We start from the raw sequence: 112,569 nt of genomic DNA, 5'->3' as shown, positions 1-112,569 counted from the left end.
TCCGCGGCCAGCGCGAGCCAGACCGCGACGGGAGCAACGACGACGAGCAGCAGTTCGAGGCTTTCGGTCAGCCGCTCCCGCGTCACCGCAACGTCCTTCTCGGACAGGGCGCGGAACACCAGCGGCACCGTGGCCGCGGCGACGCTGGACGCGATCATGACCATGAACTGGCGCGGCAGATCGGCGGCAACGCCGAAGATGCCGGCCGCATCCTTGCCGAGCAGATAGGCGACGATGAGCCGGTCGCAGGTCGAATAGAGCGCGACGGACAATCCGGCCAGCGTCAAGGGAAGGCCGTAGCGCGCGAGCTGCATGAACTGGTCGCGCTGGAAGCGCGCGATCCTGGTGCGGTCACCGACCAAATTCAGGATGATGCCAGCGAGCGAACCGAGGCCAAATGCTGCGAGCAGGCCGATGCCGCCCCAGCCGAACCAGACGGCGGCGAGACCGAAGCCGACGCTCGCCACGCTGCGCACGATGGAGATGGCCGCGAACCGATAGGGCCGCAATTTGGCGCGCTCGAACTCCTGGCCGACATCGACCGCATTGGCCATGATCGCGACGAACATGCTGGCGAGCAGCAGCTCCACGCTGACGTCGCTGCGGAACAGGAACACCAGCGGCGTCATCGCGCAGAGAATTGCGGCGGTCAGGACGAAGGCGACGATCGCCGTGCCGCGAAAATCGACCTCGGCCGACATCGCCTGATAGCGCGACACCGACAGCTTGATCCAGGCGAAGAAGATCGCGCCCAGGATGCCCGCAAGGCTGATGCCGACGACATAGACGCCGTACTCCGCCGGCGACAGCAGCCGTGTGTAGGCCGTGACCGCGAAGAAGCCCACCGCCGCAGGCAGGATGTAGGCGACCAGATAGATCGAGAAATGGCGGTTCAGCATGCGAGCACGGGACCGTTGGCGGCGATCAGGATTAACGAAGCGTTAAGAGAATTGGGCGTGGCAATCGGACTGCGCCGCTGGCATCGGCGAGGATAGCCGCATAAGCCTGCAAATCGGATTGCGAATGGAGCGACCGCGCGGTTATCGCGCGTTAGCGTTAAATTTGCCCTGTCCTTGTAGGGTCGGCCGGGATCACAGAAAAGAAGCAATGCTAGCGAAGCCTCGCCCTGCTCCTCCGATGCACTGATGTGACTGACATGGACGTTGCCGAACGAACCCGGGCGAAATCGGCCTCCCTGCCCCACCGCGACGCCGATGCTCCCGTGCGCCCGACGGATCCCGGCGCGAAAGGCCGCGGCAGGATGGTCCTCAATCTCTTTTTCGAAGAGCGGGACGACCGCTGGTTTCCCGGCGACCGGCACCTCCGGCCGCTGTTGCGTCGCCTGCTGATGGGCAAATCCTTCGTCAGCGGACAGCGGCGCGTCCTGCTCAATCTGTGCGCAGGCCTCGATCGGCTCGGCATCCGCTATCGCCTCAACGACTATCGCTACATCCGGAAGCACCCGGAGGAACTGGCCTGCATCCTCGGCCGGCCGTTCGTGCTCGATTGGTTCAAGTGGCAGAACCCGCTGCTGCTCGGCGTCGCCATGTACGATCACCCGATCGATGCGCCGGAGAGCCTGAAGGATCTCGACGTGCGGCGCGTGCTGGTGCCGTGCGCCTGGTATGCCGACATGTTCCGTCCGCATTGGCCCCATGTCGGCGCCTGGCCCGTCGGCATCGAGACCGATCTGTGGACGCCGGCGCCGTCCGCGCAGAAGAGCGTCGACGTGCTGCTCTACGACAAGGTGCGCTGGGATTACGACCGGTACGAGCCGGAGCTGATCGAGCCGATCCGAAAGTCTCTCGAAGCCAGCGGCCGCACCGTCGAAGTGATCCGCTACGGCCACTACAAGGAAGACGATTATAAGGCCGCGCTGGCGCGTTGCCGCAGCATGGTCTTCCTCTGCGAGCACGAGAGCCAGGGCATCGCCTGCCAGCAGGCGCTGTCGAGCGGCGTGCCCGTCTTCGCCTGGGATCGCGGCGGGCCGTGGCAGGATCCGAAATATTTCCCGGACAAGGTGAGATACGAAGGTGGCGTGTCCTCGGTGCCCTATTTCGACGCGCGCTGCGGCATGATCTTCACCGACGCGAACGACTTCACTGCGAGCTGGGGCCGCTTCTGGTCGCAGGTCAGCACGAGAGGCTTCGCGCCGCGTGATTATGTCCTGGACAATCTGACGCTCGAGAAGGGCGCGCTTCACTACTACGAAATCGCGGAAGCCGCGATCCAGCGTCACGCGTGACCAGGCTCGACCGACGCCAGTTCCTGCTCGGCAGCGCCGCAACGCTCGCGGCGGGTGCATCGACGTCGGCCGCGCCGGCCTCGAAGTTCGCCCAGCGTCGCCCGGGCTATGGCGCAGCCGCGACGCTGTGGGACCTGCAAGCCGACCCGCGGCTCGGGGAGGCCATCAGCACCTATTGCACGCAGGTGGTGCCGGTGCTCGAACTGAAATGGCCGATGCTGCGGCCGGACGCGCACACTTTCGCGTTCGAGCGTGCCGATGCCATCCTGGATTTTGCGCGGGCGAACGATCTCACCATGCGCGGCCACGCGCTCGCGTGGTATCACGACATTCCCGACTGGACCAAGCAGATCAAGGACACCAAAGGCGTCGAGCGCGCCTATCGCGACCACATCGGCACCGTCGCCTCCTATTACAAGGACAAGCTGACGTCGTGGGACGTCGTCAACGAGCCGATCCCCGACAATCCGAGGAAGGTCACCGATCGGCGAGACACGTTCTGGACCCAGCATCTCGGCAATGGCTGGATTCCGCTGGCCTTCCGCACCGCCGCCGCAGCCGATCCTTTCGTCAAGCTCGCAATCAACGAATATGACATCGAGTCCGCGAAGGACTCCTTCATCGCCAAGCGCGCCGCCTTCCGTAACCTCATCATGGACCTGCTCGACCAGGGCGTTCCGCTCCACGCCGTGGGCCTGCAATCGCATCTGCATGCCGAGCTCGAGATCGACACGCACGGACTTGCCGAATTCGTCACCGAGCTCAGGTCCTGGGGGCTCGAGGTGCTCGTCACCGAGCTCGACGTCGACGATCAGAAGCTGGCGGGAAGCCCGGCGGAGCGCGACGCCATCGTCGCCAAGCGCGTCGACGACCTGCTGACCGCGATGTCGACCAGCGGACCGGTGCGCTCGATCCTGACCTGGGGCATCTCGGACCGCTACAGCTGGATCAACGGCACGTTTGCCCGCAAGGACAAGCAGCCGAACCGTCCCTTGCCGCTCGACGGCGAATTCAAGCCGAAGCCGTTCATGGACGTCATCAGCAAGTTCACGAAGGACGTGTAGGGACGATTGTTTGAGCGTGATCCTTTTGGAAAACCGCTGCACACTTTCCGGATCACGCTCTAACGCGTCTTCGGCGTCTCGAATGCGGGCGCATCGCCCATGTGGTCGGGCGAGAGGCTTGGGCTACGCCGGTCGCGCGAGGAGAGCCGGAACACATCGCGGATGTCGTCGACCGAGGTCGACGAATAGGACTGGATGCAGAGCGCGACTTGTTCCGGCGAAGCGGCCGCTATGATCGCTTCAATGGCCGGGCGGTCGAGGGGCGTGTCGTCCCAGTGCGAGACCGCGATGCTGTCTTCCGTGACACGATGCGTTGCCAGATGCTCCGGCGAATTCGCGACGAAGTTGCCGTAGAGCAGATATTCGGAGAACTTCTTCTTCCGGCACAATGCCAGAGCCCAGCTCAGGCCGGTTGCCGACTTGATGGCGCCGGTCATCGCGCGCGCGGTGTCCTTGTCCCAGACCAGCGCGTTGCCGACATAATCGTCTGCCGGGAACGAGCGCTGCCCGATTCCCAGGAGCTGATCGATCGTGCGGAGCCACACGCCGTGCACCGGGTGGTCGGCGCCGATCGCCTTGGGCGTGACGAAGAGCGGCGTCTTCTCACCGCCGGCATATTGGCCGACGTCGAACTCGCGGAAGAACAGATTGTCCGAATCCAGGATGCAGACGCGCTGCTCCGGCGCGTTGAGGACACCGGCAATCTTCAACATCTGCTGGATGTGCCAGCCGTGCACGGGCGAGGACAGCAACGACAGCCAGACGCGCCGCTTGCTGATGAACTGCAGCGCCGGCGGCAGCGCGAACAGCCATTTCGGCAAATAGCGCGAGGCCGGGACGATGACGCGCTTGTCGGAGGCGAACTGTGCGAACAGCGGCACGTCCTCATCGTTAACGAGAACATAATGCCGCGTATATCCCGAGAGCCAGGTGTCGATGCTCTCGCTGAGCAGCGAAAAGCGCTCGATATCCTTGGCGTAGCTGGCAGTCAGCAGGGCAACGGAATGCATGGGCGCGCTCGAATGGCCATCAAGCCGCAGTCATAGCGGCACTGCCGCACGCTGGAAACTTGAAACCGCAATCAAGGTAAAATGAAATGAAGCATTAGCCATCCGCCGGCAGCCCCTGCTCGAGCCTGCGAAAGCGCAGTGGCGCCAGGGCGGAGGCGCGCTGCCACCAGTCGGCGACGCGGTCGTCGAGCGCGGTCACACCGCGGCCCTGGCCGGGGAATATCCGGATCTGCTGCACCGCCTCGGCCACGAACCCCGTCCCCTTGCGCGTGATCCTGAGAGCGGCGCCTTCGCGGTCCCGCTGGGTCAGCGGCACCAGGAGGCGGCCGCGCGGACGGAGCGATTGCAGCCAGTGCGGATGTGGATGCGAGAAGCCGGCGTGGACGATGATCACGTCTGCCGGTTCGCGGCTCTCCTCGCATCCGTCGCCGTGGACCACCTCGACGTTGCGATAGGCGCGAAGATAATCCGCAGCGCGCGCCGCAAGCCGCTCGTCACATTCGATTGCAGTCACCCTGCCCTTTGGGCCGACGATCTTCGACAGCACCGCCGAGAAATAGCCGAGCCCGCAGCCGATCTGGAGCACACGATCCTTCTCCCCGACATCGAGCTGGTCGATGAAATGCGCCCACAGGCTCGGCAGGCCGGTGTCGAGCTTGCGGCGCGCATCGATCGCGACCAGCACATTGTCGTAGAGATGCACGGGATCGGCGTCGGGCGTCAGCCGGTAGCTGCGCGCGGCCTCGCTCTTGATGCGCCACGGCCCCTTGGCCAGAAAATTCTCGCGAGGGATAGCGGCGAGCGCTTCGAGCAGGCGCTTCGAGCCAATCCGCTCGCGCTTTGCGATCCTCTCGACATAGCGCGCACGCGCGGCGGCGAGATCGCTCATGTCAGGGATCGACCTGCTCGCGCACGAGTGCGTCCGCGCCGAGCTCGTTGACCAGCTGCATCGCTTGCTTCAGGTCCGGCGTGGAGAACCCCTCGCCGAACCTGCCGACGATGGGTACGAGCAGCAGGCTCGCGGGCTCGCGCCTACCGGCCTCGTGCCACAGCCGCGCGAGGCTGACGGCGGTGCGAAGCTCCCAGGACAGCGCGCCCTGCTTGCGCGCGATCTCCAGCGACAGACCGAACATATCCTCGGCCTCCCCCGCCGATGCCGGATCGCCGTCCGACAGCGTGATCTCGCCCTGCAGGCGATAGACTTCGGCGAGGTAGGAGTGATCGCCGGTTCGTCTCGCGGTCGCGAGCGCGCCGTCCAGGGCGCGCAAGGCGGCATCGCGCATCCCGACCTTGGCGTAGGCCTCCGCAAGCAGGCAGCGGAACCAGCAGCCGGCGAGCCAGGAATCCATCGCCTCGTACTCGTCGAGGCCGAAGCGCATCTGGCTGAGGCCCTCGTCGGCTTCGCCGAGTTGCGCCACCGCCCAGCCGCGCAGGATCGCCGCTTGCTGCTTCCAGTGCAGGAAATTGTGCTCGGTGGCGATGATCATGGCGCGGTTGGCGTGGTCGCGCGTACCCTCGACGTCGCGCAAATGCTGGCAGAGATAAGCGCTGAACACGAGCGCGAAGGCGAGCGTGAACGGATGGCGGATCTTCTCGGCATTGGCGATCGCCTGCTCGCTGTGCTGGCGCGCCGCGTCCGGCCGGCCGAGGAACCACAGGAGATAGCCGAGATAGGACAGCGAAACGACGCCGGGATCGATGCCGTGCCGCTCCATCAGGCCTGAGTGCAGATCGGGGCTGTAGAGGTTGATGCAGCGGTGCAGATGATGCTGCGAGGCGGCAAAGCGGCCGCGATACAGCATGGTCATCGCGATCGAGCGGTGCGCCTCGATCAGATAACCGGTCTGCTGTGCCGGCTCGATGCGCTGGTTCAGCCGTTCGCGCTTGGCGAATCTCAACAGCTCGACGCTGAGATCGTGCGCGCGCGTGAGATCGGCGCGGATGAAATGACAGACCCAGAGCCCCCGCGTGGCGGCGAAGGCTTTCTCGTCGTCGTCGAGCTGCTGGCCGAGCTCGAGCGCGCGGTTGTAGTTCTCCTCGACCTCGTGCACGGCATAGCCTTTGGCCGCGATCAGCGCGTTGCCGAGCGCGATGCGCAGCTCGAGCTCCATCTCGTCGGCGCCCTGCATGCGGGTGTTGGCCTGCACGACGGTCAAGCCGCGGCGCAGGTGACCGATCGCTTCCAGATTGGCGCCGCTCTTGGCCGCCTGCTTGCCGGCCTTGAGCCAGAAACTGGCGGCGCCCTCGCTCTGGCCGGATTCAGTCAGGTGATGGGCGAGCAATTCCGGTTCGCGCTCGGTCTTCTCCGGATACATTTCGGCGAGCACCTGCGCGATCCGGGAATGCAGCTTGCGGCGCTCGCTGTGCAAGAGGCTTGCATGCGCGGCGTTCTGGATCATCACGTGCTTGAAGGAGTAGAGCGCCTCGGGCGGATGGCCGCGCCGCATGATCAGCCCCGCCTCCTCCAGACGATTGAGGGCAGCCTCGATCTGTTCGGCGGGCGTGTTGGCGACCGCATGGAGCGTCTCGTAGGAAAACTCGCGGCCGATGGTGGCGCCGATCTGCGCGATGCGCTTGAACGGCCCCATCCGGTCCAGCCGCGCCATCAGCGAGTCCGTCAGGGTCGCCGGGATCGCGAGCTGCCGCCACGGGCCCGACAGCACGTAGCGTCCGTGCCGCTCGGTCAGGAGGTTGGATTCGAGCACGGTCTTGGTGAGCTCTTCCAGGAACAGCGGCACGCCGTCGGTCTTGACGATGATCTCCTCGACGACCTCCTTGGGCAGCTCTCGCCCCGCGACGCGCTCGACCAGCGTCGTGCGCAGCTGCCGGCTCAGGCGGTTCAGCACCAGGGTGGTGATGTGGGAATGTGCATTCCAACTCGGCTGGAATTCGGACCGCGCGGTGATGATGACCAGGATCGGCCGGTTCTGCACCTGCTCGACCAGGAGGTCGATGACCTCGCGCGAGGTCGGATCGATCCAATGCAGATCTTCGAACGCGATCACCAGCGGCATCTCGCGCGCAAGACCCAGGAAGTGATTGACCAGCGCGGCGACGGTCGCGTCCTTCTGCTGCTGCGGCGAAAGGTCGAGCCGTGGATAGCGGTCGCCCGTCGGTATCGACAGCAGCGCGGCGAACAGCGGCGCCACCTGCTCGATGTCGCAATGCGCGGCGGCGATCGCGGTTTCGAGGCCCGAAAGCGACAGCGCGGAAGAATCCTCGCGGTCGAGCCCGAGCGTGAATTTGAGCTGCTCGGCGAACGGATAGAGCGCCGTGGACGTGTAGTAAGGCGAGCATTGCAGCGAGACCTGCCCATGGCGATCGCCGGAGATCCGCTCGAAGATTTCCTGGATGATGCGCGACTTGCCGATGCCGGGCTCGCCGAACTTAACGACGACCTGGCCGTCCCCGTCCTTGACCTGCTGCCAGCGTCCCATCAACAGCGCGATCTCCTCCTCGCGGTTGACGAGCGGCGTCAGGCGCGTGCCCATGGCGGCGGCGAAGCGGGTCTCCACCCGCGAGGCGCGCATCACGTGCCACGCCTGCGCCTTCTCGGAGATCCCCTTCAGATCATGGACGCCGAGATTGCGGAATTCGAACTTCCCCTTCAGCAGCGACTGGGTCGACGCGGAGATCACGACGCCATTGGGCGGCGCGAGGCCTTGCAGGCGCGCGGCAAGGTTGACCGTCTCGCCGACCGCGGAGTCGCGCTCTTCGGTGCCCTGCCCGACGAGATCGCCGACCACGACGAGACCGGTCGCGATCCCGATGCGCACGGCGGGCGAGTGGCTGAGTGCACCCCGCGGCTCGATCGCCCGCGCGCTCGACAGCACCCGCACGATCTCCAGCCCGGCCCGCACTGCGCGCTCAGCATCGTCCTCATGCGCGGTGGGATAGCCGAAATAGACCAGGATACCGTCGCCGACGAAACGGGCGGCAAAGCCCTCGTAGTGCTTGACGACGCGGACACAGGTTTCGCGAAAGCTCGCGATCATGTCACGCACGTCTTCCGGATCGAACTGCACCGAGAGCGAGGTGGAATCCACCATGTCGCAGAACATGGTCGTGAGCTGACGCCGTTCCGCGCCGACCTCCGCCCGCTTTTGCGGCGGCACCGCCGCAGGCGGCGCGTCCGCCGTTTCGTCCCTAAACAGCGCCGACATCGCCCGCTGAAGCCGCTTGCGATCGCCAAGCGGCAATCCGAGCTCGACCAGATCCGACTCGGTCAGATCCGCCATCACGTCGAGATCGAGGCGGTGCTGCGCGAAGAGATCGGTGTAGTGGCCGAGGCCGATGCCTTCGAGCCAGCGCTTCAGCCCGCCCTCCGTTCCCGTGTCCGGCTCATTCTCCAGCATGGTGATTTCTGCCCGACCATCACTCCGTCGAAGGGCCTTGGGCCCCTCAACCACAGATTTTGAGGCCCGAACTTCACCTCAGACTGGACGCGTTCCCTAAGACTTGGGAAGAATAGCTCAATCAGATCAAAAGGGAATGGCGTTGTCGGACATCGCATCCGGAGCGGGAGAAGGATCGGGAGCTTCCAACGCCGAAACCAAGTCCCTTGCGCATATCGGCCGCCTCCTCGACGTCCACGCGCAGAGGATGCCGGAGGCACCCGCCCTGCTCGCTCCGGGCCGGCCGGCCCTCAACTACGGCGCGCTGGGCCCATTGATCCGGCGCCTGATGCACACCCTGCGCGGGCTCGGCATTGGCCCCGCGGACCGCATCGCCGTTGCGCTGCCGCGCGGCGCCGACAGTGCGCTGGCATTGATCGCGGTCGCATCGAGCAGTGCGTGCGTCCCCGTCAATCCCGACCTGACCGCGGATGAGCTGCAACGCTATTTCAGTGAATTGAAGCTGACGGCGCTCGTGACCCGGGCCGACATGAACTCGGCCAGTCGCGACGTCGCCAGGACGCTCGACATCGCGGTGATCGATTTCGTGCCGGGACCGGTCAGCGATCTCGGCGGTTGCGCCTTCATCGGCCCAACGATCGGGCCGGCGAGCACGAGCGGTGCCTCGCGCGCCGACGACGATGCATTCATCCTGATGACGTCGGGCACGGCAGCGCGGCCGAAAATGGTGCCGTTGACCCATCGCAACGTGTGTCTGTCGGCGCAAAATGCCGGCCGCGTGCTGTCGCTCACACCGCATGATCGCCTGCTCAACGTGCTGCCGCTGTTTCACGCCCATGGCCTGATCTCTGGCCTCTTGACGGCGCTGGCAGCGGGCTCCAGCGTGATCTGCACCGACGGTTTTGATGCATCGTCCTTCTTCGGCTGGATGCGAGAGCTGCAACCGACCTGGTACACGGCGGTGCCGACCATTCATCGTGCGCTGCTGACGGCGGCGGAGGCTGATCCCGACCGTGCCAGGTCGTCGTCACTGCGCGTGATCCGTTCGGCCTCGGCCTCGCTGGCGCCGGCGATTCTCGAAGGACTGCAAGCAACCTTCGGTGTCCCCGTGCTCGAAACCTACGGCATGACAGAGGCAGCCTCGCAGATCGCGGCCAACCCGTTCGAGCTGCGCAAGATCGGATCGGTCGGCCGCGCCGCGGGTCCGGACATCGCAATCATGGACGAGGCGGGCCGCACGCTTGCGAGCGGCGCGCAGGGCGAGATCATGCTGCGCGGTCCCAACATGAGCCGCGGCTACTACAATGACGAGGCGGCGACCAAGGCCGCATTCCGCAAGGGCTGGTTCCGGACCGGTGATCTCGGCTATCTCGACGAGGACGGCTATCTCTTCATCGTCGGCCGCATCAAGGACGTCATCAACCGCGGTGGCCAGAAGATCTCGCCGCAGGAGGTGGAAGAGGTCCTGCTCAGCCATCCGGCGGTGCTGGAGGCCGGGGTGTTCGCGGTGCCGCATGAGAAGCTCGGCGAGAACGTTGCCGCCGTCGTGGTGCTGCGGCCGAGTTCCGAGGCGAGTTCGGACCAGCTGCGCCAGTTCGCGCGAAAGCGGCTCGCGGCCTACAAGGTGCCGAGCCTGATCCGCAGCGTTGCAGCGCTGCCCAAAGGCGCCAGCGGCAAGATCAAGCGCAATGCGCTGGCCGGGCTGATCGCGGCAACGGAGAGTGGCACTGAGGCGCAGGCGCCGCGCAATGCGCTGGAGACCCAGCTCGCCGCGATCTGGGCCGGTCTCTTGGAGCTGCCGCAGGTCGGCATCGATCAGGACGTGTTCGCGATCGGCGCGGATTCGCTCGCAGTAACGCAGATGCGCTCGCGCCTGCGCGAACGCTTCAACGTCGACTTCTCGTTCGAGGACATTTTCGATTGCGCCACGGTCGCCGCGCTTGCTGCACGGATCGCGACTGCCGCAAGCCGTCGCGAGGCGGATTTGCCGGCCTGGCGTCAAGCGGCGGCGGCCGATGCACCGCTCTCATTCCAGCAGCAGCGGATGTATGTGCTCTCCCGGCTCGATCCGACCCGCTACAACTATAACGTCGTCGAAGTTGCCGTTCTCAAAGGCCCGGTCGACGCCGCCGCGCTTTCCGCAAGCCTCACCGCGATCTGCGCGCGCCACGAAGCGCTGCGCTCGATCTTCATCGAAGGCGAGAACGAGGGCGAGCCGGCGCAGCGCGTGCTGCCATCGCCGCCGCGGTTCGAGCGGATCAAGCTAAGGCCTTGCCCGGCCGACAAGAGGGCCACAATCATCAGGCGCGAGGCGCTCAAGCTCGCACAATATCCGTTCGACCTCGCCCGCGAGCCGCCGTTGAAGGTCACGCTGCTGTCGTTCGACAGAACGAACCACGCGCTGTTGGTCAACGTCCATCACCTCGTCACCGACGGCTGGTCGCAACGGCTGTTCTGGGAGGAGCTTGCCGCCCATTATGCGGGCGCGCAGAAGCGGAGCGCCGCCGCGCTGCCCCCGCCCGCCTTCCAATATCGCGACTTTGCGCTCTGGCAGCAGAGCTGGGCGCAGACGCCGGCGGCCAGGGAGCAGCTCGATTATTGGCGGACCCAGCTCGACGGGGTCACCACGCTGCCGCTGCGAACCGACCGGCCGAGGCCGGAGGCCTGGAGCGGTCACGGCGCCCGGCATTATCTCGAATTCTCCAAGCCCCTGTCGGCCGACCTGCGCAGGCTGAGCCAGAACCAGGGGGTGACGCCCTTCATGACGCTGCTCGCGGCCTTCCAGTGCCTGCTGTTCCGCCACACCGCGCATGAGGATGTCGCCACGGGATCGCTGATCGCCAACCGCAACCAGATCGAAAGCGAGCGCCTGATCGGCCTTTTCGCCAACACGCTGATCCTGCGCAACGATTTCAGCGGCGATCCCAGCTTCGGCGAGATGTTGCGGCGGGTGCGGCAGGTCACGCTCGACGCCTATCGCAATCAGGATCTGCCGATCGAGGAGGTGCTGCGCGCGCTCCAGATCGCGCGGCGCAGCGACGGCAATCCGCTGTTCCGGATCATGTTCATCCTCCAGAACGCCTCGATCGAGACCGCCCGCTTCCCGGGCTTTTCGACGCGGCGGCTGGAAGTCGATCCCAAGGTGGCGCGCTTCGACGTCACGCTCGAACTGGTCGAGGCCGACGGCCGCTTCACCGGGTTCTTCGAATACGCCACCGATCTGTTCGACGCGGCGACGATCGAAGCCATGGCGGCCCAGTTCAAGACCCTGCTCAAGGCGGCCATTGCCGATCCGGAGCAGCGCATCTCGCGCCTGCCGCTCCTCACCGAGGCCGAGCGCCGGCAATTGCTCGCGAGAGGCCGGGGCGTGGCGGCCGATTTCACCGCGCGCGGCAATTTGAGCGAACGCTTCGATCGTCAAGCCAAGCGCACGCCGAACGCGGTTGCGGTGTCGGACGGCCGCACGTCCCTGAGCTATCGCGAGCTGGTGCGCCGCAGCCACGCCGTCGCGGATTGGCTGGCGCACGAAGGCGTCGGTGCCGAGAGCGTGGTCGCTCTGCTGGCGGAGCGCGGGCCCGACCTGCTTGCGGCGATGATCGCGGTGCAGCGCGTCGGCGCGGCCTTCCTCAATCTCGATCCCGACCAACCGCCGGCACGCCTTGCGACCATCCTCGGATCGAGCGGCGCCCGCGTGCTGCTGACCGGACGAGCCCAGGCCGCCATGGTCGAGGCGCTGCTCGAGCCGCTGGTCGAGCGCATCCATGTGGCCGAGCTCGAAGACGTGATCGCGCCAGCGGTGACCAAGCCTGTCCGCGCCGCACCGCGTGCCGCCTCCAGCCTCGCTTATCTCGTCTACACGTCCGGCTCCTCCGGCGCGCCGAAGGGTGTCATGATCGAGCAGCGCGGCCTGTCGAACCATCTGGCCTCGCTCATCGCCGAGCTCGGCCTCTCGCCCAGGGACGTGATCGCGCAGACCGCGCCGCAGAGCTTCGTCATCTCGGTCTGGCAATTCCTTGCCGGACCCATGGTCGGAGCACGCGTGCATGTCTGCGGCAACGCGACCGTGCAGGACCCGATTCGGCTGGCGCAGGAGATCGAGCGCGAAGGCGTTACGGTGCTCGAGATCGTGCCGTCGCTGCTACGGGTGGTGGTCGAATGCATGAGCGAGGCACAGGTCCGGCGCGCCTTCGCCAAATTGCGATTGCTGATCTCCACCGGAGAGCCGCTGCCCGTCGAACTCTGCAGCGCCTGGTTCGCGCGCTGCCCGAAAGTGCCGCTGATCAACGCCTATGGCGCCTCGGAATGTTCCGACGACGTCTCCCTGCATCGCCTGACCAAGGCGCCGGCAATCGCGACCGGCAACATCCCGGTCGGCGCTCCGCTGCCGAACACCCAGCTCTACGTGCTCGACGCAGACCTCCAGCCGCTGCCTGTCGGCATCACCGGCGAGCTCTGCATCGGCGGCGCCGGCGTTGGCCGCGGCTATATCAACGATCCCGCGCAGAACCGGCAGCGCTTCCTGCCCGATCCGTTCTCGCGCCGGACCGGCAGCCGGCTTTACCGGACCGGCGACCTGGCCCGCCGCCGCGCCGATGGCACGATCGAATGCCTCGGCCGCGCCGACCATCAGGTCAAGATCCGCGGCTACCGGATCGAGCTCAAGGAGATCGAGAATGCGCTTGCCGCGCATCCCGACGTGCGCGCCGGTATCGTCGAGCCGCGCCGTGAGGCGAGCGGCGATGTCAGGCTGGTCGCCCATATCGTCGCACGGCCCGGCAGCAGAAGCAGCGCCAGCGAGCTGCGCGAATTCCTGAAGAGCCGGTTGCCGGCTCACGCCATCCCGTCCGCCTTCCTGTTCCTCGATCAGGTGCCGCTCAACGCCCATGGCAAGCTGGACCGGTCGGCACTGCTGGCGCCGGCGCTCGAGGAGGCGTCCGGACCGGATACGGCCGTGCCGGCGCGGCGCTTCACTGAGAAGGTGCTTTCCGACATCTGGACCGACCTGCTCAAGGTCGAGAGCATCGGCGTCACCGACAATTTCTTCGATCTCGGCGGCCACTCGCTGCTCGCGGGCCGGACCATGGCGCGCATCGCCCGTGCGCTCGGGGTATCGCTGCCGATCAAGACCATCTTCGAGGCCCCGACCATCGAAGAGCTTGCCCGGCAGGTCGATGCGGCGGTGGCGGCAAAGCCGCGCAAGCCTGCCGCGAGCGGGCCAAAGCTGGCCGAAAGAAGCCTCGCCGATAACAGAGCTGCGCCGCTCTCGATCGCGCAGGACCAGATGCTGCGGATCGAGCAGAACCTGCCGGATCTGCCGCTGTTCAACCTGCCCTTCGCCTTCCGCCTCCAGGGACCGCTCGATCCAGCCGCCCTGGCGCAGGCGATCGACGACGTCGTGCGCCGGCACGAATCGCTGCGCACAGCGTTCGGCCGGCGCGGCGGAGAGCCCGTCAGCCGCATCTCGGCCCCCGACGCCGTTGCCCGTGTCCTGACGGTCGAGACCATCGGCGATGGTCATCCCCACCGCAACAAGCGGCGCAGAGCGCTCGAGCTCAGGAAGATCGAACTGCTGATCGAGCGAGAGACCTTCACCCCGATCGAGACCACGCGTGCGCCGCTGCTGCGCGCGCGGCTGTTGCGGCTCCATGACGACGAACACGTGCTGCTGCTGACGTTGCATCACGCCGTGGTCGACGGCTGGTCGATCGGCGTGTTGTTCGAGGAATGGTCCAATCGCTATGCGGCGCTGGCCGGATATCCATCGGTGCCGCTCCTGAGGCCGCCTCCGGCTTTCTCGGACGTTGCGCGCTGGCAGCGCTGGTGGTGCGGCACCGACGCGGCCCGTCGTCAGGCCGCCGACTGGACCGAGAATTTGCGCGGCGCAAGCCGGCTCTTCGACGGCGAATCAAGCCCGACCGCATCCACGGGGCGTCACCCGGTCAACCTCGAGCCCGATTTGATCGACCGGCTCACGGCCTTCGCCGCGCAGCACAATGCCACCCTGTTCATGTGCCTCCTCACCGGCCTGAAGGCGCTGCTGCTGACGCGAACGGGCCGCACCGACATCGCGGTCGCCACCGCCATGGCCAATCGTGCCCAGCCGGACACCGACCGGATCGTCGGGCCGTTCGAGAACACGGTCATCATCCGCACCAAGCTCACGCCGGAGGTCTCGTTCGCGCAGGCCTTGGCGCGGGTGCGCCAGAGCGTGCTGGACGCGCATGCGCGGCAGGAGCTGCCGTTCAACATCCTGGCCGACCATCTGGAGCGGGAGGGGATCGATCCGGCCGCGCTGCTCCAGGTCTATTTCACCCTACAAAATCCGCTGCGCCAGCCACTCGATCTGCCCGATCTCGTGATCGAGTCGATCGGCAATATCGCGCGCGAAGGCCAGCCCGTGCTGCCGATCGACCAGACCTGGCTGTCGCTGATGCTCAAGGAGCGCCCGACCGGAATCACCGGTTCATGCAATTACAAGCGCGACTTGCTCGACGGCCATATGGTCGGCGCATGGATGGAGGATCTCGTCGCGCTTCTGGCGGCCGCTGTCGCCGAGCCCAACATGCCGCTCGGCCGATTGCTCGCTCGCAGGGCGGCATGACCGACAGGCCGTGCAGGACGGGGCTAATACGGAGTTGCTCGCCGAAGCTGTGAATGAGCGAGTTGCATCTTGATTATTTGGCGCTAGCGCGCAAGATTGTTCTCGCGTTTTGATTTTGGACGATCATTTGAACCGGGGAGTGTTATGGGTTTCATCAAATTTGCCAAGGGCACCACGTTGAGCGACAAGGATCGCAAGGCCCTTCAGAAGCTGCTCACCGCCGAGAAGAAGAAGCTCCAGTCCGCGCTGAAGGACGTCGACGCCAGCCTTTCGTTGCTGGGCGGGTCGAAGAAAGCAAAGAAGAAGAAGAAGTAAGCGTCGTCGGCGGGGACGCCGTACGATCTTCAGAGTTTGGGCTTTCGAAGTTGGGCCGCTTGTGCGTCGCGTTGGGGTCTCGCACAAGCTTGCGCCTGTAAACCGGCCTGCAAATCGACAAGAAATTGCCCGGGTGTACCGCTAGGAGCGGTCCGCCCAGGTTGCTTCTTGCTCCGTTGATTCTTCCGTCGGGACAGGGTTTGGCCTCGCCCGACGCCAAAGGCCTATTTGATGGCAGACGACAGAATTGAACTATTCGTTGGACTGATCGAAACCATCGACGCGCCAGGCGCGGTCGATGCGTGCCGGCGCCTGCTTTCGGTCGACGAACGAGCCAAGGCCGACCGTTTCATGTTCGAGCGGCATCGACGGCAGTATATCTTCGCGCATGCCATGCTGCGCATGGCGCTGTCGCAGGTCGCCTCCAACGTTGCCCCCTCCGACTGGTCCTTTGGTGCCGGCCGTTACGGGCGGCCGTTTGTCGCAGCGCCCAAGACGTCGGCCGCACTGCATTTCAGCCTGTCGCATGCCGACGGCTGCGTCGCCTGTGTCGTGTCGCGGCATGAGGCCGTCGGCGTCGACGTCGAAACCGTGTCCCGGCGCGTCGCGCCGCTGTCCACGGCGCTTCGCTTCTTCGCCCCGGAAGAGGTCGAAGTCTTGCGCGGACTGCCCGAACCGGCCGCGATCGAGCGCTTCTTCGACTATTGGACGCTCAAGGAGGCCTATCTGAAGGCCAGGGGCTTCGGGCTCAACCTGCCGCTCGATGCCTTCGCCATGCAGGTGTCGCACGAGGCGATCGAGATCAGCTTCAAGCCCGACATCGTCGACGACCCCCATGGATGGCGCTTCTCGCTGTGCTCGCCATCGCCCTCGCACCGCCTCGCGATCGCCGACGGCTCCCGTGCGGCCGGCGGCCTTCCCATCAGCCGCAACGCCTGGCCGCTCCGGGAAGCGGCTGAATGACGGCTCCGCGGCTGCGCGTCTTTCCGGCGATTTCACGCAACCGCGATCCCAAGGCATATGTCGGCGAGTTGATGCGGGTGGCCCGCTTCGCCGACCAGAACGGCTTCGAAGGCATTCTGCTGTTCGAAGGCAACGACGTGTTCGTCGAGCCCTGGGCGATGGCCCAGCACATCATCGCGGAGACGGCGCGATCTTCGCCGCTGATTGCGGTCAATCCGGTCTATATGCATCCGTTCACGGCGGCGAAGTTCGTCTCGTCCTTCGCGCAGCTCTACGGCCGCAAGGTCTATCTCAACATGATCACGGGCACCGCGGTTAGCGACTTGCAGGGGCTGGGTGATGACGCCGCGCATGCCGACCGCTACGTCCGGCTCGGCGAATTCGTCACGCTGATGCGCGAGTTGCTCGCAAGCCCGCGGCCGGTGAACTTCCGGGGGCGCTTCTATCACGCCAGACATCTGCAATTGCGACCGCGCCTGCCGCCGGAGCTGATGCCGGAATTCCTGATCGCGGGCCGGTCGGACGCGGCGCAGCGCGTGGCACGGGACACCGGCTGCATCAAGATGCAGATGCTGCCGCCCGACCTCGATCGCGGCCTCGCGGCGCCCGGCATGAATTTCGGGATCTTTGCCCGCGAGGGGCGCGACGAAGCGCGGCAGGCCGCGAAGATGCGCTTCCGCGACAATCCTGATGATCGCGAGTTGCTCGTGCTCACAATGGAGAACACCGATTCGGTCTGGAAGCGGCACCTCTATGCCGGCCAGAACGCCGAGCTTGCGGACAATGGCTACTGGCTCCTGCCGTTCCTGACCTTCCAGGCCGACTGCCCCTACCTCGTCGGCAGCTATGCCGACATCGGGGCGAAGCTGAGAGATTTTGCGGCGAAGGGCCTGACCACTGTTATGCTCGACATGGTCGCCGACGAGCCCGAGATGAAGCACGTGCGCAAGGCACTGGCGGCGAGCGGGATGTTCTGACTGTTCCCCGTCATTGCGAGCCAACGGGCCCGCGCGTAGCGCGGCCCGATGACAGGCTCCGCGAAGCAATCCCGAGTCTTTCCCCCGGCATCAGTCTGGATTGCTTCGTCGCAAGGGCTCCTTGCAATGACGAGGTGGATGCAGCACGGTCAGGACAACGAAAATCACCGCGCCTCTCCGAACCCTGCCAGCACCGAGGTCAGGTTTGCGCCCAGGATATCCGAGAGATAGCCGCCCTCCTGCACGAACACGGTCGGCAGGCCCATCTTCGCGATGGCCTGGCCGATGCGGCGGAAGCCGGGCGTGGTGACGGCCAATCCCTTCAGCGGATCGTGCTCGGAGGCGTCCAAGCCGAGCGCGATGACGAGCGCGCCCGGCGCGAACGACTCGATCGCCCTGCGCGCGACGTCCAGCGCCTGCATGTAGCCGTCATCGCCGGTGCCGATGGCAAGCGGAATGTTGAGATTGGCGCCGAGGCCGGCCCCCTCGCCACGCTCATGGGAATAGCCCCACACATAGGGATAATACGCGACCGGATCGGCGTGGATCGAGATCGTGTAGACGTCCGGCCGCTCATAGAAAATCCCCTGCGTGCCGTTGCCGTGATGGACGTCGACGTCGAGGATGACGACGCGCTCGTGCTTCTGCCGCAGATGCGCTGCCGCGATCGCGCTGTTGTTGAGGAAACAGAAGCCGCCGGCCATGTCGCGATAGGCGTGATGGCCGGGTGGACGACAGAGCGCGTAGGTCGCATCCTCGCCGTCCATCACCATCTGCGCCGCGGTGACTGCGACGTCCGTCGCGGCACAGGCGGCGGCCCAGGTGCCGGGCCCGATCGGCGCCGCGGTGTCGGCGGTGTGCCAGCCGAGCTTGCCGACGATGTGGGTGGGATAGGTCGCAGCGTGACGCACCGGGTGGATGTTGCCGATCATCTCCGGGCCGGAATCGCCGAGCGCGGTCCAAGCCTCCCAGGCCTCGCTCAGGAACGACAGATATTCCGGGCTGTGAATCCGCGCGCGGGGACCCTGCCCGAACGTCGTCGGCTCGACCAGCTGATGCTTGCCGTCCTTCAACCCCTTGAGCAGGCGGTCGGCGCGCTCGGGCTGCTCGGTGGTGCGCTTGACGACACCGCGAACGAGAAAGAATTGCGGATCATGGCTGCGGTGCAGCTCGGTATGGACGGCTTTCACTCCAACACTCCGTGGTCGCATCCTTGTTGACGTGCCACGGATGTCTTGGTCCCCGCGGCGGCCAGATGCAAGCAAGAAGAATGCCGCACCTGTCGCGCGGCTCTGCGCCTAAAGCAGATCGTGTTTAGCAGCGGCCGCGCTGGAGGCAGTGCTCGCGGCCGGGCTGGTCGGTGCGGAAGGACTCAATAAAGCCGCCCTGGCGCTGCGTGACGAACACGGTCTTGCCGTCGCTGCCGCCGAAGGCGAGATTGGTCGGCTCCTTGGCCTTCAGCCCGATCTCGCGCTCGACCACGCCGTTGGGCTTCATCAGTGCGATCGCACCCTTGAGAATGCGCGCGACATAGAGCCGGCCGGTGACGTCGGTGCGCAGACCGTCGACGGTATCAGGCTGGAACGATTTGACGAGCTTGGCGTCCACGAGCTCGTTGCCGCGGATGCCATAGGACCAGATCTGGCCGCTGCTGGATTCGCCGACATAGAGCGTCTTGCCGTCCGGGCTGAGATCGATCCCGTTGGTGGTGCCCATCGCGCGCGGGGAAGACATCACCTGCCCTTGCACCTTGCCGTCGGTGCCCTTCGCAATGCGCCAGATGAAGCCTTCCCGGCCTTTCCAATTGGGATCGCTCGCATAGATCGTTCCATCGCGTGCGATCGTGATGTCGTTGGGCTGGTTCATCTCGTCGGAATGAAACCACACCGCCGGCACGGCCGTGCCCTTCGGGATCGCGAAGATGTTGTGCTTCTTGTAGTCGGCAATGAACATGGTGCCGTTGCGGTCGAAGCGGATGGCATTGCCGACGCTGCCTTCGGGCAGCACCGTGAACGGCTCCGACGCCGTGCCGCCGGCCGGCAGCCGGCCGATGGTGCCCGGCTTGCCGAAATTGACCACGAACAGGTTGCCGTCGAGATCGGCGGCGGGCCCTTCGATGCCGAAAGTATATTCGCCCGCTTGCGTCACCTGCACGCTTTCGAACAGCTTGGTCGCGGCAGCGGCCGGCACCGTCGCGACGAGCAGGATGCTACTGCACAGGCACCAGAAATTCCTGCCGGATGTAATAGCCATCGTCGTCGGTGCACTCGCCGTTCAGGTAAGGATCGGCCGGCCGGAAGAATCGGCTGAAGCCGGGTTTGTCTACAGCGCTCCTTTGTGTCACGACCACGACCTTGGCGGCCGGTATTTCGCCGCATTCCCTGTTGGTCCGGCCAAAGAACTTGCGCTGGGGCGGGCCGGGCTTGATCCGCATGCGCGTGCCCGGGACCATTTTCGCAACGAGCAGGTCCGCGGTGTCGAGCAGCCGCGTGTAGCCCGGCTCGGTCTTCGACAGATTCTCGCCGCCCGGCGGCATCAGCTTCTCGGCGCCGAGACCGCGCAGCCGCGTGCGCAGCTTGCCGGCGTCAGGATCCCCGGGATAGATCCAGCCGTCCTGCGACAGCATGAAACGAAGCACCGCGCCGTCCTTCTCCGCCTCGGATTGGCCCGGCTTGAGGCCGAAATCGGAGTGGCAGCCGGCGCAATGCTTCTCGACGAGGCCCTTGCGCAGCGTGGTGAGGCGGGCGCTGTTCTGTGCATCTCTCGCGACGAAGGCCGCGAGCCGATCGATCATCGCCGAGCTGCGCGTATCGCAGGGGAGCGGCGCCGGCGCATCGCCCGCGACGCGATCGATCCGGATCACGGTCTTGTTCTTGTCCTCGACCAGCCAGATCGCGCCGTCTTCCGCCACCGTCATGCCGACCGGCGCGCCCTGCGGCCGCGCGCCGTTGACGCGGTGCCAGCCCGAGATCAGCTCCTCGAACGGCGCGGCGGCGACTTCGCCGGCGTCGGTCTGAAAGCTGCGGGTCGGGTCTGCGGCGCAGCTGACATGGTAATGCACCGGCGCCGGCACAGGCTTGGGGAAGCCGCGCTCGTCGACGTCATAGATCAGGACGCGGCTGCCCGTCGGGCGATAGCCGTGCAGTCCGACCAGCAGCTTGCCGTCCAGCTCCGGAGATTTCGTGCCGTGATAATAGAGCATGGCGAGCGGCGCGCCGTGCGGCGGCATCAGAGAAAGCGGCCGCTTATACACCGCGTTGGCGGTGCACAGCGATTTGTACGGCCCCGATTGCAGCACGCTCCTGAATTCCGGGCTCGGCGTCGACACATCGTAGCAATAAGGCCAGCCATAATGCCTGCCCTGCTCGATCGCGTTGATCTCCTCGTTCGGCTTGAAAATGTCGGGCAAGTCGCGGCTATTCTCGGCTTGCAGGAAGGCGTAGCCGGCATCGGGAAAGTTCGGATGCAACACCAGGGCCATCGAGTTGCGCAGGCCGCGCGCATAGACGCTGTGCGGCGGATCGGGATCGCCAGGCTTCAGCGCCGGGAAGACGCCGCCCGCAGGCGGCGTGTACAGCCAGATCGATGCCATTGCGGAGGCGCCTTCGGCGGCCGCGCAAGGCTTGGTCATCGCTGCAGCCCTGACGCAATCATCATCATGTGAGCCGATATTGACGAACAGTCGCCCGTTCCTGTCAAAGGCGAACGGCTTGAGCGGATGCGCGCTCTCTTCGATTCTCGTACCGTCGGGCAGAGCGATCCGACGGCCCGGCATGTGACGGATGATGGTCTCGACCGTGCCGCGCGGATTGTCGGCGAGCGGGTCGAAGCGGAAGATCGTCTCGGCGGTCGAGGCATAGAGCCTCCGGTCGGGAGCGATCGCCAGGCCGAACGGGTATTCGATCCCGGTCAATAGCTCCTTGAGGCGCTGGCCCTGGGGCGCGTGCGGATCGAGCAGCAGCAGCCGTCCATCGGTGCGGCTCCAGCCACCCATGTCGGCCACCACGAACAGGTCGCGGCCGGGCAGTTGGACGATCGCGCGCGGGAATTTGAGGCGGTCCTCCTCACTGGCAACGAGGCCGGCGCAGAATCCCGCCTTCATGTCGATCTGGAGTCTCGGAAAGGCGCGATCGCCGCTGCCGCAGGTCTCCATGCCGATCGCATAACCGCTCTTCTTCACCGCTTCGGACGACGCTCCCGGTACGACGCCGAGCAGCGCCCCGGCAACGACAGCCGCAAGCAAGCAGAAGCGTCTGCGTTCACGCCGGAATGTAAGGTAGTTCACGGCAGCTTCCCCGGATTCCCGGTAAACTTGTTCCATGCCGCCGGAGCGCCGTCCAGTTGATGCTCACCCGCCTGTGATCAAACCTGAAACGGCGTTGGCACCGACCAATCTCCGTAAATTCCCTTACCGGGTTCGGCCCGAATGTTTCGCGAATGCCCCGGGTGGTATCAGTTTGCCATCCCCGCCGCTCCCTACAGGAGGCGTACATGGTCCAGGTCTACTTCCACTGCTCCAATACCGAGGGCACGCTGATCGATCGCTACGGCACCGCGGTCTCCAACCTCACCGAGGCCCGCGACCGCGCCGCCCAGATCATGCGCTCCATGATCCTGACCCCGAGCAGTGAGGATTGGCGCGACTGGGTGATCCATGTCAGCGGTTCCGACGGCGAGGATCTTTTCGATCTCCCCTTCACAGCCATGCTCGGCAAGCCGCATTGAGGTGATGCCATGCTGCTCGCGTCCCTGACCCTGCTCCGCCAGCCCCTCAGCTTCGTCGCCGGCAAATGGCAGACCCTGATGAGGGTCGCAGGCAATCCGTACCGGCCAGAGCTTCACTATATGCGCGGACCCGGCCCGAAATGGCGTGCCAAGTACCAGGCCAGCCGGCTCGACCGCTCGCTCAGAAACTAATTTCGGCGCAGTCTCACATATCGCTATCTTTCGTCATGGCCGGGCTTGTCCCGGCCATCCACGTTCTGGGATGCAAAGACGTGGATGCCCGGGTCAGGCCCGGGCATGACGACGGAGGCGTTTCCCTCACTTGCCCGTGAACCTCGCCTTGCGCTTCTCGACGAAGGCATTGCGGCCCTCGATGGCGTCGTTGCTCTTGCGGATGGTGGCCTGGAGCTCGATCTCGCGGCGGAACTGGGCCTCGTAGGTGGCGTGCTCGCTCTCCTCGACCAGCGCGCGGGTTGCGACTAAAGCGCGCGTCGGGCCGTCGGCGAGGCGACGCGCGAGGGCGAGCGCCTCCTCCATCAGCCTGGCATCGTCGACAACCTGCCGCACCAGGCCGATCTCATGGGCGTGCTCGGCGGTCAGCGGCTCGTTCAGCAGCATCAGTTCGAGCGCGCGCTGGCGGCCGATCAGGCGCGGCAGCAGCCAGGTCGAGCCGAGATCGGGCACCAGCGCGATGCGGCTGAACACCTGGATGAAGCTCGCCGACCGCGCCGCGACAATGATGTCGCCGGCCATGGCGAGGCTGAAGCCGCCGCCGGCCGCCACGCCGTTGACGGCGACGACCACGGGCACACGACACTCGCGCAACGCCTTGAAGGCCGGCCAGTAGAACCGCATCACGCCCGCCGCGATGTCCTCGCCGAGCGCTTCGGATGCCTTCAAATTCTGTCCTGAGCAAAATCCGCGCCCGGCGCCGGTGAGGATCAGCGCACGGATGTCTTCGTCCCGCGTCATCTCGGCGACGGCGGTGGCCAATGCGCCGAGCAGGTCCGGCGTCATCGCATTCAGGCTCGCCGGCTCGTCGAGCGTCAGGATCCCGACTGCGCCATCCCGCGCCTGTTTCACACCAGCCATGTCGCGCCTCCCTTGCGATGTTCTCGTTGGCGGCAATGTGCCATTGTCCGCCGGCTTCGCCAATCGCGGAGCCTCGAATTCAACGCAGCGAAGCCATCGACGAGCATCAAGACGACATCATGCCTCACCAGTTCAGCCTCAACCAAACCGTCCGCAAACCCGCCGTCACATCCAAGGGCGGCATCGTCGCCTCGCAATCGCGGCGGGCCGCTGAAGTCGGGGCGGAGGTGCTGGCCGCGGGCGGCGACTGCGTGGACGCGATCGTGGCGACCACCATGGCGCTGAACGTGCTGGAGCCCTGGAATAGCGGCATCGGCGGCGGCGGCGCGATGGTGCTCTACCGCGCCAAGGAAAATAGCTATGAGGTGATCGACTACGGCATGTGCGCGCCGCAGAGCCTGCGCGCCGCCGACTATCCGCTCAGCGGCGAAGGCGCCGCCTCCGATCTCTTCCCCTGGCCGCGGGTGAAGGACGATCGCAACGTCCATGGCCCCGGCTCGATCGCGGTGCCCGGCGTCGTCGCCGGAATGGAAGAGGCGCATCGCCGCTATGCCAAGATGCCGTGGAAGGATCTGGTTGCGCCGGGAGCGAAGCTCGCCGGCGAAGGCCTGCTGGTCGATTGGTGGACCACGGTGACGATCTCGGGCTCGGCCGCCGATCTCAGGCGCTATCCCGCAAGCGCGGCCGCCTATTTGAAGGATGGCCTGCCGCCGAGCGCGCCATGGGGCATCAAGGCCGAGACGCGGCTGCCGCAGGATGGCCTGAAGGCGACGCTGTCGCATCTCGCCGAGGCCGGTCCGCGCGATTTCTACCAGGGCGATCTCGGCAGGAGCATTGCTTCCGACATCAAGGCCGACGGCGGCTCGCTGTCGGTGGAGGACCTCGCGGCATTCCGCGCCCATCCGCGCGCGCCGCTGGCGATCCCCTATCGCGGCGGCAAGGTGTTCGCGACGCCCGAGCTCACGGCGGGACCGACCATGGCGCATGCGCTGCGCCTGTTGCAGCAGAGCCTGACGCCGGCGGGCACACCGGATGCCGGCGCCTATGTCGAATATGCGCTCGCCCTGCAGGCCGCCTTCCGCGAGCGGCTCAAGGACATGGGCGATGCCGACGGCAAGCGCTCGCTCGGCGCCGAATATCTGGCGCCCGCCTGCACCACGCATTTCTCGGTGGTCGATCGTCACGGCAACATGGCCGCGGTGACGCAGACGCTGCTGTCGTCCTTCGGCTCGAGATATGTGACGCCGCACACCGGCATCACCATGAACAACGGCATCATGTGGTTCGACCCGACGCCTGGCACTACCAACTCGCTCGCGCCAGGCAAGCGCTGCCTTTGCAATTACACGCCCGTCATCGCCGAAACGAAGGACGGCAAGCGCCTCGCCGTCGGCGCATCCGGCGGACGCCGCATCCTGCCCTCCGTGATGCAGCTCGTCTCCTTTGCGATGGATTTCGGCATGGATCTCGATGCCGCCATCCATCAGCCGCGCATCGACGCCAGCGAGGGCGCAGTCGTGATCGGCGATGCACGCCTGCCGGAGAACGTGCGCAAAACGCTGGCGGCGCGCTTCGACTACGAAGAAAGCCGCGTGCAGGCATTGCCGCAGAAATTCGCCTGCCCGAGCGTGGTGATGCGCGAGGGCGATACGAATTTCGGCGCGGTCGAGATCTTCCAGCCCTGGGCCGACGCGGTCGCGGAAGGCTGAGCGGACGCATCGATGCGAGATGATGCTAACGCGCGTTGAGCGCTCGCACGACTACGCATCTGCGTGAGCGTCACGACTCCTCCACATTCGCAGGGAACTTACGCACCCACAGTTCGTTCATTGAGCGGACAAGTGCGCTCACCTCCGGAGGACACGATGAAGAAATTTGCGCTCGCCGCGTCGCTGATCATTGCGGCTGGCTTAACAATGACAGGCCCTGCACTCGCCAAGGGCGGACATGGCGGCGGCCATGGCCATGGACATAAGAGTCATGGTCACGGCCACAAGTTCGGCCATTACCATGGGGCGCCGCACGGATGGCACCATGGACGCAAGGTCGGCTGGCGCGGTCACGGCTGCCCGCCCGGCCTCTGGAAGCAGGGCCGCTGCTGACCCTACGTCTGCGTTGATGTAAGGCGTCGCCTGAAACCGGGCGGCGCCTTTCTCACATGCCGAGCCGGTCGCGCACGCGGCCCGCGATCACGGCGGTCGTCACCCCGACCGGCCAGAACGCATGCATCGGGATCGGCTTGATGCCGGTGACCGGCATGTCGATCTCGGCCTTTGCGCCGCCGATCAGCCGGCGGGCGAGCTGCGCGCCCATCGCGGTCGACAGCGCGACGCCGCGCCCGTTGCAGCCGAGCGAGATCAGGATGTTCTCCGCGGGCTCATGCACATGCGGATAATGATCCGCGGTGATGGCGAGCCGGCTGTTCCAGCCGTGCGTCCAGCCGACACCCTTCAGCTGCGGCCATAGCCGCTCCGCGTAGCGCATGAGATAGGCGACGTCGGTAGGCGATTTGATCCAGCGCATCGGGCCGCGCCCGCCCATCAACAGGCGATTCTGCTGATCGATGCGGTAATAGACGGTGATATGGCCGCTCTCGTAGAGCACGGGGCGCGTCGGCATGATCGAACGGGCGACCGCATCCGAGAGCGGCGCGGTGGCGGCGATCGAGGAGAATACCGGCACGATGGTGCGGCGGAGCGCTGGCCAGAGATCGTCGGTGAAACCGTTGGTCGCGAGCAGGACCTTGTCGGTATGAACGACGGCGCGCGGCGTCTCGATGCGCAAGCGCGAGCCCTCGCGGCGCAGTGACAATGCCGGCGTCTCGCCAAAGACCTTCGCGCCCGCCGAAATCGCGGCGCGCGCAAGGCCGCGGGCGTAGCTGAGGGGATGCAGGTCACCGCCGCGGGTATCCAGCATGGCGCCGATGTAGCGGTCGGTGCCGGTCATCTCGCGCAGCTGCTCGCGATTCAGATAAGTCACCGGCATGCCGCGGCGGATGCATTGCTGCGCAGTCTTCTCGATCGCGGCGGCGCTGGCTTCATTGTAGGCCGCGCGGAGTGTACCGTTCTGCCGCGCCTCGCAGGGAATCTGGTAGCGGCGGATCAGATCATGGGTGAAATTCGTGGTGCCGTAGGAGAATGCGATCATGCGGCGGCCGAGCTCGGTGCCGAAATCCGCCTCGATCTGATCGGGATCGTGCTTGAGCCCGGGATTGGTGTGGCCGCCATTGTTGCCGGACGCGCCCCAGCCCGGCTCCTGCGCCTCCAGCACCAGCGCCTCGACGCCCTGCTCGGCCAGATGCAACGCGGTCGAGAGGCCGGTGTAGCCGCCGCCGACGATTGCGACGGGAACGATCTTGTCGACGTCGAGTGGCGGCGTGGCCACCGGTGCGACGGCGGTGTCGGCATAGACCGAGGGCGGCAAAGGCAGTCGCGTCGTCATGGCAAAGACCGGTCAGAGCGGATGCAGCACGCGGCGCAGGAAGTCCTGCGTGCGCGGATGCTGGGGTTGATTGAGCAGCGCCTTGGCCGGCCCCTGCTCGACGATGACGCCGCCGTCGATGAACAGCACGCGGTCGGCGACGTCGCGGGCAAAGCCCATCTCGTGGGTGACGACGACCATGGTCATGCCGTCGTCGGCGAGCTTGCGCATCACGCCGAGCACGTCGCCGACCAGCTCAGGGTCGAGCGCCGAGGTCGGCTCGTCGAACAGGATCGCCTTGGGCTGCATCGCCAGCGCCCGCGCGATCGCGACGCGCTGTTGCTGGCCGCCGGAGAGCTGCGGCGGATGCGCATCGGCCTTCTCGGCGAGCCCGACCTGGGCGAGCAGTGCGCGGCCACGCTCCAGCGCCTGCACGCGCGGCTCCTTCTTCACGAAGAGCGGCCCTTCGACCACGTTCTCCAGTGCCGTCCGGTGCGGAAACAGGTTGAAGCGCTGGAACACCATCGAGACCTGGGTGCGGATGGCCACGATCGACGTCGCGTCGCGATCGACCTTCAAGCCTTCGACGCTGATCTCACCGCGGTCGTAGCTTTCGAGCCCGTTGATGCAGCGCAAGATGGTCGACTTGCCCGAGCCGGAAGGGCCGATGATGCAGACCACCTCGCCCCTCTGCACCGACGCATCGATGCCCTTGAGCACCTCGACCTTGCCGAAGCTCTTGTGGACGTCGTTCAGCTCGATCATCGCTTGCCGGCCCGCTTCTCGAAGTGACGGACCAGCAGGATCAGCGGGATGCTCATGGTGAGATACATCAGCGCCACTAGGGTGAACACGCTGGTGTTCTTGAAGGTCGAGGAGGCGATCAGCTTGCCTTGCAGCGCCAGCTCGGCCACCGTGATGGTCGACGCTTGCGAGGAATCCTTCAGCATCATGATCATGACGTTGCCGTAAGGCGGCAGCACGATGCGGACCGCCTGCGGCAGCACCACGCGGCGCATGGTGAGCCACCAGCCCATGCCGATCGACTGCGCCGCCTCGATCTGTCCCTTGTCGATCGCCTCGATGCCGGCGCGGAAATTCTCGGCCTGATAGGCCGAATAGGCGATGCCGAGCCCGAGGATCGCGGCCTGCAGGGCCGACAGCGTGACGCCAAGCTCCGGCATCACGAAATAGAGGTAGAACAACAGCACGATGATCGGGATGCCGCGGATCACGTTGATCAGGCTGGCGCTGAGCATCGACAACGCCTTGATGCCGGAGACCCGCATCATCGCCCAGACGAGGCCCAGCACCGTCGACAGCAGAAGCGAGCCGATCGTGACGACGATCGTCAGCGCGACGCCGTTCATCAGGATCGGGAAGAACTCGGCGGCGTCGTGCCAGAAGCCTTTCATCGGCAGGCCTTCGATGTGCCTTGATCAGCCCAGCGCCTTCAGGCCCCATTTATCGAGAATCTTGTCGATGGTGCCGTTGGCCTTCAGCTTCGCGAGCGAGGCGTTGATCTTGCCGAGCAGCGCAGTCTCGCCCTTGCGCACCCCGATGCCGACCGAGCCGACGGTGACGGGCTTGTAGCCATCGACGAGACGAACCTCCGGGAAGCCGCCCTGCTTCAGATTGTAGGCGAGGATCGGATAGTCGGCATAGCCGGCCTTGAGGCGCCCGGTGTTCACGTCGCGCAGGATGTCCGGGATGGTGTCGTACGCCTTCACCTCGGCGAACAGCCCGGTCTTCTTCAGCGCGTCGACGAAGGCGGTGCCGACCTGGGCGCCGACCGTCTGGCCCTTGAGATCGTCCTGGGTAGCATAGGCCTTGGTATCGCTCTTCGGCACGACGAGGCCTTCGCCATAGGTGTAGATCGGGTCGGAGAAGTCGACCACCTCCTTGCGCGGCGGTGTGATGAACATCGCGGCCGCGATGATGTCGATCTTGCTCGAGGTCAGCGACGGGATCAGCGCCGAGAACTGCATCGGCTCGATCTGCACGTTGAAGCCGGCATCCTTGCCGATCTCGGTGACGAGATCGACCATGATGCCCTGGATGGTGTTGGTCTTGGTGTCGAGGAAGGTGAAGGGAATGCCCGTCGGCGTCGAGCCGACCTTCAGCACCTGTTGCGCCGAGGCCGGCGTCACTGCAATTGCGAGTGCCGCGACCGCGGCCTGGACAAAACGCTTCATCGCATCCCCCTTTGGGTCCGGCCGATGTCGGCACTGGCGCGTGTCAGGATCAGACGTTGCGGGCCAGGCTGTTTCGGCCTATTTTCACCAATATGAAAATTTGGTCACACTTTCGCGGATGACGCAAGCGGTTTTCATGCACATGAAGGAAGCGATCTGACGTGAGCGGTGGCAAAAGAATGCGCAAACCGGCCGCCGCAAAGCCGGCGAAGCCGCAGGCCAGAACCAAGGCCGTCGCCAAAGCCAAGGAGCCCGCGATGGATATCGCGGTCGGCCGCCGCATCAGGGATATCAGGCGCGTCAGGCAATTCTCGCTGGAAACGGTCGCCGCGCGCACCTCGCTGTCAATCGGCTTCCTCAGCCAGATCGAGCGCGGGTTGTCATCACCCTCGCTCCGGGTGCTGGCAACGCTCGCCGACGTGTTCGGCGTCGGCATCGCCGCGCTGTTCGGCGCAAGCCCGAGCGCCGATGGCGGATCCAACCAGGTGGTGACGCGCGCACCTCAGCGGCCCGAACTGAAACTCTGGCGCACCGGCGTGTCCAAGCAATTGCTGAGCCCGGCGAGCGCCGACAACAAGCTCAACCTGTTCCTCGTGCATCTCGCCCCCGGCGGCTCCACCGGCGACGAACTCTACACCCATGACGGCGAAGAGGCCGGTCTCGTGCTCGAAGGCGAGATGATGCTGACGGTGGACAACGAGACGTGGTCACTGAAGATCGGCGACAGCTTCCGGTTCGCGAGCCGCAGGCCGCATCGCTTTTCGAACCCGGCTGAGGATGCGAAGGCCGTGGTGCTCTGGGTGAATTGCGTGACGGGAGCGGGCTGAAGGCGCTCAGCAAACGCCGTGCCGCAGAAGACATCCGCGACGTCTCCATACCATCATTGCGAGCGCAGCGAAGCAATCCAGATTCTCTCCGTCGAGATAGTCTGGATTGCTTCGTCGCAAGGGCTCCTCGCAATGACGCGGAGAGAGTCTTAGCCAAACCGGTGCTTGTACCGCTCCACCGACAGCTCACTCACGTCAATGTCCGGCTTCTTGCCGGACAGCATGTCGGCGAGCACGCGGCCCGAGCCGCAGGACATGGTCCAGCCGAGCGTGCCGTGGCCGGTGTTGAGGTGGAGGTTGGCGTAGTGCGTCGGGCCGATCACGGGCGGGCCGTCCGGCGTCATCGGACGCAGGCCGCTCCAGAAGGTGGCTTTGGAGAGATCGCCGCCGCGCGGGAACAGATCGGTCAACGAATGATCGAGCGTGGCGCGGCGTGCGTCGTAGAGCTTGTCCGAATAGCCCGAGATTTCGGCGGTGCCGCCGACGCGGATGCGGTTGCCGAGGCGCGTGATCGCGACCTTGTAGCTCTCGTCCATCACGGTGGATTCCGGCGCACCCGAGGCGTCCTTGATCGGCACCGTGATCGAATAGCCCTTCACCGGATAGACCGGCAGCGAGATGCCGAGCGGCGCCAAGAGGCGCGAGGACCAGCTACCGAGCGCGAGCACGTAAGCGTCGGCCTGCAGCAGGCCGGCGCTGGTCGCAACACCGCTGACCCGCGCGCCGTCGGTGACGATGCGGTCGATCCCGGTATTGAACATGAACTTCACGCCGAGTGCTTCGGCGTTCTTGGCCAGTGCCTGCGTGAACATGTGGCAGTCGCCCGTCTCGTCCTGCGGCAGGCGCAGCCCGCCGACGAACTTCTCCTTCACACCGCCCAGGGCCGGCTCGGCCGCGATGCAGCCCTCGCGGCTCAGCACCTCGAACGGGACGCCATACTGCTTGAGCACGGCGATGTCCTCGGCCGTGCCGTCGAGCTGCGCCTGGTAGCGGAACAGCTGGAGCGTGCCCTGCGCGCGCTCGTCATATTGAATGCCGATGTCGCGGCGCAGGTCACGCAGGGAGTCGCGGCTGTATTCCGCGATCGGAATCATCCGGCTCTTGTTCACTGCATAGCGCGCCCTGGTGCAGTTACGCAGCATCTTGAGCAGCCAGACCCACATGACGGGATCGAGCTTCGGCCGCACCACGAGGGGGCCATGCTTCATCAAGAGCCATTTGATGGCCTTCACCGGCACGCCAGGGCCGGCCCAGGGCGAGGAGTAGCCCGGCGAGACCTCGCCGGCATTGGCGAAGGAGGTCTCCAGCGCCGGCTCCGGCTGCCGGTCAACGACCGTCACTTCATGGCCGGCACGTGCGAGGTAGTAGGCAGAGGTGACACCGATGACACCGCTGCCGAGGATCAGGACTTTCACGCTTCGTCAGACTCCCGCGGCATCGCGCTCGCCGCTGCAAGAACAATACTCCGCAACGGCGAGAGCAATTGTCAGGCCACCTTCTTGATGGCGTCGCCGAGGATCGCAACCATCTGGTCGATGTGGCTCTTTTCAACGATGAGCGGAGGCGACATCGCGAAGCTGTCGCCGCTCATGCGCAGGTAAAGGCCGGTGTTGAAGCAGTCGACCATGACGTCGTAGCCGCGGGCGCCGACGACGCCGTCGCGCGGCGCGAGTTCGACCGCGCCCATCAGGCCGCAATTGCGGATGTCGACGACGTTCGGCAGGCCTTTGAGCGAATGCAGGCCATCGCGCCAGTATTCGGCAATCGACGCACCGCGCGTGAGCAGGCCTTCGTCCTTGTAGATGTCGAGCGTCGCGATGCCGGCGGCGCAGGCGGTCGGATGCGCCGAATAGGTGTAGCCGTGGAACAGCTCCATCTGGTTCTCGGGGCCGACCATCAGGCCGTCATGCACCTTGCGGCTCGCGAACACCGCGCCGCAGGGAATGGTGCCGTTGGTGATGCCCTTGGCGGTCGTCATCAGGTCCGGCGTGACTCCGAAGAAATCGGCGGCGAACGGGGTGCCGAGGCGGCCGAAGCCGGTGATGACCTCGTCGAAGATCAGGAGGATGCCGTGCTTGTCGCAGATCTCGCGCAGGCGGTTGAGATAGCCTTTCGGCGGCGGCAGGACTGCAGTCGAACCCGGCACCGGCTCGACGATCACCGCGGCGATGGTCTCGGCACCGTGCAAGGCCACCAGACGCTCGAGATCGTCGGCGAGCTCGGCGCCATGCTCGGGCTGGTCCTTGGCGAAGGCGTTGCGGGTGAGGTCGTGGGTGTGACGGATGTGGTCGACGCCCGGCAGCAGCGTGGTGAAAGCGCGGCGGTTGGCGACCATGCCGCCGACCGAAGTGCCGCCGAAGCCGACACCGTGATAGCCGCGCTCGCGGCCGATCAGGCGGGTACGGCTCGCCTGGCCGTTGGCGCGGTGATAGGCGAGCGCGATCTTCAGCGCGGTGTCGACCGATTCGGAGCCGGAGTTGGTGAAGAAGACGCGATCAAGGCCCTTCGGCGCGATCTCGGCAAGGCGCTCAGCGAAATCGAAGGCGAGCGGATGGCCCATCTGGAACGAGGGGGCGAAGTCCAGCGTCATCAGCTGGCGCTCGACCGCGGCGGCGATCTGCTTGCGGCCATGGCCGGCATTGACGCACCAGAGGCCGGCGGAGCCGTCGATGACCTTGCGGCCGTCGACGGTGGTGTAGTGCATGCCCTCGGCCGAGGAGAACAGGCGCGGCGCCTTCTTGAACTGCCGGTTGGCCGTGAACGGCATCCAGAACGAGTCGGTCTTGATAGTGTTCGGAATCTGATGAAGGGTCACGGCCGCGCTCCTTTGCTGACGACCTAGCAGAGGCACGGCTTCAGATGCGCAACAAGTCCTTTTCTAGTGGCCTGCAAGCCATTGATTCCGCTGGGGCTGCCGGTCCATATTTGCGCGATCCGCAACACCTGCAACACCGGATCAGGGCTAGGACTAGGACATGAGCGTCGACATCGGCGGACGGCTGCGATTCATCCGGGCGCGTCACAAGCTGTCGCAGCGGGAATTGGCCAAGCGTGCCGGCGTCACCAATTCGACGATCTCGCTGATCGAATCCAACCAGATGAACCCGTCGGTCGGCGCGCTCAAGCGCATCCTCGACGGCATCCCCATGGGGCTCGCCGAGTTTTTCGCGCTGGAGCCGGAGTCGAGGCGCAAGATCTTCTACCGTGCCGAAGAGCTGACCGAAGTCGGCAAGAAGCCGATCTCCTACCGCCAGATTGGCGATAATCTGTTCGGCCGCAGCCTGCAGATCCTGAAGGAGCGCTACGAGCCCGGCAGCGACACCGGACGCGTCCACCTGGTCCATGACGGCGAGGAAGGCGGTATCGTGATCTCCGGCAAGCTGGAAGTCACCGTCGAGGACGAACGGCGCATCCTCAACCCGGGCGATGCCTATTATTTCGAGAGCCGGCGCCCGCATCGCTTTCGCTGCGTCGGCGGCAAGCCGTGCGAAGTGATCTCGGCCTGCACGCCGCCGACGTTCTGAAGCGCGATCGATCCCACCCGGAGTGTTACGGAGGCGGGGCGAGGAAGCCACGCCCGGCCTGCCGTCTCAACGCTTAGGTCAACAATTCCTCGATCCGGATCGGAAAGCGGCGGACGCGTACGCCGGTCGCATGCCAGACCGCGTTGGCGACAGCGCCGGCGCTGCCGGTGATGCCGATTTCGCCGACGCCCTTGATCCCGAGCGCATTGACGTGCGGGTCGTGCTCCTCGACGGTGATCACGTCGAGCGGCGGCACGTCGGCATTCACGGGGATGTGGTACTCGCCGAGATTGGCATTCATGATGCGGCCGGTGCGACGATCGGTGATTGCCTCCTCATGCAGCGCGAAGGACAGACCCCAGATCATGCCGCCGAACAGCTGGCTCTGCACCATCCTGGGATTGACGATGCGTCCCGCCGCGAAGGCGCCGACCATGCGGGTGGCACGGATCTGGCCGAGCTCAGGATCGACCTTGACCTCCGCGAACACCACGCCATGGGCGTGCATCGCATATTCCTCCATCGCCGCAGGGTTCGGCGCGCCGGTGCCGCGGGCCTCGACCTCGGCAACGCCCGCGCGCGCGAGTATCTCGGTGTAGCTCTCACCGCGGCTTTCATCGTCACGACGCAGCAGCCTGCCGTCGCGCGCGATCACGCCGGCATTGCCGGCGCCGAATAGCGGCGAGCGCTCGTCATTGGTGGCGAGATCGGCGAGCTTCGCGATCACGGCCGCACCGGCGCTGTGGATCGCAGCACCCGCCGTTGCCGTGTGGGCCGAGCCGCCGGCAATGCCCGCGTCGGGCAGATCGGACGAGCCGGCCTTGAACGCGACGCGGTCGATATCGAGCCCGAGCTGGTCCGCTGCGATCTGGGCCAGTGCCGTCCAGGCGCCCTGCCCCATGTCATGCGCGCCGATCTCCATGACACCGGAGCCGTCACGACGGAGCGCCGCGCGCGCCTCGGCCTGGAACATCAGCGCCGGGAAGGTCGCAGTGCCCATGCCCCAGCCGACCAGAAAGCCGGCATCGTCGCGCATCTGCCGCGGCTGCAGCGGGCGCTTGGCCCAGCCGAAGCGCGCGGCGCCCTGCTCGTAGCAGGCACGCAGCGCCTTTGACGAAAACGGCTTTCCGGTGATCGGCTCGACCTCGGCGTAGTTCTTAAAGCGGAAGGCCAGCGGATCCATGCCGCAGGCAAAGGCCATCTCGTCAATTGCGCTTTCGAGCGCGATCGAGCCGGTTGCCTCGCCCGGCGCGCGCATGAACAGCGGCGTGCCAGTATTGACGCGCACCGCGTCATGCGAGGTGCGGATCGCAGGCGCCGCATAGAGCGTGTGCGAGGCATCCGCTGCCGGTTCGAAGAAATCGTCGAACGTGCTCGACACGGTTCTGGCATGGTGATCGAGCGCGGTCAGACGTCCCTCGCCGTCGGCGCCGATGCGCAAGCGCTGACGCGTCGGTGCGCGATGGCCAACCGGCCCGTACATCTGCTCACGGCGCAGCACGAGCTTGACCGGTCTGCCGACCAGCTTGGCGGCCATGATGCCGAGCACCGGCGGACCGCCCATGAGCCCCTTCGAACCGAAGCCACCACCAAGGAAGGGGCTGCGGATATGGATGTTGTCGTGGGCGATGCCGAACAACTCGGCGATGCGCGCGAGCGACAGCTTCAATCCCTGGGTCGGCATGTCCACGGACAGCTTGTCGCCATCCCAATGAGCCACGATCGCATGCGGCTCCATTGCATTGTGATATTGCGGCGGCGTCTCGTAAACTGCATCGATCCGCTTCTCGGCCGAGGCAAGGCCTGCCTCGATATCGCCGTGGTGATGCTCCGCAGGATTGCCGACACCAACCGCTGATGGCACGAAGCTTTCGCCGGCATCGAGGCCGACCAGCGCGGGAAGCACGTCATAGCGCGGTGCCAGAAGCGCGGCGCCTTCGGTCGCCGCCTCCAGCGTCTCGGCAATCACGACCGCGATCGGCTGATTGGCATAGCGGACCTCATGGCTCTGCAACGCCTCCATCCGGAACACGAACGGGTTGGTCTTGATCTCCGGATCGATCGCAAGCTGCGGCTTGTGGTCGGGCGTCATGACGTCGACGACGCCGGGATGGCGTTTTGCGGCCTCGACATCGAGCGAGGCCACACGGCCGCGGGCGATGCTCGATACGACCATCACCGCAAACAGCATGCCGGGCGGATGGTTGTCGGCGGCGTAAGTCGCCTGCCCCTTGACCTTGAGGATGCCGTCGCGGCGGGTCAGCGGCTGGCCGATGTTCGAGCCGTGGCGCAGATGGGCGGGCGCGCTGGTCAGGTTGAGCTCAGGCATGGATGGCTCCAGGGATCGCGGCAAAAGGAGAGGCCGGCAGCGCCGGCAAGCGTGCGGGCGTTCCGGCTGCGGCAAGGGTCAGTGCACGCACCACGATGCGGCGCGCCAGCTCGATCTTGAAGGCATTGTCGCCGGACGGTTTTGCATCCGTCAGCGCGCGCCAGGCGGCTTCCTGGAAGGCCTCGGCCGTCGGCGCGACGTTCCTGAGCACCTCCTCCGCGGCGCGGGCCCGCCAGGGCTTTGCGGCGACGCCACCGAGCGCGAGGCGCGCCTCTGCGATCTTGCCATTCTCGATCCGCAATGCGGCCGCGGCCGAGACGATTGCAAAGGCGTAGGAGGTTCGTTCGCGAACCTTGAGATAACGCGCATGCGCCGCAAAGTCGCGCGCGGTCGGGGGCAGGCGCACCGCGACAATGAGGTCGCCGGGTTCGAGCGCGGACTCCCGCTCAGGCGTATCGCCGGGCAGACGATGCAGCTCGTCGAGCGCGATCTCGCGCCCGCCGTTCCTGCCTTCGATCTCGACAATGGCGTCGAGTGCGACTAGCGGCACGCAGAAGTCGGAAGGGTGCGTGGCGATGCAGCTCTCGCTCCAGCCCAGCACGGCATGGCCACGGTTCTCGCCCTCGCGGACGTCGCAGCCGCTGCCGGCCTCGCGTTTGTTACAGCGGCTGGCGGTGTCGTAGAAATAGGCGCAGCGCGTCCGTTGCAGGAGATTGCCACCGACCGTCGCGGCGTTGCGCAATTGCGCGGAGGCACCGGAGAGCAGCGCTTCGGCGACCGCAGGATATGACTTGGCAAAATCCGGGTCATGCGCGAGGTCGGCGTTGCTGACGAGCGCGCCGATACGCACGCCGCCGTCGGCGAGGCGCTCGATCCGGTCGAGGCCTTCGAGATGCGTGACGTCGACGAGACGATCCGGGCGACTGATATTGCCCTTCATCAGATCGAGCAGATTGGTGCCGGCGGCGAGATAGACGGCGCCCGGCTGGGCCGCGGCGGCAACGGCCTCGCTGACCGTAGCAGGCCTGACATAGTCGAACGGTTTCATGCGGAGCGCCTTTGATTGGATTCGTCCATCTGTCCTTGCGCGTCGAGCACGGCACCGACGATGCCGGCATAGGCGCCGCAGCGGCAGAGATTGCCGCTCATGCATTCGCGGATGCGCTCGGGATCGTTGCCGGCCTGCGCCTCACGCATCATGCCGACCGCGCTCATGATCTGGCCAGGCGTGCAGAAGCCGCACTGGAAGCCGTCATGGGCGATGAAGGCTGCCTGCACGGGATGAAGCTGATCGCCGCGCGCGAGGCCTTCGATGGTGAGGATGTCGGCGCCGTCATGGCTGATGGCGAGCGCGAGGCAGGAATTGATGCGCTTGCCGTCGACGAGAATGGTGCAGGCGCCGCACTGGCCGCGGTCGCATCCCTTCTTGGTTCCGGTGAGATGGAGGCGCTCACGCAGGAGATCGAGCAGCGTGACGCGCGGATCGTCGAGGACGACATCGCGCCGCGCACCGTTCACGGTGAGGCTGATGGAGTGGTTCATACATGGCTCCGATCAGAAATGGACATGAGTCTTCGTGCAGTGCGCCACCGCCGTGGCCGCCGCCGAATTCGCGCCGCCGCGAGATGATGCGAGCCGGCACATGAGCGAAGATACGGAGGCACCCTCCGCTTAACAAGGGCTGCCCGGAAATATTTGGAATTCGTCAAAAGACCGTGCGCGACCAACGTGATGCGCGCGCTTACGGGTTCAATCTAACCAATTCGTGATCTACATTGCCTGACATGGACGACCACACCGACCAAACCCGAAAGCCGCGCGCCGACGCCGTGCGCAATCGCGAGCGCGTGCTCGAAGCGGCCAAGATCGTGTTCAGCGCCGGCGGCCCCGAGGCGAGCCTCGAGGCCGTCGCGAAACGCGCCGGCGTCGGCATCGGCACGCTCTATCGGCACTTCCCCACGCGCGAAGATCTGTTCGAAGCGGTGTACCGGCGCGAAGTCGAGCAGCTCAGCGAGCTCGCCGAGCACCTGCGAAGCGCCAAGGATCCGGTCGACGCGCTGCGCCGCTGGTTGCGCTCCGCCGTCGAATTCGTGGCCACCAAGAAGGGCATGTCGGCCGCCCTCGCGCTGACCTATCAGAGCTCGTCGGAGCTCGCCGCGTTCTCGATGGACCGGCTGACCAAGGCGATCGGCTCGCTGCTCGACCGCGCGGTCGCAGCCGGCCAGATGCGCGGCGATATCAGCCCGGAGGACTTGCTCAGGGCGCTGATCGGCATGTGCTACATGCACGACCAGCCGGGCTGGCAGTCCTCGGTGCTGCGGATGCTCGACGTGTTCGTGGATGGTTTGCGCGTACAGCCTGGTGTTAAGGCAAAGGCGCGTACCGCCAAGCCGGCGTCGAAGCGGAAACGGTAGCCACGCGATTCGGTGCGGATAAGCCGCTCAAGTCGCAAAACCCGGGCCGGCCTTGACCGAGCCCATCCGCGAGCGGATCAGCAGTAGCACGACGACGCCGATATTGAGCGCGTTCCACGCCACACCGTTGGCGAACGCCGCGGCATAGGAGCCGGTGGCATCGAAGATGACGCCCGACACCCAGCCGCCGAAGGACATGCCGAACACCGACGCGAAGATCACGATGCCGACGCGGGTTGCGGCTTCGCTCGCCGGCATCGCCTCGCGCACGATGATGGCGTAGCTCGGCACGATGCCGCCCTGGAACAGGCCGAACATCGCGGAGATCAGATAGAGCGAGGTGAGGCTGTCGAAGAACAAATAGAACACCAGCGCAAAGCCCTGCGCCAGCGATCCCAGCAGCAGAGTGTAGATGCCGCCGATCTTGTCGGCGAGGAAGCCCGAGCCGATCCGGCTGACGATGCCGCAGGCCATCATCAGCGACAGCATCTCGGCGCCGCGCGCCACGCCGTAGCCGAGATCGCCGCAATAGGCGACGATATGCACCTGCGGCATCGCCATGGCGACGCAGCAGGAGATGCTGGCGATCGACAGCAGCACCGTCAGTGTGTTGGTCGACAGCTTGAGATCGACCCGCGGCGGCGGCGCGTTGGCGTGATCGTGGACCTTGTCGTCGCCCATCTGCGCGCGCAGCACAAGCACGAGAACCGTCATCAGACTGACGCAAATGATGCCGATGCCGATATGGGTGTAGCGCCAGCCCATCTCCTGCATGCCCCAGTTCACGAGCGGCGGCCACATGGTGCCGGCGAAATAATTGCCGCTCGCGACGATGGTCACGGCCAGCCCACGATAGCGCTCGAACCAGTGCGAGGCTTCCGCCATCAGCGGCGCGAAGGTCGCCGACGTGCCGAGCCCGATCAGGAAATAGGCCGCCACGAACTGCCAGAGCTGCGTCGACAGCCCCGCCAGCGTGTTGGCCACGCCGAGGAAGGCGATGCTGATCGCCATCGCCGGTACGATGCCGAACCGGTCGGTGATCTTGCCGGCGATTACGCCGCCGAGCCCGAAGCCGAACATCATCAGCGTGAAAGCCAGCGACACCGCGCCGCGCGTAGCGGCGAATTCGGCCTGCACCGCGGGAATCATGACGACGATCGCCCACATGCCGACGCCGCCGATCGAACCGATCAGCAGCGCAATGACAAGCCGCGTCCAGGCCTGACGGGAATCAGGGCTGAATGAATCAGGCGTTTGTCCTGAATGATTTGGCGCGTGCACGGGCGGGAACATGGCTCGCGGATCGCCAGGGGGTCAAGCATCGTGGCGCGATATTGGGCATGCGCGGTGCACTGCGGTAGAAGGGGCTTGGCGAATGCGCGTTTTGCCATTAGTTTGCAATCAGCGTGTGCAACATTGCCGCGCGAGGAGCACAACTGCGGAATGTTGCTGAGAATGACGCGATCGATGCGGATCAGGGTGGGGCGCCTCGTTGCCCTCGCCTATCTGTTCTGTGTGCTCGCGCCGGCGGCAGCCCTCGCCTGGAGCAGCGGTGCGGCACCGTGTCTTGCGGATGAGGCAGATCTCGTGCCGGTGCATCACCAGATGCAAGCGAGCCATGAGCATGGCGTTCCCTCGCATGACCATTCGGGAGCGCATGCGCATCACGAGACCGCGGCACAGGACGCACCCGCTCCGCATCATCATGGCGGCAAGGGGACCGTGGGACCTTGCTGTGCGATGATGTGCGTCAGCGCGCTGCCGGCTGATTTGCCCAGCGTCGCCAAGCCGCTCTTCCCCGCGTCCGCCTGCGCGCCCGAGATCGCGGCCAGCCTGCGCAGCACGGTACCGCCCCAGCACTACCGTCCTCCCATCGCCTGATCTGACACGACGATTTCGGGCCGAGCGCGCTTTTGCGCGCGCGAACCTGTGGTCTTTCAGATCAGGGATGAATCATGACTACGCTTTCCCCGGCGAAGTTCGCCGCCGCATCCGCGGCGCGTGGACGACACTTTCCATTCAATTGGCCGCTGCTGGCCTTTGCTGCGCTGGCGCTGTCCGGCTGCATGCCGGCAACGACCCAGGTGGCCAGCGCCGATCCGGCCGATCCCGCGGCGAAGGTGGCGCCCGTCGGCTATCGCTCGACCATTGCGCCCTATAGCAGCCTGCGGCCTGCGACGCCGGCGCCGTGGCGCGACCGCAACGACGACGTCGCGCCGCGACCCAAGCAAGACCGCTAGGAGCGCGCCATGACACGCCATCTTGGGCGAGGCCTGCTCGTCCTCACCGCGATCAGCGTCTCCGGATGCGCCGCGTTCTCGCCCGACAGCGGCATGACCACTGTCGCGGAGCTGACGAGCCAGAGCATCAACAAGGACGTCGCCTTCGTGCGAACGGCCGAAGGAGCCGACGCAATCGACGCTCGCGTGCGCCAGCTGCTGTCGCGGACATTGACCGCAGACACCGCCGTGCAGATCGCGCTGCTGAACAACAAGGGCCTGCAAGCGGCCTATAACGAGCTGGCGCTGGCCGAGACCGACCTGGTCGAGCAGAGCCTGCCGCCCAATCCGGTGTTCGCGGTCTCGCGCATCACCGGCAATGGCGCCAGCGAGATCGAGCGCCAGGTGGTCGGCGACATCCTCGCGCTCGCCACCCTGCCGTTCCGCTCCGATATCGCCCGCGAGCGTTTCCGCCAGGCCCAGTTGCGTGCGGCGCTGGCGACGCTGCGGCTCGCCGCCGACGTCCGCCGCGCCTATTGGCGCGCCGTTGCCGGCAACGAGATGGTGGGCTTGCTGACGGATGCGAAGGCGACGGCGGAATCGACCGCGCAGCTCGCGGTCAAGCTCGGCGAGACCGGCTCGCTCAACAAGCTCGATCAAGCCCGCGAACAGGTGTTCTACGCCGAGACCACCGCCGACCTCGCCACCGCACGGCAGATGGCGGCGAGCGCACGCGAAAGGCTTGCGCGCCTGATGGGGCTGTGGGACGGCGGCCTCGACTTCCGTCTGCCGAACGCGTTGCCGCCGCTGCCGCGCCGGCCGCTGAGCTTGCCTTCGATTGAAGCCGATGCGGTCGCTCACCGCATTGACTTGCAGATCGCGCGGCTGGAGCTGACCGCGCTGGCGAAGGCACTGAACCTCACCGAGGCGACACGCTTCGTCACGCTGCTCGATCTCGCCGGCATTTCACGTCGCACCCAGGATCCGGAAGGGCCGCCGTTCCGCGAGCGCGGCTTCGACGTCCAGTTCCAGATTCCGATCTTCGACGGCGGCGAGGTGCGCGTGCGCCAGGCGGCCGAGACCTACAATTTCGCCTTCAACCGCCTGACCGAGCGCGCCGTCAACGTGCGCTCGGAGGCGCGCGACGCATATCGCGTCTACCGCTCCAGCTACGACATCGCCAGCCACTATCAGCGCGAGATCATCCCCTTGCGCAAGATCATCACCGAGGAGATGCAGCTGCGCTTCTCCAGCATGCAGGTCGACATCTTCGCGCTGCTGACCGAGGCGCGGCAACGCCTCGCCGCGCTGCGCGGCGCCATTGATGCGAGGCAAAGATTCTTCCTCGCCCAGGCCGACCTGCAGACCACCGTCAATGGCGGCGGCACTCCGGCCGCGGGCGGCGACAATCCGACCACCATCGCCGCGGCAGCACCTGCCGATGGCGGCGGCCACTGAGATGGAGACCAATATGTTTTCCCGCCGAGGATTCTTGGGCACCGCAGCGCTCGCCAGCGCGTCAACCATCAGCGGCCGTGTGCAGGCCGCTTCGATTCCGGAAGCGCCCACCATGGACAAGGTGGTGATGCAACCGCCGCTGCATCCCACCAGCGGTCCGGACTATCGTCCCGTGGTCACGTTGAACGGCTGGTCGCTGCCGTTCTGCATGAACGGCGACTGGAAGGAATTCCATCTCGTTGCCGAGCCCGTGGTGCGCGAATTCGCCGAGGGCATGAAGGTGAATCTGTGGGGCTACAACGGCCAGTCGCCGGGCCCGACCATCGAGGCGGTCGAGGGCGACAGGGTCCGCATCTTCGTCACCAACCGCCTGCCCGAATACACCACCGTGCACTGGCACGGCATGATCATCCCAAGCGGCATGGACGGCGTCGGTGGACTGACCCAGCCGCACATCCAGCCGGGCAAGACCTTCGTCTACGAATTCGAGATGAAGAAGAGCGGGACCTTCATGTACCACCCGCATTCCGACGAGATGGTGCAGATGGCGATGGGCATGATGGGCATGGTCGTCGTGCACCCGCGCGATCAGAGCTTCCGGCCCGTCGACCGCGACTTCGTGTTCGTGATGAGCACCTATCGCGTCGACCCCGGCACCTACCTGCCGCACGTCAACGAGATGACCGATTTCAACATGTGGACCTGGAATGCGCGGGTGTTTCCCGGCATCGATCCGCTGCCGGTCAGGCTCGGCGACAAGGTGCGCGTGCGCATCGGCAATCTCAGTATGACCAACCATCCGATCCATCTGCACGGCCACAGTTTCGCGGTGACCTGCACCGACGGCGGCTGGATTCCGGAGAGCGCGCAATATCCGGAGACGACGACGGACGTGCCGGTCGGCGCGGTGCGCGTGTTCGATGTGCTCGCCGACAACCCCGGCGACTGGGCGTTCCATTGCCACAAGTCGCACCACACCATGAACGCGATGGGACACGACGTGCGCAATCTCATCGGCGTCTCGCGCAAGGATCTCGCCAACGCCGTCGGCAAGCTCGCGCCTGACGGCATGGCGATGGGCTCGACCGGCATGGCGATGGGCAACATGGAGATGCCTACGCCGGACAACACGCTGCCGATGATGACCGGCACCGGCCAGTTCGGGCCGATCGAGATGGGCGGCATGTTCACGGTGATGAAGATCCGTGAGGACCTCGCGCGCGACGATTACCGCGATCCCGGCCCGTACAAGTTCCCGCAAGGCACCGTCGCCTATGAGGTGGCGGCACCCGCCGCGGAGCCGGCGCGGCAAAAGCCGGACAGCCCGCCGATGAAGAAGATGAAGATGTGAGCGTTCGATGAATCACCAACTGGAGACCACGATGAAGACCACCATCAAGCTCAGCCTCACGCTGGCCGCGCTCTCGATCGCGCCGGCCCTTGCCCACGACAAGCACGCGAGCTTTTCGGCCGGCGAGCCCGGCGATCCCAAGAAGCCGGCGCGCACCATCGAGATCCTGATGAGCGAGATGGACTACACACCGGCGAAAATCGAGGTGAAGCGTGGCGAGCAGATCCGCTTCGTGCTGCGCAATGTCGGCAAGGAGGACCATGAATTCCTGCTCGCCACGACCAAGGAAAATCTCGCGCATGCGGTGGAGATGAAGAAGCATCCGCAAATGGAGCATGACGACCCCAACGGCGTGCGGCTCGCGCCGAAGAAGACCGCCGAGATCCTGTGGAAGTTCAGCAAGGCCGGCAAATTCGAATATTCCTGCCTGATTCCCGACCATCGCGATTACGGCATGGTCGGCCACGTCACCGTCAAGTAATGCGAAAGGACACTCACATGAACGGCATCATCCGTATCACTGCCGCGCTGGCGCTGACATTGAGCGTTGCCACTGGAGCGCTCGCGGCCGGAGCCGCATCGATCAGCGGCGAGGTCAAGAAGATCGACGAGGGCGCTGGCAAGATCACGCTCAAGCACGGACCGGCCAAGAGCCTCGGCATGGAGGAGCCCATGACCATGGTCTACCGCGTCAAGGATCCCGCGATGCTCAAGCAGGTGAAGGTCGGCGACAAGATCACCTTCGAGGCCGAGGAGGCGGCGTCGGGGTACACGGTGACCAGGGTGGAGAAGGCGAAGTAATCCGCTGAAGGTTCCAAGACGTCATGGCCGGGCTTGTCCCGGCCATCCACGCCTTGCCACGCGGCACCAAGAACGTGGATGCCCGGGACAAGCCCGGGCATGACGAAGTCTTCCCTCGCCAGATGACCGAAACACCCCGAACACCCCCTCCCGGACTCCTCCCTCCCCTCCGTTAACTCTTTGCTAACCATACACCCGGCAAGAATTGCCGGGTGAAGTCGAGTGTCGTCGGCCGCGTAGAACGGGAGCTCCCGTGGACGCCAGTGCGGTGCCTCACTTTAGGAACGGCGGCCCCTCGGCCGCCGCGCAGACGTTTGGGGCGCGTGGACGGCAGTCGCGCGGGGAGGCAGCTAGCATGGTCGACGTCACCGCAGGACAGGGCGTAGGCGCAGCACGACCCTCGATCCCCTCCCTCAACGACATCGTCACCATCCTCAAGCGCGGCGACATCGCGCTGGCGCTCGGCGTCCTCACCATCCTGGTAGTGCTGATCCTGCCCCTGCCCGCGATCGTGCTGGACCTGTTCCTGGCGATCTCGATCACGCTCTCGATCCTGATCCTGATGACCTCGCTGTTCATCCAGGCGCCGCTGGAATTCTCCGCCTTCCCGACTGTCCTGCTGATCTCGACCATGCTGCGCCTGTCGCTCAACATGGCCTCGACCCGCCTGATCCTGTCGCACGGGCACGAGGGCACGGCCGCCGCCGGCCACGTCATCGAAGCCTTCGGCAACTTCGTGATGGGCGGCAATTTCGTCATCGGCATCATCGTCTTCGCCATCCTGATCATCGTCAACTTCATCGTCATCACCAAGGGTTCGGGCCGCATCGCCGAGGTCGCCGCACGCTTCCACCTCGACGCCATGCCCGGCAAGCAGATGGCGATCGACGCCGACCTGTCCGCCGGACTGATCGACGAGAAGGTCGCGAAGGAGCGGCGCAAGGAGCTGGAGGACGAAAGCGGCTTCTTCGGCGCCATGGACGGTGCCTCCAAATTCGTCCGCGGCGATGCCATCGCGGGCCTGCTCATCGTCTTCATCAACGTCGTCGGCGGCATGATCATCGGCGTGGCGCAGCAGGGCATGTCCTTTGCCGACGCCGGCCGCACCTACACGCTCCTGACCGTCGGTGACGGCCTCGTCACCCAGGTGCCGGCCCTGATCGTCTCGACCGCGGCCGGCCTGCTCGTCTCCAAGGCCGGCGTCTCCGGCGCCGCCGACAAGGCGCTGATGAAGCAGTTCTCCGGCTATCCGCAGGCGCTCGCGATGTCGTCGGCGGTGATGCTGGTGCTGGCGGCGCTGCCGGGCATTCCGACCCTCCCCTTCCTGGCACTCGGCGCCGGCGCCGGCGCGCTGGCCTGGAACGCCCGCAACCACAAGAAGACCGCCGTCAAGGCCGAGGAAGCCGCCAATGCCGCCCCTGCTCCGGGCATGCCGGGTGCACCGGGCGCCACTGCCGCCGAGGAGCCGATCTCGGCTGCGCTCAAGATCGACGATCTCAAGATCGAGCTCGGCTATGCGCTGCTGCCGCTGGTCAACGGCCCGGACGGCACCGACCGCCTCACCGAGCAGATCAAGGCGCTGCGCCGTTCGCTCGCGATCGAGATGGGCTTCGTGATGCCGGCGGTGCGCATCCTCGACAATGTCCAGCTCGAGGCCAACACCTACATCATCAAGATCAAGGAGGTCGACGCCGGCACCGGCAAGATCTGGCCGAACCAGTTCATGGTCATGGACCCCGGCGGAAGCCAGGTGCAGGTGCCCGGCATCCACACCACCGAGCCGACCTTCGGCCTGCCCGCGACCTGGGTCGATGCCAGCCTCAAGGAGGAGGCCTCGCTCAAGGGCTATACCGTCGTCGACGCCGCGACCGTGCTCTCGACCCACCTCACCGAGCTGCTCAAGGCCAACATGTCGGACCTGCTCTCCTATGGCGAGGTGCAGAAGCTGCTCAAGGAGCTGCCAAAGGAGCAGAGCGAGCTGGTCAAGGACATCGTGCCGGGCCAGGTCACCGTCTCCGGCATCCAGCGTGTGCTACAATTGCTGCTGGCCGAACGCATCTCGATCCGCGACCTCTCGACCATCCTCGAGGGCATCGCCGACTCGCTCGCCTTCTCGCGCAATCCCGCGACCATGGTCGAGCACGTCCGCGCCCGCCTCGCGCGCCAGATCTGCGCGCAAAACACCTCCTACAACGGCTATTTGCCGCTGATCGCGCTGTCGGCGCGCTGGGAGCAGGCCTTTGCCGAGTCGATCATCGGCCAGGGCGAGGAGCGCAGCCTCGCGATGCAGCCCTCGAAACTGTCGGAGTTCATGACCGCCGTGCGCGAGGCGTTCGAGCGCGCCGCACGCGAGGGCGAGGCCCCGGTGCTGGTCACCTCTGCGGCAATTCGTCCCTTCGTCCGCTCCCTGGTCGAGCGGTTCCGCGCCCAGACGACGGTGCTGTCGCAGGCCGAAATCCACCCCAGGGCGAGATTGAAAACCGTCGGAAGCATCTGATTTGCCTTAAGAAGCCGTGTGTTTTTCAGCCACAGGCAAATGGTTTTTGAGTTCCTGGCGCCTTGTCGACCAAACGGCGAAAAGACGACGCGAAAGCACATTACATCTTTGAAATAATTATATAATCGAACGATCAATGGTCGCTTTTGATCGCGATCTTTCACGTCATTTCACGCTCTTGTGATCGCCCCTTGGGAACGAATCCGCCCAATACTAGGTTGTTGGGCACCGGAAGCATGAACCTGCCTGAACCGGCGGGCGACCACTTCGGGTAGATGGCGGCAGGAGCCTTCCATGAACCACTCGATCTACAGCGCAGATCGCTCGACCCATCTGAAAATTGTGGTCGTGGCCCTCGTCGCAGGGATCGCGGTGGCAGGCCTCGGCATCACGGCACGTACGACGGGTTCGGATGAAGGTCTGACCGAGACGGCCCGCGTCATCAAGGCCGGCAAGCCGGTCGTTATCACCAGCTCGAACGCGTCCCTCGTTCGCTAAGGAGATCTGACGAGTTTTTTGAATTCACGCGGCTCTTTACCAGCCCCCCAAAGTCGCCACGTGGATATGTAGACGACCCCAACCCCAAGTCGACTACAGAAAGCGCCCGCCCCCCACGGGCGCTTTCTCACGTCTGGGGTATGTCGGGTGATTGCGAACTCGCACCTCGCCCTCGTCATTGCGAGGAGCTCTCGCGACGAAGACAATCCAGGCTGCCTCCGTGGAAGCAGCCTGGATTGCTGCGCTACGCTCGCAATGACGGTGCTTGGGGTACGGGCGCCTCATCATAACGCAGACACACTTTCGCAGTCTCGCGGCGCATTTCGCCCGAGCTTTGCTTCGTCACCTAAAAGGGCAGGGAAGACCGGGCGCCCGCCGGCACCTGAGGTCCACTGTGCGGAGTTGCAGTGAGAAGTTTGCACAGCGGCCGTTGAGTCGAACCGAGAGCCGACATTGCGGGCCCGCGAAACAACGTCAACAAAGGGCCAGATACAGAAGTTTCGACTTCACCCAGCATCAAATCGGTCAGACGGCGCGCGAGTGAGTCGGGGAAGCCAGCGCGGCACATTAGCGCAATAGCTTTCATACTCGGCTCCGAAGTTTTGGCGAAGCATCGGCTCCTCATAGGCAACGACGAAAACTTGAAAGAAGAGCCAGATCAACGCGCCGTAGCCGAGGAGATGCCAGTCAGCGAATAACACCGCCTGACCAAGAATGACGGCGACGACTGCGACATAGATCGGATTGCGCACGTAGCGATACAATCCGCTCACGACGAGATTGCGTGGTGGCGCGATCGGCGCGGGCGTGCCCAGACCCTGCAGCGCAAAGCGCGCGAACGAATCCAACAAACCAGGCACGCCGGCAATAATGAGCGCGAGCCCAGCCAAACGTGTCGCTTCGAGGGCTAAAAAGGGTGGTCGAAACTCCCAATGCGTGACCGACCATGGGATGACGCCCGCCAACATCGCCGGTGCAACGAGGAAAAACAGGGCCGAACCCAGGATTGCTGTGATCTTCGACATGCGCCCCTCCCGTCCTGTTGCAATGTTAGTGCAGCTATGTCCGGTCACCGCGTTCGATGGTCGAATCGCGGCCGCCTTGCGAAAGTGTCTCGACCAAGCCCACAGTCCAGCACATCGGGCATCCGCGTAACGCGACCAGAGCGGCAACGCCCCCGCCCAGGGATAGCCAAGGGTGCGCGGTCTGGTGGACGATGGCCCAAGCGAGCAGCGCCGCCGCAGCTGCGCCGCGCATCAGGTGCGCGGCCAGGAAAGCGCTCCCGAACATGCCTATCCCACGAAAGTAGTTCATGTGCTCTCTCGTCCGCTGTCCTTTGTGTTGAGCAAGTATTCGCGCACCAACGCACGGGCGCGGCGCAGGCGGCTTTTGGCCGCTTCGCGCGACACGCCAAGCCGCCGGGCGATTTCCCCGATCGTCAGATCTTCGAGATCTCGCAGCAGCAGCACTTCGCGATGCGACGGCGAAAGCGACTCGATCGCATTGACCAGGTCTATGCGTAACTCGTCCGGCGGGACCTTTGCGAGTTCACGAGACTCTTCCAGGCTGGAGAGCTCCTCGACGCCGCGCATCAACATCAGCGCCGGCAGCATGCAAAGGCGCGCGATGACGGTTAGCAGCCAGCCAACGAGTGCGGCCGGACTGCGGATCGTGCCCACGCGCCGGTACAGGACTATGAGTGCTTCTTGCACCACATCTTCGATGACCGAGGCGCGGTAACAAAGGCGTCGGGCGTAGCGTCGAATGTCCGGCTGCAGCGCCACCAGGAGCTGTGTGAGCGCGTGCCGGTCGCCCGACTGCGCCGCGAGCAAGAGATCGTTTGATACGCGCCCCATGGCAGTCACCCCTTCAGTGGCTCGCGCCCGGCGATGGCGCAGGCAGGGCAATAGCCGAACACGCCGGTGGCCAGCGTCACGACACCCGCGCCACTGAGCAGTAGCCCGAGCGGCGAAGCGTGCAGCGCAACCACGCCACAGATGACCATCAAGCCCCCGCCGATCAGCCTCGCCGTGCGCTCCCACCCGCCAACGTTCTTCCGATACCACATGGTTCTGTGCTCCGGTTCGTGACGCACCGCTATGGCGCATTCACCCAGATAAGAGGGCGCAAACCCGGCGCCGGGGTCGCGGCACAAAAAATAATTTGAGGAGGCGGCAGCCTGTCACCTGCCAAGGGTGCCCCCAAGTGGCCATTAGCCACCCATCAATGCATGACGGGTTGTTCGCGGGCTAGAGCCGATGTCCGATTAGAGTCAAAACCGGCCCACGGCGCATCGCCGCGAAGATTCGCTTCGGGCCACTAGGCGACATCGCAGGCTTGGTTTGATATGGGGAGGCCGCCAGCGGCCCTAGTCACGAGGTTCAAATGATAACCGACCGAAACGCGCTCTCCGTTGACGTGGAATACGTCATTGACGCGAATGGCACGAAAACGGTTTTGGTGGTCCAGACTGACTTGCAGCTAGACCCTCCCGAGGTCAATTTTGATAGAGCGGCAGTGGATGCGCTTTGCTCGGATCTGGAGCGACATCGCGCGTCAAATCCCTACATCGACGCCGTGCGGCTCGTCAGAAGACGGCCCGGGCCAGCTGAGCCGTTGGAGGTAACCGGAACGCTCGGCGAGCACCGAATAAGGGCCGTCCCCAACTCAACGTAAGAGATTGGTCCCCCTCCCGACGGGATGACTGCTGACGGTCAAAATGCGAAGAGCTCAGCCTGAGCAAACCTAGTCCGCTATACACCACTGATGGCCCACCAGCTTGTCGTCCTACGCGCGTAAGCAACCTTGCAACGCTCCGTTAACCGGGCAATTCAAAACCGAGTGCGTTGGCCGCAGATAGCTTTAAAGTTGTGCACCGGAACCGCCGCGTCATCATAAATCTGGGGCCATGTAATGCGCTCCTATCGCTGTACGAAAGTTCTTGTTCTTGCGCTGACTTGCTTGCCGGTTGGCGGCCTACACGCCACTCCGCAGTCTGATCGACGCGCGGCATCTGACTTGGCTCAGCATCTGCGAAAACAGCATCGCACTCAGGAGAGTGACGAAGCATTTCGAAATGGCGCCCCACCCCTCGGATCGGTACGGCTCAGTAATTCGGCTTTGGCGTTGGTGAAAACGTTTATGCGGCAGGTGCGACGAACGATGCCCGAAGGTCACCAAATCGCATGGATTGGGTGGGCAAAAGAGCGGCAATCTAAGAAGCCAAACGACACGAATTGGAAGAGCGAAGGCGCTGGCTGGGTTCTCGGAGCATATGCAAAAAATCAGGTTCCGCCTGATGTAATAGACAAAGTTGATGGCCTCGAAATTATCTTTAGCGCGGACCCACCCTCATCGTTAGTCGGTAAGACGCTCGATGTAGCAAATCAGAGGCTTTTTGTGCGCGACTAGGGACTGCTGGTAAGAGTCAGAAGGCGACCTCTCGGCAGCGAACCGCGAAGTCGGCTAAGAGACCGGCGAGCGGACAATGGCTGGCAGCCGCTCCGCCGCAGCCGGCCGCGCCACCTGTCGCCTTCGTTTCGTCGCTTCGCTTGTTAGGCCCACGCGCCAGCTCAATTCCGCGGCTGCACCCCGTACGTCGGCGGTGGCGCCTGCACGGTCGGCGCGGCCGCCGCGAACAGCTCTTCCTTGCTGCCCGTCAGCGGCGGATAGATGCGCTTGCGGTTAATGGTTTCCTTGGTCGCCTTCGCCGCAGCGCCGGTGGCGCGCACCTCGCGGTCCCAGCCTTCGGTGTAGAGCGCGCCCCAACCGCCGAGATCGAGCACCGTGACGTACCAGTCGATCCGAAGCGGCAGCATCGGCAGGCCGGCGAGATCGGCGACCACGTTGTGGCCGGCGAAGCGGCCCATGGGACGTGCGAACTGACAGGACATCACGGTCGGATGCAGCCCGTCGACCACGCTCGAGGCCACGTCGCCGGCCGCGAACACGCCAGGCACATCCGCAACCCGCAAGAAAGGATCGACGAGCAGACGCCCGAGACGATCGCGCGCCTCCGGAAAGCTTGCCGCCAAGGGGCTTGCGCGCATCCCTGCGCACCAGATCACCGTCTGCGCCGGAATGAATTCGCCCGAGCTCAGATGCACGCCGGCCGCCTCGATTGAGGCGACGCGCACGCCGAGCCGCATCTCGACATCGAGCGAGGCCAGGGCCGTCTCGATGACGGGACGCGCCTGCGCGCCGATGGTCGCGCCGACAGAAGGATTGGGATCGACCAGGATGATGCGGCGGCTGCCGCTGATGCCCGCATGCGCGAGCCGCGCCGGCATCTCGGCTGCGACCTCGATGCCGGTGAAGCCCGCGCCGACCACCACCACCGTCGAACGACCCGGCGCCGGCACGCTGCGGCCGAGCGAAACGAGATGATCCTCGAGGCGGAGCGCTGCGGCATAGGTGTCGACGTCGAAGGCGTGCTCGGCAAAGCCTGGAATGTCGGGACGCATCACCTCGCTGCCGAGCGCTAGCACGAGGCGATCATAGTGCAGCGTCTCCTCACCGCGGCTCGTGACCAGCGAGATTTCGCGGTGTGCCGGATCGATGGCCTCGACCTCGCCGATGCCATGGCTGACAGCGATCGGGTCGAGCAGCTGCGGCAGCGGCAAAGCGACCTCGCCGAGATCGGCCTCGTAGTTGCGCACGCGGATGTTGTGATAGGGATTGCGGTCGACGAGGTGGATCTCGATGTCGCCGTTCGCGCCGATCTCGTCGCGCTTGCGCGCGGCGCCGATGGCCGCCCACAGACCTGCAAACCCGGCGCCGAGCACGACGATACGCGCCATGTCCGCCTACTACACTTTCCAAAGCCATTCAGCGGTCTGCCCGCGCGGGCGACTATAGCTCAACGACCCGCACCGACCAAATGCCGCAATACCGCGCCGCTGCACAAGTTCGCGACTTACGCCCCGCGCAGCTCCGAGGGCGTTGCACCGAAGCGCTTGCGGAAGGCCCGGTTGAAATAGGACAGATCGGCGAAACCCGAGGAATGCGCGATGTCGCTGATCTTGCGCGATCGGGCACGGGGATCGGACAGCAGCTTGCGCGCCTGGAGCAGGCGCTGCTCCAGCACGAATTCGGTGAAGGTGGTGCCGGCCTGCTCGAACAGGCGCTGCGCCTGCCGCGGGCTGAGGCCCGAACGCGCCGCGATCTCGGACAGGCAGAGATCGTTGCGGCCGAGTGCGGCCATCACGTCGGCGCGCATGAGATCGAGACGCGCCGCCGCATGCCCGCGTCCGCGCGCCAGGCTGGCATGCTCGGCGTCGGTGCCGAGCAGGAGGCCGACGAGATCGACCATGTGCTGCGCGGTCAGACGCTGGCCGACGGCATCGAGATGCGGCCCCTGACTGGCGGCGAGCGCATGGTAGCGGAAGATGGTCTCCGCCACCGCACCGTCGGAGAGCACTTGCGACAGCTTCTCCTCGGCGCGCGGATTGATGTCGAGCAGCGCGCGGCGCGGCATGCGAATGCTGGTGAAGCGGTTCTGGTCGGTGTGGCCGACGGTGCCGGTGATGCTCATGTCGACGAGCACCATCTGCGCCGGCTCGAGATCCACGGTATGGCCGTTCTGCCCGACGCGGATGCGGCCCGCATGGGCAGCAATCAGCACGAGATCGTCGCTGCCGTCGGCAAGGTGGCTCTGCCTGCGCGAATATTGCGCGGAGGCGCCTTCGGGAATCGCGAGCGCGATGTTGTCGACGATGCTGACCTGGAGCCGGCAATCGATGCTGTCGCCCTGGCTCGGCCCGATATCGAGGCCGCAGGAGCCGAACGCCCGCTCGCGCCATTGCTCGAAGGCCGGGCCGTGCGGCAGTCCCGCATACTGGTGAATGAAGATGCCGGGCGCTTTCGCTGCATCCATCTGATTTCTAGCCCTCTCCAGCTCCGCGATCGGCGGCGCCGACTGCAAATTCCGGGGATTTGACGCCGCGGACTGCAGGGAGGTTCAAATCGCGAGCGGATTCGGCGGGACTTGTCGGGATGCGACGGCGGAATGGACCCTGGCGACAGAAGCGTCTGGCAGCCCGCATGAGCGAAGCGACATGCGGGGCTGCTGGTCCCGGATATCGCTTCGCTCATCCAGGCTACGGAATTACTTCCTGGCGGGCGGCTGTTGCTGCGCTTGCGCCGGCGGCACCGTCTCGATCAGCTTGCCGGAGAACACCGGGGCGGAGGTCGGCTCGCCATTGGGTGAACCGCCGGCCTGCTCGACGGTGACGGCGTAGGTCGCGCCGTTGACGACGTCGGAATCGTAGGACGCGAGCAACGGACGCGCGGTGAAATCGCTCGCACCGATCACGCCGAGCGAGCGCGGCCGCGGCAGCTTGTCGGAGATCAGCCAGAGCTCGAAGCTCTTGCCGGGCTCCGGGGTGGCGCCAACCTTGCGCACCGTGAAATTTCGCGTCGCGCCGTCGATGGTGAGGATGAAGGCGGGGCCGCCCGCCTGGCCCTGGAGCAGGGCGACATATTGCGCAGAGGCGGTGAGCGGCGCGGCAGGCGTCTTCACCTCCACCGTCTGGATGCGGGGCGCAGGACGCAAGGCGCCCGGCAGCGCATCAGGCAGGAAGATCTGCAGCGACAGCGTCACGAGCAGCGCGGCCGCGAGCGCGCCGACGGCGGATGCAATGCTGCGCCAGCGCTTCACGCGCCCCTCGAGGCGGATCACATTGCCGTCGCCGGTGACCGGCGCCTCGGGCGCGCGGACGATGTTGAGGTCGGGCGCATGGACCTGCGGGATGAATTGCGGCGCGATGTCCGGGATGACATCGGGTGCGGGACGCGGCGTGTCCGGCTGCTCCGCTTCGCCATGCGGCGGCTCAGGGGACGGTACCGCCTCGGCCGGAGAGTCCGACGAGGCGGTTTCCGGCGTTGGCAATTCTGGGGTGGGCAGAAGTGGTGGCGGCGAAGCTTCGGCAGGCGCAGGCGGCTCTTGGGCAAGCGCGGTGCGCGCGATCTCCGACCTGATATTCTCCCACACGATCGGACGCGGCTCGACCGAGCCCACCATCTGGTTGAGGACGCCGAGCCGGAAGGCCCAGGCCTGCACCATCTCGGCGAACGCCGGATCCACCGCCATCATGGTCTCGACCTGCGCGCGCTCGTCGGCATCGAGGGTGCCGAGCGCATATTCCGCGGCGAGCGCGATATGGTCCTCCGTGTGGGCCATCAATTGCAGTCCAGAACCATCCTCGTCATCCAAGCCATCACAGTCCGAGACATTCCCGGATATCCAGCATGCTGCGCCGGAGCCACGTCTTCACCGTGTTGACGGGCGTGGCGAACTTCTCCGCCAATTGCTCGCGGCTCCAGCCGTTGTAATAGGCGAGCAGCACGAGCCTTTGGCGGTCCGGCTCGAGCCGGCCGATACATTCCAGGAGCCGCTTCAACTCCTCCGTCATCTCCCGCCGCGCCAGCGGATCGGGACTGTCGGCAGCCACCTCCATCGCCTGAGGCTCTTCCTCGATGGAAACTTCCGACTTCTTGCGCACGACGTCGATGGCACGGTTGCGCGCAATCGAGGCCATCCACGTGATCGGCGAGGACAGCGCCGGATTGAACTGACCGGCACTGTTCCAGATCTTGACGTAGGTCTCCTGGATGACCTCCTCCGAAAGATCCTGCCGGCGCAAGATACGGAGCACGACGCCATAAAGTTTCGCGCGCGTGGCGACGTAGAGGCGCTCGAACGCGGCCTGATCGCCCTTCGCCACCGCCTCAATCAGCCCGACCAGCTCTGCTGGCGTCAGCATTCAGCCCCCCGACACGCGGGCCGTCGCGTTCCGCGCAAGCCCTGGCACTGCACCACCATAGCGCGCGACGAAGCCGACCACCAAGGGGCGCCGCGCCACACTGTGGACAGCACATACGAAAACCCGGACCTTGCGGGTCCGGGTTTTGCGGATTTATCGGTGATCCGGCTGACTGTCGCCGTCAGGCGACCGCGCCGATGCGGGCGCGCATCAGGCCGATGCTGTCGAGGTCAGCCTGCTCGCGGGCGTTCTCTTCGGCGCGCTCACGGGCCTGGTCGCGCTCGTCGAGCAGCTCGACCTTCTTCAGCTCCTCGAAGGCCTCGGCCAGCGCGGCCTTGGCTTCATCGAGCTGGCCCTTGAGCTCGTCGGCCGAGCGGGTCAGGTTCTCGCGGCGCTGGATCGCGGCCTTGGCATAGGTCGGATAAGCGAAGTGCGAGGGATCGTTGATCCCGGCGCGGTCCTGCTCGGTCTGGATCTCACGTTCGAGGTCCACCGACATCCGCTGGAAGTCGGCGATCATAGTCTCGATCTGGGTGACCCGGCGGCGCTTCTCGTCGACCTGAAACTTCTTCAGGCGGATGAGGGTATCTCGTGACTTCATCGACTCGTACTCCCCAGAAGTCCCCTCGCTGCACGTGGGACGGCACCGGTCTCCCCACAGGCCCTGATAGGGCCAAGACCGGCTCTGCTACTCTGTGGGATCGGATGATGACCGGACAAAGTTAGCGTTCCGTTTCCAAATTCCCGAGGATTTGCGCCAACTGGCGGTAGCCGTCCGCCAGTGATGCATTTTCGTCCTTGCGTTGGCGCAGGAAGGCTTCCAGCGGCTCGTGCAGGCGGATCGCCTCGTCGACCTCGGGGCTGGAGCCGGCCCGATAGGCGCCGAGCCGGATCAATTCCTCCATGTCGGCATAGGTCGCCATCACCGCGCGCGCCTTCTGGATGGTCGGCCAGAACTGCGGATCGGCCGATTTCGGCATGGTGCGTGAGACGGATTTGAGGATGTTGATGGCGGGGTAGCGGCCGCGCTCGGCGATCGAGCGCTGCATCACGATGTGGCCGTCGAGGATGCCGCGCACGGCGTCCGCAATCGGCTCGTTATGGTCGTCGCCGTCGACAAGCACGGTGAAGATCGCGGTGATGGCGCCCTCGCCGAGGCCCGGTCCGGCGCGCTCCAGAAGCTTCGGCAGCTCGGTGAACACGGTCGGCGTGTAGCCCTTGGCCGTCGGCGGCTCGCCGGCGGACAGGCCGATTTCACGCTGGGCCATGGCAAAGCGCGTCACCGAATCCATCAGGCAGAGCACGTCCTGGTTCTCGTCGCGAAAATACTCGGCGACCGCGAGCGTGAGATACGCGGCCTGGCGGCGCATCAGCGCCGGCTCGTCCGAGGTCGCGACCACGACGACGGAGCGCGCAAGACCCACCTCGCCGAGATCGTCCTGCAGGAATTCCTGCACCTCGCGGCCGCGTTCGCCGATCAGTCCGATGACGCTGACCGCGGCATCGACGTTCCGCGCCAGCATCGACAGCAGCACCGACTTGCCGACGCCGGAGCCCGCGAAGATGCCCATGCGCTGGCCGCGACAGCAGGTGAGGAAGGTGTTCATCGCGCGCACGCCGAGATCGAGCGGCGCGCCGACGCGCTTGCGCGAATGTGCCGGCGGCGGCTGGTTGCGGAACGGCATCGGCGAGGAACCTTGCGGCAAGGGGCCCTTGCCGTCGATCGGTTCGCCCAGCGCGTTGACGACGCGGCCGAGCCAGGCGGCCGACGGCCGCACTTGATTGGCGGCATTGGCGATCACCGCCTTGCAGCCACGGCGTACGCCGTCGAGGCCGGCGAAGGGCATCACGACAGCGTTGTTGCCGGAGAAGCCAATGACCTCGCACGGGATGGTGCGGTTGGCGCCGGTCTCGATCACCAGGCGTGCGCCGACCGACATGGCGTGAATGGGGCCGGCCACCTCGACCATCAGGCCGCGCACGCCGACCACGCGGCCGTAGATGTTGATGCCGTCGATGTCGCCGATCTGTTCGGCCAGAGCCTTCATCGGTGGGCCTTCATCAAGGGGCGCGTTGGGGTCATTCGGGACTTCCCGGTGAAAACCTTAAGTTTCGCCATATTTCTGAACGGCGCTTAACTTCGTGTTTACCCGCATCATTAATCATTGCGTCACTGTCTTTGAGACTGAGCGTGGCTTCCCTTCAGAAGAAGGCTGAGTCGCGGGAGTCGGTTAGGCCCGTCTCTTAAAGTGGAACTTGAACGGAGCTCGGTGACGAAAGCTGCTTCACGCGCAAGACCTTAGGGCGATTCGACAAAAATTGCACCGGGGGGACTTGCGTTCCAGAATCAGAGTTTGTTAACCATCTGTTGTCAGGATCCGAATCAGTTGTTCAAAGGCGTTTTGTTGAGTGCCGCGAATGCGGCCGACCTGACGCCCAGGAGCGGCGACTATGGGGAACTGGCATGCGCGTTTTGCTGATTGAAGATGACAGCGCCGTCGCGCAGTCGATCGAGCTGATGTTGAAGTCTGAGAGCTTCAACGTCTACACGACCGATTTGGGGGAAGAAGGCGTCGATCTCGGTAAACTATACGATTACGACATTATTCTCCTCGACCTCAACCTGCCCGACATGTCCGGCTACGACGTGCTCAAGCAGCTCCGGGTTTCCAAGATCAAGACACCGATTCTGATCCTCTCCGGCCTCGCCGGCATCGAGGACAAGGTCAAGGGTCTCGGCGTCGGCGCCGACGACTACATGACCAAGCCCTTCCACAAGGACGAGCTGGTTGCCCGCATCCACGCGATCGTGCGCCGCTCCAAGGGCCATGCCCAGTCGGTCATCCAGACCGGCGACCTCGTCGTCAACCTCGACACCAAGACGGTGGAAGTCGGCGGCCAGCGCGTGCATCTGACCGGCAAGGAATATCAGATGCTGGAGCTGCTCAGCTTGCGCAAGGGCACGACCCTCACCAAGGAAATGTTCCTCAACCATCTCTATGGCGGCATGGACGAGCCCGAGCTGAAGATCATCGACGTCTTCATCTGCAAGCTCCGCAAGAAGCTGGCCAACGCTTCCGAGGGACGCAACTTCATCGAGACCGTGTGGGGCCGCGGCTACGTGCTGCGCGAGCCGCACGAGCACGAAGAGCGCATTCCCGCCTGATCCTGGGTTTACGTCGCGAGCCCAGTCAGGCTCGCTCCTCCCAGCCTGGACCCCGCCGCAAATGGCGGGGTTTTGTTTTTTGGGGCGTCTTCGCCTCTCCCGCTTGCTGGAAGGGGTCCAGCAATTGCGCCGACGCGACTTCACCCCTCTCTAATGTTTGAACCACTACCCTTCCCCCGCCGACGAATGGTCGCTGCACGATGGGGGAACGATGATCCTGCAATCACTCGCCGGCCTGCCCGCCTTCCTGGTCTATTTCTGCACCGGGCTGATCGCCATCGTGGCCTATCTGTTCGTTTACACCCGCATCACCCCGCATAACGAGTTCCAGCTCATCCGAGACAATCAGCCGGCCGCGGCGATCGCGCTCGGCCTCAGCCTGCTCGGCTTCGTGGCGCCGCTGGTCAGCGCCATCGCGCATTCGGCCAACGTGCTGGACTGCCTGATCTGGGCGACGATCGCACTGGTCGTGCAGGTCATCGTGTTCTTCCTCGTGAAGGTGCCGGTGCCGAACTTGTCGAAGCGGATCGACTCCGGCGAGATCGCGCCCGCGATCTGGCTAGGCCTGGCTTCGCTCGCCGCCGGCCTCCTGAATGCCGCCAGCATGATCTACTGACATGGCCGACAAATCCGCCAGCAAGCAATTCGGCAAGCGCCTGCCATCGGTGCCAGCGACACCACGGCCCCAGGCCAAGCGCTCCGGCCATGTCGCGCTGCTCGTGATGGGCACGATCGCGGTCGGCACCACCGCCTACACCTTGATGCCGCGGCAGAATTGCGAGCCCACGCCCGGCGCCGTGCCGGGGCAGACGACCACGACGTGCAGCAGTAGCAGCAGCAGCAGCTCGTCGGGCGGTAGCAGCTCGCGGTGGTCGTCGCGATCGAGCTTGTTCAGCAGCGACTCCTCGAGCCATTCCTCGTCTGGAACGTCGTCCGATTCCGGCCACAGCAGCGTGAGCCGCGGCGGCTTCGGCTCGTTCGGCCATGGCTTCTCGGGCGGCGGCTGATCCATGCAGCGCATCACTTGTCTGGAGCGCGACGACTGGCGAGAAACCGCAGCGCAATGCGGCTTCGTCTTCCACACCATCGACGGCGACCGCTACTGGGACGAGCGCGCCTATTACGGCTTCACGCTCGACGAGATCGAGCGCGGCATCGAGACGCCGACCGGCGAGATCGACGCGATGTGCCTGGAGCTTGCCGGCCGCGCGATCGGTGACGAACGATATCTGCGCCGCCTGAAGATTCCCGAAGCGTTCTGGAGCCTGATCGCGGAGAGCTGGAAGCGGGACGACCGCAGCCTCTACGGCCGGCTCGACCTGACCTTCGACGGCAAAGGTCCGGCAAAGCTGCTCGAATACAATGCGGATACGCCGACTTCGCTGTTCGAAGCCGCGGTCTTCCAATGGACCTGGCTCGAACAGGCGATCGAACGCCGCATGATCCCCTCGCGCGCGGATCAGTTCAACTCCATCCATGAGCGTCTGATCGCAGCGTGGAAGGAGATCGCTGGCGGCCGGCACATCCATCTCACCGGCGTCACCGGCAACGAGGAAGATGCCGGCACGCTCGCTTATCTCGAAGACACCGCACGCCAGGCGGGGCTCTCGACCAGGCTGCTCGACATCGAACACGTCGGCTGGCGCGATGAAAGCGGCGGGTTCGTCGACCTCGACGATCGCGACATCACGCTGGCCTTCAAGCTCTATCCCTGGGAGTGGATGTTCCACGACGCCTTCGGCGCCAAGCTCAAGGACTCATCGACGCGTTGGATCGAGCCGCCGTGGAAGGCGGTACTGTCCAACAAGGGCATCCTGCCGCTGCTATGGGAGATGTTTTCGAACCATCCCAATCTGCTGCCCGCCTTCTTCGAGGACGATCCGCGCGCCGCCGAGCTCGGCACGTCCTATGTGCGCAAGCCGCTGCTGTCGCGCGAAGGCGCCAATGTCACGCTGGTCTCGGGCGGCTCGCCTCTCGACGAGCAGGAAGGCCCCTACGGTGCCGAAGGTTTCATACGGCAGGCCTTAGCGCCGCTGCCGAATTTTTCCGGCTTCTTTCCGGTGATCGGAAGCTGGCTGGTGGACCACGCGCCCTGCGGCCTGTCGATCCGCGAGGACGAGAGCCCGATCACGGGCAACCGCTCACGGTTTCTGCCGCACGCGATTTTGTGAGGCGTCTGTCATTCCGAGGCACTCGCAAAGCGAGTGAGCCCGGAATCCATAGCCACAGGCGGATGGAAGAGCCCTCGTCTAACCGCCTGCCTATTGCGATGGCCTGTGGTTATGGATTCCGGGCTCCGCGCTCACGCGCGGCCCCGGAATGACGAGGAGAAGATCACCTCGCCGCGGCGACCTTGATCGGTTGCGGCATCAACCCGCCCATCGGTCGGCCCGAGCGCGCGGGGTTGAGCTGGTAGAGGCCGCGGCGGTCAGTGACGGGGCGGAACGCATCGGTGATGCCGACGACGGATTCGGCGGCCCCGAGCAGCAGCGTGCCGTCGGCCTCCATCCCCTTGGCCATGCGCTCGAAGATCACCGCCTTGGTGCTCTGGTCGAAATAGATCAGCACGTTGCGACAGAAGATCACGTCGAAGGTGCCGAGATGGGAGAAGTCCTGCAACAGATTGAGCTGGCGAAACTGCACCATCGCGCGGATGTCGGCATTGAGCTGCCAGACTTCACCGATCTGCGTGAAGTATTTCATCAGGTGCTGGATCGGCAGGCCGCGCTGCACCTCGAACTGACTGTAGATGCCGGCCTTGGATTTCTCCAGCACCTCCTGCGACAGATCGGTGGCGACGATCTCGATGCGCCAGCCGGCGAGCGCCGCGCCCATCTCCTTGACGCACATCGCGATCGAATAGGGCTCCTGCCCGGTCGACGACGCCGCCGACCAGATGCGCAGCGACTTGCGCGCGGCGCGCGCCCGGATCAGGCCCGGCAGGATCGTGTCGCGTAAGTGGTCGAACGGGATCCTGTCGCGGTAGAAGAAGGTCTCGTTGGTGGTCATGGCTTCGACCACGTCGGTCGCAAGCCGGCCGTCGCCGTTCCTGATCTTCAGCACGAGATCGGCGATGCCTGGCACGCTCGCCTTGCGCGCGAGCGGCAGCAGCCGGCTTTCGACCAGATATTGCTTGTCGGCGGACAGATCGAGTCCGGAGCGCTCTTTCAGGAACTTGCGCAGATAGTCGTAATCCGAAGGAGTCACGAGCGGTCTCCCGCGAACAGGCGGTTCACCTTGGCGCCGATCTGGTTGAGCGGCAGGATCGCCGCGCAGATGCCGGCATTGGCCGCCGCGCCCGGCATGCCCCAGACCACGCTGGAGGCTTCGTCCTGCGCGATGACACTGCCGCCGGCAGCGACAATGTCCTTGCCGCCGCGCATGCCGTCCGAGCCCATGCCCGTCAAGATCACGGAGAGGATGCCGCCGTGCCAGATGTCGATGGCGGAGGTGAAGAGCGGATCGACCGCGGGCTTGCAGAAATTGACGGCGGGGCCGTCGTCGAGCGCGATCGCGGTATCCGCGCCGCTCCGCACGACACGCATGTGCTTGCCGCCGGGCGCAAGATAGATCCGTCCCGGCTTCACCGGTTCGCCGTCGACCGCCTCGGCCGCCGGCTTGCGGCTCGCTCGCGCCAGATGCTCGGCGAGAATGGTGGTGAAGGTCGGCGGCATGTGCTGGGTGATCAGCACGGGGACGCGGTCGATCACGGGGCCGAGCTCGGTGACGAGCGTCATCAGCGCCTGGGGTCCGCCGGTCGAGGAGCCGATCAGCAGCACCTTCGGTGCTTGCGTCGAGAATGGACGCGTCACCAGAACTCCCGAGGACGGCGCGTGCAGCGCCGGAGCCGGAGCGGGCGCGATCGGCCGCGCAACAGGGCCGCGCGCGACGGGGGCCGGGCTCGCGGGCGCCAGCGGCGGGCTCGCAACCGCGGCCCTTCTGCGCAGCCGCGCACCGAGGTGACGGATCTTCTGGATCAGATCGTGATGGAAGATGTCCGCGGCCGATGCCTCACGCGTCGATTCCGGCTTTGGAATGTAATCGGCCGCGCCGAGCGACAGCGCCTTGAAGCTGATCTCCGCGTTGCGGCGGGTCAGCGTTGAAGCCATGATGATGACGAGGTCGCGCTTCTTCGCAAGAAGCTGCGGCAGCGCCGACAGGCCGTCGAGCTCGGGCATTTCGATATCGAGCACGGCGACGTCGGGGTTGATCCGTTCGATCTGGTTGACCGCCTCGAGCCCGGTGCGCAGGGAGGCCGCGACTTCCATGTCGTGCTCGGCACCGATCCAGCGCGAGATCAGACCTCGGATGACGACGGAGTCATCGACGATCATCACCCGCAGCGGCCCGGCTTCGCGCGACGAGCCCGTAGTCGAATTACCTGCGAACGCAACACTCATTACTCACCAACTCAGGCTGAAACGGTTCAGTTGAAAACAGGCGCCGAAGGATCCGTCCAGCCTCCGGGCGTTCGCTCAGATCAGGCCGACTTCCTGGAACTTCGCCGTCACGATGTCCTTGTCGAAGGGCTTCATGATGTACTCGTTGGCACCTGCGTGCAGCGCGCGGGCGATGTGCGCAACGTCGTTCTCGGTGGTGCAGAACACCACCTTGGGCTGGTCGCCGCCGGGCATGCGCCTGAGATGGCCGAGAAACTCGTAGCCGTCCATCACGGGCATGTTCCAGTCGAGCAGCACCGCATCGGGCAGGCCGCGCTTGCAGGCTTCGAGCGCCTTCTCACCGTCCTCGGCTTCGAGGATCTGGAAGTCGAGGCCCTCAAGGATCCGGCGCGCAACCTTGCGGATGACGCTGGAATCATCAACGACGAGACAAGTACGCATCTGAGCCTCTGCTTCCTCCCCCTTTGGGGGCACTTCCAATTACTGGCACGTCGGCGGCAATTGCGCCGTATCAGGCCGCCATCATTTCGGGCGCGAGTTCGAGGACGCGATCGACGTCGAGGACGACCATGAGCTGGCCGTCGAGGCGATGGACGCCGCCGGCGAGCTTGGCCATGCGGGGATCGAGATTGACGGGGTTCTCCTCCATGCCGGCCTCGGGCAGGCGCAGGACTTCACCGATCTGGTCGATCAGCAGGCCGTAGGATTCGCCGCGCAGGTCGACGCCGACCGCCATCGGCACCTTGCCATCCTCGGCCTTGGGCAGGCCGAGGCGTGCGCGCATGTCGACCACGGTGACGATGCGGCCGCGCAGATTGAGGACGCCCGCGATCTCGCGCGAGGACAGGGGCACGCGGGTGACGCGCTCGGGCATGAACACGTCCTGGACGCGGGAGATCGGCAGGCCGAACAGCTGGCCGCCGATCATCGCGGTGACGTATTCGACCATGGCGCCTTCGCCCACTTGCGTCTTCTTGCTCATCTCGTCTCTCCTCAGGTCTGCTTAGGCCGCCGCGCGGCTCAGCTCGGAGGCGCCGGCGGCGCCCGCGGTCTGCTCCTTCAGCGCCGCGATCAGACCGGGACGGTCGAACTTGGCGACGTAGTCGTGGAAGCCGGCCTGACGGCCGCGCTCGATCGCCGCCGGCGACACCAGGGCGGAGAGGCCGATGATCGGCATCGAGCCCAGATTGTTGTCGGAGCGGATCACTTCGGCGAACTCGAACCCGTTCATGTCGGGCATCTCGATGTCGGTCAGCACCACGTCGAAGCTCTGCGCGCGCAGCGCAGCTAAGCCCTCCTGCGCGGTCGGCGCGGTGCGGACGCGGTAGCCGGCCGCCTTCAGCACCGGGGCCAGCATGTTGCGGAAGAACGCTGAGTCGTCGACCAGCAGCACCGATTGCGAATGCAGCGACGGCTTCATCTCCTTGCGGGTGAACCAGTCCGCGAACGCCATCGGCAGGAAGTGACCGACGTCGATCACCTCGGTGGCCTGGCCCTTGATCACGGCCGAGCCGAGAATGCCGGAGGCGGAGCCGCCGACCTCGATGTTGAGCCGCTCCTCGACGATGTCGATGATCTCGTCGACCACGAGGCCCATGGAGCGGCCGTCATCGGCGAACACCAGGATCGGCTGGGCGCCCTGGCTGGCGATGGTGACGCCCTCCATGGCGACCAGCGGCATCAGCTGCTCGCGGTACTGCACCATGTAGCGGCCGTTACTGAACTCGATCTTGTCGGCGGGCAGCTCTTCCAGGCGCGTGACCAGCCCGAGCGGGACCGCCTTGGGCTGGGACGAGCCGGCGCGGAACACCAAGAGCGAGGTGGTCTGCTCGCCCGCGCCGATGTGATGCGCCCCGTTCTCGTCGCCCATGTCATGGGCCGAGGAGCCGGCGGCGCCGAGCGCCTTGGCAATGCCGTTGGGATCGATGATCATGATCACCGCGCCATCGCCCAGGATGGTGTTGCCCGAGAACATGTCGATGTGACGCAGCTTGGTCGACATCGGCTTGACCACGATCTCTTCGGTGTGGAACACGCCGTCGACGACGATGCCGAAGGTCTGGCTGCCGACCTGGGTCACCACGATGAAGCCGTTCTCGGGATCGGAGGCCGCACCGTCGTCGATCTTGAGCAGCTTCTTCAGGTGGATCAGCGGCAGCAGCTTGTTGCGCAGGCGCAGCACCGCGGTGTCCTTGATGCGCTCGATGCGGTGCTCGCTGTTGGCGCGGGCACGCACCAGCTCGACCACCGAGAGCTGGGGAATCGCGAAACGGTCGCCGGCCGCTTCCACGATCAGGGCCGAGACGATGGCCAAGGTCAGCGGGATCTTGATGGTGACGGACGAGCCCTCGCCGGCCACGGACTTGATGTCGATGGTGCCGCCGATCTGGTCGATATTGGTGCGGACCACGTCCATGCCGACGCCGCGGCCGGAGACTGAGGTGATGGCGGCCGCGGTGGAGAAGCCGGGCGCGAAGATGAACTTGTGGATCTGGGCCTCGCTCATCTTCTCGAGCTCGGCCTCGGTGACGAGGCCTGAGGAGAGCGCCTTGGCCTTGATCTTCTCGGTGTTGAGGCCTCTTCCGTTGTCGGCGATGCAGATGATGATGTGGCCGCCCTCGTGATAGGCGGACAGGCGGATGGTGCCCTGCTCGCCCTTGCCGGCGGCGAGGCGCTCGGCGGGGGTCTCCAGGCCATGATCGGCGGAGTTGCGCACCATGTGGGTGAGCGGGTCCTTGATCAGGTCGAGCACCTGGCGGTCGAGCTCGGTGTCGGCGCCGTGCATCTCCAATTCGATCTGCTTGCCGAGTTCGCTCGACAGGTCGCGGACGATGCGGGGCAGCTTCTGCCAGGCATTGCCGATCGGCTGCATGCGCGTCTTCATGACGCCTTCCTGCAGCTCGGCGGTGACGTTGGACAGGCGCTGCAACGGCACCTTGAACTCGGTGTCCTCGTTGCGGCGGGAGATTTCCAAAAGCTGGTTGCGGGTCAGGACCAGCTCGGAGACCATGGTCATCAGGTGCTCCAGCGTGTCCACGTTGACGCGGATCGACTGGTTGGCGATGCGGTCGCCCTCGCCGGCACTCTCATCGGCCATCGACTTCTTCGGCGCGGCCTTCTCCTTGGCGGCAGGCTTTGCGGCGTCCTTCGCAGCTTCCTTGGCAGCCGGGGCTTCAGCAGCCGGCGCGGACTCGGCCTTGACTTCGGCTTTGGCAACGGCGGCCGGGGCCGGCGCTTCGATCGCGGTCTCGCGGAAAGCGCGCTCGAGCTCGTCGAGCGAGACTTCGCCCGGACGCAGCGGACGCTCCAGCGTCTGCTCGATCAGCGAGCCCGTGGTCATCTCTTTTGCGGGTGCGGGTGCGGGTGCAGCTGCAATTGGCGCTTCAGGCGCCAGCGGCGGCGCATCAGCAACGGGAGCAGCGGCACTTCCAGCCGCCATTGCCGCCATGCCCTGCTCGACCATCGCTTCCAGCTTGTCGATGAGATCGCGGTCGTTGCCCTCGGGCTCGGCTTCGGTCGCCTCCAGGCCAGCGAGGATTTCCTTGATGCGGTCGATCGAGGACAGGATCACCGTCACCGCCTGCCCGGTCACCGGCATGCCGTCACGGAATTTGCCCATCAGCGTCTCGCCGGCATGCGCCAGCGCTTCAAGCCTGGGAAGGCCGAGGAAGCCGCAGGTGCCCTTGATGGTGTGGACGAGGCGGAAGATGTTATCCAGGATCTTGGCGTTGTTCGGCTCCTGCTCGAACTTCACCAGCTGATTGTCGACGGTGTCCAGGCTCTCGCTGGTCTCCGTCAAAAACTCCCGCAACAGATCATCCATGAAAACAGGCCTTCATACAGGAAGGGCGCGCACGAGACGTGATACGCCATTTCGGAATGGGGCCAGCTTCACCGCAAAGCGTTTAATATTGGTTGAGTATGTGCAAAAGAACGGAACCAACAAAGAGATAAGGCGCTCCGGACAAGCCGAAGCGCCTCGTAAAGATTGGATTAACGCTTCGGGAGCGACGCGCTTCGTTTACGAAGCGCTAACGATGATGGCTTCGCCTTCCGGCTTGAGCGTCACGGTGAGCCCGCAGGCCTGCGCGAGCAGACGCGTATAATAAGGCTGGATCGCATGCGCATCGGCAGCAGGTCCGCGCTCGCCGCTCAGGAGCTCGGAGATGTTCTGCGGCAGGCGCGCGTTGTGTCCGGTCGCGGTGATGCGAAAGCTCATCGTCTCGCCCTCGCCGATCGGATCGATCGTCAGCATGCCGCCGCGCGGGATCGTGTGCTGGGCAACGACCAGCATGTTGAGCAGCAGCTTGACGCGGTTCTTCGGCAGCAGCAGCCGCGGCAGATTCCAGGTGATCGAGCACTTGCCGTCCTCGATGTGACCACGCGCCATGGTCTGGGCATCACCGAGATCGATCTGCGCGCCAGAGGAGCCGGCGGCGCCGAACGCGAGGCGGCAGAACTGGAGCCGGGCCGAGGCGGTCTTGGCGCTCTTGCGAATCAGGTCGAGCGCGAACTCGCGGTCCTCGGGCTTGGGATCGTCATCGAGCACTTCGAGCCCGTTGACGATGGCGCCGACGGGGCTGATGAGATCGTGGCAGACCCGCGAGCACAGGAGGGCTGCGAGTTCGAGCATATCGGGAGCAGTAGCGGTCGCGGGCGACGAAGCGTCAGACATATAATGGGGTCCTGGAGGGTTCCTGGCATTGCACGGCGCTGGACGCCGCGAATCACGCATGCTTGACGGATGATGCGGGTTCTAACATTCGCAAGCCTGCGGCAGCTAGCTTGCGATAGGTTCGAAGCGGCCATAAAGGGCCGGTCGAATCGATCAGGGCGAATCAACTGACAGGGGCGAGACTTGCCGATGAATGAGGCACGCAAGTGAGGATGATCGACGATGCGGCCGCATCCGGCCTGATGGAGCCGCTCACCGCGCTGGTGGTGAAGGCGGGCGAAGCGATCCTTGCCGTCAACCGCGCGGCGATGCGGGTCGACGGCAAGCAGGACGGTTCGCCGGTCACCGAGGCGGACCTGGCCGCCGACCGCATCATCGCGGAGGGCCTCGCGCAGCTCGCCGGCGACGTGCCGACGCTGTCGGAAGAGCGGGCCCAACTCGCCTCCCCGCCGTTCCAGGGCAGCTTCTTCCTGATCGATCCGCTCGACGGCACCAAGGAATTCGTCGCCGGCCGCGACGAGTTCACCGTCAACCTCGCTCTGGTGACCGAAGGCGTGCCGCTGCTCGGCATCGTCTCGGCGCCCGCGCTGGGACTGCTCTGGCGCGGCATCGTCGGGCGCAGCGCCGAGCGCGTCAGCTTTGACGGCACGACCATCGGCGCGGCCGAACCGATCCGCACCCGCAAGCTGCCGGCACAGGGCGAACCCTGGATCGCGGCGGTGAGCCGCTCCCATGGCGATCCCAAGAGCGAGGCGTTCATCGACAACAGGCCCAACGCCGTCAGGAAGACGTGCGGCTCGGCGGTGAAATTCGGCCGCATCGCGGAAGGCAGCGCCGATATCTATCCCCGCTTCGGGCCGACCTCGGAATGGGACGTCGGAGCCGGCTGCGCGCTCGTGACCGCGGCGGGCGGCAGGGTGACCGACGGCAAGGGCGGCGGGCTTCGCTTCGGCCAGCGCAGCGGCGGCGGGTTCATCATCCCCGAGTTCATCGCCTGGGGCGACCCACAGGCGGTACGAGGCTACTGACCGAGCTTGCTCTGAAGCGTCGGCCAGCGCTTGCGGACCTCATAGAGGAAGCGCTCGGGGTCGGCGGCGAAGGCGTCGCGGTTGGCTTCCCGGCTGAACAAATAGAGCCGCTGCGCCACGATCGCGAAGAAGCGGGGATTGCCGGCGATGACGACGCCGCGGGCGATGTCGGCGGGATCATAACCGCCGAACTGCGGTCCGTAGATCTCGGGATGGGCCAGGAAGGAAGCCCGGTTGCCCTCGTTCCGGAAGCGCCAGACCGCGCCCCAGAGGCTGGCCTCGAACTGCGCCCTGCCTCGCGCAGCCGTGCCATCGACGAAATAGGCGACGGGGTCGAAACCCTCGATGGCGACGCCGCTGAAACGGTTGACGACGATCCGCTCGGTGGTGGCAGCCTTGGCCGGCAGCCCCACGCAGCCGATCCAAATGCCCGCCAGCAGGCAGACGAGACGGCCGATCAAGGCAATTCCGGGGCGCAAAGGGCTATCTTCCTGCCGTTGTGCCGTCATAGTTGCTGCGGATAACATCCGAGTCGAGGGGACATCCGGCGCAACCTAGAGCCGTGCCTGTTGGCGTCAGGTTAAGGAAGCGATCGGTTTCGATACCAGGGGTTCTTTTATGACTTTCGCATCACGCCTTGCTGCGCTCGCGCTCGTCGCGATGGTCGGCTGGATCGTGCCAGCCTCCGCCCAGCAGGCGCCGCCGCCCAACCTGCCGCCGCCGCAGCGAACCCAGACCCCCAGCACCTATGGGCCGGACGAGCTCGTCACCGCCGGCCACCGCTTCTTCGGCAACGTCTCGCGCGGGCTTGCCTCGATCATCGAAAAGGCGGTCAGCCAATGGGGCCTGCCGAACGGCTATATCCTGGGTGAGGAAGGGTCCGGCGCCTTCGTCGCCGGCCTGCGCTACGGCGAAGGCACGCTCTACACCAAGAACGCCGGCGATCTGCGCGTCTATTGGCAGGGCCCCTCGCTCGGCTTCGACTGGGGCGGCGACGGCGCCCGCACCATGACGCTGGTCTACAACCTGCCTGCCACCAACGCGATCTACCAGCGCTTCGCCGGCCTCGACGGCTCGGCCTATATCATCGGCGGCTTCGGCATGACCGCGCTGACCGCCAACAACATCGTGCTGGTGCCGATCCGCTCCGGCCTCGGCCTGCGGCTGGGCGCCAATATCGGGTATCTCAAATACACTCCCAGCGCGACCTGGAACCCGTTCTAGGCGCTCCTTTCTCCCTCCGCTTACCGATCAAGGTTAACGACAGAGCGGGGCTGGCTTTTTGCCGGCCCGCCATGGCATTGTCGTTGGTAAATTTTTCCTTAGCTCTCGGAGTTCTGGCCCATGGTCGAGCCGATCATGTACCTGGCGATCGGTTTCCTGCTCTCGATGCTGTGCGGGCTCGCCATCGTGCCGCTGGTGCATAACCGCGCGGTGCGCCTGACCACGCGCCGGCTCGAGGCCGCCACCCCGCTGTCGATGGCCGAGATCCAGGCCGACAAGGATCAGCTCCGGGCCGAATTCGCCATGTCGGCGCGGCGGCTGGAGATGAGCGTCGAGCAGCTCAAGAACAAGACAACGAGCCAGCTCGCCGAGCTCGGCAAGAAGAGCGACGCCATCAATCGCATGAAGATCGAGCTCGGCGAAAAGAACGCCACGATCTTTGCGCTGGAAGCGCGCGAGAAGGCGGTGAAGGAGCAGCTCCGCGCCACCGAAGAAGAGTTCTCCGCCAAGACCCAATCCTTGCGCGAGGCCGAGATCGCGCTGGCCGACAAGCAGGCCGATCTCGCCAGGATCAACACCGAGCTCTCCGACCGTTCGATGATGGCGGAGAGCCGCCAGGTCGAGCTCGTCGCGGTACGCGCGCAGATCGAGGAACTGAAGAACCGCGTCGGTGATGCCGAAAAGGAGTTCGCGGCGACGCAGGCGCGCCTCGCGCAGGAGCGCACCGAATCCGAGACCGCCTCGCGCGAGCTCGCCGAAGCCCGCGGCCGCGTCGAGAATCTGAGCCAGCGCGTCACCGAGCTCGACCGCCAGCTCATCGTGCAGGTGAAGGAGGCCGAGATGCTGTCCAGCCGCGTCGCCGACCTCGAGGCGCGCCTCGCCACGCAAGGCAAGCTGCTCGCCGAGCGCGACTACGAGAACAACCAGCTGCGCCAGGCTAATGACAGTGCCGAACGCACGGTCAAGGAGCTGCGCGTCGAGCTCGCCGCCCTGAGCGGCGGCAAATCGTCGGCCGCGTTCGAGGCGCTGCGTGCGGAGAAGATCGCGCTGGAGGAGCAGCTCCGCAGCGCGCGCGACGAGCGCGCCAAGCTGCAGCGCGACATCAACACGATCCAGCAGCAGGCGGAGAGCTCCTGGGCGACGGAGCGGATGGAGAACGCGCTTTTGCGCGAGCGCATCAACGACATCGCCGCGGAAGTGGCAAAGCTCGCGATGCAGCTCGAAGGCCCGAACTCGCCGATCGAGGCGCTGCTCGCCGCCGAGGCCGGCCAGCCGCCGAAGCCGGCGCCGCGCCCCGCCAACGACGCCGCGACCAAGGGCGCTGCGAGCCTGCCCGAGGGCGGCGGAACGCTCGCCGAGCGCATCCGCGCCCTCCAGGCCCACGCTTCCCGCGCCCGCCAGCAGGGGGCCTAAGCAGGCCGAAACCCGGCCTCGCCTGCGAATTGCGTGGCTTGCGGAAGGTTTTGCGGCCGCAACCCGCCTGAAAACTTGACACCTTCGGCCCGCACTTCTAAATCGCGGGCTCCATGTGCCGGCCGACTGACAAGTCCGGCCGCCTGCACGATGGTCCCGGGCGCATAGCTCAGCGGGAGAGCGTTCCCTTCACACGGGAGAGGTCCAAGGTTCGATCCCTTGTGCGCCCACCACGCTTCGCCAAAAGGCTTCGCGTGGCGCAGCCACGCCCAATGATGGCGAAGCGTGTCCGGCGTAGCTCGAAGAGCGCAGACGGACTGGTGCGTCTTGCTCCCGCTCTGTCCAGGCATTGAAAACAACCCCATGCACAGTAGCCGACATGAGCAAAAACAAGGGGTTGCGCGTTTTCCGAATTTTTGTGCGAGGCGTCGGGCAAAACAGGGGTAGGATGGGCGTGCCTGGAGAGCGGCTTTAGTCTAGGGGACAAGTCGGCGCTCGCCGACGTCCGCGCCGGTCATTGGCATTGCGGCTCGCATGACACCCGAGAGGCAGATGCGATCTCCTATGTAACCACCACATATGGCGAGTCTGCATGTAGGTGCCCGTGACGACGGATTGTCACAAGCTCTGCACGCTGTAATGATTGTCTATCGCGAAAAATCTCGCCCAGAAGATTGGGCTACAACAGTCCGACAAATTGGAATGCTGGATGTCAACCGCGTCGAAGATAAAGCGTGCCCGTCTCTTGTATCGTGAACGCGGATTGAAGTGGCTAGCGGTATCGGCCCTCGGCGAGCTACCGGTACTCCCCTCGATCTTCGCCAAGATGGCCAATATCGCAATGCCATCCGGCCCATTCGTGGCTCTGGCCGGGGTGCATTCCAATCAGCTCTGGCACGAACGCCGTAGCAGCATCCGAAGAGTGGCAGGGCAATTTCTTACAAAGCCCTGCGACGTCCTGGAAGTCGGCACGTGGATGGGGAAAGGATCGACTCAGGTCTGGCTGCAAACCCTGCCGGCGGGCTCTTCACTGACGCTGGTCGACGCATGGCGCCCCTACATTGCTGAAGGCGAGACAGCCGCCGCGACAGTTGGAATGGACGGCCTCCACCATGTTGCGATCAACACGACGTTGAAAGAAATCTACAAGAACGAAGCCAGGCTTTCCGTCTCACTCGTACGAGCGGAATCCAAAAACTTCCTTCCTCTCCTCAAGGATCAGTCTTTCGACTTAATCTACATCGATGGGTCACATTACTATGCCGACGCCAAGCGAGACATGCAGGAGGCCAAGCGGCTATTGCGTCCCGGTGGCGTGATCTGTGGCGATGATCTCGACACCGCGCCCCGAGACGATCTGGTTGCGCTTGCCCGAGCCAACATGGAAAGCGACTTATTCGTTCTCCCCGACGGCAACGCATTTCACCCGGGTGTCCTGCTCGCCGTCACAGAAGAGTTCGAAAGGGTAAACTGCGAGAACGGCTTCTGGTGGACTGATCCCGTGCATTAGATCGCCTCTGCGGCCGACGACCGGGACACGCCGATTGTGAGGGCGTTGAACGCCTGTCCTCAGCGAGCGAGCCCCTCCGAAACGAGGCAACGGGTCACTCCAGCTTCAGGCCTTTCAGCGACAGAATATCGGGATGGCCGCAATTCGACAGAATCTCGATCTGCAAGAACCGCGATCGAACACGCTCGGGGATTCTCACGGTACGCCACCCTCGCAGATCATCCAACGCGCAAATATCGCCTGCAGACGCAATCGACGTCCAGGCACTCCCGTCATCGCTGATCTTGATTCTGACCTCCTTCGGCATCCGCTCGACAAGGCCATTCTGAGACTCGAAGCTCACGCTGCTGAACGGTTTCGCAACCGTGAACTCCACCGTGATGACCTGCGGATAGGTTGGATCTCTCGAAGCATGCCAGCCAGGCTGTGCTGACCAGAACAACCCGCCAGGGCCATATTCGCCCAAGACACTGGTGGCATTGATCTTCACACCGGCCACCGAAGGCGTGATGGGCTCGGCGGTCATCCTGGAAAAGTCCATGATATAAGGCTTGACCGGCCCGTAGATCACCTCAGAACCGGATGAGAAACTCACGACGACACTTTTCGAACTCGTTAGCGCGCGGTTGACGCAAGCTTGGTCGGATCCACAATATTCCACCGGAACACCGGGATAATCTGCTCGCTCGCGAAGCAGTGCATTGATCATCCAGGGTATGCCGACAGGATTTCTGGAGGTCGCGAGGACTGCATTTTCGTTGCCGAGTTGAGGGCTGAGCTCTTTCTCGGCGTTCGGCGGACGAGGACGGATTGGAACCACCACCAGCAAATGCCTGCTGTTGATCCATCCCTTCATATCAAGCCAATCTGACAACTTGTCCCGCATCAGCTGAATTTCCGCGCCCGTGACAACGGTCTCAAGCTTGGCCTGCTGGTTTTGAATCCAGGCGATCGGCAAGAAACCGCCAAACAACAGGATCGCAGGTGCCCATCTCGCAGTCGCCGGATAGCGCCGAAGAAGCAGGGAGAGAAGCCCGACCGTGGCGCCGCAAAAAAACAGGTTCCAGGGGAGCACGTGTCTGGAAGCAAGGGCTTGGGATGGGCTGAACAGCCAGGGCGAAATCGCTGCAAACAGGACGACAAGACCGATGATCAGGAACGACAGGCCAACCGTGAGGACAGAATGCCCTCCTTTCGTGGCCCTGCTGCCGAGCCATGCGAGGATACCGCAGAAAGCAATCAGAATGATGAGCGACAATCCCGGCGGCGCAGAAAAGTCGAACGGCGACATATTGACGAAATGGATGGCGGCCACCTTCGCCTGGTGAAGGAGGACAGAGCCGAGTTGCACGGCAACCTCGTACCCGACCGGTAGATCACCCGCTTTACGCTCGATGAAGGATACCGTTACCTTGACGAGCCCGTAGTAGAACAGGCACGTGCCGAAATAGAATCCCAGGGTCGAAACAAGATTCTTCAGCCTGTTCGACAAAGATTTCGCGAGGTCAAATCCGAACTCCAACAGAGCAAGAGGTACGACAATGAAGGCGTAAGCGGGATAGATCAGGCACGCGCTCAAGAACAGGCAGAAAGATATTGCGACCGCTTTTTGCTTACGCCTGGGCTCGCGATTTCGTCCGCTGTAAAGATGGAAGGAAGCGGCAGCCAAGATCGGGGCAATCAGAACCATCCCCGCCGGCAGGCCTTGCAAAAACATGAATGAATAGGCCGGCGTGAGGACCATTGCGGCGGCGGCCAACGTTCCAAAGGCCATCCCCCCCAAGATCGGCGCCAAGACGAAACCCAGGTACATCACCGTCGCAAGCGCGATCGCAAGCATGATCGGGCGCAGGTAGGCGAAGTCGGAAATTCTGGCGACCACGGCATGCTCGATGCATTCGGTCATCCATACGAAGGGGCGTCCGGTCAGGACATAAAAGCTCGGAATCATGGTCACGCACGCCTGGCCACGATCGAGCGCCGACTGCGGTTCGGTGGAGTATCTGAACGCGCGCCACTGATCCTGCGTCACATAGTCAAACTGGAGGGTCGGCAAATATGCGAACACCACCAGTAACAGCGAGACGAGGATAACTCCCCGGGACAAGCCGTCTTCAGCCCGCAATGCGGCGATCAACGGCCCGAACAACCCGGATCGCTTCACTTGGCCGGCCTCCAGAACCATATCTCCCGGATGAACTGGAAGTAGTAGGCGGCGCCCCAGCGCAAAATCTGAAGTTTTCGCTCTCCGCCGATCCGTGCGGGTTCATCCCCCGGTATTTCCGCGATCTTCAGCTTCGCCTTCGCCGCTCGCACCGACAAGAGCGGTTCCCAGCTGATCTTGGTACCGAACATCGTTTCGGGCAACGCATATGCATCCTCCCGATCGAGCCCGAGTTCGTGTGCCAGCGCCTTGCGATAGGCACGGAATATCACCATCACGTCGGTGTATCGGCCGCCATACAGCAGATTGACCGTTCTGGTGAACAGCCAGTTGCCGAAGGCAGTGATGACGTCGTCGTCATCGCTCTTGGCATCGCCCAGATAGCGGGAAGCTACGACCATGTCATACCCCTCTCTCATCTTGGCGATGAGACCAGGAATAAGTTCAGGGACGGAGTTCCCATCCGGACTGAATGTGACCACCACGTCGCCTTCTACAAGCGGCCATACCTCGGTGTATGCGTGGCGGAAGCCCCTCTTCTGCTGCACATAGACCTGATATCCGTTCTCCTTGGCCCACTCGATGCTGCCGTCGGTCGAGCCACCATCGACGACGATGATTTGGTCGAGACAAGATCGGTCAACACGAGGCATGATGACCTTCATGCCCTCGAGCTCATTGAGCGCCATCACCAACAAGGTGGTCTTCATCATTGCTCCGATGCGGTTGGTTCCTGCAGGCAAGAGCAAGCGCTTGCGCGGAGAGCAAGGCATGGGTTCGCCAGAACACGAGGCAGGTGACTGCTTCGCTCTTGAGCCTTGATTGCCCGTAAAACCTAGAATGTATTTGATATCACAGCGCTATTGATCGTGCCCCAAGCGAAGCTAGCTATGCACAACATCCGCGGGTCTGGCAAGGGCGAGTCCCGCTGAGGTAACAATCGCAAGGCTATGCTGCCTCACACGGACAGGCATGACGAAGGTGAGCAGAATGCATTCACTTTCGAAAGATTCGTGTGATGGGCCCGCGGCGCTAGCGCAGTAAAGTCACGCCACGCAGGATCGCCGCGAGTGGCGTTCTATCCGCCGACCTGCTCGCTCATCCGCCGGCGCAACTGTCGTTGAACGACCTCGCCCAGCGGGCTATCAGGCGATTTGCGGAAGGCCTTGAGCTTCTTGATCCGGCCTTGGCGCAGGACTTGCGAGTGTGCTTCGTCGGCAGACTCGTCTGCCACTGCTCCTTTCGCACCGAGAAGAGCCTGGCGCACGGCGCGACGCTCGTCCTGATGCGATCGTCGCTTGCTGCGCGGAATGTTCTTACGGCTGCTCTTGTGATTTTCACCATAGGTGTTGCGCCGGTCGTGCTCGTAACTCAGTCGCTTCTTTTCGCGGGGACTTTTGACCTTGCTCACGAATGCCTCCAAATTCGGACTGCCGACGCGGGGCGTCTTGCGGACACAGCAAGGGTTGAGTGTCAGGCCCGACAAGATTGGTTCGATGGACCAAGAACTCCGCACCCGCAGAGCCAGACCCCTACTTGCCTCGATATCGCAGCGCCTCTACCAGCAGCGAGAAGGCCGGCGAAGGCTGGCGGCGGCAGGGATAGTAGAGATGGTAACCCGCGAAAGGCGGGCACCAATCCGAGAGCACACGGACCAGACGTCCCTGGGACAATTGAGGCTGCACCTGTCCCTCGGTGAGGTAGGCAAGGCCCAGCCCCTTCAACGCGCCGTCGAGGAGAAGGCCCGCGCTGTTGAACACGAGCTGGCCCTCCACCCGCACATTGAGCTCCCGCCCGTTCTTTTCGAACTCCCAGGCATACAGGCTGCCGCCGTGCGTCGGCAGACGGAGATTGAGGCAATTGTGGTGCGTCAAATCCTGCGGCGTCTTCGGCCGCTTGTGTTCGGCGAAGTATGAAGGCGAGCCGACCACGGCCATGCGAAGGTCGGGGCTGATACGCACGGCGATCATGTCCTTGGCGACGAGCTCGCCCGGACGAATGCCGGCATCGACCTGCTGTGCCACGATATTGGTGAGCCCGTAGTCGACGATCACTTCGACGTGGATGTCCGGATATTTTGGCAGGATCTTTTGCAACGCCGGCAGCAGGATCTCGCCGGCGGCAAACTCCGTCGCCGTCAGCCGGATGGTCCCGGCGGGCTTCTCGCGCAATTCGCTGAGCGCGGCGAGGTCGGTCTCCATCTCCATGAATTTCGGGCCGACGCTGAGAAACAGCCGCTCGCCAGCCTCAGTCGGCGTGACGCTCCGCGTCGTCCGGTTCAGCAACCGCACGCCGAGCCGCTCCTCCAGATTTCGGATGATCTGGCTGAGCGCGGACTGCGTCATGCCGAGCTTCGCCGCGGCGCGCGTGAAGCTGCGCTCCCGCGCCACGGCGAGGAAGGCGAGGAGATCGCTGGCGTCCTCTCGGTTCATTCATTAGTCCCGCTAATGACTGCATGCGAAATCTATCACCTAATCGGAGAAGCACGGAAGTCCTAGGTTCGGATCAGCCATCGGGACGACAGCAGATGATGGCACCCGCCCCTGGAAGGAACCCCGTCATGAAAATGGCCGCAGCGAGTCTGCTTTCATTGTGCCTGCTCGCCGGCCCCGCCGCCGGACAGGCGTCCACCGCAGGAGCAAACATCATGTCGAAGCCGGATATCCGCGGCGTGGCTCCAGCCCTCGAAGCCTATGCGCAAAAATTCGTCGTCGGCGATCTCTGGAAACGACCGGGACTGTCGCGCCGGGATCGCAGCATCGTCACCGTGGCCGCGCTGATCGCGCGCGGTCAAACCATCGAGCTGCCCCACTATCTGGCGCTCGCGCTCGACAACGGCGTGAAGCCGTCGGAAATATCGGAGATCATCACGCATTTGGCCTTCTACACCGGCTGGGCCAACGCGCTGGACGCGATCCCGGCGGCGAGCGAGCTGTTCAGGAGCCGCAATATCGGCGCCGATCAGCTGCCGCCGGCTTCGGGGCCGCAGCTGCCGCTCGACGAGGCCGCCGAGAAGCAGCGGGCCACGCGCGTCGGCGAGCAGTTCGAGCAGATCACGCCGAGCCTCGTCCAGTACACGACCGACGTGCTGTTCCGCGATCTCTGGCTGAGGCCGGCCCTGGCACCGCGCGACCGCAGCCTCGTCACCGTCAGCGCGCTCATCGCCACCGGCCAGGTCGCGCAGATCACCTATCATCTGAACCGCGCGATGGACAACGGGTTGACGCGGGAGGAAGCCGGCGAGGTGCTCGGCCATCTCGCCTTCTACGCCGGCTGGCCCAACACATTCTCCGCGGCGCCTGTCGTCAAGGACGTCGTCGAAAAGCGGCCGCGTTGATCGGAGAGATGACCGTGATCACACGACGTGGCGTGTTCATCGCCGGCAGCACAGCAGCCACTCTCGCAATTTGGCGGGTCCAGCCACTCGCGTCCGAAGCACCGAAGGAGACTGAGATGGAGATCGACATCAAGAGAAACGGGTCGCGGCCCTCGCAAAAAGGGTCGCAGGACTGGTTCACCGGGGCCGTCCGCGTCGATCCGCTGTTTCAGGCACCGGATCCCGCCCGCGTCGGTGGCGCCCAAGTCACGTTCGAGCCCGGTGCCCGGACCGCTTGGCACACTCATCCACTCGGGCAGACGCTGATCATCACGGCCGGGCTCGGCTGGGTTCAGCGCGAAGGCGGTCCGGTCGAGGAGGTTCGGCCCGGCGACGTCGTCTGGTTCCCGCCCGGACTGAAGCACTGGCATGGCGCCTCGCCGACGACGGGGATGACCCACATCGCGATCCAGGAATCCTCCGGCGGCAGGAACGTGGACTGGCTGGAGAAGGTGAGCGACGAGCAGTATCGGAAGTAATCAACGCGCACTGTAGAGTGCGCACGATGTATCTGAGGGAGCACGCATGGCGACCGTATTCATCACCGGCAGCACGGACGGTCTCGGCCGTGCGGCGGCACAATCGCGTCTGGATCAAGGTCACCGCGTGGTGCTGCACGCGCGATCAGCCGATCGCGCCGCCTCGCTTGGCGAGCTCACCTCCCGTGCCGCAGGCATCGTCGGCGGCGATCTCAGCAGCGCCACCGAGACGAGGCGCATTGCCGACCAGGTCAACGCGATCGGGCGGATGGACGCGATCATTCACAACGCCGGCGTCTATACGCAGCCGAGCCGCGGCGCGACGCCGGAAGGCCATGCCGTCACCTTCGCCATCAACACGCTGGCGCCTTACATGCTGACGGCCCTGATCCGGCGGCCCGACCGCTTGGTGTATCTGAGCAGCGGGCTGCATCGGGGCGGAGAGGGCTCACTGGACGACCTCGACTGGGAGAGCCGGGCCTGGGATTCCGCAAAGGCGTACGCCGAGAGCAAGCTGCATGTCGTCGCGCTGGCTTTCGTATTGGCGCGGCGCTGGCCCGAGGTGCTGAGCAATGCCGTTGATCCCGGATGGGTGCGCACGAAGATGGGTGGCTCGAGCGCGCCGGTCGATCTCGACACCGGACAACGGACCCAGGCGTGGCTCGCTGTGAGCGCAGATTCCGCTGCCAAGGTGAGCGGCCGCTACTGGCATCACTTGCAGCAAGAGGAGCCTGCGCGTGAGGCCACCGATCCGGGATTTCAGGACCAGCTCATCGACAAACTGAGCAAGCTGACGGGCGTCGAGCTGCCGAAGGCCTAAACCCTCCGGCAATGACGGAGCAACCGTCAGTCGGCTGCAGCCGGCCGCCAGGCGGCGTAGAGACCGACGAGGGTCCCGATGGCGATCAGCGCCGCCGCCAACAGCACCTGCAATTGCCCATCATCGGTCGGGCCTACCGATGACACGAGCCGGGTCACGATCACGAACAGAACGCCCACAGAGGCCGCGGCACCAACGCCGAGATAAGCGAGCTCTCGCGTCAGCTTCCCGCCGAGAAGGCCGAGCGCCGTGAAATACATCGCGCAGGCGTTGGGATGAACGAACAGAGCAATTCGCGCGTAAGAGCCGTAGGCGTCGAGAAGGGACTCGCATCGGCGCAGTGCCGCTCTGGAGGCAACCCGCTGCAACAGCGGCCTGAAGAAGCGAGCCTGTCCGTAACTCAAGACGGCACCGACGATGATCGCCAGCCACGCCGCGATGAAGACGGAGACATCCACGGACTTCGGACTGAGCGTCACCGACATCAGGATGAGCGCGGTTCCCGGAAAATAGCCGAAATACGGGAAGACCGACTCCAGCAGCACGCAGACGAACATGAAGACCAGAAACCATGAGCCGGTCGCACCCTGGACGATGGCATTCAAGTCGAAGAGGTTCGTCCTGTAGAAGACGAGGTACATGCACATGGCGAGGCCAGCCAGCGCGTAGAACGGCAATGCGCCCGACAGAAATCGTCTCATCCAACCATCGCGCTCTGTTCGGCGGAGACGTCGGCCTCGCGCTTTTCCGGATCATGCTTTAGGCGAATGAGATCGCTCCTGTCGATAGCGCCGTTTGCCACGCAATGCTCGCCTCGCCCTGACCGCCCTACGCGATCGACAAAATCTCGACCTCTTGCGCGCCTGAGCCAACGACGTCCCCGACCGCCTTCCCCATCAGCGATCTCGCGACCGGCGAGACGAAAGAGATCGTGCCCGCCTTCGGATCGGCTTCATCCTCGCCGACGATGCGATAGGTCTGCACCCGGCCGTCCGCGCGGCTGAAGGTGACGGTGCTGCCGAAGGCGACGGTATCGGTCGAGGCCGGGTCGGGAACGAGCTGCGCGGTGCGCAGGCGTTCGGTCAGATAGCGGGCATCGCGCAGGGGCGCGGCCGATTGCCGGCGCTTCTCGTTGACGTCATCGATCGTTTGCGCGGCTTCATAGGCCTTACGCGCCTCGGCAAGCTGCTTCTGCAATGCCTGCAGGCCGGCCTCCGTCACGAGGTTCGGATGCGGCGAGATCGGGCGATCCGGCAACAGCGTCTCGGACGCGGTTTCGGCGCTCTCTTCCTTGGTGAAGGCGACGCTCAATTCTGGCTTCCTGTCGAACTGTTCGGGCTACCCGGAAGCGCGTTCCCCCGCGCCCGGTGTTGACCCTGACTATATCTCAAGTTCGACGAAACGACGGAGCTTGAAGACGAGATCCGGCAGGGCCTGGCGGAACCTGGTCGCATTCTGGAACGTGGTCGAGAATGGGGCGAAGGTGATCATGGCGTTCCAGTGCCTGTAACCATAGACCGTGACCGAGGCCCCGGTCGCCGGAAAATTCTCCATCTTGCGCAGCTCGCCGAGCACGAGATCGGCAATCGCTTCCGCAGGCAGCAATTGCTTGCCGTCCCGCGTGGTGGCGACTTTCGGTGGTGCTTCGGCCGTATTCGTCTCGGCCAACGCGGGTTCGGGTGCAGGCTCTGGCTTGGTCTCGGGCTTGATCTCGGGCTCAGCCGGCAAGGCATCGAGGGCGGGCGGCTCGACTGGCTCGGGCTCGTTCGCCGGTGCTGTCGGAGGAGCCTCGGTGAGCGGCGGGGGCGTCACGGTGTCTGCGCGCTTGTTGCCTCCCAGGATGCTGGTGATCATGGCCACCAAGCCAGCATCCTTTCCGTCGTCGCTCATTCCTCCCCCCGGACCTTGGCCTCTTTACTCGAAAACGCTCGCGCGACCCCCGCGCCGGCAGATCGCCACAATGTATGTCGTTGGATGCCATAGCAAAGGCCACCCTTCAAGGCACAACGGCGACGCAGCCGGCGATCCCGCCGCGCCGCCGTGCGATCGCTTATCGCTTATCGAAGGGAATGTATTGGTGGTACTGCTTGGGTACCGAGCTGCGGTAGCGGGCCGGGACAGTGCCGGTGTCGACCGAATGATCGATCTCCTGCTGCCGCGTCATCTTCTTCTTCGCCGGCTTCTTCGACGCGCTCTTCTTTGAAGAGCCCGGCTCGCTGGAGGCATCGGTGGTGGCAGCCGGTGCCGTCGCGGCCGGCGCAGGAGCTGTCGCCGCAGGCGCAGCGGTTCCGCCGGCGGCCGGCGCGCTCTGCGCCAGCGTAAACGTCGTCTGCATCATGACAACCAGCGCTGCCGTCGCAGCCAGCAAATATGATTTCTGCATCAGAACCTCCAAAATGCCTGATCCGAATGAGGCAAGCCTAGTCCCACGGGATCGAGGCATGCAAGTTCGCCGAGATTAGGTCGGAACCCGCGTGCGAACTGTGGCCGAGATCACAGTGGCCGCCGCTGGCTGCGTCACGATGTACCTCGCCTCGAACGCAGCCGGCGTCGCTGACACCAACACAGCATGACCCTGCGTCAGACAAGCCACGGGAACGCCGAGCACGGCCGTTCCACCCACCATCGAAGGAGACTGAAATGCGTCGCACCATCCTCACGCTTGCATCATTCGCAACCCTGATCGCCGCGTCATTGTCGGCGGCGCCGGCCCAGGCCGGCAGCGACAGATATTGCCTGCAAGGCCGCCACTGGGGCTATCCCGGCAACTGCCAGTTCTCGAGCTATCAGCAATGTGCGGCGAGCGCCTCCGGCACGTCGGCCTATTGCGGCATCAACCCGCGCTACGCCTACTCGCAGCCCTATTACTACTGACAAGAAAGCGGCGTGCGCAAACGTGCACGCCGCTTCGCATCTTGCTGCTGTTTACGATGACCTTTCCGGAAACCCGCGCTTTGCGCTTTTCCGGATCATGCGTCAGAAGACCTCTACGCCCGAATCCTTGATCACCTTGCCCCAGCGGCCGTAGTCGGCCTTGATGATGTCGGTAAACCCCTCGGGCGTCGAGGTCGTGACGCGTAGTCCCTGAGCCTCCAACCGAGTTCGAACATCGGGCTGCGCGCCGATGCGCACGACTTCTGCGTTCAGGCGCTGGATGATTTCAGCCGGGGTACCTGCGGGCGCAACCAATCCAAACCAGGAATCGACGACGAAGTCCGACACACCGGCTTCGGCTGCGGTGGGGACGTCGGGCAGCTGCGATGAGCGCTCGCGGCTGGTGACGAGAAGGCCCTTGATCTTTCGGCCGCGGATCTGCGGCGCGAGCACGGTCAGCGTGTCGAACGACAGATTGACGACGTTGCCCAGGAGCGCATTGACCGCCGGGGCGCTGCCCTTGAACGGCACATGCAAAAGCTTCGTTCCGGTTTGGCGCTGGAAGAGTTCGCCGCTCAGATGGCAAAGCGTGCCAGGACCGCAGGAAGAATAGGTCAATTTGCCCGGATCTTTGTTCGCTGCAGCGACGAGGTCCCTGGCGCTCGAGACCGGCGTGTCCGGACTGACCGCCAGCACGTAGGGGACCGTCGCCAGGTTCGACACTGGCACGAAACTCTTGAAGGGATCGTACCTGATCTCCTTGTTGATATGCGGCAGGATGGTGAGCTGGCCGGCGGGAGCGAGCGACAAGGTGTAGCCATCGGGCTCCGCGGCAGCGACGGCTTCGGCAGCAATCGCAGTGCCTGCGCCTGCCTTGTTCTCGATGACGACGGGCTGCTTGAGCGCCTCGCTCAGCTTGTCCGCGTAGACGCGTGCGACGGAATCGGCGGCGCCGCCGGGAGGGAACGGCACGATGAGCTTGATGGTACGGTTCGGCCAAACACCGGCGCTCGCGCCGCTCGCACTCACGAGCACCGATGCGGTCAAGATGGATGCGGCCAGCAAGCGAAGGGATCGAACGAAGCGCACAGCAGAAATCCTCATTGAAGTTCGGCAAGCCCGACCGTCCCTTTTGCAGACGTCCCAGCAACTTGCCGCGGCAACCATTCAATAGATGCGATGCAACTGCGCTCGCAGCAATGGAACCGCGTTGCAAATGCGCGTTGGTGCAAAGAGGATTACTTCTGTCCGATGCACGATCGCGAGAAAAAGCGACTAATGAGCCGCCGCAGGCCGACGAAGGGTCACGCAGGTCGGAGTTCCGGAACGAGAAGAAGGCAGTGAGGGCTCTAAGAGGCCGCTAATCCGACCTCCGCCAACCGGCTTGCGAACCAGCGCGACTGCGCCTCATCGAGGGCCGCGCTGACATAGACTTCCGACATCGTCACGTGGTGCCGGTCCAGCACCAGCAGCACGCCGATCCAATACGGAAACCAGACATGCACGTCGGTCAGCGCGCGCAGCTTGTGCTGGTCGTGCTCCAGCGGCGTGTGATTGCTGGCCTTGCGAATCTCGACGGTGAGCAGATTGTTCGGGATCTCGCGCTGATGCACCGCGACGTCGGGATAGATCGATTTGCCCAGATGGTCGTCGGTGGAGATGATGCTGCCGTGCGGCAGGTGCAGCGTGCGCTCGCCGAGCCGGTCGTAATTGCAATCGACCGACCAGCCCGAGAACTGCCTCTCCAGGTGCACGGCGAAGCGATGCGTGATCGCGCGCTCGCCGACGTCCTTCTCGAACAGGAACGTCTCGTGGGCGTAGAAGTCCCGGAGCGCCGCGATCACCTTGTTCAGCTCGGTCTGCATTTTTGCTCAGCCCCGCCGCGCCGCTCCAATGTTCCTTTACATCTGGACTTCGATCAGGCGCGGCCCGGGCTCGGCGACGGCCTCGGCCAGCGCCTTGTTGAACTCATCGGCATTGGTGACGGCGCGGCCGGGCACGCCCATGCCCTTGGCCAGCGCCACGAAGTCCAAGGTCGGGCGATCGAGGCGGAGCATGTCGTTGGCACGCTGGCCGGGCTCCCCGGCGCCGACATTGTCGAACTCGCCGCGCAGGATCTGGTAGATTCGGTTGGCGAACACGATGGTGACGATGTCGAGGTTCTCGCGCGCCTGCGTCCACAGCGACTGGATGGTGTACATCGCGCTGCCGTCACCGACCATGGTGATGACCTTGCGGTCCGGGCAGGCGATCGCGGCGCCGATCGAGAGCGGCGTCGAGAAGCCGATCGAGCCGCCCATGTTCTGGAGCCAGTCGTGCGGGGCGGCCGCCGCCGTCGGCGGGAAGAAGCCGCGGCCGGTGGTGAGGGATTCGTCGACCATGATGGCGTTCTCGGGGATCGCACAGGCGATCGCCTGCGCGATCGAGGCGAAGTTGAGCGCGCCGGTCGGCTTGACCAGCTCAGCCAAGGCCTGCGGCTTGACGTCCTTGACGCTGGCCTTCACGGCGCCGGCCAGTGCTTCGAGCGCCGCGACCGAGTTCTCGCCCCAGGACGTCATGCGATGGACCTCGCAGCCCTCAGGCTTGAGCATGCTCGGCTTGTTCGGATAGGCGAAGAACGCCACGGGATCGTCGGACTCGACCAGCACGATGTGACGGAACCTCGCCAGCATCGGCAGCGCCTGCTCGATGACGTAGTGGATGCGGTCGATCGAGAAACGGCCGCGGCCGCGCGCCATCTTGGGGCGGAAGGTCGGGCCCATCACGGTGCAGCCGGTCTTGCCGGCGATGCGCTCGGCCAGCGCCAAGCCCTGCTCGGTCAGCGCGCTGCCGGTCATCAGGAGCAGCGTGCCCTCGCCGTCGCCGTGCAGGATCTTCGCGGCCTGCTCGACCGCCTGCGGCGAATAACTCGCGCGCTGCTGCTCGGCCGGAACCTCGGCGATGCCGTCGGCCTCGTTCCAGGCGGTGTCGGCGGGCAGGATCAGGGTCGCGATCTGCGGCGGCGCGCTTTTGGCGGCAGCGATCGCCGCGGCGCCGTCGGCAGCGACCGATTTGGAATCCGGCGAGGTGCGGACCCAGGACGACATCGGCCGGGCCAGGCCCTCGATGTCGGAGGTCAGCGGCGCGTTGTAGCCGATGTGGTAGACCGCGTGCTGGCCGACGATGTTGACGATGCCGGAATTGGCCTTCTTGGCGTTGTGCAGATTGGCAAGGCCGTTGGCGAGGCCGGGGCCGAGATGCAGCAGCGTCGAGGCCGGCGTTCCCTTCATGCGGAAATAGCCGTCGGCGGCGCCCGTCACCACGCCTTCAAACAGGCCGAGCACGCAGCGCATGCCGGGAACGCGGTCGAGCGCTGCGACAAAATGCATCTCGGAGGTGCCGGGGTTGGTGAAGCAGACGTCCACCCCGCCCTTGACCATCGTCCGCACCAGGCTTTCCGCACCGTTCATTCTTTTTGCTCCGCAACCGGTCTTTTCAGGTGATCCATCCGATCAATCATTGTTCGCGCTCCCCGTCAAAGCAATAGCCGCCATCGCTGCCCTGCCCCGCGCCGCCATGCGCGGGTTTGGCTAATGTTTTTCGGCAAATTGTGGTTGCCGATTTGGTAACGCCAATCGTGGAGCATGGGCTCCCTCACGGCCCCGTGGCTTGCGAAATCCGCGCAAATATGGCCTGTGGCGTTGATTGAATCGATTTCTTGCTGGGGAAAACAATGATCCGGTTTTTTGCCGCGCCGATTGCCGCCATCGCTCTGCTGTCGGCCACCGCAGGCGGCGCGCTCGCCGAAATGTTCGACACGCGAGACATCATGGGCGGCGGCCCGAACTTCTTCGGTTCCGGCGCCAATCCCGTCCCCCGCACCACGGTCATGTACAATGGTAATTACGCGCCCGGCACGATCGTGGTGAACACCAGCGAGCGGCGGCTGTATCTGGTGCTCCAGAACGGACAGGCGCTGCGCTATGGCATCGGCGTCGGCCGCGACGGCTTCCGCTGGGGCGGGGTGCACAGGATCACCGCCAAGAAGGAATGGCCGGCTTGGACGCCGCCGGCGCAGATGCTGGCCCGCCGGCCCGACCTGCCGCGCCACATGAAGGGCGGCGTCGACAATCCGCTCGGCGCGCGCGCGATGTATCTGGGCTCGACGCTGTACCGCATCCACGGCTCCAACGAGCCGGAGACGATCGGCCAGGCGGTGTCCTCGGGCTGCTTCCGCATGACCAATGACGACGTCACCGACCTCTACAGCCGCGTCGCGGTCGGCACCACCGTGGTGGTGCTGAACAACTAGGCCGCAGGCGACTGCGTCTGGAACCCGCAGGGGCGCGTGCATTTGCGGGCTTGTGCGCGCGGGGTGAATGCGGCAGCGTCGGCGGACGATGAGCGCTCTGAATCTGCCCTCGCCTCGCCTTCGCATCGGCCTCCTGATCCTCGCCGCGCTCACCTTGGTGCCTGACGCCGCATCCCAGGCTGCGGCGGGCGAACTGCCCGCGGTCACATCGCGCCAGCGCTCCGAGCGGAAGAGCTTCACCGACGGCGAGATCGTCGAGGGCTTCCTGAAGACGGCGTTCGGCGCCGAATACCACCTCGCCGGCCGCGTCGATCGCATCCGCAAGTTCGACGGGCCGGTGCGCGTCTACGCCGAGAGCGATCGCGCCGATCGCAAGACGCAGCTCGCGAAGGTCGTCTCCGACATCGCCCGCCGCGTGCAGCATCTCGACATCGCCATGATCGAGACCAACGAGGCGGCGAATGTGCGCGTGAAGCTCGTGCGCGACCGCGATCTCTTCCGCACCCTCACCAGCTTCTACGGCGCCGAGAAGGCGCGCGAGATCCGCTCCTCGCTCGATCCGCAATGCCTGTCCGGCTTCCGCAAGAACGACAATTTCGAGATCGAGCATTCCGACGTCATCCTCACCGTCGACAACGGCGATTTCACCTTCCTCGACTGCGCCTATGAGGAGCTGCTGCAATCGCTCGGGCCGATCAACGACACCTCAAGCGTGCCCTGGACGATGTTCAACGACAACGTCTCGATGGGCTATTTCGACATCTACGACCAGTACATCCTCAACGTGCTCTACGATCCCCGCATCAAGGCCGGCATGACGGTGGCGGAGGTCAAGGCGGTGCTCCCCGCCGTGCTCAAGGACGTGCGCGCCTGGGTGAAGCGGGTGAATGATTTGAAGGAGTAGGTGATCTCTTTCCCCTCTCCCCTTGTGGGAGAGGGTGGCTCGCCGCGGAAGCGGCGAAACGGGTGAGGGGTCTGTCTCCGCACGTTCGATTCACAATGAGTACGCGGAGAGAGACCCCTCATCCGGCGCTTCGCGCCACCTTCTCCCACAAGGGGAGAAGGGAAGAAGAGTCTCTTTCGAACGCCCTACTGCACGAGATCGGCGACGGTGGTTGCGGCCTTGAGACCCGTGCCGGTGAGGACCACGACCGTGGTCTCGTTCGCCTTGATGGCGCCGGCGGCGGAAAGTTTGTCCAGCGCGGCGGCCGCGCTCGCGCTAGTCGGCTCGGCGAAAAGGCCTTGCCGCGCCAGACGCCGCAGAGCGGCGACGATCTCGTCTTCGGTGTGCGCGACGGTGCCGCCGCCGCTGTCGCGCAGAGCTGCGATGATCTCGCGCAGCCGCAGCGGGTTCTTGATGGCGGTGCCTTCGGCGATGGTCTTGTGCACCTCGCGCGCGACGGGCGTGTCGAAGCCGGCCTTGAAGCTCGCATCGATCGGCGAGCAGTTTTGCGGCTGCGCCGCGAACAGGCGCGGCAGCTTCGCGATCTGGCCGGCCTTGAGCAGCTCGCGGAAACCGAAGGCGCAGCCGAGCAGGCTGCTGCCGGCACCGACCGGAACGATGACGTTGTCGGGCGCACGGAAGCCGAGGTCTTCCCAGATCTCGTAAGCGAGCGACTTGGTGCCTTCGAGGAAGAACGGCTGCCAATTGTGGCTGGCGTAAAAGGTCTCACTGGACTGGCGGATCGCCTCCGCTTCCGACTCCTCGCGCGGTCCCTCGACGAGTTGCACCGTCGCGCCGTAAGCGCTCACCTGCGCGATCTTCGCCGGCGAGGTCGAAGCCGGCGCCAGGATCTTCACGCGCATGCCGCCGGCGGCACCCAGCCCCGCCATTGACGAGCCGCCATTGCCGGACGAGTCCTCCAGAATGGCTGAGATGCCGATCTGGCGCAGGAAGGACAGCATCACCGCCGAGCCGCGGTCCTTGAAGCTGCCGGTCGGGTTGAACCATTCGAGCTTGAAGAACGGGCGCAGCTCGCCCCAACCCTGCTGCACCAGCGGCGTGCAGCCTTCGCCGAGCGTGATCGGATTCTTGATGTCGACCGGCAGCGCCGCCCGGTAGCGCCAGAGCGAGCGCGTGCGGCCGTCGATGTCCTCGCGCGAGATGCCGGTGCCCGGCGTCACCAGCAACGGCGTGCGCTCATCCGAACACCAGCGCGGCTGGTCGAGCGGATAGAGCCGTCCGTTGCGGGGATCGACATAGCTGGCGGCGGGCATGGCAGTCTCCAAGGCATGGGAATCCACCCTTGAAAACACGAAAACTGACAATATTTCAATCTCTTAAACTGGCTGCCGTGAGATCGGCAGGCCTCAGGGAGCTAGCCCCCAACGGGCCCTCCCCGCTCGGCACGATTAACTTGTCTGTCGCGGCTTGCCGCTACAATATGTTGGATTGAGCTCGCGTCGCCGGGGTCCTCGACTGGCAACGCGACCGAGCCAGGCCCGTCCGAGCGGCGGGCCGTTGGCTTTTTGGGAGCCTGGACATGAGCCGCGCGAACCGTACCGACCACATCCGCCTGACCTCCCATCCGGAGCCGGGCCGGAAGGCCGCCTTCCCGATCCATTGGGGCGCCACTGATGCGCGCGCCCGCGGGCCGATCATCGGCACGGTGTCGCGCACGGGCGATCGCAACGTGATCGGCAGCCATGGCGGCTCCTATGCGATGTACCGGGCGCTCGCAGTCTCCGCCGGCGCGCTCGATCCGATCCGCCGCCCTGATCTCACCAACACGTTCCCGGCCGCGACCATCGGGCCGTTCGAGCAGTGGCAGGATCCGGCAAAGATCGTTGCGCTTGATCCATGGGGTCATCTCGTCGCCGAAAACTTCCGCCAGGAGATCGCCGAAGGCGTCGATATCCGCCCGAGCATTGCGGTGACGCGGGCCCGGCTCGACCTGCCGGAGATTCGCGAGGCGCTCGCCGCAAAACGCTTACGCGCCGACGGCGAGGTCGTGCACGCCAATGGCAGCGTGTCGGTGGTGAAGATCGCGATCGATCCGGTCTGGTACCTGCCCGGCCTCGCGACGCGCTTCGGCACCGGCGAGACCGAGCTGCGGCGGACGCTGTTCGAGCAGACCGCCGGCATGTTCCCGGAGTTGGTGACGCGGCCGGACATGAAGGTGTTTTTGCCGCCGATCGGCGGCACCACGGTCTATATGTTCGGCGACGTGACGAAACTGCCGGACCATCGCACCAGGATCACCTGCCGCGTGCATGACGAGTGCAACGGCTCCGACGTGTTCGGCTCCGACATCTGCACCTGCCGGCCCTACCTGATTCACGGCATCGAGGAATCCGCGCGCGGCGCGCAGGAGGGCGGGCTTGGGCTCGTCGTCTATAATCGCAAGGAAGGCCGCGCGCTCGGCGAGGTCACCAAATTCCTGGTCTACAACGCGCGCAAGCGCCAGGAGGACGGCGATGCCGCCGCCGCCTATTTCGAGCGCACCGAATGCGTCGCCGGCGTCCAGGACGCGCGCTTCCAGCAATTGATGCCTGATACGATCCACTGGCTCGGCCTGAAGCGCATCGACCGCTTCCTGTCGATGAGCGACATGAAATACGACGCGCTGACCTCGCAAGGCATCGATATCGTCGAGCGGGTGCCGATCCCGCCGGAGCTGATCCCGGCCGATGCCTATGTCGAGATCGCCGCAAAGAAGGCGGCCGGCTATTACTCGACCGACATCGCGCCGGAAAAGGACGTGGATGGCGTGGTCGGGCGTTCGCTGGAAAAATACTGATCGCGCATGGCGGAAGCTTTGGAATTGCAAGCGCGCTCGCTGCTCACCGCAAATGCGGTTCGCGCGCGCGCTCGCCAGATGCTCGACATCGGCCTTGCCGATGGCTTGCGCCATTTTACTGTTGATCTCGACCGCATGGACGGCGTTGCTGAAGCCGTGCTCGCGGTGACGCGCAAAGCCTACCCGACGCTGGACATCCCCTTCCATGCGCGTTGGCGGCACTTTGTGCTGGGCGGCATCGACCGCTGGGCGCAACTGGCCGACGCAGCGTCGTGGTGGGATCGCGCGGCGCGGGCGCGCGCGGAGTTCGACCTCGCCATCGTCAGCGTGCTGCTCGACGCCGGCGCCGGCGCGGCGTGGCGCTACCGTGACATGGAAACGGGACAAGCCATCGGCCGCTCCGAGGGGCTTGCGATCGCAAGCCTCGACATGTTCGCGAGCGGGCTCTTCTCGCACGACGCAGGCTCGCCGTTCAGGGCGGACGCGGACGTGCTCGCGAAGCTGCCGCTCGCTGCTCTCAAATCCGCCTTTCAAGCGAGCGACGACAATCCGCTGCTCGGGCTCGAGGGACGCGCCGATCTGCTGCGCCGGTTGGGGAAGCTGATGGCAGAGCATGCCGATGTCTTCGGCATGCACGACACGCCGCGGCCGGGTGGGCTGTTCGATCACATCGCAGCGCAGGCAAATGGCGGCGCCATTGCCGCCCCCGTGATCCTGTCGGCGGTGCTGAACCAGCTCGGGCCAATCTGGCCCTCGCGACTGGAGCTCGCAGGCGTTCCGCTCGGCGATTGCTGGCGCCATCCGGCGATCAAGGCGAACGACGCAACGGAGGGTCTCGTGCCACTGCACAAGCTGTCGCAATGGCTGAGCTATTCGCTGATCGAGCCGCTGCAACGCGCGGGCTTTGTCGTCACCGATATCGACGGCCTGACCGGGCTTGCCGAGTATCGCAATGGCGGCTTGTTCGTCGATCACGAGGTGCTGCGCCTGCGCGATCCTGCCGATGCCGAGCGCGCGCATGCGGTGGATTCGCTGCTCGTCGTGGAATGGCGTGCGCTCACCGTGGCGCTGCTCGACCGGCTGGCCGAGCGCATCCGCGCCAAGCTCGGCCGCACGCCCGAGACATTACCGCTCGCCAGCATTCTCGAAGGCGGCACCTGGGCCGCCGGCCGCGCCGTTGCCTTTGCGCGCCGTCCTGATGGTTCTCCGCCGCTCAAGGTGATCAGCGACGGCACGGTTTTCTAAGACCTCTCCCCTTGTGGGAGAGGGTGGCTTCGCGACAGAGAAGCCGGGTGAGGGGTCTCTCCGCGGACCCATCTCTCAGTGGAGTTCGCGGAGAGACCCCTCATCCGGCGCTTCGCGCCACCTTCTCCCACAAGGGGAGAAGGGAAGAAGAAGAGCATCCGATCATGGAAGGCGTCACGATCGTCGATCATCCCCTCGTGCAGCACAAGCTGACGCTGGTGCGGGAAAAGTCCATCTCGACAAAATCCTTTCGCGAGCTGATCAAGGAGATCGGCATGCTCTTATGCTACGAGGTGACGCGCGATCTGCCGCTGACTGACACCGTCATCGAGACGCCGCTGGCGACGATGCATTCGGCCAAGATCGCCGGCAAGAAGCTGGTGTTCGTGCCGATGCTGCGCGCCGGCACCACTTTCGTCGACGGCATGATGGACCTGGTGCCGACGGCGCGCGTGGCGCATATCGGGCTTTACCGCGAGCCGCTCAGCTTTGCCGCGGTCGAGTATTTCTTCAAATCGCCGTCCGATCTCGGCGAGCGCCTCGCCGTCGTGGTGACGCCGGTGGTCGCGACCGCCAACACGGCGGTCGCCGCGATCGACCGGTTGAAGGAGCGCGGCGCCAGGGACATCCGCCTCGCCTGCCTCATCGCCGCGCCGGAAGGGCTGGAGCGGTTGCGCGGCCTGCATCCGGACGTTCCGATCTGGACGGCGGCGGTGGACGAAGGCCTCGACGAGAACGGCTTCATTCTCCCGGGGCTCGGTGACGCCGGCGACCGCGCCTACGGGACGCGATAAGTCCAAGCATTTAGGAACAGCTTGCATCGCGCGAGGTTCTCCTGCTTTGCGATGGAGAGCACGATGACCTATCAGAATGACGACCGCAGGGCCGACCGAGCCCGCCGCAACAGCCCGGTGGGCTGGGCGGTCGGCGCGATGTTCGTGATTGCTGTGGTCGCCGCCGTCTTGTTCTACAATGGGCGGGAGGTCGGTCCGCAGACCACGACCTCGAACCCGAACACGGCGCCCAACGTCACGACGGGATCGAATCCGCCTGCTACGCCGGCGAAGTGATGCGCTAGAGCTTCGGTTCTGATTGAATCAGAACCGAAGCTCTAGATTCTTGTATTGACGCGTTTTCTTCACGCGAACCGGTGTCCACTTCGCTCAAAAACGCTCTAAAGGCAGGCCGTCACACCTTGCCGCTGCCGCAAATGCCCTTCAGCGCCTGCCACTCCTTGTCGGTCAATAGCGGCGGGCCGCTGACGGGACGATCTTCCTTGGTCATGCGGGCGAGACGGTCCTCGGTCAGCGGATGGCTGGCGAGGATATTGGTCAGGCCGGAGCCGCCCTCCTTGCCGGTGATGCGGAACATCAGCTCGGCCGCGGGCTTCGGCGAGCGGCCGAGCGCGTGCATGGTCTCGATCGCAAACGTATCCGCGGCGGTCTCGGCCTCGCGCGAATAGGACGCTTCGACCAGGCTGCGCGAGGCGAAGATCACGGCCGAGGAGCCGGTGACGTCGCCAAACAACAGGCCGATCAGGAATGAGGTGCCGCCGTTGTAGATCAGGCCGCGCATGTTGTCGTGATGCTTGAGGTGGCCGAGCTCGTGCGCGAGGATGCCGGCGAGCTCGTCCGGAGTTTCGGCCTTGTCGAGCAGGCCCTTGAGCACGAAGACCTTGCCGCCGGGTAGCGCAAATGCGTTCGGCACGGGCGTCGACATCACGCCCGCCGTCATGGAATCGCCGTCGAGGCCGGCGGCGTCGCGCAGGCGATTGACGAGCTTGGTGAACGCGGCCTTGCCCGCGGGGTCCTCGCACACGCTGCGGCCGAAGATGGTCTTCATCTGGACCTCGGCGGCATCGCCGATGCGGCGCTCGACGGGCTTCGGCACCAGCGGCGCGAGACGGTCGGCGGCGAGCGGCACACCGAACAGGACGACGCAGACGATGGAGACGGCGGCGGCCACCGACCAGCCCACGATCCTGGCGACACCGCCACGCGTGGTCTGGTGCTCGTCGAGGCGCGTGCAACGGACGACCACATCTGCCGCGACCTCGGCATCGCGAATCTCGAGCCGCGCCAAGGGCGGCGCGGATGTCGAGGCCAGGCGCAAAATCCCTGGTGGGCCGTCGGCACGGCGGATATCGGCATAGGCCCAGCGAATGGGCGTAGCCCCCTCCTCGACGATCTCGAGGGCATCGCCGAGCGTCAGCGTCACCTGACGCTTGCGGCTCGAGACGCCGTCGAAGAAGATCGTCGGCTTGACGGACTGCGCCGGGGCCTCTGTCGACAACTCACTCACGGTTCAAAATCCCGCAACATCCAGGCCGTCGGCAAAACCTTCGCCGAGCGCGTTGGCGAGCTGACCGCTGCCACGCACATCCGCCGCGGCTGCGATGTTGTGCACCTCGACGGTCTCCAGCACCTTGGCCCAGAGATCGCGCTGAAGATAGACGCGCATGACGATGTTGATGGCAAGAGCGACCGCGAAATAGCCGATCACCATCATCACCACCATCGGGATGCTCTTGGTGGCATTGTCGCCGGCGAACGCCTCCTCGGCTGAAACGCCGCTCAGCGTGACCACGAGGAATATACCGCCGACCATATAGACGCCGAAAGCGGCCGAGAGCAGCGTCCACCAGCCGATCACCTTCCAGTACAGGCCGTAGAAAGCGTCGTGCGGCAATTGCGAGGACAGGCTGACGCCGCCGATGCGGATGCCGTCGAGCCACCAGCGCCATTCGCGCGCCTTGAACTCGGCGTAGAGGAACGGCGCGATCGGGAAAACGACGAACGCGATCGGGCTGAGCAGCCACAGCCACCAGCCGCGCTTGAAGAAGGTCCAGCCGTCGCCTTCGAAATCGCCGGTGAGATCGCCGTAATGGGTGTGCTGCATCTTGTAGCGTTCGAGCGCAGCCTCGCGCCAGGGCAGCGCCAGGCCTAGCGTGAGGAACACGAGCAGGCCCCACAGCATGGCGCGGAGCGAATAGGCCCAGCCCGAGCCGTCCATCCAGAAGCGCACGCCGCGCCAGACCGTCCGCGTCAGGCGATAGCGCCGCGCGCGAAAGATCGCGAACTGGCCGAAGGCGTAGAAGGCGAGGAACAACGGCACCGAGGCGAAGGCCTGCCAGCGCTCGAACTCGATGCCAACAAGGAAATAGGCAAGATAGATCGGCACCAGGATCGCCAGCGCGACCAGGAAGCCGATCAGGAGCTCCTTGGCCCGGCCGGTGTATTCGGCGGCATCGCCGTCAACCGCGGTATGCGTCCACAGATGACGACGAATGTCGGTGACCAGCCAGAACCGGTAGAAGCCGAAAGTGACGAGCTCCAGCATGGCACCCTTGGTGACCAATGTACGGAACTCGGTGCGATTGCCGGTGAAATCGACCCGCGTGGGCGGCAGCGGCGGGGGTAAGGGCTCGGAGCCGATGGGGGCCCATTGCATGTTATTCACGGCGGCAACCTCGAGATGCGGATCAGTTCCGGTCAAACTATAGATCAGAGGTTAGTCGATCCCCAAGATAGGCGGGTTCGATTTAGCTCGATTCCAGTCGGTTCTCCGCTCCGTGGCGTGCGCGAGGTCACGTTCGCGTGGCGGCGTGACGACCGTCCGACGTTCTCGTGAAGGTTGGATGTGGCAAAACTCGCCCTTGCCCCGACGCAGACAACCGGCTGTAATTGCACATCGAATACTGCAGCGCAGAATTCAACGACGCGCGGTTCATTATCAGGGAGAGCGGTCATGCATGGGACCATCGAGAGCGCGTCCAAGCTCGACGCCCTGCGCGCGCGCGCCACGTCGCTGCCGCTGGAGCAATTCGATCCGGGCGATCCGGAATTGTTCAGGACCGATACGTTCTGGCCCTATTTCGACCGGCTGCGCCGGGAAGATCCCGTGCACTATTGCAAGGACTCGATGTTCGGGCCGTATTGGTCGGTGACGCGCTACAACGACATTATGGAGATCGAGACCAACCATTCGGTGTTCTCCTCGGCTTCCGCGCTCGGCGGCATCACCATCCGCGACATCGATCCGGACCTGCGCCGCGAGAGCTTCATCTCGATGGACCCGCCGCGGCATGCGGCCCAGCGCAAGACCGTGGCGCCGATGTTCACGCCGACGCATCTGGACAATCTCGCGATCAACATCCGCAAGCGCTCGGCCGAGTGCCTGGACAACCTACCGCGCGGCGAGGTGTTCGACTGGGTCGACCAGGTCTCGATCGAGCTGACGACGCAGATGCTGGCGGTGCTGTTCGACTTTCCCTGGGAAGACCGCCGCAAGCTGACGCGCTGGTCCGACGTCGCCACCACCATTCCCGGTCCCGACGGTCTCGTCGCGACCGAGGAGGAGCGGATGGCCGAGCTGACGGAATGCGCGGCCTACTTCTCCCGCCTCTGGAAGGAGCGCAGCGAGCAGCCGCCGAAGAGCGACCTGTTGTCGATGATGGCGCATGGCGCCGCGACGCGCGACATGGATGCCAAGAACTTTCTCGGTAATCTCATCCTTTTGATCGTGGGCGGCAACGACACCACCCGCAACACCATGTCGGGTTCACTTCTGGCGCTGAGCCAGCATCCGGATCAATACCGCAAGCTGCGCGAGAACCCCGATCTGCTCGACAGCTTCGTACCCGAGGTGATCCGCTGGCAGACGCCGCTGGCGCATATGCGCCGCACCGCGCTCTCCGATTTCGAGTTCCGCGGCAAGCACATCAAGAAGGGTGACAAGGTCGTGATGTGGTACGTCTCCGGCAACCGCGACGAGGACGTGATCGAAAGACCCTACGAGTTCATCATCGACCGCGCCCGCCCACGCACGCACCTCTCGTTCGGTTTCGGCATCCACCGCTGCGTCGGCCTGCGGCTCGCTGAACTCCAGCTCAAGATTATCTGGGAAGAAATCCTTAGGCGTTTCGACCATATTGATGTGGTCGGCGAACCCAAGCGGGTCTATTCGAGTTTCGTGAAGGGTATCGAGACGCTGCCGGTGAAGATTGCGGCGTGATTAGAACGCAACTGGAGCCACGATCATGAACATCCAAGCGCCGGTCAAAGTAGACAGGGCCGAACGCATGCGCAGGGCCCGCGAGGAGGCCTATGCGACGCCGCTGTCGCAATTCCACCCCGGCGCGCCCCGGCTGTTTCAGGACGACACGCTGTGGCCCTGGTTCGAGCGGCTGCGCAAGGAAGAGCCGGTGCATTATTGCACCAACGCGCCGATCGAGCCCTATTGGTCGGTGGTGAAATACAACGACATCATGCATGTCGACACCAATCACGGCATCTTCTCCTCGGACTCGACGCTCGGCGGCATCTCGATCCGCGACGTGCCGCCCGGCTACGACTATCCGAGCTTCATCGCGATGGACCAGCCCCGCCATTCGGCGCAGCGCAAGACGGTGTCGCCGATGTTCACCCCTCAGCATCTCGACGAGCTGGCCAAGCTGATCCGGCAACGCTCGCAGACGGTGCTCGACAATCTGCCGCGCAACGAGACCTTCAATTTCGTCGAGCGCGTCTCAATCGAACTGACGACGCAGATGCTGGCGACGCTGTTCGATTTCCCCTGGGAGGAGCGGCGCAAGCTGACGCGCTGGTCCGACGTTTCGACCGCGCTGCCCAAGAGCGGCATCGTCGCCTCCGCCGAAGAGCGCCGCCGCGAGATGGACGAGTGCTATGCCTACATGTCCAAGCTGTGGAACGAGCGGGTCAACTCCGCGCCGCGCAACGATCTCTTGTCGCTGATGGCGCACAACGACGCCACCCGCCACATGGACCCCGACAACCTCATGGGCAACATCATCCTGCTCATCGTCGGGGGCAACGACACCACGCGCAACACCATGACCGGCTCGGTGCTGGCGCTGAACGAGAACCCGGAGCAGTACGACAAGCTGCGCGCCAATCCGGAGCTGATCGATTCCATGGTGCCGGAGGTGATCCGCTGGCAGACGCCGCTGGCGCATATGCGGCGCACCGCGCTCCAGGATACCGAGATCGGCGGCAAGTCGATCCGCAAGGGCGACCGCGTCGTGATGTGGTACGTTTCGGGCAACCGCGACGAGGAGATGTTCGACAAGCCGAACGACTTCATCATCGACCGCCCGCGGCCGCGCACCCATCTCTCCTTCGGTTTCGGCATCCACCGCTGCGTCGGCATGCGCCTCGCCGAGCTGCAGCTGAAGATCGTCTGGGAGGAGATGCTGAAGCGCTTCGGCCGCATCGAGGTGGTCGGCGAGCCGAAGCGGATCTATTCGAGCTTCATCAAGGGATACGAAACGCTGCCGGTGCGGATTCCGGGGTAGGCCCGCTGTACCCCAACCTCTGCTGTCATGCCCCGCGAAAGCGGGGCATCCAGTACGCCGCAGCTTCTTGGTTCTAGCCGCACCGACTCTGGAATACTGGATTGCCCGCCTTCGCGGGCAATGACACCGAGGATGGAGCGACCAGTGCACCGCCCCTACGCTCGGCGAACGCGACACCCAGCTATAAAATTCCGGCATGACAGCTCGCGCCAGATGCGAAGGCAAGATGACGCGCGACTGTTCTACGACACCAGCGCATCTAACTCAATTTGATGTCCCACACCCCTTCCTTGCGGCAGGCGGCGACCTCCTCGCGCAGCAGCGCGGTGATGGCGAGCGAGGCCGTCGAGGCCGGACGGTCGATCGGAGAAGCAAAGATGAGCTCGCGCGTCATCGGTTTCGAGACGACAGCGGTTTCCAGCCGTCCGTCCGCGACCTCGGCGTGGACCGACGAAGGCGGCAAAAGCGCGAAGCCGAGGCCCTCCTCGACGAGGCTGGTCAGCACGCGAAAGGAATCCGCCTCGAGCTGGACGTCGAGCTTGATCTTGCGCTGGGCGGCGGCGTGCTCGATCAGGGCGCGGAGGCCGTGGGAATGACTGGGCAACACCAGGCGTTGCCGCAACAGCCAGCCGATATCGACGCTCTTCTTGCGTGCGAGGCCGCAGCCGCGCGGGCCGACCGCGACGATGTTGTCGCGGCCGAGGCTCTCGACGTTGAGATGCAGATCGGCGGAGCGGCCGTAGAGGATGGCGAGGTCCATCTCGCCGCGATGCAGCCATTCGACCAGATGGCCGCTGTAGCTCTCGACGATGCGCAGCGAGATGCCGGGAAACTTTTCGACGCTGCGCCGCGCAAAGCGCGCCGACAGCACGCAGCTCACGGTTGGAACCAGGCCAAGCACGACTTGGCCCGACGGCGGGCCCTTGGTCGATTGGATGTCATCGCGAATCTGGTCGATCTGCCGCACGATGCCGGAGGTGCGCGCCAGCAGCAGGCGGCCGGCCTCGGTCAGCACCATGCCGCGGCCGTTGCGGGTGAACAGCTCCGTGCGCAGCTCGTGTTCCAGAAGCTTGATCTGCCGGGAGAGCGCCGGCTGCGCGACGCGCAGTGTGTCGGAGGCCTTGGAGAGGCTGCCGAGCTCCGCCACGCAACTGAAGGTCCTGAGCTGCCGGAAATCCATGCTTGCCAATCCTGGAAGGCTACTCCATACGCTATAGCAAATGAGCATAGGGGGCTGGCGATGTTTTCACAACGCCAGAGGATGGGCCGGCGTTATCTTAACTGCCGCCATCGATTGGAAACGCCATGAGTCAAGACCACCACACCGAAGATTACGCCGACATCCGCGAAGCCGTCGCAAAACTCTGTGCGCAGTTTCCCGGCGAGTATTGGCGCAAGCTCGATCGCGAAATGGCCTACCCCAAGGCCTTCGTCGATGCGTTGACGCAGGCCGGCTATCTCTCGGTGCTGATCCCCGAGGAATATGGCGGGGCAGGCCTGAAGCTTTCGGCGGCCGCGGCGATCCTCGAAGAGATCCAGCGCGCCGGCTGCAACGGCGGCGGCTGCCATGCCCAGATGTACACGATGGGCACCGTGCTGCGGCACGGCAACGACGAGCAGAAGGCGAAATATTTGCCGAAGATCGCCAGTGGCGAATTGCGTCTTCAGGCGTTCGGCGTCACCGAGCCGACCAGCGGCACCGACACCTCCTCGCTGAAAACCTTCGCACGCAAGGACGGCAATGACGGCTACATCGTCAACGGCCAGAAGATCTGGACCAGCCGCGCCGAGCATTCCGACCTGATGGTGCTGCTGGCGCGCACCACGCCGAAGGACCAGGTGAAGAAGCGCACCGATGGCCTGTCGGTGTTCATCGTGGACATGCGCGAGGCCAAGAACAATGGCCTCGAGATCCGTCCGATCCGCACGATGATGAACCACGCCACGACGGAAGTGTTCTTCACCGACATGAAGGTGCCGGCGGAAAATCTGATCGGCGAGGAAGGCAAGGGCTTTCGCTACATCCTGTCCGGCATGAATGCCGAGCGTATCCTGATCGCGGCCGAATGCGTCGGCGACGCCAAATGGTTCATCGCCAAGGCGACGAACTACGCGAAGGAGCGCAGCGTGTTCGGCCGGCCGATCGGCCAGAACCAGGGCATTCAGTTCCCGATCGCCAAGGCCTACGCTTCGATGCGCGCGGCCGAATTGATGGTGAAGGAAGCCACCCGCAAATACGAAGCCGGGCTCGACTGCGGCGCCGAGGCCAACATGGCCAAGATGCTGGCGGCAGATGCGTCCTGGGAAGCGGCCAATGCCTGCATCCAAACCCATGGCGGCTTTGGCTTTGCCGAGGAGTACGACGTCGAGCGCAAATTCCGCGAGACGCGGCTCTATCAGGTGGCGCCGATCTCGACCAACCTCGTGCTCTCCTTCGTCGCCGAGCACGTGCTCGGCATGCCCCGCTCGTACTGAGGCAGCGATCATGGGAGCATTGGAAGGGATCAGGGTGATTGCGGTCGAGCAGGCGGTGGCGGCGCCGTTCTGCTCCTCGCGCCTGGCGGATGCCGGCGCGGAGGTAATCAAGATCGAACGCCCCGAAGGCGATTTCGCCCGCGGCTATGACGCCGCGGCCAAGGGCCAGAGCAGCTATTTCGTCTGGCTCAACCGCGGCAAGCGATCGGCCGTGGTCGACCTCGCGACGAAAGAAGGCTGCGCGGAACTGGAGAAGCTGATCGCGAGCGCCGACGTGCTGATCCAGAACCTCAAGCCGGGCTCGATGGACAAGCTCGGCTTCTCGCGCGAGCGGCTTTTGAAGGACTATCCGAAGCTGATCTCGTGCACCATCACCGGCTATGGCGATGAGGGCCCTTACGCGCATCGCAAGGCCTATGATCTCTTGATCCAGGCGGAAAGCGGGCTTGCCTCGATCACCGGCAATCCCGACGGCGCCTCGCGCGTCGGCATGTCGATCGTGGACGTCGCGACCGGCGCGACCGCGCATGCGGCAATTCTGGAGGCGCTGATCGCGCGCGGGCGCACGGGCAAGGGCGCCGACATCCGCATCTCCATGTTCGATGTGATGGCGGACTGGTGCACCGTGCCGCTGCTGAATTCGGAAGCCGGCAATCCGCCCAAGCGCATGGGCCTGCGCCATCCCTCGATCGCTCCCTATGGCGTATTCACCTCCAAGGATGGCAAGGACATCCTGATCTCGATCCAGAGCGAGCGCGAGTGGAAGACGCTGTGCGCCAAGGTGCTCGATCAGCCGGATCTGCCGGCCGACCCCCGCGTCGCCAACATGGTCGAGCGCGTGCGCAACCGCGACTTCACCGACACGACCGTTGCAGACATCTTCGGCAAGATGACCCGAGACGAGCTCTTGAAGCGCCTGTCGGAGGCCGACATCGCCTTCGCCGAGGTCAACACCATGGCCGACCTCACGGGCCACCCGCATCTGCGCCGCATCGAGGTCGACACGCCGAACGGCCGCGTCAGCTATCCCGCGCCGGCGCCGATCATCGTCGGCGAGACCCGCTCCTACGGCCCGGTACCAGCGATCGGCGAAAATCCACAATCGAAGAAGTAACAGAGCGAGGCGTCATGACCGAGAAGCTCGACATCGATCATCTCAGGCAATGGATCGGCCGCAGCACGGAGGCCACCGATATCGTCACCGCACAGCTCGTCAAGGGCCTGCGCGCGACGCTGTTCCAGGAGGTCGGCGAGCCCAGGAAAGGCGATGCCGCACCGTTTACCGTGCACTGGTGCCTGGCGCAGCCGGTGTTTCCGATGTCGATGCTCGGGCCCGACGGTCATCCGACCCGCGGCGGCTTCCTGCCGCCGGTGCCGCTGCCGCGCCGGATGTGGGCCGGCGGCGAGATCGAATTCCTGCAGCCGCTTTGTGTCGGCGATGAATCGACGCGGACCTCGCGCATCGCCGACGTGCAGGTCAAATCAGGCTCGACCGGCACGCTCTGCTTCGTCTCGGTCGAGCACAGCATCTCCTCGCCGCGGGGCACGGCCATCCGCGAACGGCAGGACATCGTCTATCGCGAGATGACCAGCAGCGCACCCGCTGGCGGCAAGCCCCCACCCCCGCCGCCGAAGGCGCAGCACCGCGAGACCCATGTCTCCGATCCCGTGCTGCTGTTCCGATATTCCGCGCTCACCTTCAACGGCCACCGCATCCATTACGATCGTGACTACGTCACCAAGGTCGAGGGTTATCCCGGCCTGATCTTCCACGGACCGTTGCAGGCGGCGCTGATCATCGAGCTGGCGGCGAAGCTGCGTGGCGGCAAGGCCCCGAAGAAGTTCAGCTATCGCGGGCTGCAGCCGCTGTTCGAGGGTACGGAGTTTTCGGTCAACGCCAACGAGACCGAGGCGGGCATGGAGCTGTGGACCGCGAACGCGGAAGGGCAGCCGACGATGAAGGGCACGGCGGTGTGGTAGGCCACCGCTATATCCTCCGTCATTGCGAGCACAGCGAAGCAATCCAGAATCCCTCCGCGGAACCAGTCTGGATTGCTTCGTCGCAAGGGCTCCTCGCAATGACGAGGCTAGGCTGCTGGCTTCGATAAACAACAGGGGACGGAATCCATGGCCAAGAACGGCAAGACCGGCAGCAAATCCGCCACCGTGAAGCAGGCGACGCTCGACCTGCTCCGCGCCTTCGGCATCGACAAGGTGTTCGGCAACCCCGGCTCGACCGAGCTGCCGTTCCTCTCGGATTGGCCCGATGACATCGACTACGTGCTGGCGCTGCAGGAAGCCTCCGCCGTCGGCATGGCCGACGGTTACGCGCAGGCGACACGCAATGCCGGCTTCGTCAATCTGCATTCGGCGGCCGGCGTCGGCAATGCGCTCGGCAACATCTACACCGCGCATCGAAACCAGACGCCGCTCGTGATCACCGCGGGCCAGCAGGCGCGCTCGATCCTGCCGCTGCAGGCGTTCCTCTATGCCGAGCGCGCGTCTGAATTCCCGCGGCCTTACGTGAAGTACAGCGTCGAGCCGGCGCGGCCCGAGGACGTGCCCGCCGCGATCGCGCGCGCCTATTACACTGCGATGCAGCCGCCGTGCGGGCCAACTTTCGTATCAATCCCGATCGACGATTGGGCGCATGCCTGCGCACCGGTCGAGGCCCGCAAGGTCAGCCGCGAGATCGGCCCCGAGCCTGACGCGATGAAGAGTCTGGTCGCTGCGCTCGGCGCCGCGAAGCACCCTGCCCTGGTCGTCGGTCCCGCTGTCGACCGCGCCGGTGCGGTGGAGCTGATGGTGCGCGTCGCCGAGAAAGCGAGGGCCAGCGTTTGGGTCAGCCCGTTCTCGGCGCGCTGCTCGTTCCCCGAGCGCCATCCGCAGTTCGCGGGCTTCCTGCACGCATCACCCGCGCAGCTATCCGATGCACTGCGCGAGCACGATCTCGTCGTGGTGATCGGCGCGCCGGTGTTCACCTTCCATGTCGAGGGCCATGCCGCGATCTTCGACGGCGGCGCGACGATCTTCCAGATTACCGACGATGCGGATGCGGCGGCGGTGACGCCGGTCGGCACCAGCATCATCACGACGATGAAGCCGGCGCTTTCGATGCTGCTCGACCTGCTGCCGGAGAGCAAGCGCGCGGCACCGAAGGGCCGCACGCTACCGCCGGCGCCGCAAGCGGCCGATCCGCTCCCGGTCGAGTTCCTGCTGCATTCATTGTCGCAGACGATGCCGGAAGGCGCGTCACTTGTCGAGGAAGTGCCCTCGCACCGTCCGGCGATGCAGAAATTCCTGCCGATGCGCGGCCAGGACAGCTTTTATACGATGGCGAGCGGCGGCCTCGGCTATTCGCTGCCGGCCGCCGTCGGCATGGCGCTCGGCAAGCCGAACAGCCGTACGGTCTGCCTGATCGGCGACGGCTCGGCGATGTATTCGATCCAGGCGCTGTGGACCGCCGCGCAGCGCAAGCTGCCGCTCACCATCGTCGTCCTTAACAATTCCGGCTACGGCGCGATGCGCTCGTTCAGCCAGGTGATGCAGGTGAGGAACGTGCCAGGGCTGGAGCTGCCGGGGATCGATTTCGTCCGGCTCGCCGAAGGCATGGGCTGCCATGCGGTGCGGGTGACGAAGGCCGCGGAGCTCGGCGAGGCGCTGAAGCGCGGGATGGCGTATGCGGGCACGAGTCTCATCGAGGTCGTCGTGGATTCGGCGGTGCCGATGTTGTACGGGCAGAAGCATTGACGCTGCCGTAGCCCGATCGACGCTGTCGTAGCCCGGATGAGCGCAGCGATATCCGGGGTGCTGCAACGACAGAAGTCCCGGATGTCGCTTCGCTCATCCGGGCTACGAAGCTACGAAGCGAGGAATCCTCCGTCCGCCGCCAGCACGTGTCCCACGACGTACGATGACGCATCCGAGGCTAGCCACACCACGGCCTCCGCCACCTCCTCCGGGCTGCCCATCCGCCGCAGCGGCAGGCCGGCACTCACCGTCGTGACATCGCCGACGCCGGCACGCAGCATCATGTCTGTCACGACGCGGCCCGGCGCGATGGCGTTGATGCGGATGCCGCGCGGAGCGTTCTCCATCGCCGCCGAGCGCGTCAGCGAAATCGCGGCGGCCTTCGAGGCCGAATAGAGCGAGAAGCCCGGATTGGGATTGCGCACGCCGCTGACGGAGGCGTTGACGACGATGCTGCCGCGACCCTGCGCCAGCATGGCCGGCAGTTGGTGGCGCAGGCACAGGAACAGCGCGCGGACATTGGTGTCGAACACGCTGTCATAGATCTCGGTGCCCTGCTCCTCCAGCGGAGCGCGGCGCTCCTGGAAGCCGGCATTGTTGAAGGCGACGTCGAGCCGGCCGCAACGCGCGACGGCCGTCCCGACGAGGCGCGCGACGTCGTCCTCGCGCGTGATGTCGGTTTGGAGTGCGATCGCGACCGCGCCGAGGTCGCGGCAACCCGCGGCGGTCGCCTCGATCTCGGCCGCGCGGCGACCCGCGACGAGAATCGCCTCCGCGCCTTCGGATGCCATCCGCAGTGCGGTGGCGCGGCCGATGCCGCTGCCGCCGCCCGTGACGAGGCAGACCTTGCCCCTCATCCGCTGACCCGCCGGCGAAGCTCCACTCATGGCTCACTCCAAAATGCTTGCGCGCGCCGTTGCGCGCATATAGTTGTATGATACAACCATATGCCGGGAGTCAAGATGGCTGAGCTCGCGCTGATCGACGACATTCGTGCCGCGTCGCGCCTGATGGTGCGCGAGCTCGGCTTCATGGATGCGACAGTGGCGGCCTCTGACTATCCGCCGTCGGCGGTCCACACCATCCTGGAGATCGGCATTCGCGGGCCCATGACCTCCGCGGAGCTGGGTGATTTCCTGCGTCTGGAGAAATCCAGCGTCAGCCGATTGGTGCGCAAGCTGATCCACTGCGGCGAGCTGCGGGAGACGCCGGACGAGAGGGACGCGCGCAGCAAGCTGTTGTCATTGACGGCAAAGGGCCGGCGCACGCTCGAGGCGCTGCACGCGTTCGGCCGCCAGCAGGTGCGCGGCGCGCTGGCGGCGCTGACGGAGGCCGAGCAGCGCACGGTGCGCGAGGGGATGATGCTCTATGCGCGGGCGCTCAGGCAGAGTCGGGTGGAAAGCGAGTCCGAGTCGGCGGCCTGACCGCATTCTCGGTGTCATCGCCCGGCTTGACCGGGCGATCCAGTACTCCGAGAAGTCGGTGGTTAATCGATATGCCGCAGCGTACTGGATGCCCCGCCTTCGCGGGGCATGACAGCGCTGATTGGGGCAGCAGCCTCCCCTACTTCCCGAACTCCTCGCGCATCTTCGCCTGGATCTTGGCCATGCCGCCGATCCAGCGGTCGTAATTCTCGGTCTTCTTGCGCATGTAGCCGAGCACTTGCGGGTGCGGCAGGATCAGGAACGTTTCCTGCTCGAGGCCGGCGAGCACGTCTTTCGCGACCTGCTCGGGCGTGAGATCACCGTCGCCGGATTGCGGGCCCTTGGGGATCGAGCGCAGCATGTTGGTGTCGACGCCCTGCGGGCAGAGGATCGAGACCTTGATGTTATCGGCCTTGTGCGAGATCGCGAGATTCTCGGCGAAGCCGACTGCGGCATGCTTGGTCGTCGAATAAGCCGGGCTGCCGACCTGCGACAACAGGCCCGCGGCCGAGATGGTGTTGAGGAAATAGCCGCCACCGCGCGACTTCATGCGCGGGACCAGATGCCGCGCGGCATAGACGTGGGCCATGACGTGGATCGCCCAGCTGCGCTGCCAGGGCTCATCCGAGGCGCCGCCGGCATTGACCGACATCGGATCGAAGCCGCTGCCGATGCCGGCGTTGGAGCAGAACAGCGCGATCGGGCCGAACTGCCGCTCGGTCTCCTCGATGACGTGGGCGATGTCCTTTTCCTGCGCGACGTCGCATTTGAAGGCGGCGCCGTCCACCATCGCCGCGACTGCCCGCGCATTGGCGGCATCCATGTCCGCGACGACGACCTTGGCTGCGCCCGCGTGGTGAAAGGCCTCGCACAGCGCCTTGCCGATGCCGTTTGCGCCGCCCGTGACGACCACGACTTTGCCGGTCACCTGCATGCGACGTCTCCTCTGAATACCGCGTTTTGTTCGTGCTCAGCTCAACACGAGGTCGAGCACCGCGGTATAATGGCACGCCGCGCCGGCCAAGACAAAGCCGTGCCAGATCGCATTCTGGAAGCGCAGCCGCCGCCAGGCGTGGAAGATCACGCCGAAGCTGTAGAGCAGGCCGCCCGCCAGGATGAAGCCGAGCGCCAGCGCGGGCAACGCCCTGACCACGGGGCCATAGAGCATCACGCCGCTCCAGCCCATCGCGAGATAGATGCCGACCGAGACCCGGTCGAACCGGCCGGGATAGAGCAGCTTCAGCACGATGCCGAGGAACGCCACGCACCAGACACCCGCGAGCAGCATCAGCGCGAACACGCTATCCTTCACCTCTAGGATGAACGGAGTGTAGGTCGCCGCGATCAGGAGATAGATCGCCGAATGGTCGAACCGCCGCAGCAGCCATTTGGCCGGCGACACCGGCCATAGATTATAGGTCGCCGACAGCACCAGCATCGAGATCAGGCCCGCGACATAGATCGAGACGCCGACGACGTCTGTCGCGTCGGCATAGATCGCCGTCAGCACCACCAGCACGGTCGCGGCAATGATGCCGGAGAGCACGCCGATCCCATGGATGATGCCGTCGGCGATCAGCTCGGCACGATCATAGTTCCAGCCGATCACGTCGGCTGCGGCGTGGACGGAGGTGGATGCAAACTGTTTCAGCTGGAAGACGGTCATGGCAATCCGCAAAGCTTGGCAATGCCCTTTTCTATGGGTCTTTCGGGACCGGCGCGTCGTTCAAACCGCTGTTTGCCGACAAAGGCGGTGGAAGTATGAAACTTGATTTTCCTCACGCAATTGCCACTTTTGTGAACGGTCACACATCCCGCCCGCCCGAGATCAGTTAACGTTCATATGGCATTCAGTTTCCAAGATATGGTCGAAGAAGCGCGGCAATCGGCGCGGGCGCTGATCGACTATGGCGAGCACTTCTTCAATCCGACGGTGCGGCTCGGGGTGACCGGTCTCTCGCGCGCCGGCAAGACGGTGTTCATCACCGCGCTGATCCATGGCCTCACCCGTGGCGGCAGGTTTCCGGTGTTCGAGGCCTATGCCTCGGGCCGGATCGCGCGGGCATATCTGACGCCACAGCCCGACGATGCCGTGCCGCGCTTTGCGTATGAGAACCATCTGCGCGCGCTGATCGAGGAGCGGCGCTGGCCGAACTCGACCGTCGACATCAGCGAGCTCAGGCTCGTCATCGACTATCAGCGCCCGAACGGCGCCGACCGCACCCTGACGCTCGACATCGTCGACTATCCCGGCGAATGGCTGCTGGACCTGCCGCTGCTCCAGAAGAGCTACGAGCAATGGTCGGCGGAAAGCCTCGCGCTGTCACGCGAAGCACCGCGTGCGCATTTGGCCGCGGACTGGCACGCGCATCTGGCGACACTCAAGCCCGAGGCACGCGAGGACGAGCAGGCAACGCTGACGGCCGCAAAGCTCTTCACCAATTATCTGCGCGCCTGCCGCGACGAGCGCTTCGCGATGAGCCTGCTGCCGCCCGGCCGCTTCCTGATGCCCGGCAATCTCGCCGACACCCCGGCACTGACCTTCGCGCCGCTTGACGTGCCCGCGGGCAGGCAAGCGCCGGACGGCTCGCTCTGGGCGATGATGGTGCGCCGCTTTGAGGCCTACAAGGACATGGTGGTGCGGCCGTTCTTCCGCGATCATTTCGCGCGCCTCGATCGCCAGATCGTGCTGGCCGACGCGCTCGCCGCATTCAACTCCGGCCCGGAGGCGCTGCACGATCTCGAAGCCGCGCTTGCCGGCATTCTCGATTGCTTCAACATCGGCCGCAGTACCTTGCTCTCAAGCCTGTTCCGGCCGCGCATCGACCGCATCCTGTTCGCGGCGACCAAGGCCGATCACCTACATCATTCCAGCCACGACCGGCTCGAGGCCGTGCTGCGCCGTGCCGTCACACGCGCGGTTGCGCGTGCGGAAAATACCGGCGCGGCGATCGACGTCGTCGCGCTCGCCGCCGTGCGCGCGACGCGCGAGGCACAGGTGGCGCATGGCCGCGACAAACTGCCGTCGATCCTGGGAACACCGGCCGCGGGCGAGAGCGCCGGCGGCGAATTGTTCGACGGCAACACCGAGGTCGCGACCTTTCCGGGCGATCTGCCGCTGGATCCCGAACCGTTGTTCAACGGCACGGATTCGTTCCGCGGGCTCTCGACGCAGGCCGCCGGGAGCAGCGACTTCCGCTTCCTGCGCTTCCGGCCGCCGAAGCTTGAGCCCGAGGGCACCGAAGCGCCGGCGCTACCACACATCCGCCTCGACCGTGCCCTGCAGTTCCTGATCGGAGACAAGCTGTCATGACCGAGCGATCCCAGCAGCGGCGGCCGGCGACGTTCCGGCTCGACGATCCCGGCGTCGTCGTCACCGAGGCCGATGAGATCAGCCGGCTCGGCCGCGCCACCATCCAGATCACCCCGGAGCCCGATCCGGCCACGCTGCCGGTGCCGGTTCAAGCCGCGCGTCCGGCGCGGCGCGGCTTTCCCTGGGGCACGCTGTTCTGGTCGGGTCTTGCCGGGCTGACGCTGCTCGGGGTCGGGCTCGGCGTGGTCCATCTGATCGAGGATCTGTTTGCGCGCAGCGAAACGCTCGGCTTCGTCGGACTTGCCTTTGCATTCGTCACCGCGCTTGCGCTCGCGGTGGTGATCGGGCGCGAAGCGTTCGGCCTGGCGCGGCTTGCGACCATCGAGAAGCTGCATCAGCGGGCGGCTGCGGTGCTCGCCAGCGATGATCGCAAGGAGAGCCGCATCATCGTGCAGGACCTCCTCGACATTGCGCATCAAAACCCCCAGCTCGCCCGCGCCCGCGCCAAGCTGGAGAGCCATGCCGGTGAGATCATCGACGGCGCCGACATGATCCGGCTCGCCGAGCGCGAGTTGATGTCGCCGCTGGACGCCGAGGCGCGGCGGCTGGTGTCCTCGGCCGCGCAAAAGGTCTCGATCGTCACCGCGGTAAGCCCGCGCGCGGCGATCGACGTGCTGTTTGTCTTCGTCGCCGCACTGCGCCTGATCCGGCAACTCGCCTATCTCTACGGCGGCCGTCCCGGCGCGCTCGGCATGATCCGCCTGCTCCGCCACGTCATCGCCCATCTCGCCATCACCGGCGGCATGGCCGCGAGCGACAGCCTGGTGCAGCAGATGCTCGGCCATGGCATTGCGGCAAAGCTGTCGCAGCGGCTGGGCGAAGGCGTGCTCAACGGCTTGTTGACGGCGCGGCTGGGGCTGGCCGCGATCGACGTCACGCGGCCGCTGCCATTCGCAGCGCTGCCGCCGCCGAAGCTGGCCGATCTCGCGACGGATCTGCTGCGGAAGAAGGATGAGGACGAGTAACTCGTCGTGCGACTCACCCTCTCCCCTTGTGGGAGAGGGTGGCTCGCCGCAAAGCGGCGAGACGGGTGAGGGGTATCTCTCCGCACGTAAGCCCTCGCAGTCGTGTCCGCGGAGCGATACCCCTCATCCGGCGCTTCGCGCCACCTTCTCCCACAAGGGGAGAAGGAAAGAGGAGCGCGTCGCGCTGGCTGTGCGCTCCCGTTTCTCGAATTCCCCCGCCAGCACCTTCCACTGAAACAGCGGCGAATCCTTCGGCGGTGACAGCTCCGGGGTCCAGCCGGTGAGCTTTTCCAGCACATAGGTGTCCATCACGCGGCCGCGCCAGCTGCGTTCGACTCTGCCGAGCTGCTCGCGTTTGGCCGGGATGTTCTCCCACAGCGACGAACGGTTGTCCGGCTCGCGGCCGACATAGATGCCGGCGCGGCCCCTGATCCTGTCCATGCCGGGATCGCGGAAATCCTGGAAGCGGCCGCGTTCGTTGATCTCGACCACCGGCACCCGCCCCCTGAACAGCCAGCGCATCATGGCGTAGGTGCGGTAGTCCGTGGTCGCGATCCAGGTCGCGCCGGTCTCGTCGAGCGCGGCCTGCGCACGCGCGGCGACCTGCCCGTAGCCGGCTTCGGCGCCGATCGGATCGATCTTGCCGAGAAGATTCCAGGGCGCGGCGACGTAATAGAGGAACACGATGACGACGAAGGCGATGCCCGAGACCACCGCCGTATTGGCCCAGAACAGCGACGATCTGATCATCCGGGCCGGCCATCCCTCCTTCATCATCGCTACGAGGTTGATGGCGGCGGCGGCAAATCCGACCGGCCACATGAACATCGGCCAGGTGTCGCCGACACGGAGCGTCAGCGACTTGAAGAAGAAGTAGAGAAACGGCACCAGCACCGCGGTCGAGAGCAGGATCGCGACCGGCTCGCGCGTGCGATAGCCGCGCCACGCCATCAGCACCAGCCCGGTCAACACCACCGGCAGCATGACGAAGCCGACCAGGCCGAATTGCAGGCCGATGTAGTCGCCTATCGTGCGCAGCGAGACGCCGTAATTGGCGGTGGCGCGTACGCCCTGGAAGCGGAACGAGGCCCAGTCATGCTGCGCGTTCCAGATCAGTACCGGCGAGAACACCGCGATCGCGACCAGTACGGCGAGATAGGGGTAAGGACTGCGCAGCCAGCGCCAGCGCCAATCCGGCACCAGCAGAAAGGCGGCAATCGCTGGCGCGAACATGATCGCGGTGAATTTCGACAGCATCGAAAGGCCCGCGAACAGCCCGGCCGCCAGCCACCAGCGGCCGTCGCCGCCCTGCGCCAGCCGCACCAGCGACCACATCATCGCCACCGCAAACGGGATCATCGCGACATCGGGCGCGACCTTGGCCATCAGCAGGCCGTAATAGAGCGCGGCCTCCGGCATCAGCACCGCAAGCATCACGGCGCGCGCATCATGCGTCAGGCGACGAACGATGTCCGCGAGCAGAAGCTGCGTCACCAGCATCGCGACGATGCCGCCGAAGCGGACGCCGAGCGCAGTGTCACCGAAGATCGCAGTGCCGAAGCGGATCAGCCAGGCGATGCCCGGCGGATGATCGAGGAAGCTGAGCGCCGTTTCCTTCGACCAGGTCCAGTAATAGGCCTCGTCGGTGCGCAGCTCGATCGCGGAGGCATAGACGATGCGCAGCACGGTCATCGCGGCGATGACGAGCAAGGCGATAACGATGACACGGCGTTCGGCGCCGTCTCGCCTCGTGGAGATGTCGGGAGCGATCGTCACGGCCGCGCTTTTCCCCGACTTGGGAGGGGGAGTCAATGTGGGGAGTCCCCCCAACAGGTGTCGTCCTGGGCAAGCGAAGCGCGACCCGGGACCAATAACCACGGGGTGAGGCATCTTCCCAGGCATGTGACCTCACAACCTGTCCACATCTGGAATTAAACGCTACGCTGGCTGTTGTCTTTCATGAACTGATACAATCGAATCATGGCCACCGCTCCCATACAGATGTCCGCCGTCCGTGCCACCAGCGTGCGGCAGGTGCGGCTCGTCTGCGGAATCATCCTGTTTGCCTACGTGGTCAGCCACTTCCTCAATCATGCGCTCGGCAACATCTCGGTCGAGGCCATGGAGGCCGGCGTCTATTACCACACACTCTTTTGGCAGTTCCTTCCCGTCTCGATCATCTTCTACACGGCCGCGCTCACCCATTTGGGACTCGGCGTCTACGCGCTGTACCAGCGCCGCCAGTTCCGCTGGCGGACCATCGAACCGCTCCAGCTAGTGCTGGGCCTGAGCATCCCCGCGCTAGTCATGGGACATGTGATCGGGGTGCGGCTCGGCTACACGCTGTACGATCATCAGAAGCTCTATCCGCAGGAGCTCTATCTGTTCTTCGTCGCGGCGCCGGGCCGGCTGTGGCAGATGACGATCCTGCTTCTCATCGCCTGGGTGCACGGCTGCATCGGGATTTACTTCTGGCTCCGCCTCAAGCCATTCTTCCCCCGCGCTGCGCCCTATCTGCTCGCGGCCGCCGTGCTGATCCCGACGTTGTCCCTGCTCGGCATCTATCAGGGCGGCCGCAGCGTCGAGATCGAGAGCGACGACCGGGACTGGCGTTCGCAAAACCTCACCCGCCGTCAGGTTGGCACAGTCGCAGAAAACAATACGCTCGACCGCGTCGCGGGCGGTCTCACCGTGGGCTATTTCGGATTGCTCGCCCTGGTGCTGGCGGCGCGCGGCGTACGGGCCTGGCGCGAACGGCGCGGCGGCATGATCGCGCTGTCCTACGGCAACGGCAAGACGGTGCGGGTCCCCAAGGGCCTGTCCGTGCTGGAAGCAAGCCTGCGCCACAACGTGCCCCATGCCAGCGTCTGTGGCGGCCGCGCCCGCTGCTCGACCTGCCGTATCCGCGTCATCGGAGATCATGACGTACTGCCGACACCGTCGCAGCGCGAGGCCTTCGTGCTCACGCGCGTCGGCACCGCCGATCCGTCGATCCGCCTAGCCTGCCAGCTGCGGCCGACCTCCGACCTCTCCTTCTTCCAGCTCTTCACACCCCACACGCATGCGACGGACGGAGCCTCGACCTCGGCCAGTATCGGCCAGGAGCGTTATCTCGTCAGCCTGTTCGTGGACATGCGCGGCTCGACCCAGCTGGCGGAAAAGCGGCTGCCGTTCGACACCGTCTTCATCGTCAACCGCTTCCTCGGCGCGGTGTCGCAAGC

The 112,569-nt window shown here is 65.1% G+C and carries 103 protein-coding genes and 1 tRNA gene (2 of these 104 only partly in view); 50 read left to right on the top strand and 54 right to left on the bottom strand.

What is annotated here, in order from left to right:
* Positions 1-899 carry the 5' portion of a lipopolysaccharide biosynthesis protein gene (locus BCCGELA001_RS07935; RefSeq protein WP_060735009.1) on the bottom strand. It extends 538 nt beyond the left edge of the window, so only the first 899 of its 1,437 coding nucleotides appear in the window; it begins with the start codon at positions 897-899; its stop codon lies off the left edge, out of view.
* Between the two features lie 257 nt (positions 900-1,156).
* On the opposite strand from BCCGELA001_RS07935, the gene BCCGELA001_RS07930 reads away from it, so the two are divergent.
* Positions 1,157-2,245, top strand: a complete 1,089-nt coding sequence (locus tag BCCGELA001_RS07930; protein WP_060735008.1) for a glycosyltransferase — start codon at positions 1,157-1,159, stop codon at positions 2,243-2,245.
* A complete protein-coding gene (locus BCCGELA001_RS07925) occupies positions 2,242-3,309 on the top strand; it encodes an endo-1,4-beta-xylanase (RefSeq protein ID WP_060735007.1) in 1,068 nt (355 codons plus the stop codon). Before BCCGELA001_RS07930 ends, BCCGELA001_RS07925 begins: the two co-directional genes overlap by 4 nt.
* Before the next feature lie 59 nt (positions 3,310-3,368).
* Here the strand turns inward: BCCGELA001_RS07925 and BCCGELA001_RS07920 are convergent, their stop codons facing one another.
* The 3 genes from BCCGELA001_RS07920 to BCCGELA001_RS07910 form a co-directional block, all read right to left on the bottom strand.
* Entirely contained in the window at positions 3,369-4,319 is a 951-nt protein-coding gene (locus BCCGELA001_RS07920; protein ID WP_060735006.1) for a DUF6492 family protein, read from the bottom strand.
* 94 nt (positions 4,320-4,413) lie between these two features.
* The gene (locus tag BCCGELA001_RS07915; protein ID WP_008561829.1) at positions 4,414-5,208 is read right to left on the bottom strand and encodes a protein-L-isoaspartate O-methyltransferase family protein; all 795 of its coding nucleotides are present in this window, start codon (positions 5,206-5,208) and stop codon (positions 4,414-4,416) included.
* Position 5,209: 1 nt separating this feature from the next.
* Positions 5,210-8,674, bottom strand: coding sequence for an ATP-binding protein (locus BCCGELA001_RS07910; RefSeq protein ID WP_008561831.1), 3,465 nt, complete (start codon positions 8,672-8,674; stop codon positions 5,210-5,212).
* 136 nt (positions 8,675-8,810) lie between these two features.
* On the opposite strand from BCCGELA001_RS07910, the gene BCCGELA001_RS07905 reads away from it, so the two are divergent.
* The 4 genes from BCCGELA001_RS07905 (at position 8,811) to BCCGELA001_RS07895 (ending at position 17,530) form a co-directional block, all read left to right on the top strand.
* On the top strand, positions 8,811-15,275 hold the full coding sequence (locus BCCGELA001_RS07905; protein WP_060735005.1) for a non-ribosomal peptide synthetase: 6,465 nt from the start codon (positions 8,811-8,813) through the stop codon (positions 15,273-15,275).
* A gap of 144 nt (positions 15,276-15,419) precedes the next feature.
* Entirely contained in the window at positions 15,420-15,590 is a 171-nt protein-coding gene (locus tag BCCGELA001_RS38280; protein ID WP_008561869.1) for a hypothetical protein, read from the top strand.
* A gap of 231 nt (positions 15,591-15,821) precedes the next feature.
* On the top strand, positions 15,822-16,553 hold the full coding sequence (locus BCCGELA001_RS07900) for a 4'-phosphopantetheinyl transferase family protein (protein WP_008561871.1): 732 nt from the start codon (positions 15,822-15,824) through the stop codon (positions 16,551-16,553).
* A complete protein-coding gene (locus BCCGELA001_RS07895; RefSeq protein WP_060735004.1) occupies positions 16,550-17,530 on the top strand; it encodes an LLM class flavin-dependent oxidoreductase in 981 nt (326 codons plus the stop codon). Before BCCGELA001_RS07900 ends, BCCGELA001_RS07895 begins: the two co-directional genes overlap by 4 nt.
* Positions 17,531-17,694: 164 nt before the next feature.
* Here BCCGELA001_RS07895 and BCCGELA001_RS07890 read toward each other — a convergent pair whose 3' ends face one another.
* The 3 genes from BCCGELA001_RS07890 to BCCGELA001_RS07880 all read right to left on the bottom strand — a co-directional run bounded on the left by BCCGELA001_RS07890 (position 17,695) and on the right by BCCGELA001_RS07880 (position 21,815).
* Positions 17,695-18,720: a histone deacetylase family protein gene (locus BCCGELA001_RS07890; protein ID WP_008561886.1), complete on the bottom strand. Its 1,026-nt coding sequence runs from the start codon at positions 18,718-18,720 to the stop codon at positions 17,695-17,697.
* Between the two features lie 124 nt (positions 18,721-18,844).
* Positions 18,845-19,783, bottom strand: coding sequence for an SMP-30/gluconolactonase/LRE family protein (locus BCCGELA001_RS07885; protein ID WP_060735003.1), 939 nt, complete (start codon positions 19,781-19,783; stop codon positions 18,845-18,847).
* Positions 19,740-21,815, bottom strand: coding sequence for a PQQ-dependent sugar dehydrogenase (locus BCCGELA001_RS07880; protein WP_060735002.1), 2,076 nt, complete (start codon positions 21,813-21,815; stop codon positions 19,740-19,742). Before BCCGELA001_RS07880 ends, BCCGELA001_RS07885 begins: the two co-directional genes overlap by 44 nt.
* 206 nt (positions 21,816-22,021) lie before the next feature.
* Between BCCGELA001_RS07880 and BCCGELA001_RS07875 the strand changes: the two genes are divergently transcribed.
* Both BCCGELA001_RS07875 and BCCGELA001_RS07870 read left to right on the top strand, forming a co-directional pair.
* Positions 22,022-22,255, top strand: a complete 234-nt coding sequence (locus tag BCCGELA001_RS07875) for a DUF6894 family protein (RefSeq protein ID WP_008561893.1) — start codon at positions 22,022-22,024, stop codon at positions 22,253-22,255.
* 9 nt (positions 22,256-22,264) lie between these two features.
* Positions 22,265-22,447 carry a hypothetical protein gene (locus BCCGELA001_RS07870; RefSeq protein WP_008561895.1) on the top strand — a complete coding sequence of 61 codons (183 nt, stop codon included), beginning with the start codon at positions 22,265-22,267 and terminating at the stop codon, positions 22,445-22,447.
* Positions 22,448-22,573: 126 nt separating this feature from the next.
* Here the strand turns inward: BCCGELA001_RS07870 and BCCGELA001_RS07865 are convergent, their stop codons facing one another.
* Positions 22,574-23,347, bottom strand: coding sequence for an enoyl-CoA hydratase-related protein (locus BCCGELA001_RS07865; protein ID WP_060735001.1), 774 nt, complete (start codon positions 23,345-23,347; stop codon positions 22,574-22,576).
* Between the two features lie 119 nt (positions 23,348-23,466).
* Between BCCGELA001_RS07865 and BCCGELA001_RS07860 the strand changes: the two genes are divergently transcribed.
* Together BCCGELA001_RS07860 and BCCGELA001_RS35790 are read left to right on the top strand one after the other, a co-directional pair.
* Complete coding sequence (locus BCCGELA001_RS07860; protein ID WP_060737549.1) at positions 23,467-25,056, top strand: gamma-glutamyltransferase family protein; 1,590 nt, start codon at positions 23,467-23,469, stop codon at positions 25,054-25,056.
* A 156-nt stretch (positions 25,057-25,212) separates the two neighbouring features.
* On the top strand, positions 25,213-25,449 hold the full coding sequence (locus BCCGELA001_RS35790; RefSeq protein ID WP_082813666.1) for a hypothetical protein: 237 nt from the start codon (positions 25,213-25,215) through the stop codon (positions 25,447-25,449).
* Between the two features lie 52 nt (positions 25,450-25,501).
* On the opposite strand, the gene BCCGELA001_RS07855 is transcribed toward BCCGELA001_RS35790, so the two are convergent.
* Genes BCCGELA001_RS07855 through BCCGELA001_RS07840 form a run of 4 tightly spaced genes read right to left on the bottom strand, consistent with a single transcriptional unit; the run spans position 25,502 to position 28,962 of the window.
* A complete protein-coding gene (locus BCCGELA001_RS07855; RefSeq protein WP_060735000.1) occupies positions 25,502-26,788 on the bottom strand; it encodes an NAD(P)/FAD-dependent oxidoreductase in 1,287 nt (428 codons plus the stop codon).
* Positions 26,789-26,800: 12 nt separating this feature from the next.
* Positions 26,801-27,532: an amino acid ABC transporter ATP-binding protein gene (locus tag BCCGELA001_RS07850; RefSeq protein ID WP_060734999.1), complete on the bottom strand. Its 732-nt coding sequence runs from the start codon at positions 27,530-27,532 to the stop codon at positions 26,801-26,803.
* Positions 27,529-28,182: an amino acid ABC transporter permease gene (locus tag BCCGELA001_RS07845; protein ID WP_008561926.1), complete on the bottom strand. Its 654-nt coding sequence runs from the start codon at positions 28,180-28,182 to the stop codon at positions 27,529-27,531. The genes BCCGELA001_RS07850 and BCCGELA001_RS07845 overlap by 4 nt, the downstream gene beginning before the upstream one ends.
* A 24-nt stretch (positions 28,183-28,206) precedes the next feature.
* Complete coding sequence (locus BCCGELA001_RS07840) at positions 28,207-28,962, bottom strand: ABC transporter substrate-binding protein (protein WP_008561929.1); 756 nt, start codon at positions 28,960-28,962, stop codon at positions 28,207-28,209.
* A 179-nt stretch (positions 28,963-29,141) separates the two neighbouring features.
* Here BCCGELA001_RS07840 and BCCGELA001_RS07835 point away from each other — a divergent pair, with 179 nt between their 5' ends.
* Entirely contained in the window at positions 29,142-29,789 is a 648-nt protein-coding gene (locus tag BCCGELA001_RS07835; protein WP_008561931.1) for a helix-turn-helix domain-containing protein, read from the top strand.
* 149 nt (positions 29,790-29,938) lie between these two features.
* Here the strand turns inward: BCCGELA001_RS07835 and BCCGELA001_RS07830 are convergent, their stop codons facing one another.
* A complete protein-coding gene (locus BCCGELA001_RS07830; protein ID WP_060734998.1) occupies positions 29,939-31,204 on the bottom strand; it encodes a D-amino acid dehydrogenase in 1,266 nt (421 codons plus the stop codon).
* Positions 31,205-31,275: 71 nt separating this feature from the next.
* Positions 31,276-32,604, bottom strand: coding sequence for an aspartate aminotransferase family protein (locus BCCGELA001_RS07825; RefSeq protein WP_060734997.1), 1,329 nt, complete (start codon positions 32,602-32,604; stop codon positions 31,276-31,278).
* Positions 32,605-32,764: 160 nt separating this feature from the next.
* Between BCCGELA001_RS07825 and BCCGELA001_RS07820 the strand changes: the two genes are divergently transcribed.
* Positions 32,765-33,313 (top strand): cupin domain-containing protein, encoded by a 549-nt coding sequence (locus BCCGELA001_RS07820; protein ID WP_008561958.1) that lies wholly within the window; start codon positions 32,765-32,767, stop codon positions 33,311-33,313.
* A 73-nt stretch (positions 33,314-33,386) separates the two neighbouring features.
* Here the strand turns inward: BCCGELA001_RS07820 and BCCGELA001_RS07815 are convergent, their stop codons facing one another.
* Genes BCCGELA001_RS07815 through BCCGELA001_RS07805 form a run of 3 tightly spaced genes read right to left on the bottom strand, consistent with a single transcriptional unit; the run spans position 33,387 to position 37,184 of the window.
* Positions 33,387-35,642 (bottom strand): xanthine dehydrogenase family protein molybdopterin-binding subunit, encoded by a 2,256-nt coding sequence (locus BCCGELA001_RS07815; protein WP_060734996.1) that lies wholly within the window; start codon positions 35,640-35,642, stop codon positions 33,387-33,389.
* Positions 35,635-36,690, bottom strand: coding sequence for an FAD binding domain-containing protein (locus BCCGELA001_RS07810; protein WP_060734995.1), 1,056 nt, complete (start codon positions 36,688-36,690; stop codon positions 35,635-35,637). The genes BCCGELA001_RS07815 and BCCGELA001_RS07810 overlap by 8 nt, the downstream gene beginning before the upstream one ends.
* Positions 36,687-37,184 carry a (2Fe-2S)-binding protein gene (locus BCCGELA001_RS07805; RefSeq protein ID WP_060734994.1) on the bottom strand — a complete coding sequence of 166 codons (498 nt, stop codon included), beginning with the start codon at positions 37,182-37,184 and terminating at the stop codon, positions 36,687-36,689. The genes BCCGELA001_RS07810 and BCCGELA001_RS07805 overlap by 4 nt, the downstream gene beginning before the upstream one ends.
* A gap of 242 nt (positions 37,185-37,426) precedes the next feature.
* Here BCCGELA001_RS07805 and BCCGELA001_RS07800 point away from each other — a divergent pair, with 242 nt between their 5' ends.
* Positions 37,427-38,056 carry a TetR/AcrR family transcriptional regulator gene (locus BCCGELA001_RS07800; RefSeq protein WP_008561971.1) on the top strand — a complete coding sequence of 210 codons (630 nt, stop codon included), beginning with the start codon at positions 37,427-37,429 and terminating at the stop codon, positions 38,054-38,056.
* Between the two features lie 27 nt (positions 38,057-38,083).
* Here BCCGELA001_RS07800 and BCCGELA001_RS07795 read toward each other — a convergent pair whose 3' ends face one another.
* Entirely contained in the window at positions 38,084-39,349 is a 1,266-nt protein-coding gene (locus BCCGELA001_RS07795; RefSeq protein ID WP_008561973.1) for an MFS transporter, read from the bottom strand.
* A 162-nt stretch (positions 39,350-39,511) separates the two neighbouring features.
* Here BCCGELA001_RS07795 and BCCGELA001_RS07790 point away from each other — a divergent pair, with 162 nt between their 5' ends.
* From BCCGELA001_RS07790 to BCCGELA001_RS07755, 8 genes are all read left to right on the top strand, one after another.
* Positions 39,512-39,937, top strand: coding sequence for a hypothetical protein (locus tag BCCGELA001_RS07790; protein WP_236840827.1), 426 nt, complete (start codon positions 39,512-39,514; stop codon positions 39,935-39,937).
* A gap of 74 nt (positions 39,938-40,011) precedes the next feature.
* Positions 40,012-40,296 (top strand): hypothetical protein, encoded by a 285-nt coding sequence (locus BCCGELA001_RS07785; protein WP_008567774.1) that lies wholly within the window; start codon positions 40,012-40,014, stop codon positions 40,294-40,296.
* A gap of 9 nt (positions 40,297-40,305) precedes the next feature.
* On the top strand, positions 40,306-41,733 hold the full coding sequence (locus BCCGELA001_RS07780) for a TolC family protein (RefSeq protein ID WP_060734993.1): 1,428 nt from the start codon (positions 40,306-40,308) through the stop codon (positions 41,731-41,733).
* Positions 41,734-41,746: 13 nt separating this feature from the next.
* On the top strand, positions 41,747-43,084 hold the full coding sequence (locus BCCGELA001_RS07775; protein WP_060737547.1) for a copper oxidase: 1,338 nt from the start codon (positions 41,747-41,749) through the stop codon (positions 43,082-43,084).
* Between the two features lie 31 nt (positions 43,085-43,115).
* A complete protein-coding gene (locus tag BCCGELA001_RS07770; RefSeq protein ID WP_060737546.1) occupies positions 43,116-43,565 on the top strand; it encodes a cupredoxin domain-containing protein in 450 nt (149 codons plus the stop codon).
* A gap of 17 nt (positions 43,566-43,582) precedes the next feature.
* Positions 43,583-43,885 (top strand): copper-binding protein, encoded by a 303-nt coding sequence (locus BCCGELA001_RS07765; RefSeq protein ID WP_008561995.1) that lies wholly within the window; start codon positions 43,583-43,585, stop codon positions 43,883-43,885.
* A gap of 355 nt (positions 43,886-44,240) precedes the next feature.
* Positions 44,241-46,382 (top strand): flagellar biosynthesis protein FlhA, encoded by a 2,142-nt coding sequence (gene flhA / locus BCCGELA001_RS07760; protein WP_060734992.1) that lies wholly within the window; start codon positions 44,241-44,243, stop codon positions 46,380-46,382.
* A gap of 294 nt (positions 46,383-46,676) precedes the next feature.
* Entirely contained in the window at positions 46,677-46,880 is a 204-nt protein-coding gene (locus BCCGELA001_RS07755; RefSeq protein WP_008561998.1) for a hypothetical protein, read from the top strand.
* Between the two features lie 506 nt (positions 46,881-47,386).
* On the opposite strand, the gene BCCGELA001_RS07750 is transcribed toward BCCGELA001_RS07755, so the two are convergent.
* The 10 genes from BCCGELA001_RS07750 to fliI all read right to left on the bottom strand — a co-directional run bounded on the left by BCCGELA001_RS07750 (position 47,387) and on the right by fliI (position 56,691).
* Positions 47,387-47,905, bottom strand: coding sequence for a methyltransferase family protein (locus BCCGELA001_RS07750; RefSeq protein WP_060734991.1), 519 nt, complete (start codon positions 47,903-47,905; stop codon positions 47,387-47,389).
* Between the two features lie 34 nt (positions 47,906-47,939).
* A complete protein-coding gene (locus BCCGELA001_RS07745) occupies positions 47,940-48,194 on the bottom strand; it encodes a hypothetical protein (protein ID WP_008562002.1) in 255 nt (84 codons plus the stop codon).
* The gene (locus BCCGELA001_RS07740; RefSeq protein WP_060734990.1) at positions 48,191-48,736 is read right to left on the bottom strand and encodes an RNA polymerase sigma factor; all 546 of its coding nucleotides are present in this window, start codon (positions 48,734-48,736) and stop codon (positions 48,191-48,193) included. Before BCCGELA001_RS07740 ends, BCCGELA001_RS07745 begins: the two co-directional genes overlap by 4 nt.
* Positions 48,737-48,741: 5 nt before the next feature.
* Positions 48,742-48,948, bottom strand: coding sequence for a YgaP family membrane protein (locus tag BCCGELA001_RS07735; protein ID WP_063921138.1), 207 nt, complete (start codon positions 48,946-48,948; stop codon positions 48,742-48,744).
* Between the two features lie 1,504 nt (positions 48,949-50,452).
* Positions 50,453-51,679, bottom strand: coding sequence for an NAD(P)/FAD-dependent oxidoreductase (locus BCCGELA001_RS07725; protein ID WP_060734988.1), 1,227 nt, complete (start codon positions 51,677-51,679; stop codon positions 50,453-50,455).
* A 116-nt stretch (positions 51,680-51,795) separates the two neighbouring features.
* Positions 51,796-52,755: a helix-turn-helix transcriptional regulator gene (locus tag BCCGELA001_RS07720; RefSeq protein ID WP_060734987.1), complete on the bottom strand. Its 960-nt coding sequence runs from the start codon at positions 52,753-52,755 to the stop codon at positions 51,796-51,798.
* Positions 52,756-52,986: 231 nt separating this feature from the next.
* Entirely contained in the window at positions 52,987-54,060 is a 1,074-nt protein-coding gene (locus BCCGELA001_RS07715) for an anti-sigma factor (protein ID WP_060734986.1), read from the bottom strand.
* 37 nt (positions 54,061-54,097) lie between these two features.
* Complete coding sequence (locus tag BCCGELA001_RS07710; protein WP_008562037.1) at positions 54,098-54,643, bottom strand: sigma-70 family RNA polymerase sigma factor; 546 nt, start codon at positions 54,641-54,643, stop codon at positions 54,098-54,100.
* 181 nt (positions 54,644-54,824) lie between these two features.
* The gene (fliJ, locus tag BCCGELA001_RS07705; RefSeq protein ID WP_008562039.1) at positions 54,825-55,244 is read right to left on the bottom strand and encodes a flagellar export protein FliJ; all 420 of its coding nucleotides are present in this window, start codon (positions 55,242-55,244) and stop codon (positions 54,825-54,827) included.
* Between the two features lie 121 nt (positions 55,245-55,365).
* Positions 55,366-56,691 carry a flagellar protein export ATPase FliI gene (gene fliI, locus BCCGELA001_RS07700; RefSeq protein WP_060734985.1) on the bottom strand — a complete coding sequence of 442 codons (1,326 nt, stop codon included), beginning with the start codon at positions 56,689-56,691 and terminating at the stop codon, positions 55,366-55,368.
* A gap of 416 nt (positions 56,692-57,107) precedes the next feature.
* Between fliI and ctrA the strand changes: the two genes are divergently transcribed.
* From ctrA to BCCGELA001_RS07680, 4 genes are all read left to right on the top strand, one after another.
* Positions 57,108-57,809: a response regulator transcription factor CtrA gene (gene ctrA / locus BCCGELA001_RS07695; protein ID WP_008138878.1), complete on the top strand. Its 702-nt coding sequence runs from the start codon at positions 57,108-57,110 to the stop codon at positions 57,807-57,809.
* A gap of 211 nt (positions 57,810-58,020) precedes the next feature.
* Complete coding sequence (locus tag BCCGELA001_RS07690; protein ID WP_008566016.1) at positions 58,021-58,425, top strand: DUF350 domain-containing protein; 405 nt, start codon at positions 58,021-58,023, stop codon at positions 58,423-58,425.
* Between the two features lies 1 nt (position 58,426).
* Entirely contained in the window at positions 58,427-58,816 is a 390-nt protein-coding gene (locus tag BCCGELA001_RS38720) for a hypothetical protein (protein ID WP_008566014.1), read from the top strand.
* A gap of 3 nt (positions 58,817-58,819) precedes the next feature.
* Positions 58,820-59,980, top strand: a complete 1,161-nt coding sequence (locus BCCGELA001_RS07680) for a glutathionylspermidine synthase family protein (RefSeq protein WP_060734984.1) — start codon at positions 58,820-58,822, stop codon at positions 59,978-59,980.
* A gap of 163 nt (positions 59,981-60,143) precedes the next feature.
* On the opposite strand, the gene BCCGELA001_RS07675 is transcribed toward BCCGELA001_RS07680, so the two are convergent.
* From BCCGELA001_RS07675 to chpT, 6 genes are all read right to left on the bottom strand, one after another.
* Positions 60,144-61,016: a CheR family methyltransferase gene (locus BCCGELA001_RS07675; RefSeq protein ID WP_008562052.1), complete on the bottom strand. Its 873-nt coding sequence runs from the start codon at positions 61,014-61,016 to the stop codon at positions 60,144-60,146.
* Positions 61,013-62,209 carry a protein-glutamate methylesterase/protein-glutamine glutaminase gene (locus BCCGELA001_RS07670; protein WP_060734983.1) on the bottom strand — a complete coding sequence of 399 codons (1,197 nt, stop codon included), beginning with the start codon at positions 62,207-62,209 and terminating at the stop codon, positions 61,013-61,015. Before BCCGELA001_RS07670 ends, BCCGELA001_RS07675 begins: the two co-directional genes overlap by 4 nt.
* A 75-nt stretch (positions 62,210-62,284) precedes the next feature.
* Positions 62,285-62,650, bottom strand: a complete 366-nt coding sequence (locus BCCGELA001_RS07665) for a response regulator (RefSeq protein ID WP_007600538.1) — start codon at positions 62,648-62,650, stop codon at positions 62,285-62,287.
* A 70-nt stretch (positions 62,651-62,720) separates the two neighbouring features.
* Positions 62,721-63,191 (bottom strand): chemotaxis protein CheW, encoded by a 471-nt coding sequence (locus tag BCCGELA001_RS07660; protein ID WP_060734982.1) that lies wholly within the window; start codon positions 63,189-63,191, stop codon positions 62,721-62,723.
* Between the two features lie 21 nt (positions 63,192-63,212).
* Entirely contained in the window at positions 63,213-66,032 is a 2,820-nt protein-coding gene (locus BCCGELA001_RS07655; protein WP_060734981.1) for a hybrid sensor histidine kinase/response regulator, read from the bottom strand.
* A 198-nt stretch (positions 66,033-66,230) separates the two neighbouring features.
* Positions 66,231-66,884: a histidine phosphotransferase ChpT gene (chpT, locus tag BCCGELA001_RS07650; protein WP_060734980.1), complete on the bottom strand. Its 654-nt coding sequence runs from the start codon at positions 66,882-66,884 to the stop codon at positions 66,231-66,233.
* 212 nt (positions 66,885-67,096) lie between these two features.
* Here chpT and BCCGELA001_RS07645 point away from each other — a divergent pair, with 212 nt between their 5' ends.
* Positions 67,097-67,912 carry a 3'(2'),5'-bisphosphate nucleotidase CysQ family protein gene (locus tag BCCGELA001_RS07645; protein ID WP_060734979.1) on the top strand — a complete coding sequence of 272 codons (816 nt, stop codon included), beginning with the start codon at positions 67,097-67,099 and terminating at the stop codon, positions 67,910-67,912.
* Here BCCGELA001_RS07645 and BCCGELA001_RS07640 read toward each other — a convergent pair.
* Positions 67,906-68,391 carry a YHS domain-containing (seleno)protein gene (locus BCCGELA001_RS07640; protein WP_060734978.1) on the bottom strand — a complete coding sequence of 162 codons (486 nt, stop codon included), beginning with the start codon at positions 68,389-68,391 and terminating at the stop codon, positions 67,906-67,908. The genes BCCGELA001_RS07645 and BCCGELA001_RS07640 overlap by 7 nt on opposite strands.
* A 139-nt stretch (positions 68,392-68,530) precedes the next feature.
* Between BCCGELA001_RS07640 and BCCGELA001_RS07635 the strand changes: the two genes are divergently transcribed.
* The 4 genes from BCCGELA001_RS07635 to BCCGELA001_RS07620 all read left to right on the top strand — a co-directional run bounded on the left by BCCGELA001_RS07635 (position 68,531) and on the right by BCCGELA001_RS07620 (position 72,059).
* On the top strand, positions 68,531-69,136 hold the full coding sequence (locus tag BCCGELA001_RS07635; RefSeq protein ID WP_008563691.1) for a DUF1134 domain-containing protein: 606 nt from the start codon (positions 68,531-68,533) through the stop codon (positions 69,134-69,136).
* Between the two features lie 120 nt (positions 69,137-69,256).
* A complete protein-coding gene (locus BCCGELA001_RS07630) occupies positions 69,257-70,549 on the top strand; it encodes a hypothetical protein (protein ID WP_060734977.1) in 1,293 nt (430 codons plus the stop codon).
* Between the two features lie 158 nt (positions 70,550-70,707).
* Positions 70,708-70,782: transfer RNA gene (locus BCCGELA001_RS07625), tRNA-Val, on the top strand.
* 476 nt (positions 70,783-71,258) lie between these two features.
* Complete coding sequence (locus tag BCCGELA001_RS07620; protein WP_144441194.1) at positions 71,259-72,059, top strand: class I SAM-dependent methyltransferase; 801 nt, start codon at positions 71,259-71,261, stop codon at positions 72,057-72,059.
* 94 nt (positions 72,060-72,153) lie between these two features.
* Here the strand turns inward: BCCGELA001_RS07620 and BCCGELA001_RS07615 are convergent, their stop codons facing one another.
* From BCCGELA001_RS07615 to BCCGELA001_RS07600, 4 genes are all read right to left on the bottom strand, one after another.
* Positions 72,154-74,244, bottom strand: a complete 2,091-nt coding sequence (locus tag BCCGELA001_RS07615; RefSeq protein ID WP_060734975.1) for a discoidin domain-containing protein — start codon at positions 74,242-74,244, stop codon at positions 72,154-72,156.
* Positions 74,220-74,936 (bottom strand): glycosyltransferase family 2 protein, encoded by a 717-nt coding sequence (locus BCCGELA001_RS07610; RefSeq protein ID WP_202815404.1) that lies wholly within the window; start codon positions 74,934-74,936, stop codon positions 74,220-74,222. Before BCCGELA001_RS07610 ends, BCCGELA001_RS07615 begins: the two co-directional genes overlap by 25 nt.
* Positions 74,937-75,301: 365 nt before the next feature.
* Complete coding sequence (locus BCCGELA001_RS07605) at positions 75,302-75,634, bottom strand: hypothetical protein (RefSeq protein ID WP_144441193.1); 333 nt, start codon at positions 75,632-75,634, stop codon at positions 75,302-75,304.
* 121 nt (positions 75,635-75,755) lie between these two features.
* On the bottom strand, positions 75,756-76,655 hold the full coding sequence (locus BCCGELA001_RS07600) for a LysR family transcriptional regulator (protein ID WP_060734974.1): 900 nt from the start codon (positions 76,653-76,655) through the stop codon (positions 75,756-75,758).
* 128 nt (positions 76,656-76,783) lie between these two features.
* On the opposite strand from BCCGELA001_RS07600, the gene BCCGELA001_RS07595 reads away from it, so the two are divergent.
* From BCCGELA001_RS07595 to BCCGELA001_RS07585, 3 genes are all read left to right on the top strand, one after another.
* Positions 76,784-77,560, top strand: a complete 777-nt coding sequence (locus BCCGELA001_RS07595) for a carboxymuconolactone decarboxylase family protein (RefSeq protein WP_060734973.1) — start codon at positions 76,784-76,786, stop codon at positions 77,558-77,560.
* A gap of 122 nt (positions 77,561-77,682) precedes the next feature.
* Positions 77,683-78,078, top strand: coding sequence for a (R)-mandelonitrile lyase (locus BCCGELA001_RS07590; protein ID WP_060737542.1), 396 nt, complete (start codon positions 77,683-77,685; stop codon positions 78,076-78,078).
* Positions 78,079-78,124: 46 nt separating this feature from the next.
* Complete coding sequence (locus BCCGELA001_RS07585; protein WP_008563636.1) at positions 78,125-78,898, top strand: SDR family NAD(P)-dependent oxidoreductase; 774 nt, start codon at positions 78,125-78,127, stop codon at positions 78,896-78,898.
* Between the two features lie 26 nt (positions 78,899-78,924).
* On the opposite strand, the gene BCCGELA001_RS07580 is transcribed toward BCCGELA001_RS07585, so the two are convergent.
* The 4 genes from BCCGELA001_RS07580 to BCCGELA001_RS07565 all read right to left on the bottom strand — a co-directional run bounded on the left by BCCGELA001_RS07580 (position 78,925) and on the right by BCCGELA001_RS07565 (position 81,281).
* Entirely contained in the window at positions 78,925-79,599 is a 675-nt protein-coding gene (locus BCCGELA001_RS07580) for a hypothetical protein (protein ID WP_060734972.1), read from the bottom strand.
* 127 nt (positions 79,600-79,726) lie between these two features.
* The gene (greA, locus tag BCCGELA001_RS07575) at positions 79,727-80,209 is read right to left on the bottom strand and encodes a transcription elongation factor GreA (protein ID WP_008563633.1); all 483 of its coding nucleotides are present in this window, start codon (positions 80,207-80,209) and stop codon (positions 79,727-79,729) included.
* A 69-nt stretch (positions 80,210-80,278) separates the two neighbouring features.
* Complete coding sequence (locus BCCGELA001_RS07570) at positions 80,279-80,788, bottom strand: hypothetical protein (protein ID WP_008563631.1); 510 nt, start codon at positions 80,786-80,788, stop codon at positions 80,279-80,281.
* Positions 80,789-80,948: 160 nt separating this feature from the next.
* Positions 80,949-81,281: a hypothetical protein gene (locus tag BCCGELA001_RS07565; protein WP_060734971.1), complete on the bottom strand. Its 333-nt coding sequence runs from the start codon at positions 81,279-81,281 to the stop codon at positions 80,949-80,951.
* Between the two features lie 257 nt (positions 81,282-81,538).
* Between BCCGELA001_RS07565 and BCCGELA001_RS07560 the strand changes: the two genes are divergently transcribed.
* The gene (locus tag BCCGELA001_RS07560) at positions 81,539-81,772 is read left to right on the top strand and encodes a DUF3551 domain-containing protein (protein WP_008563627.1); all 234 of its coding nucleotides are present in this window, start codon (positions 81,539-81,541) and stop codon (positions 81,770-81,772) included.
* Between the two features lie 102 nt (positions 81,773-81,874).
* On the opposite strand, the gene BCCGELA001_RS07555 is transcribed toward BCCGELA001_RS07560, so the two are convergent.
* The 3 genes from BCCGELA001_RS07555 to BCCGELA001_RS07545 form a co-directional block, all read right to left on the bottom strand.
* A complete protein-coding gene (locus BCCGELA001_RS07555; protein ID WP_236840826.1) occupies positions 81,875-82,861 on the bottom strand; it encodes a Bug family tripartite tricarboxylate transporter substrate binding protein in 987 nt (328 codons plus the stop codon).
* A gap of 260 nt (positions 82,862-83,121) precedes the next feature.
* Positions 83,122-83,637 (bottom strand): hypothetical protein, encoded by a 516-nt coding sequence (locus tag BCCGELA001_RS07550; protein ID WP_008563623.1) that lies wholly within the window; start codon positions 83,635-83,637, stop codon positions 83,122-83,124.
* A 36-nt stretch (positions 83,638-83,673) separates the two neighbouring features.
* Positions 83,674-85,221: an acetolactate synthase large subunit gene (locus tag BCCGELA001_RS07545; RefSeq protein WP_008563620.1), complete on the bottom strand. Its 1,548-nt coding sequence runs from the start codon at positions 85,219-85,221 to the stop codon at positions 83,674-83,676.
* 263 nt (positions 85,222-85,484) lie between these two features.
* Here BCCGELA001_RS07545 and BCCGELA001_RS07540 point away from each other — a divergent pair, with 263 nt between their 5' ends.
* Complete coding sequence (locus BCCGELA001_RS07540; RefSeq protein ID WP_008563617.1) at positions 85,485-86,063, top strand: L,D-transpeptidase; 579 nt, start codon at positions 85,485-85,487, stop codon at positions 86,061-86,063.
* An 88-nt stretch (positions 86,064-86,151) separates the two neighbouring features.
* On the top strand, positions 86,152-86,967 hold the full coding sequence (locus tag BCCGELA001_RS07535; protein WP_008563614.1) for a DUF2927 domain-containing protein: 816 nt from the start codon (positions 86,152-86,154) through the stop codon (positions 86,965-86,967).
* 185 nt (positions 86,968-87,152) lie between these two features.
* Here the strand turns inward: BCCGELA001_RS07535 and BCCGELA001_RS07530 are convergent, their stop codons facing one another.
* A complete protein-coding gene (locus BCCGELA001_RS07530) occupies positions 87,153-88,280 on the bottom strand; it encodes a threonine synthase (RefSeq protein WP_060734970.1) in 1,128 nt (375 codons plus the stop codon).
* A gap of 266 nt (positions 88,281-88,546) precedes the next feature.
* Between BCCGELA001_RS07530 and BCCGELA001_RS07525 the strand changes: the two genes are divergently transcribed.
* The 4 genes from BCCGELA001_RS07525 (at position 88,547) to BCCGELA001_RS07510 (ending at position 92,118) form a co-directional block, all read left to right on the top strand.
* A complete protein-coding gene (locus tag BCCGELA001_RS07525) occupies positions 88,547-89,803 on the top strand; it encodes a GTP cyclohydrolase II (RefSeq protein WP_060734969.1) in 1,257 nt (418 codons plus the stop codon).
* Between the two features lie 6 nt (positions 89,804-89,809).
* Entirely contained in the window at positions 89,810-91,048 is a 1,239-nt protein-coding gene (locus tag BCCGELA001_RS07520) for a URC4/urg3 family protein (RefSeq protein WP_060734968.1), read from the top strand.
* A gap of 164 nt (positions 91,049-91,212) precedes the next feature.
* The gene (gene upp / locus BCCGELA001_RS07515; protein WP_060734967.1) at positions 91,213-91,842 is read left to right on the top strand and encodes a uracil phosphoribosyltransferase; all 630 of its coding nucleotides are present in this window, start codon (positions 91,213-91,215) and stop codon (positions 91,840-91,842) included.
* Positions 91,843-91,905: 63 nt separating this feature from the next.
* Positions 91,906-92,118: a hypothetical protein gene (locus BCCGELA001_RS07510; protein WP_060737540.1), complete on the top strand. Its 213-nt coding sequence runs from the start codon at positions 91,906-91,908 to the stop codon at positions 92,116-92,118.
* 118 nt (positions 92,119-92,236) lie between these two features.
* On the opposite strand, the gene BCCGELA001_RS07505 is transcribed toward BCCGELA001_RS07510, so the two are convergent.
* Positions 92,237-93,349, bottom strand: coding sequence for a M48 family metallopeptidase (locus BCCGELA001_RS07505; RefSeq protein WP_060734966.1), 1,113 nt, complete (start codon positions 93,347-93,349; stop codon positions 92,237-92,239).
* A gap of 3 nt (positions 93,350-93,352) precedes the next feature.
* The gene (locus BCCGELA001_RS07500) at positions 93,353-94,498 is read right to left on the bottom strand and encodes a YjgN family protein (protein WP_193409766.1); all 1,146 of its coding nucleotides are present in this window, start codon (positions 94,496-94,498) and stop codon (positions 93,353-93,355) included.
* Between the two features lie 297 nt (positions 94,499-94,795).
* Here BCCGELA001_RS07500 and BCCGELA001_RS07495 point away from each other — a divergent pair, with 297 nt between their 5' ends.
* Both BCCGELA001_RS07495 and BCCGELA001_RS07490 read left to right on the top strand, forming a co-directional pair.
* The gene (locus BCCGELA001_RS07495; RefSeq protein ID WP_008563577.1) at positions 94,796-96,061 is read left to right on the top strand and encodes a cytochrome P450; all 1,266 of its coding nucleotides are present in this window, start codon (positions 94,796-94,798) and stop codon (positions 96,059-96,061) included.
* Between the two features lie 25 nt (positions 96,062-96,086).
* Complete coding sequence (locus tag BCCGELA001_RS07490) at positions 96,087-97,361, top strand: cytochrome P450 (RefSeq protein ID WP_060734965.1); 1,275 nt, start codon at positions 96,087-96,089, stop codon at positions 97,359-97,361.
* Positions 97,362-97,620: 259 nt separating this feature from the next.
* Here the strand turns inward: BCCGELA001_RS07490 and BCCGELA001_RS07485 are convergent, their stop codons facing one another.
* Complete coding sequence (locus BCCGELA001_RS07485) at positions 97,621-98,541, bottom strand: LysR substrate-binding domain-containing protein (RefSeq protein ID WP_008563566.1); 921 nt, start codon at positions 98,539-98,541, stop codon at positions 97,621-97,623.
* A gap of 125 nt (positions 98,542-98,666) precedes the next feature.
* Here BCCGELA001_RS07485 and BCCGELA001_RS07480 point away from each other — a divergent pair, with 125 nt between their 5' ends.
* The 4 genes from BCCGELA001_RS07480 to mdlC all read left to right on the top strand — a co-directional run bounded on the left by BCCGELA001_RS07480 (position 98,667) and on the right by mdlC (position 103,586).
* Positions 98,667-99,836, top strand: a complete 1,170-nt coding sequence (locus tag BCCGELA001_RS07480) for an acyl-CoA dehydrogenase family protein (protein WP_060734964.1) — start codon at positions 98,667-98,669, stop codon at positions 99,834-99,836.
* A gap of 10 nt (positions 99,837-99,846) precedes the next feature.
* Positions 99,847-100,950 (top strand): CaiB/BaiF CoA transferase family protein, encoded by a 1,104-nt coding sequence (locus BCCGELA001_RS07475; protein ID WP_060734963.1) that lies wholly within the window; start codon positions 99,847-99,849, stop codon positions 100,948-100,950.
* A 14-nt stretch (positions 100,951-100,964) separates the two neighbouring features.
* Positions 100,965-101,816, top strand: coding sequence for an FAS1-like dehydratase domain-containing protein (locus BCCGELA001_RS07470; RefSeq protein ID WP_008563550.1), 852 nt, complete (start codon positions 100,965-100,967; stop codon positions 101,814-101,816).
* Positions 101,817-101,963: 147 nt separating this feature from the next.
* Positions 101,964-103,586 carry a benzoylformate decarboxylase gene (gene mdlC / locus BCCGELA001_RS07465; RefSeq protein WP_060734962.1) on the top strand — a complete coding sequence of 541 codons (1,623 nt, stop codon included), beginning with the start codon at positions 101,964-101,966 and terminating at the stop codon, positions 103,584-103,586.
* 110 nt (positions 103,587-103,696) lie between these two features.
* Here the strand turns inward: mdlC and BCCGELA001_RS07460 are convergent, their stop codons facing one another.
* Positions 103,697-104,473 carry an SDR family NAD(P)-dependent oxidoreductase gene (locus BCCGELA001_RS07460; protein ID WP_060734961.1) on the bottom strand — a complete coding sequence of 259 codons (777 nt, stop codon included), beginning with the start codon at positions 104,471-104,473 and terminating at the stop codon, positions 103,697-103,699.
* Between the two features lie 75 nt (positions 104,474-104,548).
* On the opposite strand from BCCGELA001_RS07460, the gene BCCGELA001_RS07455 reads away from it, so the two are divergent.
* A complete protein-coding gene (locus BCCGELA001_RS07455; protein ID WP_083543500.1) occupies positions 104,549-105,010 on the top strand; it encodes a MarR family winged helix-turn-helix transcriptional regulator in 462 nt (153 codons plus the stop codon).
* Positions 105,011-105,149: 139 nt separating this feature from the next.
* Here the strand turns inward: BCCGELA001_RS07455 and BCCGELA001_RS07450 are convergent, their stop codons facing one another.
* The gene (locus BCCGELA001_RS07450; RefSeq protein ID WP_008563534.1) at positions 105,150-105,944 is read right to left on the bottom strand and encodes an SDR family oxidoreductase; all 795 of its coding nucleotides are present in this window, start codon (positions 105,942-105,944) and stop codon (positions 105,150-105,152) included.
* A 36-nt stretch (positions 105,945-105,980) separates the two neighbouring features.
* Positions 105,981-106,676: a PAQR family membrane homeostasis protein TrhA gene (trhA, locus tag BCCGELA001_RS07445; protein ID WP_008563531.1), complete on the bottom strand. Its 696-nt coding sequence runs from the start codon at positions 106,674-106,676 to the stop codon at positions 105,981-105,983.
* A 177-nt stretch (positions 106,677-106,853) separates the two neighbouring features.
* On the opposite strand from trhA, the gene BCCGELA001_RS07440 reads away from it, so the two are divergent.
* Positions 106,854-108,323 carry a YcjX family protein gene (locus BCCGELA001_RS07440; RefSeq protein WP_060734960.1) on the top strand — a complete coding sequence of 490 codons (1,470 nt, stop codon included), beginning with the start codon at positions 106,854-106,856 and terminating at the stop codon, positions 108,321-108,323.
* Entirely contained in the window at positions 108,320-109,348 is a 1,029-nt protein-coding gene (locus BCCGELA001_RS07435; protein WP_060734959.1) for a YcjF family protein, read from the top strand. Before BCCGELA001_RS07440 ends, BCCGELA001_RS07435 begins: the two co-directional genes overlap by 4 nt.
* A gap of 123 nt (positions 109,349-109,471) precedes the next feature.
* On the opposite strand, the gene BCCGELA001_RS07430 is transcribed toward BCCGELA001_RS07435, so the two are convergent.
* Entirely contained in the window at positions 109,472-111,040 is a 1,569-nt protein-coding gene (locus BCCGELA001_RS07430; RefSeq protein WP_236840885.1) for a glycosyltransferase family 39 protein, read from the bottom strand.
* A 288-nt stretch (positions 111,041-111,328) separates the two neighbouring features.
* Between BCCGELA001_RS07430 and BCCGELA001_RS07425 the strand changes: the two genes are divergently transcribed.
* A protein-coding gene (locus BCCGELA001_RS07425; protein ID WP_060734957.1) for an adenylate/guanylate cyclase domain-containing protein crosses the window boundary here: on the top strand, positions 111,329-112,569 show its 5' portion. The gene runs 529 nt beyond the window's last position; only the first 1,241 of its 1,770 coding nucleotides appear in the window; the start codon lies at positions 111,329-111,331; the stop codon falls past the right edge of the window.

Source organism: Bradyrhizobium sp. CCGE-LA001 (genome assembly GCF_000296215.2).
Lineage (GTDB): Bacteria > Pseudomonadota > Alphaproteobacteria > Rhizobiales > Xanthobacteraceae > Bradyrhizobium.
Note: the sequence above shows the minus strand (reverse complement) of the source record. Positions and strands in the feature narration are given on the sequence as shown.

What these genes read in the sequence shown, in the direction of transcription:
- BCCGELA001_RS07840 (WP_008561929.1), bottom strand. Translation starts at nt 28,962, where the DNA reads ATGAAGCGTTTTGTCCAGGCCGCGGTCGCGGCACTCGCAATTGCAGTG.
- mdlC (WP_060734962.1), top strand. Translation starts at nt 101,964, where the DNA reads ATGGCCAAGAACGGCAAGACCGGCAGCAAATCCGCCACCGTGAAGCAG.
- BCCGELA001_RS07930 (WP_060735008.1), top strand. Translation starts at nt 1,157, where the DNA reads ATGGACGTTGCCGAACGAACCCGGGCGAAATCGGCCTCCCTGCCCCAC.
- BCCGELA001_RS07795 (WP_008561973.1), bottom strand. Translation starts at nt 39,349, where the DNA reads ATGTTCCCGCCCGTGCACGCGCCAAATCATTCAGGACAAACGCCTGAT.
- BCCGELA001_RS07710 (WP_008562037.1), bottom strand. Translation starts at nt 54,643, where the DNA reads ATGCTGACGCCAGCAGAGCTGGTCGGGCTGATTGAGGCGGTGGCGAAG.
- BCCGELA001_RS07835 (WP_008561931.1), top strand. Translation starts at nt 29,142, where the DNA reads ATGCGCAAACCGGCCGCCGCAAAGCCGGCGAAGCCGCAGGCCAGAACC.
- BCCGELA001_RS07615 (WP_060734975.1), bottom strand. Translation starts at nt 74,244, where the DNA reads ATGGTTCTGGAGGCCGGCCAAGTGAAGCGATCCGGGTTGTTCGGGCCG.
- BCCGELA001_RS07755 (WP_008561998.1), top strand. Translation starts at nt 46,677, where the DNA reads ATGAACCACTCGATCTACAGCGCAGATCGCTCGACCCATCTGAAAATT.
- BCCGELA001_RS07455 (WP_083543500.1), top strand. Translation starts at nt 104,549, where the DNA reads ATGGCTGAGCTCGCGCTGATCGACGACATTCGTGCCGCGTCGCGCCTG.
- BCCGELA001_RS07725 (WP_060734988.1), bottom strand. Translation starts at nt 51,679, where the DNA reads ATGGCGCGTATCGTCGTGCTCGGCGCCGGGTTTGCAGGTCTGTGGGCG.
- BCCGELA001_RS07905 (WP_060735005.1), top strand. Translation starts at nt 8,811, where the DNA reads ATGGCGTTGTCGGACATCGCATCCGGAGCGGGAGAAGGATCGGGAGCT.
- BCCGELA001_RS07800 (WP_008561971.1), top strand. Translation starts at nt 37,427, where the DNA reads ATGGACGACCACACCGACCAAACCCGAAAGCCGCGCGCCGACGCCGTG.
- BCCGELA001_RS07585 (WP_008563636.1), top strand. Translation starts at nt 78,125, where the DNA reads ATGGCGACCGTATTCATCACCGGCAGCACGGACGGTCTCGGCCGTGCG.
- BCCGELA001_RS07635 (WP_008563691.1), top strand. Translation starts at nt 68,531, where the DNA reads ATGACTTTCGCATCACGCCTTGCTGCGCTCGCGCTCGTCGCGATGGTC.
- BCCGELA001_RS07865 (WP_060735001.1), bottom strand. Translation starts at nt 23,347, where the DNA reads ATGGCTGGTGTGAAACAGGCGCGGGATGGCGCAGTCGGGATCCTGACG.
- BCCGELA001_RS07805 (WP_060734994.1), bottom strand. Translation starts at nt 37,184, where the DNA reads ATGAACCACTCCATCAGCCTCACCGTGAACGGTGCGCGGCGCGATGTC.
- BCCGELA001_RS07485 (WP_008563566.1), bottom strand. Translation starts at nt 98,541, where the DNA reads ATGGATTTCCGGCAGCTCAGGACCTTCAGTTGCGTGGCGGAGCTCGGC.
- BCCGELA001_RS07520 (WP_060734968.1), top strand. Translation starts at nt 89,810, where the DNA reads ATGGCGGAAGCTTTGGAATTGCAAGCGCGCTCGCTGCTCACCGCAAAT.
- BCCGELA001_RS07735 (WP_063921138.1), bottom strand. Translation starts at nt 48,948, where the DNA reads ATGTGGTATCGGAAGAACGTTGGCGGGTGGGAGCGCACGGCGAGGCTG.
- BCCGELA001_RS07435 (WP_060734959.1), top strand. Translation starts at nt 108,320, where the DNA reads ATGACCGAGCGATCCCAGCAGCGGCGGCCGGCGACGTTCCGGCTCGAC.
- BCCGELA001_RS07790 (WP_236840827.1), top strand. Translation starts at nt 39,512, where the DNA reads ATGACGCGATCGATGCGGATCAGGGTGGGGCGCCTCGTTGCCCTCGCC.
- BCCGELA001_RS07720 (WP_060734987.1), bottom strand. Translation starts at nt 52,755, where the DNA reads ATGGATGCAGCGAAAGCGCCCGGCATCTTCATTCACCAGTATGCGGGA.
- BCCGELA001_RS07450 (WP_008563534.1), bottom strand. Translation starts at nt 105,944, where the DNA reads ATGCAGGTGACCGGCAAAGTCGTGGTCGTCACGGGCGGCGCAAACGGC.
- BCCGELA001_RS07600 (WP_060734974.1), bottom strand. Translation starts at nt 76,655, where the DNA reads ATGAACCGAGAGGACGCCAGCGATCTCCTCGCCTTCCTCGCCGTGGCG.
- BCCGELA001_RS07460 (WP_060734961.1), bottom strand. Translation starts at nt 104,473, where the DNA reads ATGAGTGGAGCTTCGCCGGCGGGTCAGCGGATGAGGGGCAAGGTCTGC.
- BCCGELA001_RS07470 (WP_008563550.1), top strand. Translation starts at nt 100,965, where the DNA reads ATGACCGAGAAGCTCGACATCGATCATCTCAGGCAATGGATCGGCCGC.
- BCCGELA001_RS07770 (WP_060737546.1), top strand. Translation starts at nt 43,116, where the DNA reads ATGAAGACCACCATCAAGCTCAGCCTCACGCTGGCCGCGCTCTCGATC.
- BCCGELA001_RS07665 (WP_007600538.1), bottom strand. Translation starts at nt 62,650, where the DNA reads ATGCGTACTTGTCTCGTCGTTGATGATTCCAGCGTCATCCGCAAGGTT.
- BCCGELA001_RS07645 (WP_060734979.1), top strand. Translation starts at nt 67,097, where the DNA reads ATGATCGACGATGCGGCCGCATCCGGCCTGATGGAGCCGCTCACCGCG.
- BCCGELA001_RS07750 (WP_060734991.1), bottom strand. Translation starts at nt 47,905, where the DNA reads ATGTCGAAGATCACAGCAATCCTGGGTTCGGCCCTGTTTTTCCTCGTT.
- BCCGELA001_RS07810 (WP_060734995.1), bottom strand. Translation starts at nt 36,690, where the DNA reads ATGAAACCGTTCGACTATGTCAGGCCTGCTACGGTCAGCGAGGCCGTT.
- BCCGELA001_RS07815 (WP_060734996.1), bottom strand. Translation starts at nt 35,642, where the DNA reads ATGCCTGAGCTCAACCTGACCAGCGCGCCCGCCCATCTGCGCCACGGC.
- BCCGELA001_RS07535 (WP_008563614.1), top strand. Translation starts at nt 86,152, where the DNA reads ATGAGCGCTCTGAATCTGCCCTCGCCTCGCCTTCGCATCGGCCTCCTG.
- BCCGELA001_RS07530 (WP_060734970.1), bottom strand. Translation starts at nt 88,280, where the DNA reads ATGCCCGCCGCCAGCTATGTCGATCCCCGCAACGGACGGCTCTATCCG.
- BCCGELA001_RS35790 (WP_082813666.1), top strand. Translation starts at nt 25,213, where the DNA reads ATGAAGAAATTTGCGCTCGCCGCGTCGCTGATCATTGCGGCTGGCTTA.
- BCCGELA001_RS07580 (WP_060734972.1), bottom strand. Translation starts at nt 79,599, where the DNA reads ATGAGACGATTTCTGTCGGGCGCATTGCCGTTCTACGCGCTGGCTGGC.
- BCCGELA001_RS07500 (WP_193409766.1), bottom strand. Translation starts at nt 94,498, where the DNA reads ATGCAATGGGCCCCCATCGGCTCCGAGCCCTTACCCCCGCCGCTGCCG.
- BCCGELA001_RS07870 (WP_008561895.1), top strand. Translation starts at nt 22,265, where the DNA reads ATGCTGCTCGCGTCCCTGACCCTGCTCCGCCAGCCCCTCAGCTTCGTC.
- BCCGELA001_RS07670 (WP_060734983.1), bottom strand. Translation starts at nt 62,209, where the DNA reads ATGAGTGTTGCGTTCGCAGGTAATTCGACTACGGGCTCGTCGCGCGAA.
- BCCGELA001_RS07630 (WP_060734977.1), top strand. Translation starts at nt 69,257, where the DNA reads ATGGTCGAGCCGATCATGTACCTGGCGATCGGTTTCCTGCTCTCGATG.
- BCCGELA001_RS07885 (WP_060735003.1), bottom strand. Translation starts at nt 19,783, where the DNA reads ATGGCTATTACATCCGGCAGGAATTTCTGGTGCCTGTGCAGTAGCATC.
- BCCGELA001_RS07525 (WP_060734969.1), top strand. Translation starts at nt 88,547, where the DNA reads ATGAGCCGCGCGAACCGTACCGACCACATCCGCCTGACCTCCCATCCG.
- BCCGELA001_RS07430 (WP_236840885.1), bottom strand. Translation starts at nt 111,040, where the DNA reads ATGACCGTGCTGCGCATCGTCTATGCCTCCGCGATCGAGCTGCGCACC.
- BCCGELA001_RS07820 (WP_008561958.1), top strand. Translation starts at nt 32,765, where the DNA reads ATGAGCGTCGACATCGGCGGACGGCTGCGATTCATCCGGGCGCGTCAC.
- BCCGELA001_RS07545 (WP_008563620.1), bottom strand. Translation starts at nt 85,221, where the DNA reads ATGAACGGTGCGGAAAGCCTGGTGCGGACGATGGTCAAGGGCGGGGTG.
- BCCGELA001_RS07440 (WP_060734960.1), top strand. Translation starts at nt 106,854, where the DNA reads ATGGCATTCAGTTTCCAAGATATGGTCGAAGAAGCGCGGCAATCGGCG.
- BCCGELA001_RS07495 (WP_008563577.1), top strand. Translation starts at nt 94,796, where the DNA reads ATGCATGGGACCATCGAGAGCGCGTCCAAGCTCGACGCCCTGCGCGCG.
- chpT (WP_060734980.1), bottom strand. Translation starts at nt 66,884, where the DNA reads ATGTCTGACGCTTCGTCGCCCGCGACCGCTACTGCTCCCGATATGCTC.
- BCCGELA001_RS07655 (WP_060734981.1), bottom strand. Translation starts at nt 66,032, where the DNA reads ATGGATGATCTGTTGCGGGAGTTTTTGACGGAGACCAGCGAGAGCCTG.
- BCCGELA001_RS07475 (WP_060734963.1), top strand. Translation starts at nt 99,847, where the DNA reads ATGGGAGCATTGGAAGGGATCAGGGTGATTGCGGTCGAGCAGGCGGTG.
- BCCGELA001_RS07860 (WP_060737549.1), top strand. Translation starts at nt 23,467, where the DNA reads ATGCCTCACCAGTTCAGCCTCAACCAAACCGTCCGCAAACCCGCCGTC.
- BCCGELA001_RS07780 (WP_060734993.1), top strand. Translation starts at nt 40,306, where the DNA reads ATGACACGCCATCTTGGGCGAGGCCTGCTCGTCCTCACCGCGATCAGC.
- BCCGELA001_RS07920 (WP_060735006.1), bottom strand. Translation starts at nt 4,319, where the DNA reads ATGCATTCCGTTGCCCTGCTGACTGCCAGCTACGCCAAGGATATCGAG.
- BCCGELA001_RS07510 (WP_060737540.1), top strand. Translation starts at nt 91,906, where the DNA reads ATGACCTATCAGAATGACGACCGCAGGGCCGACCGAGCCCGCCGCAAC.
- flhA (WP_060734992.1), top strand. Translation starts at nt 44,241, where the DNA reads ATGGTCGACGTCACCGCAGGACAGGGCGTAGGCGCAGCACGACCCTCG.
- BCCGELA001_RS07490 (WP_060734965.1), top strand. Translation starts at nt 96,087, where the DNA reads ATGAACATCCAAGCGCCGGTCAAAGTAGACAGGGCCGAACGCATGCGC.
- BCCGELA001_RS07875 (WP_008561893.1), top strand. Translation starts at nt 22,022, where the DNA reads ATGGTCCAGGTCTACTTCCACTGCTCCAATACCGAGGGCACGCTGATC.
- fliJ (WP_008562039.1), bottom strand. Translation starts at nt 55,244, where the DNA reads ATGAAGTCACGAGATACCCTCATCCGCCTGAAGAAGTTTCAGGTCGAC.
- upp (WP_060734967.1), top strand. Translation starts at nt 91,213, where the DNA reads ATGGAAGGCGTCACGATCGTCGATCATCCCCTCGTGCAGCACAAGCTG.
- BCCGELA001_RS07680 (WP_060734984.1), top strand. Translation starts at nt 58,820, where the DNA reads ATGCAGCGCATCACTTGTCTGGAGCGCGACGACTGGCGAGAAACCGCA.
- BCCGELA001_RS07690 (WP_008566016.1), top strand. Translation starts at nt 58,021, where the DNA reads ATGATCCTGCAATCACTCGCCGGCCTGCCCGCCTTCCTGGTCTATTTC.
- BCCGELA001_RS07910 (WP_008561831.1), bottom strand. Translation starts at nt 8,674, where the DNA reads ATGCTGGAGAATGAGCCGGACACGGGAACGGAGGGCGGGCTGAAGCGC.
- BCCGELA001_RS07570 (WP_008563631.1), bottom strand. Translation starts at nt 80,788, where the DNA reads ATGAGCGACGACGGAAAGGATGCTGGCTTGGTGGCCATGATCACCAGC.
- BCCGELA001_RS07660 (WP_060734982.1), bottom strand. Translation starts at nt 63,191, where the DNA reads ATGAGCAAGAAGACGCAAGTGGGCGAAGGCGCCATGGTCGAATACGTC.
- BCCGELA001_RS07560 (WP_008563627.1), top strand. Translation starts at nt 81,539, where the DNA reads ATGCGTCGCACCATCCTCACGCTTGCATCATTCGCAACCCTGATCGCC.
- BCCGELA001_RS07900 (WP_008561871.1), top strand. Translation starts at nt 15,822, where the DNA reads ATGGCAGACGACAGAATTGAACTATTCGTTGGACTGATCGAAACCATC.
- BCCGELA001_RS07765 (WP_008561995.1), top strand. Translation starts at nt 43,583, where the DNA reads ATGAACGGCATCATCCGTATCACTGCCGCGCTGGCGCTGACATTGAGC.
- ctrA (WP_008138878.1), top strand. Translation starts at nt 57,108, where the DNA reads ATGCGCGTTTTGCTGATTGAAGATGACAGCGCCGTCGCGCAGTCGATC.
- BCCGELA001_RS07540 (WP_008563617.1), top strand. Translation starts at nt 85,485, where the DNA reads ATGATCCGGTTTTTTGCCGCGCCGATTGCCGCCATCGCTCTGCTGTCG.
- BCCGELA001_RS07745 (WP_008562002.1), bottom strand. Translation starts at nt 48,194, where the DNA reads ATGAACTACTTTCGTGGGATAGGCATGTTCGGGAGCGCTTTCCTGGCC.
- BCCGELA001_RS07550 (WP_008563623.1), bottom strand. Translation starts at nt 83,637, where the DNA reads ATGCAGACCGAGCTGAACAAGGTGATCGCGGCGCTCCGGGACTTCTAC.
- BCCGELA001_RS07775 (WP_060737547.1), top strand. Translation starts at nt 41,747, where the DNA reads ATGTTTTCCCGCCGAGGATTCTTGGGCACCGCAGCGCTCGCCAGCGCG.
- BCCGELA001_RS38280 (WP_008561869.1), top strand. Translation starts at nt 15,420, where the DNA reads ATGGGTTTCATCAAATTTGCCAAGGGCACCACGTTGAGCGACAAGGAT.
- BCCGELA001_RS07610 (WP_202815404.1), bottom strand. Translation starts at nt 74,936, where the DNA reads ATGATGAAGACCACCTTGTTGGTGATGGCGCTCAATGAGCTCGAGGGC.
- BCCGELA001_RS07620 (WP_144441194.1), top strand. Translation starts at nt 71,259, where the DNA reads ATGTCAACCGCGTCGAAGATAAAGCGTGCCCGTCTCTTGTATCGTGAA.
- BCCGELA001_RS07915 (WP_008561829.1), bottom strand. Translation starts at nt 5,208, where the DNA reads ATGAGCGATCTCGCCGCCGCGCGTGCGCGCTATGTCGAGAGGATCGCA.
- BCCGELA001_RS07565 (WP_060734971.1), bottom strand. Translation starts at nt 81,281, where the DNA reads ATGCAGAAATCATATTTGCTGGCTGCGACGGCAGCGCTGGTTGTCATG.
- BCCGELA001_RS07855 (WP_060735000.1), bottom strand. Translation starts at nt 26,788, where the DNA reads ATGACGACGCGACTGCCTTTGCCGCCCTCGGTCTATGCCGACACCGCC.
- BCCGELA001_RS07595 (WP_060734973.1), top strand. Translation starts at nt 76,784, where the DNA reads ATGAAAATGGCCGCAGCGAGTCTGCTTTCATTGTGCCTGCTCGCCGGC.
- BCCGELA001_RS07480 (WP_060734964.1), top strand. Translation starts at nt 98,667, where the DNA reads ATGAGTCAAGACCACCACACCGAAGATTACGCCGACATCCGCGAAGCC.
- BCCGELA001_RS07740 (WP_060734990.1), bottom strand. Translation starts at nt 48,736, where the DNA reads ATGGGGCGCGTATCAAACGATCTCTTGCTCGCGGCGCAGTCGGGCGAC.
- fliI (WP_060734985.1), bottom strand. Translation starts at nt 56,691, where the DNA reads ATGAAGGCTCTGGCCGAACAGATCGGCGACATCGACGGCATCAACATC.
- BCCGELA001_RS38720 (WP_008566014.1), top strand. Translation starts at nt 58,427, where the DNA reads ATGGCCGACAAATCCGCCAGCAAGCAATTCGGCAAGCGCCTGCCATCG.
- trhA (WP_008563531.1), bottom strand. Translation starts at nt 106,676, where the DNA reads ATGACCGTCTTCCAGCTGAAACAGTTTGCATCCACCTCCGTCCACGCC.
- BCCGELA001_RS07850 (WP_060734999.1), bottom strand. Translation starts at nt 27,532, where the DNA reads ATGATCGAGCTGAACGACGTCCACAAGAGCTTCGGCAAGGTCGAGGTG.
- BCCGELA001_RS07715 (WP_060734986.1), bottom strand. Translation starts at nt 54,060, where the DNA reads ATGGCCCACACGGAGGACCATATCGCGCTCGCCGCGGAATATGCGCTC.
- BCCGELA001_RS07785 (WP_008567774.1), top strand. Translation starts at nt 40,012, where the DNA reads ATGACTACGCTTTCCCCGGCGAAGTTCGCCGCCGCATCCGCGGCGCGT.
- BCCGELA001_RS07895 (WP_060735004.1), top strand. Translation starts at nt 16,550, where the DNA reads ATGACGGCTCCGCGGCTGCGCGTCTTTCCGGCGATTTCACGCAACCGC.
- BCCGELA001_RS07845 (WP_008561926.1), bottom strand. Translation starts at nt 28,182, where the DNA reads ATGAAAGGCTTCTGGCACGACGCCGCCGAGTTCTTCCCGATCCTGATG.